The organism is Aquimarina muelleri DSM 19832 (assembly GCF_000430665.1).
GTDB lineage: Bacteria > Bacteroidota > Bacteroidia > Flavobacteriales > Flavobacteriaceae > Aquimarina > Aquimarina muelleri.
Map to the genome: position 1 here is coordinate 1 of NZ_AUML01000006.1, position 115,343 is coordinate 115,343.

The window sequence follows — 115,343 nt, forward strand, 5'->3', positions numbered from 1 at the left end:
TAATACCCGTGCCGATTGTGAAAACAGAATTAAAGAACTCAAACAAGATTTTGGACTAGATAACTTTTGTCTCCAAGATTTTTGGGCTACTGAAGCTTCATTTAGATGTATAATGATGGCTTATAATCTGATGAGTTTGTTCCGACATTTTGCACTAAACCATCATAATCGGGCAACATTAAAAACCTTAAAAGTCTATTGCTTTGCATTAGGAGCTTGGCAGGTTAAACACGCTAATAAAAAGGTGTTGAAGATTGCTTTACCTGCTAAAAAGAGACCTTGGATGGACGGATTATTTAGTCAAATTAAAAATCTGAACCCTCCTTTTGTATATTCTAACGCATAAACTGGGTTAAATTAAAAAACGAAGCAAAGTGTCTGTATTTGCAGCAGCTACAAGATGTAATAGATTTTCTAGTGCATAAAGCGGGTTTAACTTTGAAAGAATTAGTATCTGGCTTTTACTTCTCTTTAATAGCTTTATCTATATTACCTGCTAAGTACATGTGGTCGCTAGCAGAATTTTTTCGCAATACATTTGTCATTAAACACACCATATATTTTGTACCATCAGGGTGCTCTATAATCGCCACAGAATTCATGTAATTCGACACATTACCTTTATACTTGCCGCACTCTTCGCCTTTAGAGCGGTCACATTTATACAAGCTTCCAGATTTAAAATAAACTGCAGCTTCTCTTAATTGTGGTGCTTGTGCATACCGTATCCGTCTGTCGGTCATGTACATTAATCTCTTAATTTCGAGGCTCGAATTTTCGTCTACTATTTTTCCTTGTTCCAGTTGTAGCATCCATTTCATTACTCCCAAAGGAGATCCTATGCTTCCTCCTTTATCCCCTACATATTGGTTTGCTCCTTTTGTAAAAAAACTACCCAAGCGCCATTCATCCGCAGTTATCCCTAAATCTCTAAGCGGTAGATTGACTACATCATTACCCAAATCTGTTAACTCTTTTTTTGGAGTCTCTTTAAAATACGTGTCTGTTTCTTCTTGTGTCAATAAAGGATATTTATCTTTAAAAGCAGCCATTAAAAGAGCCTCTCTCCATACTACATTTGCCGCCCCATTATTGCTTACCGATAACATATGGTCTATCCATTCGTATAACGTAAAAACATCACTGGCTACAACTTGTCGTTTTATGAGTTTATTGGTTTCGATATTAAAAACAGGAACGGTATGTTCATCTGTTAATGCCCAATTACCTGCTTTTAAAGATTTGTTTTTTAATAGCTCTATTCGTTTGTCCCAAGAATCTGGATATATTTTTTCTAGTTGTACAAATAATGCGGTAACCACAGCTAGTTTACCTACGCTGCCTGGTTGATATCCTCTGGTTTCATTTTGTTGTGCATATCGCAAAGAGTCTGCGCAAGTAATATCCAGAATGGTTACCGAATAGCTTTTATCTAATCTGGGAAACAGAGCATTTATTTTTTTCTGAAGCCCTGCATCTTCTACCAAAATACTTTTAGTACGATCTTGTTTTCGCAAAAGCAGATGTAATGTAATATCGTTTATAGATTTAAAAGCTCCTAGCGGGAGTCCTGCATCGGGAAGATCCCCAGCAACAGAAAGTTGTAATCTTTTTAGCCTTTTGATACCAGTAGACGCATATCCATCTATAGGATAATGATTGGGTATTGTAAATGCTGTACAAATAAAAACGACAGTTATTAATACGATTAATTTAGTTTTCATTTTTTATAGTGGTGTTGAAAGTGCTATTTCTTTTTTAGTGTTAATTTTTGGGGTTATAGATTCCAGATACTCAGATCCCAATGCTTTTTTGTTTTCTACAAAAGGACGAATCTGAAAAAGCCACAACTTATTTTCTTTAAAGCCAAGCTCTACATCATACGCTCCTTTGTAATTGGATGTTGTTTTTTTGGCAAGAGTTTTTCGTATCTCAGATGCTAAAGTTTTAATTTGATCTATATTATTTGCATTAAGTATAGCTTTTTCAAAAGTTGCTATTTTTTTTCCTGTACCTCCTGTAGCTGGTAATGTATTGTGATATGCCTCGCGTGCAGGAGAAATTAGTTCATAATCCCCGTTTTCTTTAATTAAATAGGATTCTGCTGCCTGACCATCTACAGCTCCGCCTGCTCCCCTACTAAATGCAATGGTTAAATCCTGTTCGTTGCCCGAGGATATACCTTTGGTAATAAGTACCCCAGAACAATCTACATCTACAGTAGGAATAACTAGTATAGACGGAAAAACATTTTCAGGATTCAGTAAATATTTTTGTCTCCATTTAAAACTACGTTCTGTATATGGCGACGCCCACACATCTTTGATTCCTTGAATAATTTTATCTTTTTCTAAGGTGTTAAAAATAGTGAGGTTTAGCCCTGCTCCAGTAAAATCTTTAAGATCTTCCATATTAGTATCACTGCGTAAAAAAACAGGAACACTACCAATAGGTTTACCAAAAACAGAGGTAAATGAGTTTACTATTTCTGTTACAAATTTTGGTTTTAATGGCATTATTTTAATCGCAGCTCTTAGAGTTTCTAATTGCTCTAATTGAAACTTCTCAATTTCATTTTCTGCCATACCTTGTTCTCTCTTATTATCTGTTTCTATAAACATGGTTGTTAAAAATTGCCAATATGAGATGTTTTGATTTGGCATAGTTTGGTTCATGTGTTCTCTAAATATCCCAAAAGGAATCACAAAACCTTCTACTACATTATCCGGAAACATTTCTTTTAATTGCCCTAAATTTGCTGCTTTTGGCCCACAAAGTTTACCTGAGTCTTTTGCATTTACAGCTCTTAAGTTTACAATGTTTTTTTGATCTAAACGAATATCTTGTACTGGTACTTCTATTTTATCTTCTTTACGAACTTTTTTAGCAAAAAGTGCTTTTTCATCTGCACTCATCATAGATTCTTCTTTGATAATCACTGTTCCTTTATTAGACACCGCATAAAACACTTTTTTACCTTGAAAAGCTTTTAACTCTTCTAGGTTTTCATTAGATAATGCCGCGTTTGGAATCCCCAGATTACGAGCCAACAACTGTACGTGCGATACTAGGTTACCTTCTGCCACTGTGGCAATACCTGCAACTGGTTTTAAGTCTGAAGGAGCCCGCTCAAAAACATAAATTTTATCTCCGGTTACCTCTACTTCTTCTGGAGAACCACTGTGAACTATTAGTTCTCCAAAAGCATATCCTGGGTTTAATCCTCGTATAGTACTCTGATTAGTAATAGTCAAAACTTTATTATTTAAAGAGGATTCTTTAGCAATAAAACTTCCTAGTTCTCCAACAGATTTTCCTAATTGTAAAGCTATCGATGATCGAATTCTATCATCTATAAAACTATATGCTTTAGGCTCAAAACTGGTATAGGTTTGTACTACATCATGATATTCTGATTTTACCATTGCAGAACTCCATTCTACGACACCTCTGGCAATTTCCAGCTTTTTTGTTAATTCACTTATAGATAACTGATCTTGTTTTTCTAATACAAGCAATGCTTCTATTTTTTGCCATTCCCATAACTCTATACTACCATTTCCTGCACTAGCCATAGCCAGAGCTTTTATTTTATCTAATTGTTCCCCAACTGTAGTTGCCGTCCATAATGTTGCTTGTTTATAAATAAAACTTTCTAGTTCATTTGCTATATCCAATAATAACAACCTCTGAGAGGCATTTTTTTCGCTAACAATTTCCTTTCTAATAGTAAAGAACATCTTGGCACTTTCTGCGGTAAGCGTTGCAGATATCTCGTTATCTGTATTGTTCTTAACAAAAATTTTAAGCGTATTGGTTAAGGTACCACTTGTAGATAATGAATTTATTTTTTTGTTAAGGCTTTTAAGGTTAATTGGTTTATGAAATTTTTGCATGGTCAATATCAGCTCATCGATCTTTTTAGATATATCTCCAACAAGTTTTGTGCTGTTTTCTTTTTTAAATTGTATTGTTTTTTCGATATCTGTACTCTCTGGATTGCTATGTATTTTAACTCGCAAATCCATAAATTTTGGATATTGATCAGAAATCACTTTGGATTGTACCCGCATTAATTGTGAAACATCATCATCGCCTTTGTGTGGAATATCTTTTAACGATTGTAATACTAGATAATATTTTTTTTCTAAAACATTATCTTTACTCAACAACCATTTATAAAATTTTATGCCCCAAGCTTCTTCATCTTCGATTTGTATAGCCCCTCTATAAAACTGCCCTTTTTGATTTACCCAACCATCATCAATACGAGCTAAATATTTACCTAACTGATATTGTTTTAAGCGCGAATGGTTTTTTGATTCATCCCAAAAATCATTTTTATCGGTATAGGATAAAATTTGTCCAAGAAAAACATGATTGTTTTTTGCTAATACCTCTACATCTTCTTTATATGTAGCATGTTGAACTCCACCTACAGAATCAGGGCAAGGGTCTTTTGGTTGTCTAATCGTACCATCATCACAAAACCATCGAATACTTTTATATGGCCCGCGAATATCATTTTTATATTTTTCGACTTGACTCTCTATTGTTTTGTTGCTTAATGCAGTTTGGGAATACCCGTAACCAAACATTAATAAACATATTACAACAAAAAGAGATATTGTTTTTTTCATTTCCTATTTTTAAATTAATCATTAGGACACTTTATCTTTTTTAAAGTCACATATTTTTTTTGAAAAGGTATTAAGGTATTATCTGTAAAATTAAAAACTATTATACTAGTTTATTGTTTACAATTTTAAATATTAATTATTTTTTTATAGGATGTGACTTAAATACTTTTTTGTGTCCTAATAATAAATTAGAATTTAATGAAAACACATTTTAAGGTTGACCTTATATCTTTTAAAACAATAAATGAGCTGCCAAATAACTGGACAGCTAATGATTACACAAAGCTTTTAGAGGCTTTGGATTATGGAGACACAACAAATATATTGAAAGAAGAGCTAAAAGATCTGTGTTTACTATCCTTATCAGACAATGAGCCCGAAGATGCTGCTTTACTAGTTTTGGAATATATTTTTAAAGAAAAACTAAACCAAGGGCAATTAGATAATTTATCTCACGAAATGCAAGAAGAAAAAATGTGGGAAGAGTATGCTGATTTATCTATGCACGAAGATTTTTTTAATGCAACTCAGATATTATACGAAGCATATAACGGAAAATTTCCTCATCCAGAAGCGGTAAATTTTAAGGTTAGATTAACTGTTGATAACAATAATGATCTCGAATTGTTTAAGCACAACCCAGAAGCATTACTAATTAAGATATTAATAAAAGGAATGCCTGATAATACTTTGATAAAAAGATTGTTTAAAGAACAATTAACCAAAGTTGATTTTAAAGAAGCAAAAGATATTTTATGGCAGTTAAAAATAGAAGAAACAAAAGATAAATCTATGGTTTTTGAAGTAATTACTTCTTCATATTGGTTTAAAGATCTTAAATATGTAAGCCCTTTTGAAGCTATTTTTGATAATGAAATTTTAATTGCACAACATTAAATAATTTAGATAATTTACTATTAAATTAGTATCTAAAAACAACCAATGATTTTTTGATTCACAAAAAATTGTAAACGATGAAAAAAAAGAATAAAAAAAGAAAATCACATACCAATACCTCTGATGTTGTTCCAATATCTGAAGTGAAAAAACGATTTAAACATATAATTCCGCGATTTCCAAATAACAACTCCGAGACAAATCTTCAAACTAAAAATGAAATGTTTTATGGGTTCAAAGAATTTATAGAGGATTATAAATTAGCCATATCATTTATTGGGCTAACCCTAATTCTTATATTTTTAGCATTAGTATCAAAATAGAAAGAAAAACGCTTAAAAAGCACCTAATTATTATAATGGATATACAAAATATAGAGAATATCGAACTCAAGTATCTTGACTTAAAAGATTATCAAGAATTAAAAGAAGCTATGATACAGGCATACCAAACTATGCCAAATGCATACTGGAAAGAAAGCCAAATAGAATCTTTAATTAATAAATTTCCTGAAGGGCAAATTGTTATCAAAGTTAATAATCAAATAGCAGGGTGTGCTTTATCTCTTATTCTGGATTATGACCAATTTGACAACAGCCACACCTATAAAGATATTACAGGAAATTACACATTTAGTACACACACAAATACTGGAGATATACTTTATGGTATCGATGTTTTTATTAAACCAGAGTTTAGAGGTTTACGTTTAGGACGAAGATTGTATGATTATAGAAAAGAGTTATGTGAGAAACTAAACCTAAGAGGTATAGCTTTTGGTGGCAGAATTCCTGGATATCATAAATTCTCAGAAACGTTAAGTCCAAAAGAATATATAGAAAAAGTAAAACGAAAAGAGATCAATGATCCTGTTTTAAATTTTCAGATATCTAATGATTTTCATCCTGCAAAGATATTAAAGGGGTATCTAGAAGGAGATGATGCATCAAATGATTTTGCTGTACTTTTAGAATGGGATAACATATATTATGAAAAACCAACCAAAAAGGCTGCTACCAAAAAGAAAATAATCCGTTTAGGATTAATACAATGGCAAATGCGAGCTTATGAAAATCTAGACGAGCTACTACAGCAAGCAGAATATTTTATCGATGCTGTTGCAGGATATCGATCTGATTTTGCTTTATTTCCAGAATTTTTTAATGCTCCGTTAATGGCTGAAAACAATCATTTATCAGAGCCTGATGCCATACGAGAATTAGCAAAACATACCGAAGCTATAATTAAAAAATTCTCTGAGTTCTCTATTTCATATAACATCAACATTATCTCTGGTAGTATGCCAGAAATTAGAAATGATCGATTATATAATGTAGGGTATCTATGCAAGCGTGATGGTACGGTAGAGAGATATGAAAAATTGCATGTCACGCCAGATGAAGCTAAAGTCTGGGGAATGCAAGGTGGTAACGAATTAAAAGCTTTTGATACAGATTGCGGAAAAATAGGAATCTTAATATGTTATGATTCTGAATTTCCTGAATTAAGTCGTTTACTAGCCGATGAGGGAATGGATATTTTATTTATACCATTTTTAACAGATACGCAAAATGGATACTCTAGAGTACGAAATTGTGCACAAGCAAGAGCCATAGAAAACGAATGTTATGTTGCTATTGCTGGTAGTGTAGGTAATCTACCTAATGTACATAATATGGATATCCAGTTTGCACAATCTATGGTGTTTACTCCTTGTGATTTTTCTTTCCCTACTAATGGGATTAAAGCGGAAGCTACACCAAATACCGAAATGATTTTAATTGCGGATGTAGATATAGATCTTTTAAGAGAGTTAAACCAATTTGGAGCGGTTAGAAACCTAAAGGACAGAAGAATAGATATTTTTGATTTAAAAAAGAAAGTTAAATAAAAAATAGAGCTCTGTAGAATCGTTGCCTTCTCTATCTTTTAATTGATCAAAACCATATAAACATAATGATTTGGACAGGATTGGTAATACTGGTTATTATCTTATTGATGATAGATCTTTTACTGCTTCATAAAAAAGGAAAGCCTATTACCCATAAAAAAGTAGCAATAGAAACTTTGTTATGGGTAATGATTGCTGGGGCATTTTCTTTTGTTATCTATTGGATTTATAACAACCAACTCATAGATAATCGTAATCAATTATTACCATCTGAAGCAGTTATAAAATACATTACTGGCTATTTGATAGAATTATCCCTTAGTGTAGATAATTTATTTGTTATTGCCATGATATTTTCATCCTTTAAAATCCCAATAAAATATCAACATAAAGTTTTATTTTGGGGTATTCTTGGAGCTATTTTTTTTAGGGCATTAATGATTTGGGCCGGAGTAATTTTAATTCATAAATTAAGCTGGATCACCTATGTTTTTGGTGCTTTTTTATTGTTTACTGCTTTTAAAATGTTAGTAAAAGAAGAAGATCAAACAAAACCTTCTAAATTTAAAAACTTTTTATACAAACATCTTAAAGTAAGTAATACACTTAATGGAGAAAATTTTTGGGTTATCGAAAATGGAGTAAAGATGGTTACTCCTTTAATGGTAGCCCTTATAATGATAGAACTAACCGATTTACTTTTTGCAGTAGACAGCATCCCTGCAATACTTGCTGTTACTACAGACCCTTTTTTAGTGTTTAGCTCTAATATATTTGCTGTTTTAGGATTGCGATCTATGTATTTCTTTCTGGCCAACATGCTCGAAAAGTTTCATTATCTTAAATACAGTGTTTTTGCAATATTAGTATTTGTTTCTCTTAAACTTATTACTCTTCATTTTTATAAGTTTCCAGAATGGTTCTCTCTAACTTTTATCGCTGTATGTTTATTACTAGGCATACTAGTATCTTTATCTGCTAAACTAAAAAATAAATAAAATTTTAAAAATAAAAAGTGACCTGAATAAAATTATTGGGTCATAATGTACATCAAATAATAGTAAATAAATTAAAAGTTTTATTCACCTTAATTTTTAAAAAAAATGAAAAATATAAAAAATGTATATGTATTAATAATTACTCTTTTATTTATATCATACACTGGTATTGCACAAGAAGAAAATGAAGAAACATCTTTAGAGGTGCAAACCATAAAAGGAGTATTTGATGGTTCTGAGGGAGGATCCTATAGTTTTAAATATAAAAATGAAGAAGGAGATAGTGATGTTATTTTCTTTGATAATATTAAACCCGAAGTATTAAAAGCATATAACTTAAATGATAAAAAATTAATAGGAAAAACGTTTGAAATTACTTTCGATACTTTAGAAGAAGAAGAAATAGACGATGATGGGGATTCTCAATATAATAGAATTAGAACAATTACTTTATTAAAAGAAGTGAAGTAAGGCATTATTATATAGAATGTATAACTTAAATACCAAGGGTAAAACTTTAAAAAAGTTTTACCCTTAATTTTTTTTAATATCATAAAGAACTAATTATGGGAGTTAAGGTCTTCTAAACTACCATTGGTGATGTATAATAGTTTACAAATGGAATTACAACCATTTTTTTCTTTTAAAATAATACAACAAACCAATAAATACTGCTATCATTATTCCCCAAAGGATATGATATCCATATTTAAATTTTAGCTCTGGTATATTTTCGAAATTCATACCGTAGATACCTGCAAGAAAAGTTAATGGGATAAAAATCGAAGCCATAATAGTAAGAACCTTCATAACTTCGTTCATTTTATTACTAATAGTAGTCATATACATATCCATTAATCCCCAAGTCATCTCTCGATAAATTTCGATATTTTCGGATACCTGTATAATGTGGTCGTATAAATCTCTTAAATAAAACTGTGTCTTTTCTGTAATTAAGTGATGTTCGCTTTTTTCTATGCGATTTACCACTTCTCGTAAAGGAAAAACAGCTCTTCTAATCTTTAAAACTTCTCTTTTAAGGCTTTGAATATCATACGTTATATCATCATTTGGTTTTTCTTCAAACAAATTATCTTCTAATTCTTCTATTTTATCTCCCATTGCTTCTATAAGGTTAAAATAGTTATCTACAGCAGCATCCATTAACGCATATAATAAATAATCTGATCCCATAGATCGAACTCTTCCTTTTCCTAATCGAATACGGTTTCTGATAGAATCAAAAACATCTCCATCTGATTCTTGAAAAGATATCACATAAGTATTACCTAACACAAAACTTATGTGCTCTATGCATAATTTTTCATCTTTATCAAAATAAAGCATTTTTAAAACTACAAAGAGATATTTTTCATACTCATCGATTTTTGGTCTTTGGTCTGTATTAGCAATATCTTCTAATATTAAAGGATGCAGATCATAATGCTCTCCTATTTTTTCAATTGCCTCTGTGTGATTAAGTCCATTAACATTAATCCATGTAATAGGTTCTGAATCTGAATATTTAAATGCTTCTTCAATACTATTTAGCTCTTTTTCTTCAAAAAAATCTTCACTATAATCAAATACCTCAATATATAAATCCCCAGAAGTTTTATCTCCTGTATACACAACTGTTCCTGGTGCTAGACCGAATTGTTTTTCTGCTGGTGAAGAAGCAGTATTTTTCATCTTTTATTTTTTTCTAAAAAACACAATGTAGTATAATTAAAATATCTTTACAAAATAACCGTTACGAAAAAACAATAATTATGGATAAAATTACTGCAGTTTTTGATTCTCCAATTTTTATAAATATAGTTTCTGTTCTTTTATTGTTTACAGTTATATATATATCTATAAAAATGCTACATAAAGGTGCTTTTAAACTGGTTAATGATAATGCCTCTAAGTATAAGCTTAAAAAGTTTATTACTTTTTTTGGGTATCTCATTTTTGTTTTTGGTGTTTTATTAATTTTTAATACCAAGCTTTCTGGTATTGGCACAGCATTAGGAGTTGCTGGTGCAGGTATTGCTTTTGCATTACAAGAGGTAATAGTAAGCGTAGCTGGATATGTCACTGTTTTTTCTAGTAATTTTTATCGCGTAGGAGATCGGGTAAAACTAGGAGGTATTAAAGGAGATGTAATCGATATTGGTATTTTACGAACTACTCTTATGGAAATTGGAGATTGGGTAAATGGAGATCTTTATAACGGTAAAATGGTTAGAGTGGCTAATAGTTTTGTTTTTAAAGAACCTGTTTATAATTATTCTGGAGATTTTCCTTTTTTATGGGATGAAATATACATACCCATAAAAACTAATGGAGATTATGCATATGCAAAAAGAGTTTTTACAAAGATTTTAAATGATGAGGTAGGTGATTTTGCAAACTCTTCTCAAATATCTTGGGATAAAATGATTGGTAAATATAATATAGAAAATGCCCGTGTACAACCAATGATAACAATGTCTTTCGATCAAAACTGGATTACATTTACTCTTCGATATGTTGTTGATTTTAAATCTAGAAGGGGCACAAAATCTGTCCTTTTTGATAAAATACTTACGACCATACAAAACTCTAATGGAAAAATTGAAGTTGCTTCGTCTTCTTTTGAAGTTACTGCTTTCCCTAAGTAGAAATTTTAAAAACCTGATACTGTTACCTCTATATAAATATTTTAGAGATAAAAAAGCACTTAGAAATAAATGTTTACTAATATAACATTCAAACCTTTTTGATCAGAATTAAAAAATAATTAGTTTTTATAATAGTAGTAATATTCAAACCTTAAATACATTTAATTCAAGATTAAAAATTTAAAATTTCATACACTTAATACCCAAAAAGGTCTATTTTTATTTTTTGATCTCTAGATCTCTCTTTTGGTTTGATTTTTTTAAAAATATGATCTTTGTCTATTTTTTTTATGTCTGATAATTTATTTAGCATTGTTACAGCATCTTCAATACTAGTATCAAACATTCGTAGTACTTGTTTATCAAAATTTGGGCTATTTTTAGCTTCCATACGAATGATTTGTAATTGATATAGTAGTTTTTTTATCATATGATTGCTTTCATCAAGCATAGATAGATATGCTTTCTTTTTTTGCAAATAGATTTTTCTTTTAAATGACTCTACTAAATTTAAAATCATAAAAAATAAAAAGCAGAAAATCCAAATAAAAAAAGCTTCATCTAATCCATATTTTTTCGTAAAACTTAAATAGATATTTACATTATTTATTATATCCCAATTAATTAATAAAGTATAAGTATACCCTGTTATCGCTATTATTAGTCCTATCAAAATATACTTATATTTGTTTATTTTTTCCACAACAATTTCTCTCCTTATCTTCATCATCATAATTATTGTTTATTAATATTAGAACATTTCTAAGTAAAATAAAATACCTTTTTTACATATCATCGATTATATAAAAATATTGGTGATCTACTAGACAGAGGCCCGAATAGAACCTCTATATCAACATTTCAACTATAAGAATCTAATTTTTGACTACTGGTTTTTCTATTTTATTAATATCAATAAGGATTAGTCTTTGTTTATATTTTTTTACTTCTGCATCCTCTTTAATATCATTATTTTGAACTTCTATAGGATCTACTTCATAAGTAATCGTAAATACACCTCCAATATGTTCTTTTTCACTTAAATCGTACTTAGAAACAGCTTTTTTACTAACAAAAGTAAACTCTAATATCTTTCCTGTTTCTTTGTCTGTAAAATAATATGCTTTATCTGATTGTCCGCTATAAGTAACTTTTACTTCTATAATATCATTATTAATTATGTTAGTAAAACTTGTAACTAATAAAACCGTTAAAATTAAAAGAATTCTTTTCATGTAAAAATAATTTTGTTGTTATACTTATTTTAGACACATCTTTATATATAAAGTCACATATATTTTTAAATTTGATAATATAAAGCTAGTATCTGTTTGCTATACTTTGGGATCTTATACACATATCAAAACTTTGTAAATGCTTTGATATAAAATATAGTTATACATTTTTAAATACAAATATCCGTAATTAAAATAACTCATAATCAATAACCTCAGAGCAAGATCACGAGGTATGCTTCCAAAAATATATTTTGTTTTCGAGGCAAGCCTCCTTTAGAATTAAACGCCACAATGTGGATTAAATTATCTACAATTAAAAATCTCAAAAACAAAATAAAGTTCAAAAAAAAGAGTTATGACAGTACATCAAAATTATTTTATTAATACTAAAGTTATATAAAGTTCTTGAAAAATTAAACATAAGAGATGATAATTTACTCTTTTACAGAGGTGATTTTATACTTATTCCATTTCTAACTACTCATTTTTCATATTTTTTTTCTTAAATTACCTACTATACACCCCTAAAAGAGATGAAAAAGAGAATATTTATTTTAATAATTATATTATATAATTGTTCGAGTGTATTAGGTCAAAAAAATGATTCACTACTAAAAGACAGCCTTTATAAATTATTAGATTCTGTTAATGTTTTTAATGGATTAGGTAGGTTTAAAGAGTCTATCGACTATACAAATAATGCTTTAGAATTATCAAAAATTTTGGGAGACCAAGAATTAACCATTAAATCTCAAAGAAAATTAGCAGAAATATATTCCAGAATGGGAAATCCTGAAAAAGGCATTTCTACTATTGAAAGCTTAATAGAAAAAATAAAAGAAACCAATTATAAAAAAGAATTAGCAGATTTATATTGTTTACTAGCATTATCTTATAAAGAATTAAAAAAATACGACAATGTAGAGTATTATTTGAATATTAGTTTTGAGAGTTCTAAAAAAATAAAATATAAAAAAGGTCAATGGGTTGCACTAATTAACCTAGGTATACTTAATTATAGTAGAAAAAAATACGAAAAAGCACATACCTATTTTGAAACTTCAATTTTGTACTTAGATCCTGATCACAAAATGAGCATATCTTTTCCTTTTTATTTTGCAGTTACAAAAATAGAATTAGGAGATTACATTAATGCAAAAAAATATCTAGATAAAGCCTACAAAATTAGTCAAGGCAATATTAATAATCTAAAAACTATGTGTTTAACCTATGTTAAATTATATGAAAAGCAAAATAATTTAACAGAAGCTATTTCATGGTACAAGAAATATGTAGAGTACGAAACTACTTATCATAAAGAATTAAATAAAAATAAAGAGGAAACTCTTCAGCTTAAATATGATTTAGAAATCAAGGATAAACAAATACAAATAGCTAATAAAGAAAAGGAAATAAGAGAAGGAAAAATAAAAACTTCTAGAATGATAATTTACTTTATTACCTTTTTATTAATTAGTTTTTTGTTTACTATTTTCTTTTTACATAAGGGTAAACAAAAAGAAAAATCTCTTAATAATAATTTAAAAGAAAAAAACAAAGAGCTTCTTATCGCTAAAGAAAAAGTAGAATTTTTATCTAACATAAAATCTAACTTTTTTTCGATGATAAGTCATGAATTAAGAACTCCTTTATATACAATTACTGGCATTACAGAGTTGCTAATTAATAATAATCCTGATAAAAATCAAAAAGGATATTTAGAATCCTTAAAATTTGCTGGCAATCATTTAATTTCTCTTATTAATAATATTCTTCAAAATAATAAGATTGAAAAAAAAGAACTAAAAATAAACTCTCAGTCCTTCAACTTAAAAGAAATAATTAACAATACTCTGAGCGCCTTTGAATATTATGCAAATAAGTCTAATAACAAACTTCATATTGATTTTGATAATAGTATACCCGAAATTTTATATGGCGATGTTATAAAACTATCGCAAGTACTTAATAATCTTTTAAGCAATGCAATGAAATTTACCTATAATGGTAACATATGGATAACTGTTAAAAAGGAAATAAATAGTGATGATAAATATTTTTTTAGTGTAAAAGATGATGGAATAGGAATAAACATCGATAAACAAAAGATCCTTTTTGATGATCTCATACAAGAGTCATTAGATTTTGATAATAAATATGAGGGCTCTGGTTTAGGATTACAAATTTCCAAGAAATTATTGAAAATTTTGGGATCAAATATTAAAGTAAATAGCCAAATAAATAATGGTTCTGAATTTTATTTTACTATTAGCTTTAAAGAATATTTTCCTGTTAAGAAAAGTGAAAACGATTTAGAAAAAATATCTAAAAAAGGTTTGCTTACCGATATAAAAGTAATGGTCATTGATGACAATAAAATTAACCTAATTCTAACAAAAAAAATACTAGAAAATAGCGGTATACAAGTTACTATTTTTGAAAACCCTATAAAAGCAATTGAAAAAATTAAAGAAAAAAAATTCGAATTAATCTTAATGGATATTCATATGCCTCCTATAAATGGCTATGAAGCAACAAAGATAATTAGAGAGTTTAATAAGAATATACCCATTATAGCTCTTACTGCATCATCTCTCCATGATAATAAAGAAAGAGCAATTAAAGCTGGTATGAATGATTTTATCAATAAGCCATATGTACAAAAAGAGTTTTTTGAAATAATTTCAAAATACATAAAGACTTAAACTTATTATTAATAATTTATGTATTTAAAAACTATTCGATCAGAATAATCTGTCCTGTCCTAATCTTTATCTTTTAACAAATTATTTACCTTAAACTGTAACCTAGGATAATTTCTCTTTTAAACCATCCGCACCTAGTTCTAATTTTACAATACATATATAAAATAATATATATAGGTAATGAGATATGTTATATTTATTTCTAGTATCTTTTTATTTATTAGAAATTACTTTTCTATTTTTTTTGATAATGTACTTTATATCTCCAATAGGATAAAGCTCCCAAAATCACCCAAAATAATATAAAATAGTATGCTCCTACAGGAGTAACAGCTCTATCACCACTAGCATAAGAATGTAATCCTTTTAAATAAAAGTTTACTCCAAAATAAGTCATCATAATAGAAAGAACCGCGAAAATAGACATTAAATTAAAAAACCATCTGCCACGTAATCCAGGAACTAATCGCATATGGATTACAAATGCATATACCATAATACTTATTAATGCCCAAGTTTCTTTAGGATCCCACCCCCAATAACGTCCCCAACTTTCATTAGCCCACATACCTCCTAAAAAATTACCTATAGTAAGCATTACTAATCCTATAGTAAGAGCCATTTCATTAATAATAGTTATTTCTTTAATATTAAGATCCATACGTTTCTTATTAGACTCTGTTGTTAAGATCATTAATAATAAGGATAAAATTCCCAATATAGCACCTACAAAAAATGGCCCATAACTCCCTACAATAACAGATACATGTATGAGTACCCAATAAGAATCTAATACTGGTTGTAAATTTGATATCGCAGGATCTGTCCAATTTTCATGTGCAAAAAACAAGATAATTGCCGCAACAAAAGTAGTTGCTGCAATAGTTAAGTTACTTCTTTTACCAAAAGCTAATCCTATTGCCAAAGTCATCCATGCCACATAAATCATAGACTCATAAGCATCACTCCATGGTGCATGTCCAGAAACATACCAACGAACAATCAATCCAACAGTGTGCAGTATAAATAACAAAATGATTATCCCAATAGCACTGTTTATAAGACCTTTTATAATTTTAGAATCTTTAAATATTCTAATAATTACAAAAATCATCATCAATAAACCTACTATACCATAATATTTATATAATGTTCTAAATATATCATATTTGTTTAATGCTATCTCTGCTTGTATTTTTTTGTCTGAAGGCAACACTTCGCTTCCAAACTTTTTTTGAAAACTTTTTATACTTTCTACATATTGGTTAGGCTTACTATAATCTCCAGATTTTCTAGCCTCATGTAGGGATTGACGGTAAATAGGTATAATCTGTCGAGTATACACTGAATCCATACCACTAAACTTAAATTCATTTAGCTCTGGCATAGAAACCCATTTATTACCTTCATCTCCTGGTATCGGAAAAACCCTTAAAATCCCCCCTCCTAAAGCCTGATTAAGAAGATAAAATTTTTCATGTGTTTTAAGAAAATCTTTTTCAAAAGTACTTGGTGTATTTGTACTGCTGGCTTTTTCCAAATAAGGTGCTAGTTTATAAGATCCATCAGGTTCTACCAAATCAATCAAAGATACTCTTCTTTCTGTTTTTGGGACTCCTAATATTTTACGAATACTATCATTTTCACGTTGAATCTCAATTAAAGGAACACTATACCATATAAATGGATTTTCAACCATAGAAACAAATACCTGATCTGCATCTAAACCTTCATAAGTATCTTTTTTACTAAGTTTACGTAACAATTCGGAAGAAAAAGTATTAACAGGTTTCATTCTTCCTCTTTCATCTTGGATCACAATACTACCAAAATTAGCCGCATGCTCTTTAGGTACCACATTAGCCAAAATAACCGAATCGAGTTTTGCTTTACTTGGCAATGTTGAGACGTGATTAGTATGCTCTGATTGATTTTGTGCAAAAGAAAAACCAGAAATTAACAATACCAATATCATTGTTAATGCTTTCTTCTTTTTCTTTATTTTACTTAACATAATTTCTAAGTCTTTAAAACGAGATCCTTTAGCAAAAAGAATAAGCATTAATCCCAGATATAATAACATATATCCTGCATATGTAATCCAAGTACCCCATCGATCATGATTTACAGACAAAACCGTGCCTTTTTCATCAGGATCAAAAGAAGCCTGAAAAAACCGATACCCCTTATGATCTAAAACATGATTCATATAAATATCATATGGTTTTGATGTGTTATTTTCTACAATGTCTACTTTACTTTTATATGATTTATATACATTTTCAGTACCCGGAAATTTTTCTGCAATAAAATCATTTAATTTTAGTGCAAAAGGTAATTCCATTTGTTTAGAACCATAATTAAAATACATCTCTAAACCTCCTAATGAGATTTTAGTCATATCATTATAATATCCTTTTCCTCCTAATAACTTAACCTCTTTGGTTTCTCCATTACTTGAAACATTAAAAATTAAAGCATCTTGCTGTCCTTTTCCTTTAACTTTTATAGGAGTAACATCATATTTTCCTTTAACCATAGGATCTGGAATTACAAATTGCATCCCAGCAGTTTGATACAAAGATCGAAGCATTAAAGGTTGTAAACTATCTTTAAAGACCAATCCTTGAAATTGATCTGCCATTCTTAAAAAAGATCCTTCAAAAGGGGACTCTATAAAATATTCATCCTTTTCATGAGTAATATTTATTGCTCCTTTTGTAGGTTTATTAAAGGCTATTAGTACATTATGTATATTAGAAACCTCTCCTTCTTTAAGAAAATGATCATGTCTATCTCCATCTCCTGCTTCGACTATTTTAAGATAATTTTCTCCATCTTCTGTTTCTACTAACCCTATTTCCGCTCCTTGGATATAGTTTTTATATTCTATAGTTACAGGTTGTTTATTATAATCGGTATCAATTGTAAAGCTATTATTAGTAGCCTCTGCTAATTCTAAATGCTCAGATATTATACGACGACGAGGCTGTCCATCAATTTCTCCATCTAAAAAAATCGTTAAATAGGTTTTTTCTGAAAGAAAATTAGCTGTAGTTTCTCCTTCTCTAATTGGCATAACCCCTTCATAACTAATATAACGAGTAACAAAAGCCCCTATAATTATTAAAATAAAAGATAAATGTATTAGTAGAGTAGGCCATTTTTCTTTCGTATATAATTTGTATCTCATTATGTTTCCACAGAAATTAATACCAAAAAATACCATAATAGCCTCAAACCACCATGTATTGTAAACCCAAATTCTTGCCGCTGTGGTGCCATGTGCATCTTCTAAAAATGTGCCCACCCCCATAGAGAATGCAAAAACAATAAATAAAACTGACATTAACCGTGTAGAGAACAAAATACTCGCTAGCTTATCTTGCATAGTAACCTTCTTTTTTTGCTCGGCAAATTTACTGTTTTTAGAAAGATAATCTGTCATGATCTCTTCTGATTTTAATGTTTTAACAGAAGTTTGTATTTAAAGTATTATCTGTTTTTATCTTCTTTTGAAGTAAATCCCATAAATTATTAGTTTTTCTATATCCTCTTTTAAGTTTATAATTTTTTAAATAATGAATAATTAATTTTTCATCCTCTCCCAACTAATATTTTGAACTTCTAAAATCTTTTTAAACAAAAAAAGAAATGAAGAAATACATTATTCTATTTTTTTATAGGAACTTCCTTATTTTTGCTAAATGATTAGAGTTGTAATTCTTGGTGCAGGAAATGTAGCTAAACATTTATATAGTGCTTTTTTTCATCAAAAGCATATAGAGATTATACAATGTTACAACCGTAAAAATCTACAACTACATCCAGATCAAAAAAAAGAAACTATTATAAAAGATATTCGTTTATTAAAAGATGCAGATATTTATGTTTTGGCTGTTAGTGATGATGCTATCGAAAAAGTTTCTAGCATATTTCCATTTAAAAATAAATTAGTAGTTCATACCTCTGGTAGTTCTCCCATGGGTATAATTAACAATAAAAACAAAAAAGGAGTCTTTTATCCCCTACAAACATTTAGTAAAGATAAAATTGTAAATTTTACTACTATTCCTATTTGTATCGAGGCAGAAAACCAAATAGATTTAGAAATATTACGTAAACTAGCTAGTTCTCTTTCTAATAAAGTTTATACAATTTCTTCAGAACAACGCAGTATACTACATGTTTCTGCAGTTTTTGTAAATAATTTTACCAATTATTTATTTTCCATAGGAAGTGATATCTGTAACGAACATAGAGTTCCGTTTGAAATTCTACATCCCTTAATACAAGAAACAGCTCAAAAAGCAATTAAAATGGATCCTAGTAACGCACAAACTGGACCTGCAATACGAAAAGATGTGAATACAATAGAAAGACATCTGGAAATATTAACAAATACTACACAACAAAACATATATACAACTTTAACAAAGGCTATACAATCTAAATATGGAAAAGAGTTATAAAGAATACTTACAACACATTACTACTTTTATCTTTGATGTAGATGGTGTACTTACAGACGGTACTGTTATTATTAATACCGATGGTGAATTGCTAAGAACGATGAACATTAAAGACGGATATGCACTTAAGGCTGCGGTAGAGCAAGGATATAATGTATGTATCATTTCTGGAGGTAAAAACGAAGGGGTTCGCCAAAGATTAAAAGGATTAGGTATAAAAAACATCTATCTAGGTGCACATCAAAAAGTAGATCAACTAAAAGAATATCTGGATACAAATTCTATTAAGCTAGAAAATGTTTTATATATGGGAGATGATATACCTGATCTACCAGTTATGAAAATGGTAGGATTACCTACTTGTCCACAAGATGCTGTTGCAGAAGTTAGAGAGATTTCTAAGTATATATCCTTTAAAAAAGGTGGAAAAGGATCGGTAAGAGATGTTATTGAGCAAGTTCTTAAAGTACAAGGAAAATGGATATTAGATTATGATGCTAAAGCTTAATGTGTTTTAAATCAAAAACAAATGAAATTAGTATTTGCTACCAATAATCCTAATAAAATAAAGGAAGTTCAAGCTATGTTAGCTTCTAATATTCAAATAGTAAGTCTTCAAGAAATTGGATGTAACGAAGATATTCCTGAAACTTCTCCTACGATAGAGGGTAATGCTATACAAAAAGCAAAATATATAAAAGAAAACTATGGCTACGATTGTTTTGCAGATGATACGGGTCTGGAAGTCGAAATATTAGATGGAGAACCAGGAGTTTATTCTGCAAGATATGCAGGAGAAACAAAAGATGCTAATGCTAATATGGACAAGCTTTTAAAGAAATTAGAAACTGAAAGTAATCGAAAAGCTAGATTTAAAACTGTAATAGCTTTAGTTATAAACGATGAATTAAATACCTTTACTGGTATTTGTTCTGGTAGTATTACCAAAAATAAAAAGGGAAAAGATGGATTTGGATACGATCCTATATTCCTACCAAATGAGTACACAAAAACATTTGCAGAATTACCTCTCGCCGAAAAAAATAAAATTGGCCACCGAGGTAAAGCAATGCAACAATTAATCAATTATTTTAAATAACCATTCTACATCATGAAAAGTTAACCTCTCTCTTTACTACACCGTAAATAGACAGTTACCATAAATTATATATTTATAAGGCACTAAAATGATGAGGGTTATAGTTATACTACATACAAAAAAATCAATATTCACACTAAAAAATCTTTAAAAAATAGTTCTAATCCTTTAGATAATTTATTCTTTACCTTATTAGTCTCTGACTAATTTCTACATAAAAATTCAATATTATTATTTTAACAAAAAAGCCTCTTGGGGTATGAGGCTTAGGGTTTGAAATTAAATAGGGGTAAAAATGTTAATTTTAGTTCAATGGGTAATCAATATTTGTCTATATTTTTTTGTACACTTCAAAAGTATGGATATATCATTATAATCTTACAGTACAGTATATCAAATATTCTAATATCATCGACAAAAAACAAATAAATCAGATGAAGGTTAGATTTTAAAAAATAAAAAAGCTATAAATAAAAAAGCCTCATAGATATGAGGCTTATTAGGTTAAAATAATTTTTTATTGGGACAAAAAAAGTCGCAAAATAATTAAATAAAAATTCCAATTTTTCTCTTACTTTTTCTTTACTGCAACAAATATAAAAGCTCTATTAAATTTCATATTAAAATACATATATAACAAAATAAAATATTCGACAAAAAACATAAAAAAACGTCAAAAAGAAAAACAACTAATAAAACAATATTTTTCAAGACTACTTATCTTTCTTTAAATTACAAAGAAATCAATTAAACTCAATCAAGATTTTGCATAACTTTTATTAATATCGTAACATTACATTTATAAAATTATGCATTCAATCATATATGAAAAGTCAAAATATCACACCAAAAAAACCTCAAAACGAAAATATTATTGAAAATAAAGAATTAAACATCTGGGAAGCATTATTACCTGTAATAGTCTTGGTTGGAATGTTGTTTTATAATGTGACATATGCTTTTGGTGATGATGCATTAAGTGGAAGTAATCAATTTATTTTATTATTAGGTGCTGCAGTAGCTGCTATAGTAGGTTTCTTTAATAAGGTTTCGTATAAACAAATGATGGAAGAAGTTGCCAGAAATGTAAAATCTACAACAGGAGCTTTATTAATCTTATTAATGGTAGGGTCTCTTGCCGGAACTTGGTTAATTAGCGGTATCATTCCAACAATGATTTATTATGGTTTACAAATTCTTAACCCAACTATTTTTTTAGCTGCTTGTGTAGTTATTTGTGCAATTATATCCATTGCAACTGGTAGTTCATGGACTACTTCTGCAACAGTCGGTATTGCACTTATAGGGATTGGAGATACTTTGGGTATTTCTTTAGGAATGACAGCTGGAGCTGTTATTTCGGGTGCTTATTTTGGAGATAAAATGTCTCCGCTATCTGATACTACAAATCTTGCTCCGGCAATGGCAGGTGGAGAATTGTTTTCTCATATAAAATATATGACATACACTACAGTTCCTACCATTACTGTTACTTTACTCTTCTTTATAATTATAGGATTTACTATAGATACAACTGGAGCTCCCCAAATAAGCGAGCAATTAAATGCGATTAATACTGCTTTTAATATTTCTCCTTGGCTTTTCATTGTTCCTATTTTAGTAATTGGACTTATTATAAAAAAGACACCTCCATTAATTGCACTATTAGCAGGAACACTTCTTGGTGGTATTGCTGCTATCATAGCACAGCCAGAAGTTGTTATAAAAATTGCAGAAAGTACAGAATTAACTTTTAATTCTGCATACATTGGTGTTATGAAAGCAATGACAGTAGATACTGCTGTAGAAACCACAAACGCACAACTTAATGATTTATTTTCTTCAGGTGGTATGTCTGGTATGCTGGGTACTATCTGGCTTATTGTATGTGCAATGGTTTTTGGAGGTGTTATGGATGCAATAGGAGCTTTAGCCAGAATTAGTAAAGCTCTATTAAGTTTATTTGACTCTGTTTTTGGGCTTTTTGCTAGTACAGTTATTAGTTGTTTAACTTTAAACGTTACGGCATCTGATCAATATCTGGCAATTGTTGTACCTGGTAGAATGTATGCAAAAGCTTTTAAGGATAAAGGATTAGCTCCAGAAAATCTTAGTCGTACTCTTGAAGATTCAGGGACAGTTACTTCTGTTTTAATACCCTGGAATACTTGTGGAGCATACCAAAGTGGTGTACTTGGAGTACCTGTAGCTGATTATGCAGTCTATGCCATGTTTAATTGGTTAAGTCCTTTTGTTACCTTAATTTTTGCCGCATTTAAAATAAAAATAAAACAATTAGCACAAGACTAATTGTAACCAAAAGAATTTTAAAAAGTAAAAGCACATGAACTAACCTTCATGTGCTTTTACTTTTTATATATAGTAGTAAAAATTTATATAAATACGTAAACCAATAACTAATTAAATTCGGATTACATATCATAACAAATAAACATATAGAATTCTGTTCGATATTTAACAAAAAATATACATAACCCTTAATATTTATGAATTATTTAATGAATTTTTGAAGCTTAACATAAACTTAATAGTATGAAAACAATTCAAAAATCAATTCGTTTTAAAATGATTCCAATACTAGTTGGAACCGTATTTTTTTTCAATTCTTGCTCTACAGAAGAATTTTCTGAAGAAGTACCTGTAGATACCTCATCCGTGGAATTAGGTCCTGATCAAGCAGTTCCTAACAGTTATATTGTTCTTTTTAAAGAAGATGGTAAACTAAAAAGTAATAAACAGCAAGTAAGCCAAAAATCATCTAGTATTTTATCCCAGTACAAAATTGCTTCTAATAAAATGAAATTCGTTTATGAAACTGCAATCCAAGGATTTAGTATAAATGATATTACAGAAAAAGAAGCTCAATTATTAAGAAATGATCCTGATATCGAAGCAGTAGAACCTAATTACATTCATAAATTAAATGTTACTGTAGAACAAGGAGATATGCCACCAGCAAACTCTAACAAGGCAACAACTTCTGGATATTTTGAAGCTGGTGGTGATTATGTAGACTGGGGAGTTGCAAGAGTAGGTGGATACACGTATTCTACCGATAAAACAGCCTGGATTTTGGATAGTGGTGTATATGCACATCCAGATCTTAATATTGACTATACTCGTAGTACTACTTTTGTAGATAACAACTGGGGAGACAGAAACGGACATGGTACGCATGTTGCAGGAATAATAGGTGCAATGCATAACGGAGACGGTCTAGTTGGAGTTGCTCCTGGAGCAAAAATTGTTGCTGTAAAAGTATTAACTGATAGTGGATCAGGAACACAAGCACAAATCATCGCCGGAATAAATTATGTTGCTAAAAATGCTAAATATGGTGATGTATGGAACTACAGTATTGGTTTTACTAACAGAACAATTAGTGTAGCTTATGAAACTGCTTTTAAAAGCTTAGCCAAGGTAACATTTGGTGCTATGGCTGCAGGTAACAGTAATGATGATGTACAATACTATTCTCCACAAAGAGAATATATAACAAATGCCTGGGTAGTTGGTAATATGACTTCTTCTGATGCAGCTGCATCTGGTTCAAATTATGGAGATAATGTACATGCATGGGCTCCGGGAACAGGAATCTGGTCTTGTGGTATAGGAGGAACAGAATTTGCAAAGAAATCAGGTACTTCGATGGCATCACCTTATGTTGCAGGTATATTACTTGTTAAAGGTGATGGAAAAATAATTACTGACGGTACTGTTTCTAAAGGAGGATATAGCGCTTCTATAGCAGTTGTAAAAAAATAAAACACCCTAAATTATTTATTACATAAAAGAAGTTTCTGTAAATAACACTAAAGCTAAAGGCTTTTCGAAAAGAATAGTGTTAAGAAATAATCTTAACCATCAAAATAAATAATTATATAAGTATAAAATTGGTTATTTTTATAATTACTAAAGGCTGTTTGAAATTGTATCAAACAGCCTTTTTCATCTATTCTCATTAGTAATCAGATACAATCTTCCAAAAAAATCAAAAAAGTTATATTTTGTATTTATAAATTCGTCAAACTAAAAGACACATAACTTAAACTAATTTCTAAAGCGAACTGCGATCTTATATACCGAAATGCAAATATTAATTATTATAGAATCTTGTTCTATATTTTTATAACATATTGAACTCTTAACGTCTTAATCCCTTATTAAAATTTTATTTCCTAATCCTTTATCTCAAAAAGAAGATATATTTTCAGTAGTATGCCTTGCCAACATAAAAGTGATATTATCTTGAGATTATTGATTTATTTTATTTTTCTGATAGAAGAAATAAGCTTCTAATTCTATAATTGGTGTTTTTTTGCTGATTTAAAAGCTATAAGCTTTTCACAAACAAACACAAAGCCTATCCCTCCTATTTGAATAAAAATAAGAGATAATTTGACTTTCTGTAATTACAAAAGGCTGTTTGAAATTGTATCCAACAGCCTTTTTTTAATCACCATAAATAAATTGGTAATTCTTAACTAAACAAACTAATTTTTTACAGTAGAGTTAACTACCAAACTAGAAACCATTTTTACTTTATTGGCTACAGTTGCATAATTTGGAGAAAATTGAATAACCAGATCTGCTATTTCTTTAAACTGCTCTTCAGTACCATTCCCTTCTACAGTAAAACAATACTCTACTGTATCATATCCTACAGGAGATGTTTCATTTATACCTAAAAACCCTTGTAAATCTAATGTTGATTTTATTTCTAAAGAAACTCCTTCTAGCTCTATTCCTTTTGTAGATGCCATAGCAACAAAAGTAACCATCATACATCCTGAAAGACCTCCTAATAGATAACATTGTGGAGTTGGAGCAGAATGTTCTCCTAATAACTGATTTGGCTCATCGATAGTAAATGAAAAATCGTGAGGGATTTTTTCATCTCCTAATTGCAAAGCTTTAGTTTCTACTCCTACTTTTGTACCACCTAACCAAGTTGCCTTAATACCACCAGAATACATTCCGTTTTTTGAGTCCTGTTCTACTGTATTTTTATACGCTCCCAGAGCTTCTAAATTAATTCCGTTAATCATAATGATAAAATTTAAGTTGTTATTATTTAATTTAAGTATCCGTTTTCTATTAATTGCTTTTGTACATCCATATAAGTATCTGCATATAATTTATCTATTTCTTCTATAGACATAAATGCATCAGAGAATCCAGGCTTTTCTGGATCAATCATTAATTTTACAGACTGGATAAAATGCTTAGCTAATTCTTTAGGATTTTCGTTACCTACAGATATTCTCATTGTTGTTTTATGAATTCCCGATTTCAATAAAGCTTCTTGATCTAGTTCTGAATGTGAAGTAAATGCTGGACATAACAATGTTGTATTAATTTGTCCTAAACTTACTTGGAAACCAAAGGCTGGAGCCAAAGTATCAAAGAATTTTTTGAATGCCGAATCACTTACGCCTGACTTTTCAAAGTCAATGGTAAATAATGGAGCCGCTAACTGATATTTACTAACTTTTTTCATAATCGCATTGTTAGGATTATTCTCTAAAGCATTACATATTACTGACATCTCTGGATTAGAGTTAAAGAATTTAGCCAACACTACTGTATTTACACATTTTTGAGTCATTCTTAAATTCATTGTCTTCATTCCAGATAAAATCTCAAAAGCAGCATCTGCATTTAAGAAACCACCCTTAATGTAATATACATTCCAGAATAATGACTCATCCCAGTTAATCCCATCAACTTTCTCACCTTTTGGCACAAACATCAAACTATTCTTTCCGATTATACCACCTGCAATAGCAGTACCAGAACCAGTAATATCTTTTGTGTAACTATGGAATAAGAAATCTGGTCTACAATCCTCATCCTCTTGTTGTAATGGCTTAATTAAGAATGGAGTTGCTACAGTACCATCTAGCATTACCATAGAACCATTTTGTTTAGAGTACTTACAAATTGCAGGAACATCTAACATATAACCATGAGGGTTACAAGGAGACTCAATATATACATGTATTTTTTTACCGTTAGCTAGTTGATCTTTATAATCTATTTTAGCTTGATCCATTACAGGCTTAAAGTCTTCTAGTGTATATCCATCAAACCAAACAACCTTAATATCCATCTTATTCTTTTTTGCAAAGAAATCTTCGATCAACTGGTAAGCTCCACCATAAATGTTTCTAGAAACAATCATAATATCTTGGTAGCTTAATACATTACATAATAACGCATCGATAGCTGCCATACCACTATTAAAGTTCCAAGCAGTATATTGATCTGCATATTTACCAGCCTCTAGGTGTACCATGTGCGTACCAAGAGCCATAGATGTAGGATTTAATGATCTTGAATAGATGTGGTGAATAGATTCTTTACCATTAAAAGCATCATCAATCCATTCTGTACAGGAATAATCGTAAGTAGAGGTACGAGCGATTACTGGTGTTGCAGAAAATAATGCTGCGATGTTATTAAATAAAGGCATTGGGCCTTTTGCGTTTAGAGTAGCATCAGACTGCTCTAATGATTGATACGTTTGCTTTAATGGAGTTTGTAACGTTTCTAAAACTTTAGCAATCTGAAAAGACATAAAACGTTTTGCATTAAAATATGCAACTTTCTCACTAGCGTCTAATCTACCAACAGTATCAGCTGTAATTTCTTTTAGCTTAGAGATATCTGCTTGTGCAGTATAAATATCTATAGCGGCTTTTTTTAATGTTTCTCCGTAAGCACTATTTGGATCTATATCAAAATATGCTAACTGCTCTGCAGCTAATTCTTCTATAGTTTTGCAAACTGTAGAATTTCTTTTTGGTGATAATACTTTGGCTACATCCATATTTACATTGCCTTTTGTAGTTTTGTCTTTTTTGATAATCTCTGCGTTTTCTATAGTGTTCATATTTATATTTATTAAAGGTTAAAACATGCAATTTTAGTTGTGGTCATTTCTCGTATAGCAGATTTCACTCCTTCTCTGCCTATTCCACTTTGTTTAATTCCTCCAAAGGGCATCATATCAATTCGGTAATCTGAAGAGTCATTAACCATTACACCTCCACATTGCAGTTCGTTAATTGCTTTAAAAGCGACTTCTATTGAATTTGTAAAAATACCGGCGTGCAATCCATAAACAGAATCATTACTTGCACTTATTGCTTGATCTAAAGAAGATATTTTTGACAATGTGGCTACGGGACCAAATATTTCTTGTTTTCCGTTTAAAGAATGGTCGAAATTTCCTTCAAGAATTGTTGGTTGATAGGTATTTCCTATACGTTTACCACCACATAAGATTTTATATCCAGCTTGTTTTAATTCTTTAACCGAGTTATCTATAGTATTAATAGCCTCATTGGTTATGATAGATCCCATTTCTGTTTCTGGATCTTCTGGATCTCCAATGTTTATAGCATTTGCATACGCTATAATTTTTTCTTTAAAGGATTTGTATATGGATTTGTGAACATACATACGTTTCACTCCTACACAGTTTTGACCAGCAGCCCATGTCATGCCACCAATACAATTTTTAGAAACAGCATCTACATCCACATCCTCCATAACAATTACTGGTGAACTAGATCCTAGTTCCATCGCTACTTTTTTAATTCCTGCAGCTTTTATTATCTCCTCACCAGATTTTGTGCCCCCCGTAAAACTTATCATATTAACTCGTGGGTCTGTAATCAAAATATCCCCATAATTGCTAGCAGGCCCTGTTATTATATTAAGAATATGGAAGGGCAAACCTGCTTCTAAAAATAATTCCCCTAATTTTATTGCAGATACAGGCGTATAATCTGATGGTTTAAGTATAATTGCATTTCCTGAAGCTATTGCTGGGCCAAGTTTATGTGCCACTAAATTAAGGGGATCATTAAACGGGGTTATTGCTGTAATAGCACCTATTGGATCATGTACATAATACCCGGCTCGAGACGCACCTCCTGCAAAAGCACCAAAAGGAACTGTTTCTCCTGTAAGTCTCTTTGCTTCTTCACTACATAATGTTAATGTATTGATACATCTTTCTACCTCTTTATCTGCTTCTGTTTTTGTTTTAACTCCTTCACTTACTATTACTTTAGAAAATTCTTCTTTTCTCTCTTTTAACAATAAAACTACTTTAGCTATAATTTCACTTCTTTGATACGGTGATAAGTTTTTAGAAATGATTTTTCCTTTTTCGGCAGATTTCAAAGCCTCTTCTACATTATTTCTATCTGCACAAGAAATTGTATATATTTCTTTTCCTGAATATGGGTTTAATACTGGCATTTTCATTGCACTTTCTACCCACTTTTCTCCTATCAGAATTTTCATGGTATCTATCTTATCTAATGTTTCTATCATCCTTTTAAAAGTTTTTAATTACAGAAAGTACATCTGAAAACACAGAATAGCCAGTCTCTAATTTTCCAGCACCTGGGCCTGTAATCATAATTTTTCCTAAGTAAACAGTAGAGATTTCTATAGCATTAGTAACCCCATCAATATTAGATAATGCATCATCTTGTCCTAGAGCTTCTGGTTGTACTTTTGCTTCTATTGTATTTCCTGTTTTCTTTAAACTACCTATAAGACGAATATTTTTTCCTTCCTTTTTAGCTGCATCTAATTCTTTCTTAGAAATAGCATCTATTCCCTTTGTAGAAATACTATTGAGACCAAGATCTACTCCAAAAACTTTATGAGATAGTATGGCTACTTTTCCTCTGGCATCATAACCTTTTACATCATTAGTAGGATCTGCTTCTGCATATCCTTTTTGTTGTGCTACGCCAAGTGCGTTTTCAAAGGATTCTCCTCCAGCCATTTTTGAAAGAATATAATTACTGGTACCATTAAGAATTCCTCTAATTTCTGTAATATCATCTCCTGCCAAACATTCTTCTATCAAAGAAAAAGTTGGTGTACCACTCAATACAGTTCCTTCATATCGTAACGAAACATTGTTTTTTATAGCCAACTTATTTAATTCGGTATAATGCAATGCTACTGGTCCTTTGTTTGTAGTAACCACATGTTTTCCATTAGATAATGCATCTTTAATGAAAGTATAAGCAGGATCTCCAGTTTTGTAGTCACTATAGCTTGCTTCAATAATAAGATCTATATCTTCTATTTTAGATAATGGATGTTCATCTTTTAAGGAGTCATCATTAATATTTTCTCCTTTATCTAGTTTTTGCAAGAGTATATTAATATCTATACCTTTAGGATTATACATATTTCCTTTCATGATATCTTTTATAGCAACTACTTTGATATCTGTTTCAAATTTTTGAGAAACCCAGTTCGTTTTTTCCTGTAAGATTTCCAAAAAACCTCTACTAACAGTTCCTAATCCGATTATACCTATATTCATTTTAGAATTATATTTTACAAGTTCACGAACAAAATTCATTATATTTGTAAAAAAATTGAATTATATTCATATTTAATTTTATTAAACACGAAATAGATTCTAAAAAATTAATATTTATGAAGTTAGACCAGAAGGATATTCAGATTTTAAAGCTATTACAAAATAATGCTCGGTTATCTAATAAAGAGGTCGCAGCAGAGTTGGATATTGCTCCATCTACTTGTCATGAAAGATTGAAAAGATTAACTAGAGAAGGTTTTTTTAGAGCTTTTAATGCTAATCTTAACTTAAAGAAGTTAGATATTAATGTACAGGTAATGGTATCTGTACGTTTAAACAAACATGAAAGAGAAGTTGTAAATTCTTTTATAAAAAGAACCCGAACCCTAAAAGGAGTCATAAAATTTTATCACATGGCTGGTGATACCGACTTTATGATTCATATAGGGGTAAAAGATTCTGAAGATCTCAGATCTTTTATATTAGATAAATTAGCAAATTTCAGCTATATAGATCATATAGAAACTGCTATGATTTTTTATGATGAATGTGTTTGTAACCTTTCGATATTTGAATCTGAAGTTTTAGAATAAAAATTATTTGATATTTACTTATCGAGTATAGGAACTGGTTTTTTATTATTATCGATGGCTACAAATTTAAAATGACCAGAAACCGCTATCTCCCGATCATAACTATACATCTCTTCTTTATAAATATCTACTTTTACTAAACAGCTGGTTTTGCCCACCTCCACTACTTTTGCTACTAACTCTATTATAGTTCCTGCTGGAATTGGTTTTTCAAAATCAATTTTATCTGTAGATATAGTAACTACTTTTTTTCTACTAAATCGCGTTGCGCATATAAAAGAAACTTCGTCCATAAGCTGCAATGCTGTACCACCAAATAAAGTCTCATAATGATTTGTTGTATTTGGGAAAACTGCTTTAAATATTCTTGTTTCGGATTTCTTAATTAATTCTTCTATAGTATTCATACAATAACGATATAGTTTTTTCTTATCTTTTTACTCAGCAAAGGTAAATGTTATCCTATTATCTTTGTATTATACTTAAAAAAAAATTAGATGAATATTATAGAGAGTTTACGTTGGCGTTATGCTACCAAAAAATTTGATAATAAAAAAATTCTTCCTCAAGAAAAAATAAATACCATTACAGAAGCATTTAATCTAACTGCTACTTCTTATGGGCTACAACCGTTAAAATTGGTAATCATAAAAGATAAGGTATTACAAAAAGAACTTACAACACATTCCTGGAACCAACAACAGGTTGCCGATGCTTCTCATTTATTAGTATTCTGTATAGAAAAAAATATTGGAGAACAGTATATAAACGAGTATTTCAATAATGTGAAAGCAATTCGAAATACTCCTGATGAAATATTAAATCCTTTTAAAAAACAGCTGGTTTCTTCTTTTAAAAATAAGTCGCCAGAAGAAATTTATAATTGGGCTACAAAACAAGCATATTTAGCTATGGGAAACATTCTTACTATATGTGCGATTGAAGCAATAGACTCTTGTCCGATGGAAGGTTTTATACCTGAAAAATATGATGAAACCCTAAACCTTAGTAATCACAATTTAAGCTCTGTATTAGTATTACCTATTGGTTATAGAGCTAAAGATGATATGTTTTCTGAATTTAAAAAAGTAAGACGCTCTATCAATGACACCATCATTACTATTTAATTTTATTTATTACAGCCTATTAGTACTTAAAAAATTTCTAAAATATACCCCACTATATCAAAAGTCTTTTCGGTATTTTTGCCAAAAATGATTTTCAATTTAACACTATAGATATGCCAGGATTTGAGTTATTCGGTGCAGAAGAAAAAAAAGAAGTCCAAGATGTTTTGGATAATGGAGTATTAATGCGATATGGATTTGACCCTATGAGAAATGGTCATCATAAAGCATTAGAATTAGAGAAAGATCTTGCTAGTAGAATGCAAACCAAGTATGCACAGGTAGTTTCTAGCGGAACCGCTGCTTTAACTGTTGCTTTATCTTGTGCAGGGATTGGAGCTGGAGACGAAGTAATCATGCCAACATTTACATTTGTAGCCAGTTTTGAAGCTATTTTATCTGTTGGTGCTATCCCTATTTTATGTGATATTGATGATACTCTTACTTTAGATCCTGAAGCAGTACAAAAAGCTATATCCTCAAAAACTAAAGCTATTATGCCTGTACACATGTGTGGATCTATGGCAGACCTTAAAGCTTTAAAATCTATTTGTGATACACACAACCTTATTTTATTAGAAGATGCTTGTCAAGCTATAGGTGCCATTTATGATGGCAAACCTTTAGGTAGCTATGGAGATCTAGGTTGTTTTTCTTTTGATTATGTAAAAACAGTTACCTGTGGTGAAGGAGGAGGAATAATAACTAATTCTGAAAAATATGCAGAACGAGCACACCAATATCAAGATCATGGTCATGACCATGTAGGTAATGATCGTGGTGCAGAAACACATCCATTTTTGGGATATAATTATAGAATATCTGAATTAAATGCTGCTGTAGGGATTGCACAACTAAGAAAACTAGATACTATAGTTGCTATTCAAGAAAAAAACTACACTTTTCTTAAAAATGCATTGCAATCAATTCCTGAAGTTACTTATAGAAGAGTACCAAAAACAGGAGTAGAAAGCTATGCTTTTTTAAACATATTCTTACCCGATGAAAACCTAGCTAGAAAAGCGCATAAGGCTCTAGGAGAACATGGGGTAGACGCTTGCTTTTATTGGTTTGATAATAATTGGCATTACTATAAAAAATGGGAACATCTTTTGGAGCAAAAATCTTTAGGAAAATTATCTCAGGAAATACAAATGGGATTACAAAAAAACAACACCTCCTTTGATGCGAGTGATATATGGATGGGACGCACTATATCTTGCCTGATTAAAGTAGGTTGGACTGAAGAGCAGTTAAAAGAAAGAGCTACAAAAATGGTAAATGCTATAAAAAGTATCTTATAATAATAAGATAGTAGAATATGTAGAATATTAATATTCTACATATTCTACTATCTCTAATCCATATCCTATCATACCTACACGTTTTTGTTGTACGCTATTAGATACAAGTCTTAGTTTATGAATATTTATATCATGTAATATCTGAGCACCAATACCAAAATCCTTAGTATCCATAACTATATTTGGAGCTTTCATTACTTCTTTTCCGTTTTGGTTTTCTTTTAAAGTACTTAAACGCCCTAAAAGATTAAGCGATTGGCTTTCCTGATTAATAAAAATTATGGCACCTTTCCCTTCTGTATTAATACGTTTAAACATTGCATCTAAACGTTTATCTGCATTATTGGTTAGAGTTCCCAAAATATCATTATTAAATAATGTAGAATTTATTCTGGTTAGTACAGGTTCATTTTCTTTCCAAGTTCCTTGTGTTAAGGCTATATGGATTTGATTATTGGTTGTTTGTTTGTATGCTCTAAGTCTATAATTTCCAAAACGGGTAACAATATCAAAATCCTCCTTTTTTTCAATTAGAGAGTCATGTTGCATACGATATGCTACCAAATCTTCTATAGATATTAATTTAAGGTCAAATTTCTTTGCTACCTCTACCAATTGTGGTAGACGAGCCATTGTACCATCCTCATTTAATATCTCAACTAAAATCCCTGCTGGTTTTAATCCAGCAAGCCTTGCCAGATCTACAGCTGCTTCTGTATGCCCTGTACGTCTTAATACTCCTCCATTTTTTGCTTTAAGCGGAAAAATATGCCCTGGCCTACCTAAATCATGAGGTTTTGTATTTTCTTGGACTAGTGCGTTTATTGTTTTAGATCTATCATGAACAGAAATCCCAGTGGTGCATCCATGTCCTATTAAATCTACAGATACTGTAAATTGAGTTTCATGCAGAACCGTATTATTTTGAACCATCATATCAAGCCCCAGTTCTTCGCAACGATCACTAGTAAGTGGTGCACATATTAAACCGCGCCCATGAGTTGCCATAAAATTGATCATTTCTGGAGTAACTTTTTCTGCGGCTGCAATAAAATCTCCTTCATTTTCACGATCTTCATCATCTACTACAATAATTACCTTTCCTTGCCGAATATCTTCAATAGCCTCCTGAATAGTATTCAACTTAATTTTATTTTTGGTTTCGGTAATTTGCGACATAAGTATTGTTCTTAAAATTATTGCTTGACAAAGATATTTAAAAAGAAATCTATTTTTTGGATTTAGAAGATAGTTTTACAAAGATTTTCTTTATTGGCTGTACAATTCCGTCCATATTAAATATTCCTTGATCTGTAGTTGCTCTATGGGTTAAAAAGATACTTAAAGGAAATATTACAAATGTAGAAAGCCACGACCCTAAAAATGGAGGTATCCCTCCTTCTTCTGCACCGTTTTTAGCAAAAATACCTATAAAATGATACGTTAAAAATAGTACAACTCCAATTACAATTGGCAATCCTAATCCTCCTTTACGAATTATCGCCCCTAACGGAGCTCCTACAAAAAACAGAAGTATACAAGAAACTCCTAAAGCATATTTGTCATGTAAAGACATTTCGTATTTGTTTAAAGCTCTTTTCTTAAATACTTGATCGCTTTTGGTTGTATCTAATTTTCTTAAAACAGCATCTATATTAGAGGATGCAATTTGATAAATTTGTATTTTTTGGGCAACATCAAAATAATTTTCTAAGACTAATGTATCCTTGGTTATTTTTTTAGTAGTATCTATTTTAATATTTCTATTTATTCCTTCAAACCCAATCCTTCTATCTATTTCAAGTATCATACTCTTTAGTCCTTTATTTACTTGTCCAGAAACGGTATCGATTTCATGCTTTAATTCACTAACATTAAGCATATTAAATCCTTTACTGTATTGTTGTGCATCCATATCAACATTATCCAAAGATGACAAGTCTATATTAAGAACATATTTTTTAAACCTTGCCTTTGCAAACGGTAATTTTTTTCTTTTCTGCGGAGAATTTTGATGAATTTCGTCATAATAATTACCATTATTAAGTATAAGTGTAACTAAATCAGAATTAACATTTCCTTTTAACTCCCCATCTATAGCTTTTATAACTGTAGAATTTCCTGGTCTTACTCCTTTTTTGTGAATAATAATATCTCTAAGAAACTCATCATTATCCCCATATTTTTCTGCTACTTTTATGTTTATATCTCCGAGATCATTAAATTGATTTGGCGTGATTACCATTGCTGGTTTTACTTTTACTATATTTTTTCTAAGATTAATAAATCTTTTTTCTGAAGATGGAATTACTGTATTTGAAAACAAAAATGCACCAATACCAACAAAAAATATAAAAACAGATAATGTTCTCATAGCTCTTTGTAAGGATATTCCAGAAGATTTCATCGCAGCAAATTCATAATTTTCTGCAAAATTACCAAAAATCATGATTGATGTTAGTAAAATTGTAAGGGGCAACACCATTGGTATTAATCTGGGTGTTGCAAATGTCAAAAACTTTATAATTACAGAGAAATCAAGATCTTTTCCTGCAAGTTCTGATATAAACAACCAAATTGTCTGTAATAACAGAATAAACATAATAATAATAAAGAGCGGAAAAAACGTCTTTATAAAAGTGGTTAAAATATATCTATCAAGGATTTTCACACGTTTCGTTTTTTCTAATAGTCAAAAGTATAAATAAAATTAAAAACTAAAGAACATGTACGAAAAAACATACACGCTCTTTAGTTTTTAATTTTTCATAAAGTTTTTTAGCCTAATCCAGTCGATTTATATAGTAACTACTATATTTTGATTCATCAAACACAAACAATGTTTTAGAAAGAGGTTGATTTGTTTTAAAACTATTTACAGTAATGGTTACATTCGTTCCATTATTTTGTTTTTGAATCATTTTGTATATGTGCTTTGTTTGCTTATCAATACCTAATAATATCTCTTTTAAGTCACTTTTAGAGTCTATTGGTATTAATTTTACATATTGAATTTTTCTTCCTTGTACATTCTGTTCGATATCCATTTTATAGGTATATCCATCTTCATAAAAAGTCAACATCTTTGAAGGAGTTACGCTTGCTCCATCTTCTTCATTTAGAGTAGAAATATTTATTTCTTCATCTTCAGGAATAATGACATGTAACTTTTTACCGTCATACATCTGTTCTGTTCCCATCAAATTAAGGAGATATTTATTTCCTTGTAAAGTTACTTCTCCTCGAGTCTCTTGGTCTACATTTTCTGCTGAATTATTAAGAGAGTACTTAAAGTTTATCACAATATTATTATAACTTTTGACTTTTTTAGAAACCTCATCTAATAAACCTTTGGCAGTCTGTGCCTGCATCGTAGTTATACCGAATACAAATAGTAAAAGTGTTACTTTTTTTATCATTTTTATACTTATTCTTTACTTAATTAATTTACAATGCTATAATTCATTATCCAAAAACTGTTTAAGTGATGTTAAATCAGTAATCAAAACCTGTCTAGCTTTACTTCCTTCAAAAGGGCCTACAATTCCTGCTGCCTCTAACTGATCTATTAATCTACCCGCACGATTATATCCTAATTTTAATTTTCTTTGTAATAACGATGCTGATCCTTGTTGTGCTGTTACAATTACTTCTGCTGCTTCAGCAAAAAGTTTATCTCTATCTTTTTTATTTATATCAAGACTTGTGCCACTTTCCTCTCCTTCATATTCTGGTAAAAGATGTGCATCAGCATATCCTTTTTGACTACCTATATATTCTGTTATTCTCTCTACTTCTGGAGTATCAACAAATGCACACTGTATCCTCACAACATCGTTTCCTTGTGTAAATAACATATCCCCTCTACCAATAAGTTGATCCGCTCCACCAGTATCTAAAATAGTACGAGAATCTATTTTTGAGGTTACTCTAAATGCTATTCTGGCAGGAAAATTAGCCTTAATCATACCTGTTATTACATTTACAGATGGTCGTTGAGTAGCTATAATCAGGTGTATCCCGATAGCTCTTGCTAATTGCGCTAGTCTAGCTATAGGAGTTTCCACCTCTTTACCTGCAGTCATTATCAAATCTGCAAACTCGTCTACTACAAGTACTATATATGGCAAAAATCTATGTCCATTTTCTGGATTTAATTTTCGTGCCTTAAATTTTTCATTATACTCTTTTATATTTCTAACCATTGCTAATTTTAACAAATCATAACGGGTATCCATTTCTATACACAATGAATTTAGTGTATTAATTACCTTATTATTATCTGTTATTATAGCTTCTTCTGTATCTGGTAATTTTGCCAAATAATGGCGCTCAATTTTATTAAATAAAGTAAGTTCTACTTTTTTTGGATCTACCAGAACAAACTTAACTTCTGCAGGGTGTTTTTTATATAGCAAAGAAGTTAGTATTGCATTAAGTCCAACAGATTTACCTTGCCCTGTAGCTCCAGCCATAAGGAGGTGAGGCATTTTGGCCAAATCTACTACAAAGGTTTCGTTAGAAATAGTTTTACCTAAAGATAATGGCAATGCCATTTCTGCATTTTGAAATTTAGAAGATGCAATTGCAGATCTCATAGAGACAATAGTTGCATTTTTATTAGGAACTTCTATACCAATAGTTCCTTTTCCTGGAATTGGGGCTATAATTCTTATTCCCAAAGCTGCTAATGACAATGCTATATCATCCTCCAGATTTTTTATTTTAGAAATTCGAATCCCTGCTTCTGGTACGATTTCATATAGTGTTACTGTGGGACCGACAGTTGCCTTAATTTGAGCTATTTCAATCTTGTAATTCTTAAGAGTCTCAACAATACGATTTTTATTTTCTTCTAACTCTCCTTGATCAATTGTAATTCCTCCTTTATTAGCTGAATAATCTTTTAAAAGGCTTATAGCTGGAAATTTATAATTCCCTAATTCTAATTTCGGATCAAATTCACCAAAATCTTTCACTAATTTAGAGCTTAAATTTTCTACTTCCTCCTCTTCAACAGTCGTTTCGACCTCCATCTCAATATCTTCAGGGTTTCCTTCTGATTTTATAATAATTTTTTCAGGAATTTCATCCTCTCTTTTATCAGAAGTTCCGTACGCTTCATTAATCGTTGGGTTTAAAGTTATTTCCCCCGTATTATCGCCTTGTTTAGAAGACGCTCTTAACTTATCTTCTTTTTTATTAGGATCATCAGATTTTGTTATAATAGCATCTATTCTTTCTTTTATATCAAATTTTGAATTCTGTTTATCTGAAACCGGGTTCGTTAGACTGTCATCAGACTGCGAAGTTGTTTCGTAATCTTTTACAATATCTTTTTGTGTAGCTTTTAAAGAATCATATAATTTTTCTGGAGTATACCTTAATCGTACTACAATATATACTATTGCAAAAAATGCAAGTATCAAAACTGTTCCTATAAAACCGATATAATCTCTTAAAAAATCATTGATTTCATATCCTATTATACCTGCTAATAATCCGCCGTCTTTTTCTATAAAACCTAATACTACTGATATCCAAATCATTACTAGAGTTCCCCAAAACCAAAAACCAAATAATCGTTTTCTACTAAGGTCAAAAAACAGGTATATTCCTGTTAAAGAGGTTAACACAGGTATAAATAATGCAGAAATACCAAAACCTTTAAATATAAAGAAATGACTTACTCCTGCACCAAACTTACTTAACCAATTTTTTGGAGAAGATGTTCTATTATAAAACTGAGATACTTCGCTTTGATCTATTTTCCAGTTAAAGAAAAAAGATATAAAAGCAAAAAATAGTCCTATTCCTAAAAAGAACAAAAAACTACCAAGAACAACTTTTTGTTGTCTTGATAGTTTAAATTTTTCTTTTAATGGTTTTGTAGTCTTTGTTGTTGTTTTCTTTTTTGTACTTACCTTTTTCTTGGCCATTTTTTGGGTGTCTTATCGCAAAAATACGAATATCTATATTGGAACGTAAAAATGCCTAAAAAATTTTCTAAATGAAATATGGTATATAAATCAACAATCCAACAGCTACAGCTGTAATAGCTGCTATAAAAACTGCTCCTGCTGCTATATCTTTTATAAAACCTATTTTGTTATGAAAATCAGGATGAATAAAATCTGCTATTGCTTCAATTGCTGTATTCATCCCTTCTACACTCATTACCAATCCTATAGCAAAAAACTGTAGTATCCATTCGATAGAAGTGATATTAAAATAAAAGCCCAGAATAGTCATAAATACAGCAACTCCAAATTGTACCTGTATGCTGGCTTCTGTTTTTAACAATAATAAAGCACCTTTAAGCGCATAACCAACACCTTTTAATCTGCCGATAACAAATTCTGAAACTTTACTCATTTGATTTTAAGACAATATATCTAATACTGCAGAATAGTTTGGTTCTTCTACTATTTCTGAAACTTGTTCTGTATATAGTACTTTCGCATTTTCATCAAGAACAATAACTGCTCTGGAATGTAATCCTTGTAGAGGTCCATCTATAATTTCTAACCCATAATTTTTACCAAAATCTCCTGTTCTAAAATCAGAATGATTTATTACATTCTTTAACCCTTCTGCACCACAAAAACGATCTTGCGCAAATGGCAAATCTTTTGAAATACATAAAACTTTAGTATTAGACAGATTACTAGCTTCTTTATTAAAAGCCCTTACAGAAGCTGCACAAGTACCTGTATCTATCGAAGGAAAAACATTTAAAACAACTCTTGTTCCTTTATAATCAGAAAGTTTAGTTGTAGACAAATCTGTATTAACCAATTCAAAATCTGGAGCATTTTTACCAACCTCTGGTAAAGTACCGTTAGTATGAATAGTATTTCCTTTAATTGTTATTGAAGCCATAATAAATGATTTTTTTTGTGTTCTAAAATTAATAAGATTTTATTGTAATTTTATGTGATTTCATAAAATATTAAAATTTTATGAAATTTAACGCTTGATAGGTTAATTATCTATGGAGCCTAAAACTCTTTTCATAAATTTATTTAATGCTTCTTTTTTTGGCATCCCTTCCTTTATTAATTTATCTACCTCTAATGCTCCATACATGTTAGATATTAATTCTCCTATCACATCTAACTCTTCATCTTTTAAAGACGGTATTTCTGTCAAAGCTTCTAATGTTTCAATAGTTTCAACCACAAAATCTTCATCATTTTCTTCGATAAAGTTTGTGAGATGCTTAATTACTGGTAACTTCATCTACTAGTTCTTTAAGAATGTCTAATTTATTTGTTTGAATCTGATTAACAAAAGCTCCATTTTTAAATGTCGCAAATGTAGGTAAGTTATCTACTGTAGCCATTTTTCTAGACTCTGGATACTTTTCAGCGTCTACAATAACAAAAGCAACATCATTATTCTCTCCCGCCAGTTTTTTAAACTTGGGCTTCATTATTCTACAATTACCACACCATGTAGCAGAATATTGCACTATTACTGTATCATTTTCATTAACAACTTCAGAAAGGTTGTCTGCCGATAATTCTTGTAACATAAAATATAAGTTAAGAAAGGTTAAACAAAATTTCTCCGGAAAATTTCTCCGGAGAAATCCTATTAAATTTATTTGTTAGTTTGCAGCTAAATAAGAAGCTACTCCTTCTCTATTTGCATTCATTGCTTTTTTTCCTTCTTCCCAGTTAGCAGGACATACTTCTCCGTTTTTTTGAACATGTGCATACGCATCAATCAATCTCAAAAATTCTGCTACATTTCTACCTACAGGCATATGGTTTATCCCTTCATGAAAAACAGTTCCTTCTTCATCTATTAAATAAGTAGCTCTATAAGTTACGTTATCTCCTTCAACAGTTACAACACCTGTTTCTTCGTTATAGACTTCGTTAGTTATATCAAGAATCCCTAAAGTGCTTGAAAGGTTTCTATTAGTATCTGCAAGAATCGGGTAAGTTACCCCTTCTATTCCTCCATTATCCTTAGAGGTATTTAACCATGCGAAATGAACCTCTGGTGTATCGCAAGAAGCTCCTATTACAATTGTATTTCTTTTTTCGAACTCGCTTAATGCATTTTGAAAAGCGTGTAATTCAGTTGGACAAACAAATGTAAAATCTTTTGGATACCAGAACAGCAGTACTTTTTTATTTTTATTTTTAGCTTCTTCTAAAATATTAAGCTTAAAAGTATCTCCCATATCGTTCATTGCATCAACGTCTAGATTTGGAAATTTTTTACCTACAAATGCCATGTTTTTGTTTTTAAATTTATTATTGATTATTTTTTACAATACAAATATACAGCTAGCTTAAAGAACAATTATAATTACATAATTTTAATTGTTTATATTCGCATAGTTTTTTCTAATCATTCAACACTTCTTATGATTTGAATAACAATTCCTACAAAAAAAATCAAAAACCTACAACTAATACGGATAAATTACACTTTTTTTACGGTGAATAGCACTATCTTCAATCTATTTTTGTACTTTCGTTCTTATAAATAGTTAAGAATTATTAAACGTTGAAAAACCTTATTCAACATATAACCATCTTATTTTTAATAGGTTTTACTCAAACTGTACAATCTCAAACTTCTTTAACCTCTGACAGTATTCAAGGTTACATTGAGAGAGCTGAAAAATTACAGGAAGAATACAAGTATGAGCAATCATTAGAAATAGCCAAAGCCGCACTTCAAAATGCGCAATACAATAACGATGATAAAAGTCTTGGATATATTTATAATATTATTGCCAAAAACTATGAAATTAGTGAAGATGATAATAAAGCACGAAGCAACTATAGGAGAGCGTTAGTTTATGCACAGAGTTCTAAAAGTAAAATACTAGAAACCGATCTATATAATAATCTTGCCAGAGTATATACTAAAAACAATTTAACTCGAAAAAAAGGAGTTGATTATTATAAAAAATCTTATGAGTTTGCCTTAAAACTTAAAGATACTTCCAGAATGATACGTCCTCTTTTAAACCTTGGAGAATATTATATTTCTAGAAATGACTTTGATAGCTCGTATGAGTATCTGGCGCCTGCAAGAAAACTTATTTACAAACGATCTAACAATCTTGTTAAAACAAAAATAAACAGTCTTTTAGGAAAATATTACTTGAGTGTTCCAGAATTCGAAAAAGCTAAAAAATACACTAATAAAACAATTTTTTATGCTATTGGAGAAACCAAAAACAAAGAAAACAATGATGAATTAATTTCTACCTATTATGAAGAATTAGCATCTGCGTACGAAACAAAAGCAGAACTTTACAGTAAGCAAAATGATTTTAAAAAAGCATTTGATTATCAAAAAAAACAGTTTCAAAATATTTTAAAATCGAAAGACTACAAAAAACTAAAAGAATTAAGAAGAGAAAACATTAAGTACGAAGTAGATGTTTTAGAAAAAAGAGCCAAAAAAGCCGAATCAGAAAAAAAAGAAAGTGAATCCGAAGTATTAAAATGGAGAATTAGTATTATTCTAGGAATTATTTTAATCCTTATCTCTTTAGCTTTTCTTATAAGTTCTTACAAAAATAATCTACAAAAGAAAAGACTTAATAATGATCTAATAGATAAGAATAAACAATTAATAAGCGCCAAAGAAACAGCAGAACAAGTTTCAACATTAAAGTCTCAGTTTATTTCTACAGTAAGTCACGAACTTAGAACTCCTTTATATGGCGTAATTGGCCTTACCTCTTTACTCATGGAAAATCCTGACAAAAAGAAAACAAATGAATATCTCGAATCTTTAAAATTCTCTGGAGACTATCTATTAGCATTAATAAATGACGTATTACAATTAAGTAAAATAGAAACTAATGAAATAAAACTCGAAAAAGTTTCTTTTGATATTAAAACTTTAATAGAAGGAATCGTTAACTCTCTACATACCAAACAAAAAAGCAATAACAATAATGTACACATTGATATTGATAAAAAAATAAATGCAACCTTAATTGGGGATTCTGTAAGACTTTCACAGATATTAATAAACTTAATTGGTAACGCTCTTAAGTTTACAAAAAATGGTAACATTTGGATTACGGTAAAATGTATAGATATTAAAGATGGAAGCTACATACTTCGGTTTGTAATAAAAGATGATGGCATTGGAATCCCTAAAAATAAACAGAAAACAATTTTTGATAACTTTGCCCAAGTAAAAAATGAAAATCAAGAATATGAAGGCACAGGACTTGGACTTGCCATTGTAAAAAAACTTATACATCTTCATGATAGTGAAATTCACATTATAAGCAACGAGAAAAAAGGTTCTGAGTTTTATTTTGATCTTTTTTATGAGAAGGCTATCAAAGAGCAAGAAATCTCTTTGAAAACAGGAGAAAATATAAGCGTTGGAACAAGTAATTTTCATGTACTTATTGTTGATGACAATAAAATAAATCAAATTGTTACCCAAAATATCTTAAAGAAAAAAGGATATACTTGTAGTATTGCTAACAATGGCATGGATGCCATTGAAATGATAAAAAGTGAGAATTTTGATTTAGTATTAATGGATATTAACATGCCAGAAATGAATGGCTTGGAAGCTACAAAAGTTATACGAACATTCAACACTAATATCCCTGTTATAGCTCTAACTGCTGTTGAAGAAGGAGAAATACGAAATCAAGCTTTATCTGTTGGAATGAATGATGTCATAATCAAACCCTATGATACACAGCAATTTTTTCAAACAATCATGAGAAACATCTCCAAAGTAAAAATGAACTAAAAGACTATCCCTAAAAAAACTCAAAAACAAACCTATACAGAACATTTAATCTGTTAAATCTTATCTGATATCTTATGAATATATTAATTTAGATGCAGAACTTAAAGATTAACACCTTAAATATGAATATAAAAAACATAGGGTTTAATACCATTTGTACCCACGTAGGAGAGATTAAAGATCAACAATTTAAAGGTGCGATATCTCCCATATATCTATCAACCTCGTATGCATTTGAAGATGTGGACGTAAAAAGATATCCAAGATACTTTAACACTCCTAATCAGGAAGCTTTATGTAAAAAAATAGCAATGCTAGAAAAAGGAGAGTCTTCTTTGATTTTTGGAAGTGGTATGGCTGCAATAAGTACTACATTATTTGCTTTTTTACAAAAAGGAGATCATATTGTTTTACAACGTACTCTATATGGTGGTACTGCTAATTTGGTAAATGAAGAATTTATCAAGCATGGTATCGAATTTTCATATGTAAATTCGCAAACAGCAGAGGGTTTTGAACAAAAAATACAATCTAACACTAAGGTTATTTATATAGAAACCCCTTCTAACCCATTACTTACTATTACAGATATAAAAGCAATAGGAGCGTTAGCAAAGAAAAAAAGAATTATAACCATGATAGACAACACTTTTGCTTCTCCTGTAAACCAAAATCCTATTGTATTAGGAATAGATATCGTATTGCATTCTGCTACAAAATACCTTGGTGGACACAGTGATATTTTAGCAGGAGCTGTAATTTCTACTGAAAAAAACATAAATCAAATTTTTCAAGTAGCTAAAAATTTTGGCGGAAGCTTAAGTGATTTTACAGTTTGGATGTTAGAAAGAAGTATAAAAACTTTAGGAATTCGAGTAAAACAACAAAATAAGAATGCTATTAAGCTTGCAAAATGGCTAGAGAAACATGAAGATATTGCAGCAGTACATTACCCAGGGTTAAAATCTCATCCCGATTATGAGATTGCAAAAAAACAAATGAAAGGTTTTGGAGGCATGCTATCTTTTGAACTGAAAGAGGGATTAAATTCAAGTGATTTTCAAAAAGAACTAAAACTAATTAAAAGCTCCATGAGTCTTGCTGGAGTAGAAAGCACTATTCTATCTCCCACACTTACCTCACATGCATTATTAACAAAAGAAGAACGCAATTTACAAGGAATAAAAGATAGTTTACTTCGACTTAGTGTTGGTATTGAAGAAAAAGAAGATTTAATGCAAGATATTCAACAAGCAATAGAAAAAATAAAAATTCCAGAATTAAATTAAATTCTTTAATGAAGTATTAAATAAAATATATAAAAACTAAAACATAATAAATTCAAACAAATGAAATTAGACATTTTAGCTATAGGAGCTCACCCTGATGATGTAGAATTAAGCTGTTCAGGAACTATAGCCAAAGAAATAGAAAACGGTAAAAATGTAGGAATATTAGATCTAACCAGAGGAGAACTAGGTACAAGAGGCACTCCAGAAATTAGAGATCAGGAAGCTAAAAATGCTTCTAAAATCCTAGGAGTTTCTACTCGGATAAACCTTGGTTTTAAAGATGGTTTTTTTACTAATGACAAAGACCATCAATTAGAAATCATAAAAATATTAAGAAAACACAGACCCGAAATAGTTTTATGTAATGCTATCACAGACAGACATATTGATCATGGCAAAGGCAGTAAATTAGCAAGTGATTCCTGTTTTTTATCTGGTTTACAAAAAATCGAAACCTCTATAGATGGTATAACTCAAGAGCCCTGGAGACCAAAAAATGTATATCACTACATCCAATGGAAAAATATCGAACCAGATTTTGTAGTAGATATAAGTAACCATATCGATAAAAAAATAGAAAGCGTAAAAGCATATGCCTCTCAATTCTATGATGCAGAAAGTAAAGAACCTACCACTCCTATATCCAGTAAAAATTTTCTAGAGAGTATTAAGTATCGAGCCGCAGACCTAGGAAGAATAATTGGCGTACAATATGCTGAAGGTTTTACTGTAGAGCGCTATTTAGCAGTAGATTCTATTTTTAATTTAATTTAATTGAAAAAAAAGTTTGTTTGTATTAAGAAAAGTTTTATTTTTGCACCCGAAATTAAATGGTGGTTGTAGCTCAGTTGGTTAGAGCATTGGTTTGTGGTACCAAGGGTCGCGGGTTCGAATCCCGTCTTCCACCCAAAAACAAAAGGATTACAAGGCAACTTGTAATCCTTTTTTATTTTAACAGAATATTTCAACCTCTTTAAACCCTCCCCATCTGAATCATTTAGGATCTTTACGAAAAAGATTTATATATTTTTGAATCCAAGGTTTAGTCTAAAATCACAAATCATTTTGTAACTTTAAGTAGAATTAACTTGTAATTATGCCTTTTACTTTAGAAGAATTTAAAATTTTATCTGAAAAAACACTTCTTTTTATTTTTATTTTAAAAAAAGATGGGACAATAACTTCCTGTAATAATCGATGTTCTGTACTATTTCCCTTTTGTAAAAATGAAATTGAAGGAAAATATATTACCGATTTCATACTAGATGAAGATGCTGACACTTTTAAACATTTAGTTTCTAACCTAGCTAATGAAAACCATACAACCAACAAGTCTTTTAGTTTTCCTTTAGGAAAAAAAGGCATAACATCTATTAAGTTTGATTTTACACTACACCAAGATTTAATTTACGCCACTGGGATAGATACTACAGAAGAACATAAAGAGCATAAAGCACTATTAACAATCTCAAAATTAACCAAAACTGGCGCTTGGTACTTCAACCCTAAAAACAATGAAACATATTGGTCTAAAGGTTGTTGTAAAATAAAAGAATCAAACCTCAGCACTCTCCTAAATAGTAACAATAATTTTTATCCAAAAGAATCTAAGATAAGAGTAAAAAATTATCTTCAAAGGATTATTAGTGACAAAAAAACACACGAATGTATCGAAAAAATAACTACTGAAAAGGGAAATGAAAAATGGGTGAAAATTATCGGAAAACCAGTTATCTACAAAGAGGAAGTAATTCAGGTTAATGGCACTATTACAGACGTTACAGATCGACACAACTATATAGAGAAATTAAAACACAGTGAAGAAACTAAGCATTTAGCCTTAAAAGGAATACAATCAGGTTTATTTGACTATCATATAAAGAAGAATGAAGTATTTTACAGTTCTGATTTTAAAAAAATGTTAGGACTACCTTTAAATCAAGATTTTGTTCCAGAAAAAGAGTTCATTAAGATGATACATCCAGATGATCAAGAAAAAATGCTAAAAAGAAGATCTGAAAATTTTAAAGAAAAAGGAAATTATTATTATAATTTTTATCGTATTAAAGTTCTTAATAAAGGATACAGGCATTACGAAATTTATGGGTTCAAAAGAAAAAATACCAAAGGAGAAGTAATTAGAATGATTGGTAACCTAATAGACGTGCATCAAAAAAAGAAAAACGAAAAAATCATAGCCGAAAACAAAAATCGTTTGCAAGCAATGGTAAATAACGGGTTTGCATACATGGCTTTATTAAGCACCAAAGGCAAAATCCTAATGACCGATGAAAAATCTATAGAAATTATAAAACGTGATTTTAATGTAGACCCCACCAAAGTAGCTTGTCGATTTATAGATGTTACCCCACTTAATTTAAAAAATTCTTTTGCACATGAATTTAATGAAGCATTAAAAGGAAACATTGTAAAAAAGGAAGTTGAACGTATCACACATAAAGGAAACCTACAATGGCTTGAAGCTAAATACACTCCTATTTTTGACCAAAACAAAAAACCTAACTCGGTTCTAGTTAGTTTTCATGACATTACAGAACAAAAATTAGCAGAAATAGCTATTAAAGAATCTCATATCAAAGAACAAGAACTAAACAGTCTCAAAACCAATATATTATCAAATTTTAGCCACGAAATAAGAACTCCTTTAAACGGTATAATGACAGTAAGTAAATTATTACTAGAAGAAGAAAAACCCGAAGAGAGAGAGAAACTTATTGAATATTTAGAAGAAAGTAAAGATAGACTCCTAGGCACTATAAACAACTTATCAAATTTTAGCGAAATAGAAGCTATAAAAAACAATTTAAACGTAAAAGAATATGACATCAATTACACAACAGAAACCTCATACAGGGAATACAAACACATGGCAGAAGCTAAAAACCTCTCCTATAAACTAGAGCTGGATCCAACCTCCCCAAAGGTAAAGATTGACCAAATACTATTTAGATCTGCACTAAACAATATTATTCATAATGCTATTAAATACACCAACAAAGGAGGTATAATTATTAAAATTAAAACAAAGAAATCAAAAAATAATGTTTATATTTCAATTACTGATACTGGAATTGGAATAGATCAAGACAACCTTAAAAAAATATTTGATCCTTTTATGCAAGAAAGTATTGGTTTAAGTCGAAAATATGAAGGCACTGGTATTGGCTTAAGCTTATCTAAAAGATATATTGAAATACTAGATGGGCAAATAAAAGTAACGAGCAAAATAGGTAAAGGCACAAGATTTAATATTATAATTCCAAAATGCTTATGAAAATTCTCTACGTAGAAGACAATAAAATAAATGCAATGGTAATGGATAAAATGTTATCCAAGAACAATTCTGATGTTATTATTGCTGAAAATGGCTCACAAGCACTTAAAATTGTAAAACAAGAAAACTTAGACCTCATCCTTGTAGATATAAATCTCGGTCTTAATCAAATGGATGGCTGTGAATTACTTCAAAGGTTTCGTAAATTAGACATGCTTAAAAGTATCCCTGTTTTTGCCGTAACCGCTTACGCTATGCCTGGCGATGAGCAACGGTTTATAAGTATTGGTTTTGATAATTATTTTTCTAAACCCGTAAATTTTGAGCAACTTCTCTCGGTAATATCAAAAATAGGATCGCCCCTAAATAAAAAAGAAACTATCTAATTTTTTTTTAAGAAAAAAAAACCACTCACTATATCATCTAATCTGATTAAACCTAATTCCTAACTCTTTTTCTAAATCTCTAATAACTTTTACTTCGGACTTTGTTACTAAAGCCAATGATATCCCTTTTTTTCCTGCTCTTGCTGTCCTACCACTTCTATGTGTATAATACTCCATTTGGTCTGGAAGTTGGTAATGTAAAACAAAAGCTAAATTAGCAACATCAATACCTCTTGCTGCCACATCTGTTGACACCAATAATTGTAGCGTTTTATTTCTAAAAGCTCTCATTACTTTATCACGATCTTTTTGAGTCATTTCTCCTTCAAGTAAACCTACTTCATAATTCTTAGCCTTTAATTGCTTATGAAGTGTTCTTGCAGCGGCTTTAGTTTTCGTAAAAACAATACCTCTTCCTTCTTTTTGAGTTTTTAAAAAATAAATTAGCGTATCCAATTTATTTACCTCATCCCCTACTACAAATTGGTGCTCAATACCTTTATTAACAGCATCATCTTTATCTACTGTAATTCTTATTGCATCATTACTAACATAAGAGTTTATTATCTCGTTTAAAGAAGCTGGCATTGTTGCAGAAAAAAGCCAAACATTTCTATCTCCTTTAGTTTTTGATAAAATTGTGGTTAAATCTTTTTTAAATCCCATACTCAGCATTTCATCAGCCTCATCCATTACTAAAGTTTTAATTTTAGAAATATCTATTGCTTTACGACTCATTAAATCAATCAACCTTCCTGGAGTTGCTACAACTATATGTGTAGGTCTCTTTAATCTTGACAACTGTATTTCAATTTTTTCTCCACCATATACAGACTCCGTAAAAATCTTATCCGTATACTTAGTGAATTTAAAAAGTTGTTTTGCTATTTGTTGTCCTAGCTCTCTTGTTGGAGCTAAAATCAATGCCTGTGTATGTTTTTTTGACGGGTCTATTTGAGATAGTATAGGAATTCCAAAAGCTGCAGTTTTTCCTGTTCCTGTTTGCGCCTTACCAATAAAATCGGTTTGACTATTCATTAATACTGGAATTGCTCGTTCCTGAATTTTTGTAGGAATACTTATCCCCATTTCTTTAAGACCTTTACTAAGATCCTTAGATACTCCCAATTCTAAAAAAGTCATACATATCTTGTTTAAGCTACAAAAGTAAATGAATATCTATTCATAATTGAACTTAATCAAAAAATAATACGATTTACGGATGAGAATTCCGTATAAATAATTGCAAAGGTTTTTCGCTAGATTGATGAATCAAATTAAAGAATAGCCATATCTATTGTTTCATTTTATGAAGAAAATATAGTAGAAAAAGAATGCGATTATATACGAGATTTTTATTCGTAAATCGTATAACTAATAAGATTCCTAAATAATTTTAGCAAGTAATATTCATGAAGTAAACAAAAAACTGTTTTTTTAAGGTCAAACCTTTTTTGTGAGAATGAGATTTATTCATACAAAAGCCACCTGAACAATTAAAATCTGATCCTTCATCTGATGTTATAACATCTAATAAACTAACTTCATGGCTATGCTCATGATTCAAATGATCGGCTCTTTTATTAACATTAAAAATGTAAGAAAAAACTTTCTTATCAACAGGCGTTGTCTCTTGTTTTACAAAAGGATTAAAATTTGATGAAAATATGTTTTTCTGTTCAAAATTAAGCGAGCCAATAAAATTATCTGATTGAGAATACCCTATATCAACCGAAAATAAAAAAATAACAGAAATAGTTGTAAGTAAAAGTTTATTCATATAGCTATATTTAAGAATTATGAAGCAATTTTTATTAGGACTCTAAGTCAGTATCTTACAAGAACAAAAATTATCTTTATATAATTTTTGTTCTAAATACATCGGTAAAGTACATATATATTCGTCAAAAAACAAAAATTGTTAAACTTTTAACATTATAAAAAATAAAAGAATAATCATTTAAAATAACTTAAGATCGTCCGATAGCTGATTAGGCAAATTTAATTTTGTTCCTAAGTTATCATTTAGCATATTTATAAAATATCTAGAAAGTAAAGGTGACTCTACTTCGATATTTTGGTGAACAAAAAAATGTATCTGATTTACCCCTTGACCTTTCCATTCAACAAGTCTTTTCATCCAATCCTCTAACCTATCATAGTCCGACTCATCGTTAGCACCTACAAACCTTACAAACGCCTCTTTGTTGGTAAGTCGCATATGCAAGAGATCTCTCCTACCAGCAGTATCTGTTATAATATTTGTTATATTATTACTTTCTAGAAGAGCATATAACTCATTTGCAATTACAGGATCATTAAACCAATCTGTATGTCTAAATTCTATCGCCAAACGTATCTCTTTAGGCCATTTTTCTACAAACTTTATTACTCTATCGAAATCTTTAGGAGCAAAATTACTATGCATTTGCAAAAATATAGTCCCTAATTTTTCTTTTAAATGTATTACACTAGATAAATATTTATCTACATAAGGTTGTACATCCTCATTTAATCTTTTTAAATGAGATATATTTTGCACAAGCTTAGGAAAAAACTTAAATCCATCTGGGGTTTTGTCATACCACTTCTTAAATTGATCTTCAGGAAAAATCCTATAAAACGTTGCGTTAAGTTCAATAGAATTAAACTGGCTTGAATAATATTCTAACTCATCCTTGGTTCCTTTGGGATAAAAACCTTTTAAATCTTGCTTATTCCACTTAGCACATCCTACATACACAGATAAGTCTCCCTTGCCCTCCTTCTTTAAAACGGCGGCTGTATTCTTATTATCTACAGGCAATGTAAAATCTATAGAATTAGGGTCCTGCACTTTACCAAATTTCATGTCTAAATAATAAAGATTAATAAATTAAGTGTAACAAAAATAAGGTTCGATTGACTAATTTTATGAAAACATCATAAAAAATTATAACAATGAATGCTTTAAAATCTATTTTGGTAGCTATTGTATTAGCTATTTCATCATCTTTTTACGCTCAAACTGCTGACGAAATAATTAATAATTACTTCGAAAACACAGGAGGTAAAGAAAATTGGGAAAAATTAGAAGGCATTACAATGAAAGGTGTAATGAAAATGCAAGGTAAAGAGATACCTTTTGAACAAGTTATGATGAAAGATGGTCGCCAAGTAACTACTATTGAGTTACAGGGAAACAAAATCGTTTGGGCTGCTTATGACGGAGAAATTTCATGGTCTAGAAACCAAATGACAATGGAAGCCGAAAAAAATGACATTGAAACTACCGAAAATATTAAAAAACAAATTAAAGATTGGCCTTCTCCATTTTTGAACTATAAAGAAAAAGGGTATACCGTTGAGCTAGTAGGAAACGAAACTATAAATGGTACAGATACTTTTAAAATAAAAGTCATTAAAAAACCTATAACTATTAATGGAGAATCTCAACCAAATATCTCTCATTACTACTTCGATACAGAAAATTTTACGCCAATTATTATTGAAGAAGAAATTCAGGATGGTCCAATGAAAGGGCAAAAAATAAAAATGTTTATTAGTAATTACCAAAAGGTTGAAAACCTATATTTCCCTTTTTCGCAAAGTAGTGAATTTCAAAGCATGGACTTTAAAGAATTTCATCTAAATCCAGAAGTGGAAAAAACATTATTTTCCTTCCCTGAAGGAAAATAATACCAAAACACAACAATAATAAATTATGATTGTACAACAATGAACAAATTTACTTGTAAGTACAAAAATAGGATATCAAATTACAAGCTTTAAAAACTATTACTAAGTAGTAACAATTCGTATATAAATAACTTAGTATTAAATTAACACCCCTAAAAGACAAAAAGAGTACATTCATATAATAGTAAATACATTTTGAATTTATGGCAATTCTATTGTTTATAAGTCGTTTAAAACTCTAACCATCATTTTGATTTTTGAACACTACAATTAATTATTTTTAGTAAACCTTCATCATTATGGAAAACAGGGAATCAAATTTATTGGCAATTCGACCTCAGTTATTAAATGCACGAGTTTCTGAAAACATGTCTATTGACGAGCAGTTTCAAAATAAAACGATTCGGCCAGTTATAAAATTACAAGCAAATTTATTATTAGAAGTATTTAAGAATTATATTAAAAAAAGGAAAAATACCTTTTATGAATTATCCTTAGAAAAACGTTTCGATTTTATTGAAAATGCTATCCAAAAGGATATGAAATTCAGAAACAGTTTAAAAGGAATGATTATTGGGCAATTTACCGTAGAAGAATATTTGGTCTATATTAAAAATTCTTCTGCATTAAATAAGCGGATGATGAATATTGTAAAAGAACGTTTACAAGATAGTATCCAGTTATTAGAACATAAAGTAGCTTAAATTCACATTAAAATATTACCAAAAAAGCTGTATAATTTTGTTATACAGCTTTTTTGATAATATTACTTAATTTTTGTTTTAACAAACTCTGTTTTTATTCTTTACTTTTTCAGATATTCTAACACATTGTCTTCAATTCGTTTTTCGATATTAGACACATCTCCTTTTTCAAAGGAAACCCCTGTAATATTTTCATACAACTCGATATAGCGATCAGAAACAGATTTTATATATTCTTCTGTCATATCAGGAATCTGTTGACCTTCTTTACCTTGAAAACCGTTACTAATAAGCCATTGTCTAACAAATTCTTTAGACAACTGCTTTTGTGACTCTCCTTTTTGTTGTCTTTCTGCATATCCTTCAGCATAAAAATAGCGAGAAGAGTCTGGAGTATGTATTTCATCTATTAATACAATTTTGCCATCTTTAGTTTTTCCAAACTCATATTTAGTATCTACCAAAATTAACTCTCGTTTTGCAGCAATCTCTGTTCCTCGCTGAAAAAGTTTACGGGTATAATCTTCTAGAACTAAATAATCTTCCTCAGAAACTATTCCTTTTAATAAAATATCTTCTCTAGAAATATCTTCATCATGCTCCCCATTATCTGCTTTTGTAGATGGTGTAATAATTGGTTTTGGAAACTTATCATTTTCTTTCATCCCATCTGGCATAGCAACCCCACAAAGTATCCGCTTTCCTAATTTATATTCTCTGGCCGCATGTCCTGACAAATACCCTCTAATAACCATCTCTACTTTAAAAGGTGTACAAAGATGACCTACCGCTACATTTGGATCTGGCGTTGCAATTAACCAGTTTGGAACCAAATCTTCTGTTTCTTTCATCATTTTAGTAGCAATTTGATTAAGTATTTGCCCTTTAAAAGGGATACCTTTTGGCATTACCACATCAAATGCAGATAAACGATCTGTAGCAATCATTACTAAAAGATCATTATTTATATTATATACCTCTCTTACTTTTCCTTTATAAACAGATTTTTGATTAGGAAAATTAAAGTTTGTATCTACTATCGTATTCATTACTTAATTTATGAGTATTTTAATTTATGAGTATTTTAGCTTGTAATTATATAAGTATTTATTTCTGTATGTTTTAGAAAACATCATACTCTTAACATCAAATACTAAAACACTTATCAACTTATTTTTAAATAAACTTATCCGTTACTGTTTTCAATATCCTTATATGCTGCAATAACTTTCTTTACTAATTTATGTCGTATCACATCTTTATCATCCAAGTAAATCATACCGATTCCTTGAATATTTTTTAGCACTAACAATGCCTCTTTTAATCCAGATGTAATTCTTCTTGGCAAATCAATTTGTCCTGGATCTCCTGTTATAATAAATTTTGCATTTTTGCCCATACGGGTCAAAAACATTTTCATCTGCGCATGTGTTGTATTTTGTGCCTCATCCAAAATTACAAACGCATTATCTAAAGTTCTACCTCTCATAAATGCCATAGGAGCAATTTGGATAACCCCTTTCTCGATAAAGCTTTCTAATTTTTCATTAGGAATCATATCTCGTAACGCATCATACAAAGGTTGCATATAAGGATCTAATTTTTCTTTAAGATCTCCTGGCAAAAATCCTAAATTTTCTCCCGCTTCTACAGCAGGACGTGTAAGTATTATACGTCTTACTTGTTTTTCTTTTAAAGCTCTTACTGCTAATGCAACTCCAGTATATGTTTTTCCTGTTCCCGCAGGACCAATAGCAAAAACCATATCATTTTTATTACAAGATTCCACCAATTTTCTTTGATTAGCAGTTTGCGCTTTAATCAACTTACCTCCTACACCATGAACTAATGTTTCTCCACTATTAGCAGATGTTTCATAATCTGCTTTACTTTGGCTGGTAAGTACCCGTTCGATCACATTCTCATCTATATGATTATATTTAGCAAAATGTTCAATCAGCATATTCATGCGTTTATCAAACTCTTCGAGCATGTCTTCATCACCATACACCTGCATTTTACTGCCTCTTGCTACAATCTTTAACTTAGGAAAGTGTTTTTTTAATAATTGAATATTGCTATTCTGAAGTCCGAAAAACTCTCTCGGATTTATGTCTGTAAGTTCAATAATAAGTTCGTTCAAAAGCTATCCGTATTTTAGTATGATTTTTTTTAAGGATTGACTAAGTTTGCTAAAGCTATTTTAGGTTTTGTAAGGGAAACAAAAAATGTAAAACATATTTAATAACAAACTCGTGTCTTATCAAAATAAGAGGGCTAAAGAATGTAACTTATAAGTTTTACTACCGTTTTTGACCCAAATTAAAAACTTTAAGTAACTTCATAACAAATTTACATATTTTTAAGTGCTTACAACTAAAAAATATTAACAAATCGTATTTATGCCAATAATAACCTTAACTACAGATTTTGGAATCAAAGATCATTTTGTATCTGCGGTCAAAGGGGCTATTTATACAGAGTTTCCAGATGCTAAGGTTATTGATATATCGCATGAAATTTCGCCTTTTCATATCACTGAAGCTGCATATATTATACAAAATGCATACAAAAGTTTTCCAAAAGGAAGTATTCATATTATAGGTATTGATAGTGAACTTAACCCAGAAAACAAACATATAGCTGTACAACTGGATGACCATTATTTTATTTGCGCCAATAACGGATTAATAAGTTTAATAACATCCGAGTTTAATCCAGATAAAGTTGTAGAAATAAATATTCATGATACTATAATATCCAATTTTCCGGTATTAGATGTTTTTGTAGCAGTTGCTTGTCATATTGCACGAGGTGGCACACTTGAGGTTATAGGGAAAAACACACAAGAAATTAAAACCATAAAAGGGATTACTCCCATTGTAAATCTAGGAGATAAACAAATAGTGGGCAGTATTATATATATAGATAATTACGGCAATTTAATTACTAATATTACTCGCAAATTATTCGAAGAAGTAGGAAAAGGTCGTAAATTTAAAATTACAGCACGTACTGCTATTTTTGAAAACGTATACCAGAGATATAGCGATGCTATCAATTTTGAAATAGAAAAAAGTAAGCGAGAAGAAGACGGTAAAAAACTAGCTATTTTTAACTCTTCTGGATATTTAGAATTAGCTATTTATAAAAGCAATCCTAAAACCGTAGGTGGAGCCTCTAGCCTATTTGGTTTATATTATCGGGATACGGTTAGTGTAAATTTTGAATAGTTTTATGTTATATAAAAAAACAAAAAAAAATGATTAAACGAGTTGTGAAAATGGGATTTATCCCTGATCAAATTGATGCTTTTTTAGAAAATTTTGAAAACAACAAAGATAAAATCAGAAATTTTGACGGTTGTAGCCATTTAGAATTGTGGCGGGATATAAACCATCCAAATCAATTTTTTACATATAGCTATTGGAAATCTGAAGAACACCTCAATAACTATAGAAACTCTTCGTTATTCAAAGGTGTTTGGGAAAACACTAAAAACAAATTCAATCAAAAACCCGAAGCTTGGAGTATATCCGAAGTTTAATTTATTTATGATATATAGCTCTCCTTATTTTCTTAATACCTGAAACTTCTAACTTAAAAACAACTATGTTTGCATTAATCCGAAAAGAAATTAACACCTTTTTCTCCTCTGCCGTAGGGTATCTTGTTATTGCTGTTTTTTTGATCCTTAACAGTTTATTTTTATGGGTATTTAAAGGGCAATTTAACATACTAGATAGTGGATTTGCTGATCTTTCTCCTTTTTTTCAGATTGCCCCTTGGGTATTATTGTTTTTGGTTCCTGCAGTTACTATGCGAAGCTTTTCTGAAGAAAAAAAACAAGGTACACTCGAAGTATTATTTACAAAACCAATTAAAATTTGGCAATTAGTTTTAGGAAAATACATAGGCAGTTTATCTTTAATCAGTATCGCGTTAGTGCCTAGTTTGCTTTATATCCTTACTATTCATCAACTCAGCAATCCCATTGGGAATATCGATATCGGTAGTATTATTGGATCTTATATCGCCTTACTTCTACTCTCCTCCCTATACACTGCAATAGGCATATTTTGTTCTTCAATTACTAACAATCAAATTGTTGCTTTTATTAGCGCAGTATTTTTATGCTTTATATTTTATTTTGGCTTTAGTAATCTTGTAGATTATGATATTTCAATATCCTTTTCCTCTTTTGTTGAACAACTTGGAGTACAAATGCATTATGAACGCATTAGCCAAGGTATTATAGATACAAGAGATGTTGTTTACTTTTTAAGCATCATATTATTATGCATATTTTTCACTATTATTTCTCTTAAAAAAGGAACTATAAAACAAAAAATAAAACCTGTTAGCCTTACTCTGGGAGCTACTATCCTGCTCTTTTTATCTGGAAACTCATTATACAACCGTTTTGATCTAACACAAGATAACCGCTATACCCTTTCTAAAGCTACCAAAAACTTAGTGATCGAAGCAGCAGCCCCTGTAGTTATAGACATATTACTTGAAGGAGATTTTCCTTCAGAATTTAAACGTTTACAAATAGAAACAAAACAGCTATTAGAAGAATTTAATTCTTTAAACCCAAACATCCAATATATTTTTACTGATCCATTAAAAGAAGAAGCTGTACGCTCGCAAACTATACTAGAATTGCAAAAATTTGGTCTTACCCCTATGGAAGTAAGTGTAAAAGAGAATGGAAAAACAGAAATAGAAACTGTTGTTCCCTGGGCTATTGTAAGTTATCAAAATAACAGCGTTAAAATCCCCCTTATAAAAAACACTATCGGAGCAACTTCTGAAGAACGTGTACAAAATTCTATACAGCAGTTAGAGTATGCTTTTGCAGACGGATTAACCAAACTTTTACACCCTAAAAAACACAAAATCGCTGTATTAAAAGGTAACGGTCAATTACCTGATATCAAAATTGCTGATTTTATCAAAACCTTACAAGATTACTATTTTGTAGGAGCGTTTACGTTGGATTCTGTTGCTAAAAATCCCGAAAAAACACTAGCCGATTTGCAAAAGTTTGATATGATAATCAATGCAAAACCTACCGAAGCCTTTTCAGAAAAAGAAAAATATGTCCTAGATCAGTTTATAATGAATGGTGGTAAATCTCTTTGGCTTTTAGAATCTGTAGCAATGGAAATTGATAGTCTAATGAATCCCGAAGGAGCTTCTGTTGCCATAATGCAAGATTTAAGGTTAGGAGATGTATTATTCTCTTATGGGGTACGAGTTAATCCAGTTTTGGTTAATGATTTGTATTCTGCACCACTAGTATTAGTATCTGGACAAGGAAATGAAACTCAATTTACTCCATATCCTTGGTTTTATGGATCCTTAACTAAAAGCACCAGCAACCATCCTATCGTAAAAAACATAGAATCTGTAAAATTTGAATTTTCAAACCAAATTGATACGTTAAAAAATAGTATTAAAAAAACAATATTATTAACTAGTTCTGATAAATCTAAGATAGAAGGTGTTCCAAAAGAAATACGATTAGATAATATTATAAGAAAAAAACCAGACATAAGCAGTTATACCCAAGGGCCTCAAAACCTGGCTGTACTATTAGAAGGAAACTTTAAGTCTACGTATAAAAGTAGAATAAAACCTTTTAAAATAAAAAGTGATAAAGAAAATAGTAGCGCTACAAAAATGATTATTATTGGAGATGGAGATATTATAAAAAACCAAACCAGAAAAGGACAACCAGTAGAGCTAGGTTTTGACCCATCTATGAATCTAAAATACGGAAACAAAGAATTTTTATTAAATACTGTTAACTATTTGTTAGATGACTCTGGTCTTATCGAACTAAGAAGTAAAGAAGTTAAAATAGCCTTTTTAAATATTGACAAAACTATTGCTAATAAATCTCTTTGGCAGACTATTAATATTTTAGTACCGTTATTAGTTTTATTCTGCTTTGGAACTATATTCTCTTTTATTAGGAGAAAAAAGTACCAGAAAAACTCTTAAAAAATATAACTCTAACCCAGTACAGCAACGTAACTGGGTTTTTTGTACTAAAGTGAAGAAAAAAATCTATTATTTCAGGAATCACAAATCGTTTACCTTCCCAAACGAGAATAATACGATTTACGAATAACACCTTCTAAAAATTGTATTGAAATTCCATAAAAAACCAAAAGCTAAACGATAAAAATATAATATCGCTCTACAGTTAAAGATAAAAACCCCACATAAAACCTTAATAATTGCTATAGTTAAACAAGAAATCCAGCCGTATTTTACGACAACACATCCAGTAGCACTGGAATCGTCCCGCGTTTTACGGCAGCATATCCAGTGGCACTGGAATCGCCCCGTATTTTACGAGACGTTTTCCAGTTTGGTTTACTCATTCTAAATAACACACATATACACCTGAATATCAAATAAATAAAATTATACATCAATAAATAGTTCGCAAACAATTATTAGCAATACAAATTAGAGATTTTTAAAACAAAAGGAGATATACGTACTATTTTAAAGTATAATTGATATTAAACCTACTTTGTCATCTTATATATACTTTTATTTGATTTTTGGATTTACCATTAACATTCCTCTAAACCTCTCTTCGAAAGGGAGACTTTTACTCCTTCCTTTGAAGGAGGGCCAGGATGGATGCATTTTTAAACCTAAGATAACAAAGTAGGATAAAACCCTTAACTTAATTACATCGATAATCTGGGTTAAAATTCTATTTTCTATCTTTGATAAAGAATAGCCCTAAAACTATACACCATCGAGTCTGAAATTCTAAATATCGTTCTTAAAACAGAAAATCTTTCTATTGGTTACCGAACCAAAAAGAAAATGAATGTTATTGCTACAGATATTAATCTCAAATTGCACCAAGGCGAACTTATAGGCTTAGTAGGTGCTAACGGAATCGGAAAATCTACTTTATTACGAACCTTATCCCGAGTGCAACCTGCTCTACATGGCAAAGTTTTATTATCAGACCAAGATATTCAATCTTTTAAATCGGTTGAATTAGCCTCTCAACTAAGTATAGTTTTAACAGAACAAATTGCTTCAAAAAATCTAACCGTTCAAGAACTGGTAGCATTAGGTAGGCAACCATACACCAATTGGGTAGGGACAATGGCCGAAGCAGATATAGAAAAAATAAGAAAAGCAATTGAAATTACTCATATTACAAGTTTAGTAAACAAAAGGTGTTTTGAACTAAGCGATGGGCAAATGCAAAAAGCACTCATTGCACGTGCAATAGCACAGGACACCCCCTTTATAATGCTAGATGAACCTACCACACATTTAGATATTTATCATAAGGCATATATTTTAAAGCTATTAAAACGTCTTGCTTTTGAAACAAAAAAAACAATACTTTTTTCTACACACGAAATAGATTTTGCAATACAATTATGCGATAAAATGATAGTTATGAATCGTGATGGATTTGAGTTTGGAAGACCAAAAGAGTTAATACAATGTCGTGCATTCTCTTCTCTTTTTCCTGAAGATTTAATTCTTTTTGATACACAAACTGGTAGTTATAAGGTAAGAAGCTAAATACTTTTCTACTATGAAAAAACCAACACCTGCCTCCCATTATTAACTCTTTAACGATTAAATGTGCCTCTAATGGTATAACAGTACATATTTTACGCTATCTGCAACACACTATTTGAGCTGAAAACAATACTTTTACACAGAATTTAAAAAACCTATGCAATTATGAACAAAATTTTAAAATTTAAATCAATTTTAACCTTATTTATTATCGCTGCTGTTACATTTAGCTGTAGCTCTGATGATAATGAAGATATACAAGGTCCAAGTACAGAAACAACTTTTGATCTAAAAGTAACGAATACTAATGCAGGTAATACTGCTGAACGTGATTTAAAAATTACTACAGCAGAACTTAACTCAAAAGTGAAAGTAAATGTAACTTTTACTTCTGAGAAATCGATGAGACGATTATATATTGCTCAAAGTATAAACGGTGAAACCAATATTCCTTTTATATTTGACAGTCAAGAGGTAGATGAAAAAAAAGATGGATCTGTTGATCTTGTAGGGGATGACAAAAAAACATTTACTTTTAATATCGATTTTAATACTCCTACAACTGCAGATGGTACTATTACTTATATCCTTTGGACTACCACAGGAAGAGGAGACTTTAGAGATATCAGTAAAAGAAATGCTATCGGGGATTTTGATTTTGGAACAATCACAATCAAAGCTGGTAATGGTGCTGTAGGTGATGGATTAAAATCTTACACACAAACTATCCTTAACGCTCCATTAGGAGACGGTTCTTCTAGTACATTTATGTCTATTTTTGATGGAGAGATTTATAAAATTAATGAAGGAGAAGAATTAGCTTCTTTATGGGATTTTGGATATTACTACGGTAATACGAATAAAGCGTCTTTGGCATCTGCGAACAACTATCCTACTGATATTATAAATGTACCAGCTATAGGTGGTGTAACTGCTGATGAATTAAATAAAGTCTATTTTGAATTATCATCTAAAACTGTTGCTGAATTTGATGCAATAACCACAAAAAGTGATTTAGATTTTATTGTACAATCTACAAGTCAAAGAATAAACAACTTAGCAGTTGGTAATGTAATAGATTTTGTAGATAACTATGGCAATAAAGGAATGATAAAAATTATTGAAATAGTTTCTGGTACTGGAACTAGCGGTAAAATTACATTTGATATAAAAGTACAAACTAAAGACATTACACTTAAGCTATAATTTTATAATTAATAAAATTATTAACAGATAATAGTAAGAGGCTATCTTTTTAAAAAGATAGCCTCTTTTTTTAATCTACTGAACAAGGTATCCCTGCTAAATCTTTATCTTTGAATAAACGAAAGAGTACATGTCAGAATACACACCAATCATCATTGCTATAACAACAATGATAATTTCAATTATCGCTGGTTTTTTTATAGGTAAATATGTAATAACATTACAGTATAAGAGCGAAAAAAGTACTGTTGATGAAAGAGCTAATCAATTATTAGTACAATTTAACGAATATAAAAACACTTCAGAAAAACAAGTATCTGAAATAACTAAAGAACGAGAAGAGATTCGTAGAGAAAAAGATTTTCTTAGTACAGAACTTACTCGCCGTAATTCGGAATATGAAAATTTGCTCCTAAAAAATAAAGAGCAAAAAGGTGAAGTTGAAAAACTCCAAGAAAAATTCACTAAAGAATTTGAAAACCTTGCTAATAAAATTCTCGAAGAAAAATCTAATAAATTTACAGAGCAGAATAAAGAAAATATCAAAAACATTCTAAATCCTTTACAAGAAAAGATCAATACGTTTGAAAACAGAATTGAACAAACTCATAAAGAAAGTATTGATTACCATGCCGCTTTGCGCCAACAAATAATTGGTCTTAAAGATCTTAATGAGCAAATGAGTAAAGAGACAACCAACCTAACCAAAGCATTAAAAGGAGACAGTAAAATGCAAGGTAATTGGGGAGAACTGGTACTGGAACGTGTATTAGAAAAATCTGGATTAGAAAAAGATCGAGAATATTTTGTGCAGCAAAGTTTTACAAAAGAAGATGGTCAAAGAGTTATGCCAGATGTAGTAATTTATCTGCCAGACAATAAAAAAATGATTATTGACTCTAAAGTAACACTTACTGCTTATGAACGATATGTAAATGAAGAAGATGAGACCTTACAAGCTGTCCATCTTAAAGAGCATATCACCTCATTAAAACGCCATGTTGACCAGTTGTCTGAAAAAAATTATCAAGATTTATACGATATTGAATCTCCCGACTTTATACTAATGTTTGTTCCTATTGAACCTGCATTTGCAATCGCCATAAATCAGGATAATAAATTATATAACCAAGCATTTGAAAAAAACATAGTAATTGTTACCCCTTCTACCCTACTTGCTACCTTGCGAACTATTGATACTATGTGGAACAATGAAAAACAACAACGTAATGCTATCGAAATTGCTCGTCAAGCAGGAGCTTTGTATGATAAATTTGAAGGACTGGTTAAAGACCTTATGGGTGTTGGTAAAAAAATTGATGATACAAAAAAAGATTATTCGGCAGCAATGAATAAATTAGTAGAAGGCAAAGGAAACTTAATTACTAGTGTAGAAAAATTAAAAAAAATGGGAGCTAAAGCTAAAAAATCTTTACCCGAAGCTATTATTAACAGAGCTATAGAAGAAAACGAATAAATCGTATTAAAAAAAAACATAAACTGATAATTATGACATCAAACTTTTCAGAAATATTACTCAGAATAACAGGGTCTTTGTTTTATATCTTACCTATTTTGATTTTTATTATTCTTGCCATCTATTACATGAGTAAAACACAGTCTTCAAAAGAAGGAGCTTTAATTCTTATTGGTAATATATTAATTCTAATTGTGGCTATATTACATCAATTTTTATATTTATTTATTGATGATTTTGGTTTTGACTTATATGCAATAATTAATGTTGGTGTAAATGCAATTTCTTTTGTTGGATCTGTTTTATTTTTAATAGGTCTATACATGATGATTCAAAAAATAATTAATACCCAAAAAGATTCTCTCAAAAACTAAGAAACAATCAATATGAAAAAAATACTTGCAATACTTATTATAGCAATTACATTAATTTTTGCTGGCTGGTATGCTTTTATCTATTATGCATCTTATAGTGAAGGAACACGAAGCGGAGAACTTATAAAATTTAGCCATAAAGGGCTAGCTATCAAAACTTGGGAAGGAGAAATCAGCCAAGGTATATCTGGAGCGCAAATATTCAGTTTTTCAGTAGAAGCTAACAAAAAAGATATTATCCAAAAATTAGAAAAATTTCAGGGTAGATATGTAAAATTAAAATACAAAGAACGATTTGCTCAAGTTTCTTGGCTTGGAGATACAAAGTATTTTGTCATAGATGTTATAGAAGAAGAGTCTCCTCATTTCAGAAATAAATAAAATAACGGTTAGCCCCATACTTAATCATTAATAAACTAATATTTTGAAAAAATATAAAAGCAATAAAGACTCTAGAGTTATTATTTCACAACTTATGCTTCCTTCTCATTCTAACTTTAGTGGGAAAATACATGGGGGATATATTCTATCTTTAATGGATCAAATTGCATTTGCATGTGCGTCTAAACACTCTGAAGCATATTGTGTGACTGCAAGCGTAGATAGAGTAGATTTTCTAAAACCCATTGAAGTAGGAGAGCTTGTTACTTTAAAAGCATCTGTTAATCACGTAGGAAACACCTCAATGGTAGTAGGGGTTAGAGTAGAATCCGAGAATATACAAACTGGTAAAATGAAACACTGTAACTCTAGCTATTTTACAATGGTTGCTAAGAATAACAAAGGAGAGAGTATTTCTATACCAGGTTTAATCTTAGAAAATAAAACCGCAATAAGACGTTTTGTAAGAAGTATAATTCGAAAAGAGGATGCTACTTTAAGGCGTAATCGTTTTAAAGAATCTGAATTTGAACCAGAATCTCATTTGGAAATCCTAAAAGAATACAACGTAAAGGTTAATTTATAATTAATTCTTATCTTTTGTATTATATTAGAAACCATGTAAAACCTTTGTCTATTCCAAAATATGAAAAATTTAAAAAAATCGTGTAGAATAATTTTATTACTTCTTTTGACTATACTAAGTTTAAATTGTAGTAGTAGCGATGAAAGTGCAGAACCTCTTACTCCCACAAACCCCAACACTAATCCTAATCCTAGTAAAATCACAACATATAATGCTGATGTAAAATCAATAATAGACAACCAATGTATAAGTTGTCATACAATACCTCTTGCAGAAGGTGCTCCTTTTGCTATGCGTAATTATGCAGAGACAATTAATGGTGTAAACAGAGATCTAGTACTTAGAGTAAAATCTAATGGAGTCAATGTAATGCCTCCTGCTGGTAGATTACCACAAGCAACTATAGATATTATTTTAGATTGGGAAGCAGATGGCTTTAAAGAAAAATAACCTATAGATAATACCTAAAAAGAAGAAGCTGAATAAATATCATCCAGCTTCTTCGTAACTACAACATATGAATCAATACTTAATTTACGGTAGCAATAGGAGCAGTATACCCTCCTTTACTTACAGATCCATTTGTACCTGTACTGTTACCTCTAAGTAGTAATATCCCTGCAACGTGTGGCGAAGCCATAGAAGTTCCAGAAATTTTATTAAACTGCCCATTTGTCCATGTAGACCATACATTAGTACCTGGTGCCCATCTATCAACACTAATACCATAACAAGAACTAGATGCTGGACTATCTGTATTTGTCATATTACCAATATTCCAAGAATTAGCAGTTCGCAATCTTTGTGGAGAATAGTACTGTGTATCATCATTACTGTTACCTGCTGCCATAGCACCATACGTAGTTCTCTCTAAGTTTCTAAACGCATTATCTGTTGCTACATTAGTATAACGATTTCTATACCCTATACTATAATTCCAAGTATCTCCGTTTCTTGCATTTCTTGCCACATAATCAACACCTCCAAGAATACCAGCATCACTACCACTTCCTTGCGCATTTAACACTCTAACAGATACTACGGTTGCTCCATAAGCAACTCCTATAACTCCAGAGCCATTGTTTTTTGCAGCAACAGTTCCTGCCACATGCGTACCATGACCATTTTGATCTTGCCATGACCCACCAACAAAACTTCTACTACGGTTAGTATCGATATTTAAATCACTATGAGGAGAAACTCCACTATCAATAATCCAGCAAGTTTTACCAGCACCGTTAGCTCTACCAACTCTTTTAATACCCCAAGGTAAAAACTCTCCATTTGGTAATTGAGAATCATTAGTTACTGCTTTGTTATTTACAGTTGCAGGAAGTTGATCTACAGGCTCTCCCATTTCTATATCTAATTTTCTAATATAGTTAGGCTGTACGTATGCTACATCAGGATCATTTTTAAGCATTTCTACCTGCTTTTCAGATAAGTCTTTTACATGAAATCCTTGTATTGCATTACTATACACTTGTTTTACATTATCTTTTTGTATTGCATATTTAGATAATGTTTGTTCTGATTTTGCTTTTATTCCAGCACTTTTTCCATATAAAGACTTATTTTCATTATAAATCACAATATATTCTCCAGGAACCGCTTGATCAGCTCCTACCGTCTCAATAGTGTCTGCGTTATTTTCGATATCTGTAACACCATCTGCATCTTTTTCGCAACTATAAAAAAGCATTGAAAAAACGGCAATTGTACTTAAAATTCTTAGTTGAGTTTTCATTAAAATTTGATTTTTTGTGTTAAACGTATTATTAAATTGAAATTAAAAAGTTGAGCTCTCATTAAAATTTCCATTTCAAATGTAGAGATTAATCTAAATAATCAAATACGGTAAAAGCATAAATAACAACAACTTATGCCACTGAAAAATAGATTTTAATAAAAAAAATGTATTTGATTTTCAATAATGCAACTATGTTGCGTTACTGAAAATCAAATGGTTAAAAGAAAATAATGTAATTATGAAGATTAATTTTATTTCCTAAATCATTCGATTAATTGTAATGTATCATTTTTGAGATTTAACTAAAATTAACAATGATTAATATTTAATTAACTTAAAACCATATAAATAATTAACTAAATCACTGAAGAAAGTACTTCTATACCGTATAAAAAGAACAAAATATGTGTAAAAAATTTAAAACTTTATTTTTTTTAAATAACAAAAAAATAAAAAAAGGCTGAATTCTTCATTTTAAGTTTAGAATTCAGCCTTCTTTTTAACTTGTATTTAGAATTGTAGTTATTTACTCAAATACATTTTTCGTCTTGAATACAGATCATAAAATTGATCATCTTTAAGATCCTCTATAAATAATATACTTTCTCCAGTACTTTTCATTTCAGGTCCTAATTTTTTATTTACATTAGGAAATTTATTAAACGAAAACACTGGTTGTTTGATTGCATATCCGTCTAAATGAGGTTTAAAATCAAAATCCGTAACCTTTTTATCGCCTAACATAACTTTGGTTGCATAATTAACATAGGGTTCTCCATAAGCTTTTGCTATAAAAGGAACTGTTCTAGATGCTCTTGGATTAGCTTCTATAATATATACCATATCATCTTTGATAGCAAATTGGATATTTATTAAACCAACAGTATTTAATGCGAGAGCGATTTTATGGGTATGGTCTTTAATTTGTTGCATTACAAATTCTCCTAAATTAAAAGGAGGTAATGTAGCATTAGAGTCTCCTGAGTGAATTCCACAAGGCTCTATATGCTCCATAATACCAATTATATATACATTTTCTCCATCGCATATCGCATCTGCTTCTGCTTCTATAGCTCCATCTAAATAATGATCCAATAATAATTTATTATTAGGTATTTTACGTAGTAAATCAACAACGTGTTCTTCTAATTCTTGTTTATTGATAACAATCTTCATTCCTTGACCTCCTAATACATAAGATGGTCTTACTAGGATTGGAAAATCTAAACGATCTGCAACTTCTAATGCTTCTTCTGCTGTTTCGGCTATATCAAATTCTGGGTAAGGAATATTATTTTCTTTTAATAATTGAGAAAAATGCCCTCTATCCTCCGCCAAATCGAGAGATTGATAGCTAGTTCCAATTATTTTTATTCCATATCGATCTAATTTTTCTGCTAATTTTAAAGCAGTTTGACCTCCAAGTTGAACGATTACTCCTTCGGGTTTTTCATGTCTAATAATATCATAAATATGCTCCCAAAATACAGGTTCAAAATATAATTTATCTGCTATATCAAAATCTGTAGAAACTGTTTCTGGATTACAATTTATCATTATTGTTTCATATCCACATTCTGCAGATGCTAATACACCGTGTACACAACAGTAATCAAATTCAATTCCTTGACCTATTCTATTAGGTCCAGATCCCAGAACAACAATTTTCTTTTTATCACTAACCACACTTTCGTTGGAAACATATTTCTTTCCTTCAGGAGTTTCTATTTCTGCTTCAAAAGTAGAGTAAAAATACGGTGTCTGTGCTTTAAACTCTGCCGCACAAGTATCTACTAGTTTATAAACTCGATTTATACCAAGTTCATCTCTCTTATTATAAACTTCACTTTCATAACACCCTACCATATGAGCTATCTGTCTATCTGCAAAACCTTTTTGTTTTGCCTCCAAAATCAGCTCTTTAGTAAGAGATTGTATAGTGTATGTCGAAATTTCTTTTTCAAGATTATATAATTCTTCATATTGTTTAAGAAACCACATATCTATTTTAGTAATTTCATGTATTCTTCTTAAAGGAATTCCTATCTGAATAGCATCATAAATTACAAATACTCTATCCCAACTGGCATAAGTTAGTTTTTCAATAATCTGGTCATAATTCTTTTCTCCTTTTCCATCTGCACCAAGTCCATTTCTTTTTATTTCTAAAGATTGTGTTGCTTTATGCAATGCTTCTTGAAATGATCTACCAATGGCCATTACTTCCCCCACAGATTTCATTTGAAGCCCTAAGGTACGATCTGATCCTTCAAACTTATCAAAATTCCACCTTGGGATTTTTACGATAACATAATCTAAAGTAGGTTCAAATAAAGCAGATGTAGATTTAGTGATTTGGTTATCCAACTCATCTAAATTATAACCTATCGCTAGTTTTGCTGCAATTTTAGCAATTGGATACCCTGTTGCTTTGGATGCCAAGGCAGAAGAGCGTGAAACTCTTGGATTTATTTCGATAGCAATAATATCTTCTTTTTCATCTGGGCTTACCGCAAATTGCACATTACACCCTCCTGCAAAATCACCGATACTACGCATCATATGGATTGCCATATCCCGCATTCGCTGAAAAGTTTTATCACTTAATGTCATTGCTGGTGCTACTGTAATAGAATCCCCAGTGTGAATCCCCATTGGATCCATATTTTCTATAGTACAGATAATGACAACATTATTATTGTTATCTCGTAATAACTCTAACTCATATTCTTTCCATCCGATAAGAGCTTTATCGATCATGACTTCATGAATTGGAGATATTTCAAGACCTCGGGTAAGCAATTCATCAAAATCTTCTTCTTTATATACGATAGATGCTCCTGCTCCTCCAAGAGTATAAGATGCTCTAATCACCAAAGGAAACCCGAATTCCTGCGCTATCTCTTTTCCTTTTAGATAAGAGTTAGCTGTTGCTTGAGGAGCCATAGGGATACCTATTTTAAGCATTAGCTCTCTAAACTGTTCTCGATCTTCTGTAATATTTATAGCATCTATATCTACTCCTATTATATCTACTTCAAAATCTTTCCAGATACCTTTCTCATCTGCTTCAATACAAAGATTAAGAGCTGTTTGCCCCCCCATCGTTGGCAATACTGCATCAATTTGAGGGTGTTCTTTTAATATCTCTATTAACGATTTTGTATTTAATGGTTTAAGATACACATGATCTGCCATAGAAGGATCTGTCATGATCGTTGCAGGGTTCGAATTAATCAGAATCGTTTCAATTCCATCTTCTCTAAGAGAACGTAATGCTTGTGTTCCTGAATAATCAAACTCACAAGCTTGTCCAATAACAATAGGCCCTGACCCTATTATAAGTATACTCTTTAGTCTTTCTTGTTTAGGCATGTAATAACAATATTGCTTTTTTCTTAAATTTTTATGTATTAGATATAAAAAAAGGCGTTACCTATAAAGTAACACCTTTAATATTTTAAAAACACATTACCATTAGTGCTTATGTCTTAGTTCTGAAGAAACAGATAGCTTCTTTCTTCCTTTTGCTCTTCTACGAGCTAATACCTTTCTACCATTTGCAGAAGCCATGCGCTCTCTGAAACCGTGTTTATTTTTTCTCTTTCTCTTCGATGGTTGAAACGTTCTTTTCATTGCTATCTATCTTTATAAATCTTCTTGAAATATCTAATTTAATATTTATGGGTATCTGTCCCGAAAACTGCGTGCAAATATACGAAGAGTTTTTACTTTGGCAAATCTAATTATCAAAATATTTTTATTTGTTTTTATTACCTTTGCGCCGAGTTAATAATTAAATCTTTTCAATGTACAACAAAAATATAAAATTAGTAATTGCTACAATCGTAATTGGTGTGGCTATATGGCAAATAATAGAAGGATATATAGGTAATGGAATTATGCTTCTTTTATTAGCTGCGATTTTCATTTTTTTATATTTTAAAAATGAGCTTATATTGCTCGCTTTCTTAAGATTAAGAAAACAAGATTTTGATGGCGCTAAAAAATGGTTGAATAAAATCACTAATCCAGAAAGTGCTCTTACTTTAAAACAACAAGGATACCACAACTATCTTCTTGGTATCATGCTTTCACAAACCAATATAACACAAGCTGAAAAACATCTAAAAAAAGCTATTAAGCTAGGGCTTTCTATGAATCAGGATCTAGCAGTAGCCAAACTCAATCTTGCAGGCATAGCAATGACTAAGAGACGAAAAAGAGAGGCTCAGATATTACTTAATGAAGCTAAAAAATTAGACAAACATAATATGCTAAAAGATCAAATAACTATGATGAAACAGCAAATGAAAAAAATCTAAACATACTAATTATTTAAAAAGATACGTTTTATATATAGCGTATTTTACAATTTATAGTATCTTACTAAAATTTTTTAGTCTAAAAATGTTTTTTAAAAACTTTACACTACATTAGCTACCGTAATCTATTTATAATGAAGAAATTATTAGTTCTGGGAATCTTGTTTTTTTATTTCAATAATTCCTTTGCCCAAGAAGAAAGAAAAATACCCTTTTCGGTTGCTATCTCATCTCATCTCATTAAGTATAATCAAAAAATAGATGCTGCTTATCAAGATAGAGATCTAGAGAGAGCTGAATTTCTATTCGACTCTTTAGTAACAAATCATCTTAATGGTACCTATATGGATAATTTTAATGTTTATCCGTTAAAGGGAGAATCTATTTCGTTAGAAGAATACGAGAAGCCTATCTTTTTAATCACTTCTGCTTCATGGTGCGTTCCTGGTATTGGAGAAATCCCTGCACTTAATGATTTAGCAGACAGGTTTCATGATCAAATAGATTTTGTAGTATTATTTTGGGATACAAAAGAAAACTTAAAAGAAAAAGTAAAAGAGTATACTCAAAACATAAAACTAGTCCATATAGATGAAAAAACCAACCAAGATTCTTATATCATTAACAAACTAAAACATGCATTAGGCTTTCCTATGATGTATTTTATGGATAGTAATAAAAAGATTTTGGATATACGAAAAATAGTTACTCACCATTCTAGTGAAACACTAAGCAACTCTTACAGCATTCATTTTAACTCTTTATCTAAAGGAGTTTCTCTTTTAATTTCTAACCTAGATTTGAATTCCGAAACTAGCACGACAGAAAGCGATACAATACAGAATAAAGATAATCGAAGTGAAGAAGAACGAAATATTGATGAGGAGTATGAAATCTATAAGAGAGAACAAGATTCTTTAAACAATAACACTAAAAGAAAAAATAATTAAAAGTTATATTGTTTTATTTACCAAAAATTATTTTTATAGCGACTATAAACAAAACTCCTCCAAATATTTTTTTTAAAAGTGCTTGATTTATAGATATTGCCAATTTACTGCCTAAATACCCTCCTATAACAAATGTTATAGCTATAACAATAGCATATTTCCAGTTCACAAACCCTTCTTGGTAGTAATTATAAGCCGCTAATAAAGTTACAGGAACTGCTAGTACTGCTAAGCTTGTTCCTTGAGCCTCATGTTGAGAAAAATTCATCAACAAGATTAATAAAGGAATCATTATTACACTTCCTCCTACCCCTAAAGTCCCACTAAAAAATCCTGCTAATAATCCTATTAAGATTAATGATATAAGTATTGAAGTATTCATAAATTCACTTTAATAAGTTGCTAACTTAATCAAAAATCTATTAAATCTCTATCCTAAATTCTTATTGTCCTGTTTCTGAAGTATAATACCCTTCTCTTGGTATCTGAATAAGATATTCTTTGCTTGTAGAGTTGTTTAGATGTGTTTCTCTAAGCCAAGGATTGTGTAATTTTAAGATTTTATAATTTATAGCATACTGCTTAGCGAATTCATTAAAATCAGAAATAGGCTTATCTACCAACACATTAAAAGTTGGAATATGAGTATATAGATCTTTTTCACTAAAGTTAAATCCATATTGTTTTGGATTACTTAAAATCTCTTTTACCGCAATTATCCTAAACACATATCTTCCTGTTTCTTCTCCTAACAAAAGGTCATAATATGATTTTGCATCTTGCCTATCCAATTGTTTATTGACGCCCGCTACACCTGCATTATAACCAGCTGCAGCCAAAGTCCATGATCCTAAACGTTTTTTTGCGTTTTTTAGATACTCACAAGCTACTAATGTAGATTTTTCGATATGATATCTTTCATCTACATTCTGATTTACTTCTAATCCGTATTCTTTAGCTGTACCTTTTAATATCTGCCAAAAACCCGTTGCATGTGCAGGTGATACAGCTTGAGTTAAACCACTTTCTATAACTGCTAGATATTTAAAATCTTCTGGTATCCCCTGTTCTTTAAGAATAGGCTCTATAATAGGAAAATATTTATTAGCTCTTTTAAAAAGCAATAAACCATTAGATTGCCAGTAAGTATTCACTAACAACTCTCTATCCATTCTCTCTCTTATATCTGGGTTTTCTATAGGCACCAATTCACCCGAAAAATTAAGATTATCTGGCATTGGTATAGCATAAACGTTATAATCGCTTACTAATTTTTTCTCTAAAACTTTTTGAACTAATGGTTTTTCTGCACTGTCTTGAGTCGCATTTACTAATATTCCAAAAGTGAATACCACGCCTAAAAAGACTAAAGCTTTTTTAATCATCTTCATTACTTAAGTAGGTTTTGATTTTGTTGGGGAACTAAGATTTATCGTACAATATAGCATAAAAAAGTTACACTAAGACAAGTTACCCTTAAATATTTTTGGTAAATTTTTATTAAACCATCTTGCTCTATTAACTATCATAACATGAGTTCCTTTATCAACAACTATGCACTTTTTAATATTTACTATAGGAAAAACAATATCCTTATCTCCATGAATATGTATAATCCCCTCTATTGTCTCTTCTTGATCCCAACACACTATATTCTTTATAGCCCAATCCAAATATCTTTTATCCTTCATGGATAAATATTTTTGATACATCGTGGCACGTTTTTTAGCAAAATCACCAAAAGCTAGTTTTTCCCAATTACTAATTTTAGAGATCACTCCTGTCGGAAGTAACTTATATGCTTTTGTTTTTCGAGCAATCTTTATTCGTTTTGGTAATTCATGTTTATTTTTTACACTAGAAATAATGACTATTTTTTTAACATCGATACACTTACTCATCTCTTGCACTATTATTCCTCCAAAAGAAACACCTATTAAGATACAGTTTCTATACTTAACTTCCTCACACATTCGCTTTGCATAATCCTGTATAGATTCATTCTTGTATGGAATTTTCCAAGATAAAGTATGTATTATATACTCCTCTTTTGGGAGTTTAATGAATTCGAAAATTGAAATATCTGCTGCCATTCCTGGAACAAAATAAACATGGCTAACTTCCTGCGACATAGGTATTTTAACAGTGATTTTTGAGTTTAGATCCCTTATTTCATTATCTTTGTTGTTCAAAATTATGGTATTCCCTTCTTAGAAAAAAGGAAATATTGAGTTAATTTTTTATAAATAAAGGAATATTAAAACAAATAAATCTTAGTTAGGTAAGGAAAAAGTCAGTGCATAAATAATTAGCTAATAGCTACTGTTTTTGGGATCAATATTACAAACTCTTATCTATATCAAGGTTTTCATAATCAGTAAGGTTAACCCCTTATTTATCGGGATTAATACCTCAATAATTTAAAAAATATGGAGAACATGAGTGCTATTGAATTAGAAATTACAGATAATGAATTTCTAAGACAATTCGAAACCACAATTGAAGGTCAAAAAGCGAAAATTGAGTATGCATTACAAGAAAGAAAAATTTTCCTTACCAAACTTATCATGAGTGAAGAACATCTTGAAAAAGGATATGATCAAGATTTTATTGTTGCTGTATTTAATTTAATTGAAGAACGCAATATTAGATTAGTTCCTACTTGTCCTATTATAGCTAAGTTTATGCGTAAAAACAGAAGGAAATATAAAGATTTACTTCCGGTAGGAATAAACATATAGCTACACGTTTACTTTCTAAAAACAAAAAAACTGCTCTCAAGCAGTTTTTTTTGTTTTAAATTTTTAAACAATATACATCAACTAGCTCATCATACTATAAAAAAGGATTTATCAAGCTTTTCCTTTAAAATCAAACCTAACTACTCCATCATCATCTATAGCTGTTAAATATACTTTGTGTACAGTATTCACATACCCTGGATTCCATGGCATTTTTACTTTTACATAATTCTCAGTAAAACCATATATATACCCTTCTTTATTTTCAGACTCAAATAACACCGTTCTTTCTGTACCTATTTGACTCTCATAAAAAGCTCTTCTTTTCTTTACAGATAGCCCTCTTAACATTTTACTTCTTTTCTTGCGAACATCTGCTGCAACTACTCCTTCTAATTTTGCAGCAACAGTATTATCTCTTTCAGAATATGTAAAAACATGCAAATATGATATTTCTAATTGTGATAAGAAATTATACGTATCTAAAAACAGATCATCTGTCTCCCCAGGAAAACCAACAATAACATCTACTCCTATACAGGCATGAGGCATTACCTCCTTAATTTTGTTTACTCTATCTACATAAAGATTACTAAGATATCTGCGACGCATCAATTTTAAAACCGCATCGTTACCAGATTGTAAAGGAATATGGAAATGAGGAACAAAAGTTCTGGAGTTAGCTACAAAATCTATGGTTTCATTTTTAAGCAAATTTGGCTCTATCGAAGATATCCTTAATCGTTCTATTCCATCTACTTTATCTAACGCTTGTACAAGATCAAAAAAAGTATGTTCATGTTTTTTATTCCCAAACTCTCCTTTACCATAATCTCCTATATTTACTCCCGTTAAAACGATTTCTTTAATTCCTTTTTCAGAAATCTCTTTTGCGTTCTTCAAAACATTACCTAAAGTATCACTTCTAGAAATACCTCTTGCCAAAGGAATTGTACAATAAGTACATTTATAATCACATCCATCTTGGACTTTTAAAAACGCTCTGGTACGATCTCCTATAGAATAACTACCTACATAAAAATCAGCTTCTTCTATTTCACAAGAATGTACTTCGCCAAATTCATTTTTAGACAGATCATTAATATAATCTGTTATCTTAAATTTTTCTGTAGCTCCCAAAACCAAATCTACCCCATCTACAGACGCTAATTCTTCTGGTTTTAATTGCGCATAACAACCAACCGCAGCTACAAAGGCTTCTGGATTTATTTTTTGAGCTTGCTTTACTATCGTTTTAAATCTTTTATCTGCATTCTCAGTAACAGAGCATGTATTGATTACATAAATATCTGCATTCTCCGAAAAATCTACACGATCAAAGCCTTCTTTTGTAAAATCTCTGGCTATCGTAGATGTTTCTGAAAAATTCAGTTTACATCCTAACGTATAAAAAGCAACTTTTTTTCTCATAAAAATATAACTCACATTTCCGCAAAGACAGAAATCTCTTTATATTTACCCTTTAATGCTTAGGAAAATCAAACATCTTTAGAATAAATTTTGAAGGTGTAAATATACCAACAATAATTCATTTACTAAAATTGAAGCTTATTCATTTTTTTTTCATAATTCGCTATCTACTAATAGTTTGCATATGCATCACTGCAGTATCCTGTAAAGATTCTACTACAGAAAACAGAAATCATTTAGTATTTCGTTACAATCAATACGAAAACATTAGTTCTTTAGATCCTGCTTTTGCTAGAGACTTACCTAATATTTGGTCTACCAATCAATTATTTAACGGTTTGATACAGTTAGATGATTCGTTACATATAATACCAGACATAGCAAAAAGTTGGAAAGTTTCTAAGGACGCATTAGAATACACTTTTATCCTTCAAAAGAATATAAAATTTCATAAACATCCACAATTCAAAACAAAAGACAGTACCAGAAATGTTATTGCAAAAGATTTTGTATATAGTTTTGACAGACTAGTCGATCCTAAAGTAGCATCTCCAGGAAATTGGGTTTTAAAAAACGTAAAAAACTATAATGCTATTAACGATACTCTTTTTAGAATTAAATTAAAAAAACCTTTTCCTGCTTTTTTAGGATTATTAGGTATGCGCTATTGCTCTGTGGTTCCAAAAGAAATTGTAGAATTTTATGGCAATCAGTTTAGATCTAACCCAATAGGAACAGGGCCTTTTAAGTTTAAACTATGGGAAGAAAATGTGAAATTAGTATTTAGAAAAAATGAATTATATTTCGAAAGAGACAAAAAAGGAAAACAACTTCCTTATCTTGAAGCTGTTGCTATTACTTTTTTACCCGATAAACAAAGTGAATTTTTACAATTCGCTCAAGGCAAACTTGATTTATTAAATAGCTTGGATGCATCTTACAAAGATGAATTATTAACCCCAAGTGGCAAGTTAAGAGATGTCTACAAAAACCAGATTAATATAAGCAAAGGCTCTTATTTAAATTCTGAATACCTTGGATTTTATTTAGAATCCGATAAAAAAGAAATCCAATCAGAACTACTACGAAAAGCTATAAATTATGGTTTTGATCGAAAAAAAATGATCACCTATCTAAAAAACGGGATAGGAACTCCTGCTACTAATGGTTTTATCCCCAAAGGCATGCCTGGGTTTAATAACACACCAGGATATACTTACAACCCAGAAAAAGCTAAAGAACTTATAGATACCTACAAAAAACAAACTGGTGACAATAATCCAACTATACGCATCGCAACAGACTCTAATTACCAAAGTATTTGTGAGTTTATACAACGAGAGCTAGAAAAAGTAGGGTTAAACATTATAGTAGATGTAATGCCCTCTTCTACCATACGGCAAAAAAAATGGGCAGGAAAGTTAGAATCTTTTCGAGCGAGTTGGATTGCAGATTATCCTGATGCAGAAAACTTTCTCTCTCCATATTACAGTAAAAACTTTACTCCTAATGGCCCAAATTACACACATTTTAAAAATGAAATTTTTGACAAATTGTATGAGGAAAGCTTTTTAATCACCAATACTAAACTAAGAGAACAACACTATACTAAAATGGATTCTATTATTATTGCAGAAGCACCTATTGTTCCTTTATACTACGACCAAGTTGTTAGATTTACTCAAAAAAATGTAAAAGGACTGACTAACAATCCTCAAAATTTTCTGATCTTAAAAAGAGTCTGGAAAGAGAAAAAGTAAGACTAATTATTTAATCTCTTATTGAAATTGTAATTCCACAAAACTTGCCCTTCAAATTATTGATTCTTTATAATATTACTGCGACTCATACCCTTTTCGCCATTGTTTAGTTTCTTCAAAAATATGTTCTAATATCTTTTTTTCCTGATCTGTAAATTCAATATTCCTTCTAGACATAACCACTTTAGCTACTTCAAAAGCTTTATTTGTTAAATAAACAGTAAAACCACTACTTCCTCCCCAACTATAGCTAGGTACAAAATTACGAGGAAACCCAGTTCCAAAAATATTAGCACTTACACCAACCACTGTACCTGTGTTAAACATAGTATTTATACCACACTTAGAATGATCTCCCATCATTAAACCACAAAATTGTAGTCCTGTTTTTGCAAAACCTTCAATTTCATAACTCCAAAGTCGCACAGGAGCATAATTATTCTTAAGATTAGAGGTGTTGGTATCTGCTCCAAGATTACACCATTCACCAAGTACTGAGTTCCCCAAATATCCTTCATGACCCTTATTTGAACACGCAAATAATATGGAATTATTTATCTCTCCTCCCGCTTTAGAATAAGGCCCTATGGTTGTTGCTCCATAAATCTTTGCCCCCATCTTTACTACTGCTCCCTCACACAAAGCAAAAGGTCCCCTAATCAGACTACCCTCCATTATTTCGGTGTTTTTTCCTATATAAATAGGTCCTTTACTAGCGTTAAGTGTGGTAAATTCAAGCTTTGCTCCTTCTTCTATAAATATGTTTTCTGGTGCTATAACATTATTACTTTCAGGAATAGGCTGGGTTTCCCTATCTTTAGTAAGCAACAAAAAATCACTTTTAATAGCTAAATCATTTTTTGAAAAAATGTCCCATGTCTGTTCTACTGTAATTAATTCTAAATTATAGTCTATTATTTCGTAGTTATCAAAATCTACTTCTTGCCCCTCTTCTACATAAAAAACTATAGGCTCATCCTTATAAAATATAGCCTGATTAGCTTTTAGATTTTTAATCCTAGACACTAAGTCTTCAGATGGAAGGCAAGATGCATAGATCATTATATTTTTTTCTAGCTCTACTAAAGGATATTTTTCACTAAGATAATCCTCGGTAACTGTAGATGTCGTAGAACCCAAGTGTAATTCCCATTTTTCACGAATTGTTAATACTCCTATACGAATATCTGCAACTGGTCTAGTATACGTAAAGGGTAATAAGGCATTACGAGAAGGGCCATCAAAAAGAATATAATTCATGATTTTATGTCAAAAAAATTAATAATTAATCTAAGAGTGAATTGATGCAAAAATAAAGACGTTAATGTTAAAAATAATGCTGTTTGCCGAATTTATTTGCAAAATAAAATTCTAAAAAAAATACAATAACCAAAAAAAAAAAGCCTTTCCATACAGAAAGGCTTTTAAACATATTGTTAATGCTAGATTATTTTTTAAACTTAGCATATTTATTTTTAAACTTATCAATTCGTCCTGCTGTATCGATAAGTTTTGACTTACCTGTATAAAAAGGATGCGAAGTTCTAGAAATCTCTAACTTTACTAATGGATACTCTACACCATCCACCTCGAGAGTCTCTTTAGTATTTGCTGTAGATTTAGTTAAAAAAACTTCCTCATTAGACATGTCTTTAAAAGCTACTAATCTATAATTTTCTGGGTGAATATCTTTTCTCATTGTATTAATCTTTTCTTTTTTCGAGGTGCAAATTTAATCATTATCTTTAAATTAACAATAATATTGATTATTTTTTTTGTCAATTTTCTTTAATATTTAATTTTTCAAACCCCTGATGTAACATTTTAGTATATTTGTCTACTTATGGTCTATAATAACCAAAACAAAAGTATGTAAATGGAAAATATAAAAGCATCTTCAAAAAAGATTATCATAAACTACGGAATATTATTAGGTATAGTTTCTGTGTTATTAGGTGTTGTTATGTATATAACAAACGCATACAAAGACCCTCATTGGATATATTCAGTTATTGGATTTATAGTGCTTATAGGCGTGATAAGCTATGGTATAAAAGCTTTTAAAACATCTAATAATGGATACTTAATTCTTATGGATGCTATAAAAATAGGCCTTGGTATTGCTCTTATTGGCGGGATTATAGGAGCTATTTGGTCTTTTACCCTAACTAATATTATAGAACCTGACTACACGCAACAAGTTCTTGAAGTACAAAGAGAAAAAATGATAGAACAATACCCTGATTTTTCTCAGGAACAAATTGATCAAAGTATGGCTATTGCCGAAAAATTCAGCACCCCTTTTGTTAGTATAGCACTTTCTATAATAGCTAGTTTATTCTTTGGTTTTATTATTTCTCTTATCGCAGGATTAGTAATGCAAAAGAAACAAGATTTATATTAATATATGGATATATCTGTGGTTATACCACTGCTAAATGAGCAGGAGTCACTTAACGAATTATATAATTGGATTGCAAAAGTTATGCAATCCAATTCTTTTTCTTATGAAATCATTTTTATCGACGACGGTAGTACAGATGGATCTTGGGAAACAATTGTAAAATTATCTTCAAAATATGAAGAGGTAAAAGGAATTCGTTTTTTAAGAAATTTTGGAAAATCCCAAGCTTTACATGCTGGTTTTGAAGCTGTACAAGGAGATGTGATCATAACAATGGATGCAGATTTACAAGATAATCCAGAAGAAATTCCTGAATTATATGACCTTATTAATAAAGAAGGATTTGATCTTATTTCTGGATGGAAAAAGAAAAGGTACGATTCTGTTATCGCAAAAAACATACCCTCAAAATTATTTAATGCAGCAGCTAGAAAAACATCTGGTGTAAAATTACATGATTTTAATTGTGGATTAAAAGCGTACAAAAATAACGTCGTAAAGAACATCGATGTTCATGGCGAAATGCACCGTTATATACCTGTACTGGCAAAAAATGCAGGATTTAGCAAAATCGGAGAAAAAATAGTATTACATCAAGCTAGAAAATACGGGAAAACAAAATTTGGAATGAACCGATTTATTAATGGTTTTTTAGATTTAGTAACCATTTGGTTTATGTCTCGCTTTGGCAAAAGACCAATGCACTTTTTTGGATTAATAGGAACGTTACTTTTTATAATTGGATTTTCCTTTTCATTATATCTTGGTATCGATAAACTTTTTATAGAAACCAAAGGTAGATTAATTGCTCAAAGACCCGAATTTTATGTAGCCTTAACTTCTATGATTTTAGGAACTCAGTTTTTTCTTGCTGGCTTTTTAGGCGAAATTATTTTGACTACGAACAGAAATAAAGAAAGATATACAATAGCAGAGAGAATACACCTTTAAATTCAATGTTGTAAAATTGGAGTTAAAATAAAAGAAATTGAATTCAAACCGATTATAGTAATAAATAATGAGTAATAGACTTACCTCAATATTCAAAATATAGTATTTTTGCACCTAAAACCAATAGTATGCAAATCACAGATTCTGTTATAAATGTTAGAGTTGAAGAATGGCTAACTCCAGTTTTTGACGCAACCACACAAAAAGAAATCAAGAACTTAAAAGAAAATAATCCTGAAGGGTTAAAAGAAAGTTTTTATAAAGATTTAGAATTTGGTACTGGAGGTATGCGAGGCATTATGGGAGCAGGAACTAATCGAATAAATAAATATACGTTAGGCAAAAGCACTCAGGGCTTAAGTAATTATTTAATAGAACAGTTTCCTAGTGAGCAACCAAAAGCAGTAATAGCATATGACTGTAGGAATAATAGTGATACCTTAGCTCAAATAGTAGCAGATGTGTTTTCTGCTAATGGTATTAAAGTATATCTTTTTTCAAGTCTTCGACCTACTCCAGAATTATCTTTTGCGGTAAAAGAATTAAATTGCCATTGTGGTATTGTACTCACTGCCAGTCACAATCCTCCTGAATATAATGGTTATAAGGTATATTGGAAAGACGGCGGACAATTGGTTCCACCACAGGATAATGAAATTATCACGAAAATAAATACTTTAAAATACTCTGATATTCTATTTGATGCCAATCCAAATTTAATACAAAAAATAGATCAAGAAATTGATACAGTTTTTATTGAGCAAAGTGTAAAAAACGGAAGTTTTGTTACTTCACAACAATATAAAGATAACACAACAATTGTTTTTACTTCGTTACACGGCACTTCTATTACCGCCGTACCCGAAACCTTAAAAAAAGCTGGATACAATAATGTACATATCGTTAAAGAACAAGCAGAGCCAGACGGAAATTTCCCTACAGTAAAATCTCCTAATCCGGAAGAACCCGAAGCCTTAACAATGGCTTTGGAACTTGCTTCAAAAGTAAACGCTGATATTGTAATAGGTACAGATCCAGATTGTGATCGATTAGGAATTGCAGTTCGCAATAATCAAGGAGAGTTACAATTACTAAACGGAAACCAAACAATGATAGTCATGACTTGGTTTCTTTTAGAGAATTATAAAAACAAAAAAGGATTTAATGGAAACGAATTTATTGCTTCGACAATAGTATCTTCTCCTATGATGCAAAACCTTGCAAATGCTTATGATGTAGAGTACAAAGAAGTATTAACGGGCTTTAAATGGATTGCAAAACTAATTAAAGATTTTCCTGAAAAACATTTTATAGGAGGAGGAGAAGAAAGTTTTGGGTATATGGTGGGAGATTTTGTAAGAGATAAAGATGCCGTAACCTCTACCCTGTTGGCTTGTGAAATAGCTGCTTTTACCAAAGCTAATGGCAGTTCTTTCTACAATACTTTATTAGAATTATATACTAAATATGGTTTTTATAAAGAAAATCTAGTTTCTCTAGTAAAAAAAGGAATGGACGGGGCTGCTGAAATTAAACAAACCATGATTGACTTAAGAAACAATCCACCAAAATTTATAAACGAAGAAAAAATAGTTTTAATCGAAGACTACCAAACGAGTATTTCTAAAAATATCCAGAATCATACCGAAGTGATTATCGATACTCCTAAATCAAATGTTTTGATTTTTTATACGGAAGAAGGAACTAAAATTGCTGCTAGACCTAGCGGAACAGAACCTAAAATAAAATTTTATATCAGTGTGCAAGAATCTTTACATAAAATTGAGGATTTTGATACTATACAACAAAAATTAGATAGTAAAATTGAAGCTATCAAAAAAGACTTAAAGTTAATTTAAACAACAGTATTTACTGTTAAGCATATTTTTAATGAACTATTTTAAACAAATTCTTCGCTTTGCGAAACCATACAAATCTTATGGAGTCTTAAATATTATATGTAATATTTTTTATGCTCTATTTAGCACATTATCATTTTTAGCCTTAATCCCTGTGTTAAAAGTTTTATTTAATACCGAAAAAGAAATTATATATTATGAACCTGTTTGGGATGGCTTAAAAAACTCAAAAACATATTTAACCGACAGTCTTAATTGCTTTATAACCGATAACATGGCAACACAAGGTAAAATGCCTGTTCTTACTTATATGATTGTTGGTATTATTGCTGTTTTTATGCTTAAAAACCTTTTTAATTATCTAGCTATGTACTTTATTACATTTTTACGTAATGGAGTATTAAAAGATATTAGAAATGAGCTTTATGAAAAATCTGTTAGTTTACCATTATCTTTTTTCTCAGAAAAACGAAAAGGAGATACCATGGCAAGGATTTCCACCGATGTATTAGAAATACAACATTCTTTTCTTTCTATTTTAGAATTAATTGTGCGAGAACCCCTTACTATAGTGTTTACTCTTGCTGCAATGCTCTTTTTAAGTGCTAAATTAACTTTATTTGTTTTTATATTTATTCCTGTATCTGGATTTTTAATCTCTTTAATTGGTAAAAAATTAAAAAAACATTCCGATAAAGTACAACAAGAGCAAGGTTTTTTTCTTTCTATAGTCGAGGAAACTTTAGGAGGTCTAAAAGTTATTAAAGGATTTAATGCTGAAGGTATATTTGGCGAGAAATTTAAAGAATCTACATCCAGGTTTAATCAATTTTCTAACACCCTACTTAATAGACAAAATTTAGCCTCTCCTACCAGTGAATTTTTAGGAATTTGTGTAATTTCAGTATTATTATGGTACGGAGGAAAACTTGTATTTATTGATGGAACTTTAGAAGCCGAAATGTTTTTAGCTTATATTGGATTAGCTTATAATATACTAACTCCTGCTAAGGCTATTTCTAAAGCTAATTATGGTGTAAAAAAAGGAAATGCAGCTGCAGAACGCGTGTTAGAGATATTAAATACTCCTTCTCCTTTACAGGATAAACCTGATGCTATTGATAAAAAAGAGTTTAATTCTGACATTACCATAGAGAATATTTCCTTTAAATATGAAGACGAATATGTACTAAACAACTTTTCTTTAAAAGTACCTAAAGGAAGTTCTGTAGCTCTTGTTGGACAATCTGGAAGTGGTAAATCTACCATCGCTAATCTAGTTACCCGTTTTTATGATGTAAATAAAGGGGCTATCAAAATAGATAATTTAGATATTAAGGACTTAACCAAACATTCTTTAAGAAACTTAATGGGTCTGGTAACTCAAGACTCTATATTATTTAATGATTCTATTAAAAATAATCTATTAATAGGAGAGCCTAATGCATCTGATCAAGAAATAATTAATGCATTAAAAGTAGCTAATGCCTGGGAATTTATAAAAGATCTACCCGCTGGTATAGAAACAAATATTGGAGATAGTGGTAACAAACTTAGTGGGGGGCAAAAACAACGTTTATCTATAGCCAGAGCTGTTTTAAAAAACCCTCCAATCATGATTTTGGACGAAGCTACTTCAGCTTTAGATTCTGAAAGCGAAAGATTAGTGCAGTCTGCATTAGAGAACATGATGAAAAATAGAACTAGTATTGTTATTGCACACAGACTTTCTACTATACAAAACTCTAATTTAATCGTTGTAATGCAAAAAGGTGAAATTGTAGAACAAGGTACTCATGACGAGCTTATTATAAAAGATGGTGTCTATCAAAAACTAGTAACCATGCAGTCATTTGAATAATAAAATCATTTTACATTATATATACAAGAGGGTGTTTGATTTTTCAAACACCCTCTTTTTTATCATTTCAATTAAGTTTATAACTTAAAATTAATACGATTTACGGATGAGAATTGCGTATAAATAATTGCAAAGGTTTTTCGCTAGATTGATGAATCAAATTAAAGAATAGCCATAGCTATTGTTTCATTTTATGAAGAAAATATAGTAGAAAAAGAGTGCGATTATATGCGAGATTTTTATTCGTAAATCGTATAATACCATTTGTAGTTTGAGTTTACTGGAAAAAAAAGTTTGAGCCAGACCCGAATCTGGTATTAAGCATAGCAGGGCTACGGTTTATTTTCATTCTAATACTTGAGGCAAAAAAAGAACATTTTATTACGATAAATTCAAATTGTAAATGGTATAAACCTTAGACTAACAATTTACCATATACCAAAACAGAAATAATCTTTTACAAAATCTTCTGAATTTCATAAAATTACTTTAACAAGATAGATTTTAATAAATAATGAAAAGAAAATTAAAGAAGAAATAAAAAAGAGTGCTTTCGCACTCTTTCTTTTCACACAAATCATCTTAATTTAGGGGCTTACTCTAAAAATTAAAACTCACTTTTATAAAAAACTTTCATCTTGGGGGAAATGAAAGAACTCAATCATTATTACACTGTAAAGATACAATTTATTTTTAATAAACCTAATAAAAAATGTATTTTATCTAAAAAATATGTTTTTAAACTTATACAAGCTAATTAAACACATTTAAATGTAGTATAATTCTTACTTATGTGTTTTAAATACGACAAAAAAAAGAGTGCTTTCGCACTCTTTCTCTTCACACAAATCATCTTAATTTAAGGGCTTACTCTAAAATTAAAACTCACTTTTATTAAAAAACTTTCATCTTGGGGGAAACGAAAGAACTCAATCATTATTATAGTGTAAAGATACAATTTATTTTTAATAAACCTAACAAAACATGTATTTTATCTAAAATACATGTTTTTCATCATCGAAAAATAAACTAAAATCATTAAAAAGTAATCTAATTCTTACTTTTTAATGATTTTCATATAGTATATCTATAAAAATAAAAAAAAGAGTGCTTTCACACTCTTTTCTTTCACACAAATCATCTTAATTTAGGGGCTTACTCTAAAAATTAAAACTCACTTTTATTAAAAAACTTTCATCTTGGGGGAAATGAAAGTACTCAATCATTATTACTCTGTAAAGATACAATTTATTTTTAATAAACCTAATAAAAAATGTATTTTATCTAAAAAATATGTTTTTAAACTTTTAAAACTATCTGTACATTACAAAAATGTAATCTAATTCCTACTTTTTGTGTTTATCTTAAAAACAAAAAAGAGTGCTTTCACACTCTTTTTCTTCACACAAATCATCTTAATTTAGGGGCTTACTCTAAAAATTAAAACTCACTTTTATTAAAAATTTCATTTTGGGGAAAATGAAAAAACTCAATCATTATTACACTGTAAAGATACAATTTATTTTTAATAAACCTAATAAAAAATGTATTTTATCTAAAAAATATGTTTTTAAACTTTTAAAACTATCTAAACGTTACAAAAAAGTAATCTAATTCCTACTTTTTATATTTGTATTAAAAACAAAAAAGAGTGCTTTCACACTCTTTTTCTTCACACAAATCATCTTAATTTAGGGGCTTATTCTAAAAATCAAAACTCACTTTTATTAAAAAACTTTCATCTTGGGGGAAATGAAAGTACTCAATCATTATTACTCTGTAAAGATACAATTTATTTTTAATAAACCTAATAAGAAATGTATTTTATCTGAATTATACGGTTTTAATCTATTTAAAATAATATTCCTACAAAATTCCTACAAATAATAATTTTACCCTAATTAAACCATTTTCTCGTACTTTAGTCTAAAAAGAAAATGAAGTATAGAATACTTTAATAACTAAAATCAATTTTACCTTTGAATACTCAAAATGAACAAGACTTACTAACAGCTTTAAAATCTGATATAAATTCTTCTTTTAGTAAACTTGTTACTTTATATCAAGAAAGGTTATACTGGCATATAAGAAACATCGTGAAAAATCATCATGATACAGATGATATATTACAAAATGTATATATTAAAGTATATAATAACATTAATAATTTTAAAGGAGATAGTAAACTGTATTCATGGTTGTATCGTATAGCTACAAATGAATCTATAACTTTCTTGAATAAAAAAGCGAAAAAAGATAATATTACTAATGAAGAATTAAGTCAAAAATTGATTCAAAACTTAGAGGCTGATGTGTACTATGATGGTAGCCAGATAGAACTAAAGCTACAAAAAGCTATTGCTACTTTGCCTCAAAAACAACAAATAGTATTTAATATGAAATATTTTCAAGAATTAAAATATAAAGAAATATCAGAAATATTACAAACTAGTGTAGGTGCTTTAAAAGCATCTTATCATATCGCTACAAAAAAAATTGAAGAATTTTTAAAAAATGATTAAACCTTTTTACTTAAAATAAGTCTTACTAACAGTGAAAAAAGATAAATTACATAAAAACAATGGTGGGTTTAAAGTACCCGAAGAATATTTTGAAAACTTAGAGAGTCGTCTTTCAAAAAAAATACCTTTTAAAACTGAAAAAAAACTTCTTTCAAAAACAAAATATTCTTCAGGATTTAAAATTCCAGATGAGTATTTTGTAGGTTTTGAAAATAAAATACTTCGAAAAGTTAAAGAAACTAAATCTAAAAGAAAAGTGATTTCTTTAATCACTAGAAAAAATATTTTATATTTTTCTAGTATTGCAGCAATGATTGCTATTATAATATCTCTATCTATTAGCAAAGAATCTGAACTAAGCTTTAATGACATTACAGTTGCTGATATTTACACCTATTTTAATGAAGAAAACATAGAACTTAGTACTATTGAAATAGCTGCATTACTCGAAAGTGATGTTAGTTACACTGAAACATTAGAAAAAGAGTTAATTAATGAAGATGTAATTTTAGATTACCTATCTAGGGGATATCTAGATGATGACATTATATCTGTAGAATAAATTAAAAACATGAAAAAAATAATATTACTTATTTACGTTATTTTTATTTATAGCGGAATCTTTGCCCAAAATGGATCTAGAGAAAAGATAAAAGCTTTTAAAATAGCTTATATAACAGAAAAATTGAACCTATCAAGTAAAGAGGCACAAGAATTCTGGCCTATATATAACAATCATGAAGAAATAATTGAAAATCTTAGGAAAGAAAAACGTAAATTAATGAAAGCTTTAAAAGAAGCTGATGATTCTGAAAACATAACAGATAAACGTGCCGAAGATTTTATAAATCAATATCTTGAATCAGAAGAAAAAAAATCAAAAGCAAAGAAAAATTTAATCTTAGATTTAAAAAAAAGTATTCCAAACAAAAAAATTATAAAGCTTATCAAAGCAGAAAGAGATTTTCATAAACGCATGTTGGACAGAATTAAAGGGCACAGAAAAGAACACTAAATAAGAAAACTCTTAAAAAAACAATGTCAATCACAACGTAATCAATACCAAGTTCTGTTTTTTATTTAAAAATAAGTCGAGCTACTCTATTCTTACCTGCAGCAATTGCTACACTATCATTAATAAACCTTAGTGTATAAAACCCTTCTTTACTTATATTTTGCCATGTATTACCAAAATCATTAGAGATAGAGATTCCTGTAAAACCTAAAGCAACAATTTCTTTACCCCCGCCGTTAGGCACGTATTGAACACAACTTTTATATCCTGTACCAGTGCCATCAGACACTAATTCCCAGGTCTTCCCACCATCATTAGTTATGGCTTTATTTTTTGTGTTACTTTTAGGACTGGTATAATCTCCCCCAAAAATCACTCCTGTTTTATCGTCATAAAAATCTATGGAATAAGCTCCTGTAGTTTCTTTTCCTTGAATAATAGGAGTATTAAAAACCTTCCATGTTTTTCCTTTGTCGGGAGAAAAAAACACTCTGGATTTCATACCTCCAGAAATAATCCATGTTTTATCTGCTATTATACTAATATTACCATTGCTAGCCGCAAAAGCTGCTTCTCCAGCAACAGTAGGAGGTAGATCTTTACATGAAACTTTTTTCCATGTTTCTCCCCTATCCCTAGTAATGACTATAGATAAACAAGAATCTGTAGGATCCCCCATAGCAATACCTTCTTCTAAATTCCAAAAAGCAATAGCATCATAAAATACCTTTTCATGAGTTTCGGTATATACAATTTTTTCTTTTTTTTCTTTAATCTCAATTTTCCTTAATCTTGCAGGAGACCCTATTCCTAAACTAAAAAACGAATTATCCTTAAATACCACTGCTCGCTGTTCTGCAACCCAATTATTATCTTTAGCAAAAATATCTTTCTCAAAATCAGCAAGAAAAACTTCTTTTGTTGTAAGATCTAAAAAACCATAACCTTTATTGTGTCCAAAGCCAACTAAGGTGTCTTTATAAATATCTAAAGCCCTTATACTAATAGAATCTTCAAATAGAATTTCAATCTCAACTTCAGAGAAATTATGGGAAATAGTTTTATTTTCTGAAACGTATAAACTAAAAATTAAACTCAAAAACAATAAACTGATTATTCTCATCCTCAATAATTATACTCAAATATAATAGTATTTCGTTACAAAGGTATACCTTTGCACACCTTAAAAAACAATACAATGCGTTTACATAGAAATCTTGTCTTTGCTGTCATAGATGGATTACACGAAATATTTAATGAAGGAGCTTATGCAGATAAAGTAGTTCAAAAATTGCTAAAACGCGATAAAAGATGGGGATCCCGAGATCGCAGTTTTGTTGCAGAAACTTTATATGAAATTGTACGTTGGAAACGTCTTTACACTGAAATTGCTGAAGTAAAAGAGCCTTTTTCTAGAGAAAATTTATGGAGAGTATTTGCGGTTTGGGCAACATTAAGAGGTATTTCTTTACCAGACTGGAAACAAATTGGGCCTACTCCTACTCGACGAATCAAAGGTCGCTTTGATGAACTAAGTAAGATTAGAAAATTCAAAGAATCTATCCCAGATTGGATGGATCAATTAGGAGAAGAAGAATTAGGGAAACTATGGAATAAAGAAATTAGTGCTCTAAATCAACAAGCTCCTGTAGTATTGCGAGCAAATACTTTAAAAACTACCCGAGATAAATTAAGAGGTCTTTTAGAAGATGAAAAAATAGACACCGAGTTTATTAAAGGATATCCAGATGCTCTTCAACTTACTGAAAGAACGAACGTATTTACTACAGAGGCATTTAAAAACGGCCTTTTTGAAGTACAAGATGCTTCCTCCCAATTAGTAGCAAATTTTTTAGACATACAACCTGGGCAACGAGTTGTAGATACCTGTGCTGGTGCTGGAGGAAAAAGCCTTCATCTGGCAGCATTAATGGAAAACAAAGGACAAGTTATAGCCATGGATATTTATGACAACAAACTCAAAGAGCTTAAAAGAAGAGCTCGTAGAGATGGTGCGCATAATATTGAAACCAGAGTTATTGAAAGCACAAAAGATATTAAAAAATTACACAGTAAAGCAGATCGCGTATTGATCGACGCCCCTTGTAGTGGTATTGGTGTATTACGCAGAAACCCTGATGCTAAATGGAAATTACAACCTGAATTTTTAGATAAAATTAGAAAAACACAAGCCGAAATATTAGAAAATTACTCTAAAATTGTAAAACCAGGAGGAAAATTAGTGTATGCAACCTGTTCCATATTACCATCAGAAAATCAAGAGCAGGTAAAGACTTTTCTTTCTAAAGAAATAGGAAAAGAATTTACTTTTATTAAAGATAAAAAAATACTATCGCATCAATCTGGATATGATGGGTTTTATATGGCTTTATTAGAAAGAAAATCATAACTAAAAAACGCCTGTATTTAATTACCTAATCAAACATTTCGGAACAAAATATCAGGATATACTTCTAAAAGTATGTCCTGATATTTTTTAACTTACCATCAAAAATAAAACTCTCAATAAAGAATTAAAAATTTAATATTTTCTTTTTTCACTGAAAACGGGGTGTCCTGAAATATCCAAACTATTTAATTTTGGGCCTCGAAAATAGATTCTCAAAATTTTTAAATAGCCTTAAAAATGAAAAAAATCAACCCCCAAATGATTATATGGCTGATAATCCAGTTTCTAATCGTTTTATTTACTATGTCTTCTCAGGATAGTGAAAGCTTAATAATGTTTTGGTTTACCCTTCCTTTTCTAATACTTAATTGTATCGCAATCTTTATCATACTATTAGGAAAACCAAAAACTGGAAGCATTCTATTTTTAATAGGAAGCGTTCTTTTTATACCAATAGGTTTGATTGGAGCAATAGGAGCACGTAAAATACTAAATGAGATAAAAGAAAAAAAATTTTTAGAAACACTTTAATATGGAATCCACAAAAGACTTCTTTTTAAGCAAAAAAGTAGCTAATCAATATCTATACATGGGAGTAACAGCCTTAGTAATAGGTGTAATTTTTTTAGTTTTAATTGGCAACGTAACATTATTAGGAATAGGTATCTTATTTACGATAATGGGAGTACTAAATCAAAGTTTAAAAATAATAAAGCTTTATCCTCAATATCTAGAAGTAAAACTAGGTGTAATAGCCTCAAAAAAATTAATAAAATATGATCAAATCACAGGTTTTTCTGTTGAAAAAAAGATGATGATATTACATTATAATAATGAAAAAAATGAACCTAAAAAAGTTAAGTTTCACATTAAAGCTTTTGAAAAAGAAGATATTATAGAATTAGATCAAGAATTAAAACAAAAAACAGACTTAGAACCTATTCATACCTTCATTCAAACAGGTATAGAATAATAGATCATTTGTTTTCTTTTTTACCGCAGCAACTTATCATAAATATTAATTATTGTTTAAAATTCAGTGAATAACTATGCTATTCAATACTAATTTTATGCTAAACTTTAGTTATAAAATAGTAAATTTGCGGCTTACTAAAAATCAAACAATCGAAGTATGATCCACTTCTTCGGAAACCGAAACGAGAAAGTATTTGCAGTTCAAACAAACAATGAAATCTCTTCTGAAAACATAAAAAAATTGATCTGGTTATTTGGCAACCAACCGCAACTATCTATGGCGTCTATTGACGCTTTTTTTGTTGGTCCACGCGCAGCAATGATTACTCCTTGGAGTACCAATGCTGTAGAAATAACTCAGAACATGGGAATAGAAGGAATTATAAGAATAGAAGAATTTCTATCCGTTCCTAAAAATCATACCGATTTTGATCCTATGCTTTCTCAAAAATATGATGGTTTAGATCAAGAAATCTATACCATTCATATAAAACCAGAATCTATTATAGAAATTGAGGATATAGCTGCTTACAACTCTAGTGAGGGACTCGCTCTTAATAACGAAGAAATTGAATATCTGGAAGGTGTTAGTAAAAAAATAGGAAGAAAACTAACTGATTCTGAGGTGTTTGGCTTTTCACAAGTAAATTCTGAGCACTGCCGCCATAAAATATTTAACGGTACATTTGTAATTGATGGAGAGGAACAACCTGTTTCTCTTTTTAAATTAATTAGAAAAACGTCAGAAACAAACCCAAATGATATTGTTTCTGCCTATAAAGATAATGTAGCTTTTGTAAAAGGACCAAAAGTTACTCAGTTTGCTCCAAAAACAGCAGACAAGCCAGATTTTTATCAAGAAACTGAATTTAACAGTGTGATTTCTCTTAAGGCAGAAACACATAATTTTCCAACAACAGTAGAGCCCTTTAATGGCGCTGCAACAGGATCTGGTGGAGAAATAAGAGACAGACTTGCTGGAGGAAAAGGATCTTTACCTCTTGCTGGTACTGCCGTCTACATGACATCATACTCACGTTTAGAAAATAACCGCCCTTGGGAGCAAGCCATGAAAGAAAGAGATTGGCTATATCAAACCCCAATGGATATTTTAATAAAAGCGTCTAATGGAGCATCTGATTTCGGAAACAAATTTGGACAACCTTTAATCACAGGATCTGTACTTACCTTCGAACATCAAGAAGACGCCCGAAAACTTGGTTTTGATAAAGTTATCATGCAAGCTGGTGGGATTGGATATGGTAAAGCCGAACAAGCAATCAAAGCAGTACCCGAAAAAGGAGATAAAATTGTAATCCTAGGAGGAGAAAACTATCGAATCGGTATGGGCGGTGCTGCAGTATCCTCTGCCGACACAGGAGAGTTTAGTAGTGGTATCGAATTAAACGCCATACAACGCTCTAACCCAGAAATGCAAAAACGTGCTGCTAATGCCATTCGAGGTATGGTAGAAAGCGAAGAAAACACTATAGTTTCTATACATGATCACGGTGCAGGAGGGCACCTTAACTGTCTTTCTGAATTAGTAGAAGAAACAGGAGGGAAAATTGATTTGGATGCATTGCCAGTAGGAGATCCTACTCTATCTGCTAAAGAAATTATTGGTAACGAGTCTCAAGAACGTATGGGATTAGTTATTGGTAAAAAATCTATCGATACACTACAACGTATTGCAGAACGAGAGCGATCGCCAATGTATCAGGTTGGAGACGTTACTGGAGATCATAGATTTACTTTTGAATCTAAAACCAAAGGAGATAAACCAATGGATTTAGCTTTAGAAGATATGTTTGGCAGCTCTCCAAAAACGATAATGACCGATAATACGGTAGATCGTAATTATGATAAAATTACATACACCTTAGATAATTTTAGTGATTATTTAAATCAAGTTCTGCAATTAGAAGCTGTTGCTTGTAAAGATTGGTTAACTAACAAGGTAGACCGTTGTGTTGGAGGAAAAGTAGCTAAACAACAATGTACTGGACCTTTACAATTGCCACTAAACAATTGTGGTGTAATGGCTTTAGATTATAACGGTAAAGAAGGCGTTGCTACTAGCATCGGGCACTCTCCTATCTCTGGTTTGATTGACCCAGAGGCTGGTAGTAAAAATTCAATTGCCGAAGCATTGACTAATATTATTTGGGCACCTCTTAAAGATGGATTATCTTCAGTTTCTTTATCTGCAAACTGGATGTGGCCATGTAAAAATGAAGGAGAAGATGCTAGATTATATAAAGCTGTAAAAGCCATTTCAGAATTTGCTATAGATTTAGGAATTAATGTGCCTACTGGTAAAGATTCTTTATCTATGAAACAAAAATATGCCAATGAAGAAGTTATTTCTCCTGGTACGGTAGTTATTTCTGCAGCTGCTAATTGTAACGATATCACTAAAATTGTCGAACCCGTTTTACAAAAAAACCAAGGTAATATATACTACATTAACCTTTCTAAAGACAAACATCAATTAGGAGGGTCATCTTTTGCACAAATACTTAATAAAATTGGTTCTGAAGCTCCTAGCGTAAAAGATGCTGCTAGTTTTAAGAAAACCTTTGATGTTATTCAAAACTTAATTAGAGAAGATAAAATTGTTGCAGGCCATGATGTTGCCTCTGGTGGTTTAATCACTACACTACTCGAACTATGCTTTGCAGATGTTAACCTTGGCGCAGAATTAGACCTCACTACTATTGGAGAAGCTGATTCTATTAAGTTATTATTTGCAGAAAACGCTGGAATTGTAATCCAAAGTGCTTCAAATTCAGATATAGAAGCTGTTCTAACGAATAATAATATTGAATTCTTTACTATTGGTACTGTAAAAGAACAAGCATCTTTAACCATCAAAAACCATAAGGATTCTTTTAACCTTAATATTGAAGAATTAAGAAATACATGGTATAAGACTTCTTATTTACTAGATCAAAAGCAAACTTCAAATAACTTAGCAAAAGATCGATTTGATAATTATGCAAATCAACCTCTGCACTACTCTTTTCCATCTCATTTTACAGGAAAGAAACCAGTAATCGATAGTACAAAACCAAGACCAAAAGCAGCTATTATACGCGAAAAAGGAAGTAATTCTGAACGCGAAATGGCTAATGCAATGTATTTAGCTGGCTTTGATGTTAAAGACGTACACATGACGGATTTGATTTCGGGTCGAGAAACATTAGAAGATATTCAATTTATAGGTGCCGTAGGAGGTTTCTCTAACAGTGATGTTTTGGGATCCGCCAAAGGATGGGCAGGAGCTTTTTTATATAATGATAAAGCAAATACAGCCTTAAAAAACTTCTTCAAACGAGAAGACACCTTATCTGTTGGTATCTGTAATGGTTGTCAATTATTTATGGAACTTGAAGTTATTAATCCAGACCATGAAACACATGGTAAATTATTACATAATAGTTCTCACAAACACGAAAGTAACTTTACTTCGGTTCATATTCAGAAAAATGACTCTGTAATGTTATCTACATTAACAGGAAGTACACTTGGAGTTTGGATTTCTCATGGAGAAGGAAAATTTAATCTTCCCCTTTCAGAAGAAAACTACAACATTGTTGCCAAATATGGTTACGAAGATTATCCTTCCAATCCAAATGGATCAGATTACAATACGGCAATGATGACAGATAAAACAGGTAGACATTTGGTTATGATGCCACATATCGAGCGTTCTATTTTTCAATGGAACTGGGCTTATTATCCTCAAGAAAGAAAAGATGAAGTATCTCCTTGGATCGAAGCTTTTGTAAATGCCAGAAAATGGTTAGAAAAAAAATAATATGTGGATAGTAATAAAGCTCTTTTAATAATTGATATACAAAAGGAATATTACACTAAATATACTTCTGTTTAATACTGAGGGATTTGTAAAATGAATGAACACTCTTGCACAGATATTTAGAAAATTAGGTTCTCCTATAATTTTTATTCAGTATAACGGCACAAAAACAAATGAATTTGTGCCTAATACTATCGAATGGGAAATTCTAGATGAATTAAAAGTAGACGCTTTAGACATCCTTATAAATAAATATGCAAATGATACATTCTATAAATCTACTCTTGAGTCTAAATTAAAAGACTTAAGAGTAGATCATTTATTTATTACAGGTTGTGCAACCGATTTTTGTGTCGCATCCACAATTCAATCTGCTCTAATAAAAGATTATACTCTTTTCTCTTAGAAGTAAAGTTCTAATATATCAACTAAACAAATATCAAAATTAATCTGCTTTTATTGGCCCCTCTAAAAACTCATAATACAAAAAATAACTTGTTATAACGTCTTAATAAATACAGCAACTACTATTTTTATACAATCAAAAGAAGAATCTTTCAACAAAAACAATAAAAAAGTGATGAGTTAACAAATTACATAGCCTTTTTTTATATATTAGGGTTGGGTATTATAAGAATTTTTATAATTTGCCAAACTATGCATGCATAATAGTTTTTTTTTAGCTCTTAAGCTAATGATATATTTTATTAGGTGTTTCTTTTTAGAAAGACTAATTATTATTTAAAAAATCATTGGTAAAGAATATTTAAAATTATAAAAAAAATATTTTAAAATAACGTATGACGACAATTACTCGACTTTTTGATTTCCCACATTATCAACTAAAAAAATTTAATTTAGATAAGGCTTTAATAACTAAATATAATGGCGAATGGATTGCTACATCTACTAAAGAATATGTAGAAAAGGCTAATCAAATTAGCCGAGGGCTACTTCGATTAGGAGTCAAACCCAATGACAAAGTAGCTATCATTTCCTCAAATAATCGTACCGAGTGGAACATAACCGATATTGGCGTTCTTCAAATTGGAGCACAAGATGTTCCTATTTATCCAACTATTTCTCAAGAAGATTATGAGTATGTCTTAAATCATTCAGAAGCAACATACTGTTTTGTTTCAGATGAAGAAGTATTTCAAAAGGTTAAAAACATTAAACAAAATGTACCTTCTTTAAAGGAAGTCTATTCTTATGATGATATTTCGGGGTGTAAAAGTTGGAATGAAGTATTAGAATTAGGTAAAGACGATAGCAATCAACAAGAAGTAGAAACCATCATGGCTTCTATAAAAGAAGATGACCTTGCTACACTTATATATACTTCTGGAACCACAGGAAGGCCTAAAGGAGTAATGTTGAGTCATAAAAATGTAGTTAGCAATGCCATAAATAGTTCGACAAGATTTCCTATTGTTGACGGAGAAACAAAAGCATTAAGCTTCTTACCTGTTTGTCATATTTATGAACGAATGTTAATGTACCTGTATCAATATAGAGGAGTAGGTATTTATTTTGCAGAATCCTTAGAGACCATAAGTGATAACTTAAAAGAAATTAAACCTGAGGTTATGACCGCAGTTCCTAGGCTATTAGAAAAAGTTTATGATAAAATTATTGCAAAAGGTACGGATCTAACAGGTATTAAAAAGAAACTATTCTTTTGGGCAGTAGATCTTGGTTTACAATATGAACCTTATGGAGCTAATGGCTGGTGGTATGAAAAAAAGTTAGGTATTGCAAGAAAACTTATTTTTAGCAAATGGCAAGAAGCATTAGGTGGTAACTTAAAACTTATCGCATCTGGTAGTGCTGCATTACAGCCAAGGTTAGCTAGAATATTTAATGCAGCAGATATTGGTGTAATGGAAGGATATGGTCTTACAGAAACCTCTCCTGTTATCTCTGTAAACGAAAAAGAAAACCAAGGATTTAAAATAGGAACCGTAGGAAGAATGATCCCTAATACCGAAATAAAGATTGCTGAAGATGGAGAAATATTGGTAAAAGGACCTCAAGTAATGCTTGGGTATTATAAAGATGAAGAAAAAACCAATGAAGTCCTAAAAAACGGGTATTTTCACACTGGTGATATTGGTGAAGTAGATAAAGATGGTTTTTTACGTATTACCGATCGTAAAAAAGAAATGTTTAAAACCTCTGGAGGAAAATACGTTGCCCCACAATTAATCGAAAATGCTATGAAGCAGTCTCGTTTTATTGAACAGATTATGGTAATTGGTGAAGGAGAAAAAATGCCAGCAGCATTTATACAACCCAATTTTGAATTTATAAAAGAATGGGCAGATCGTAAAGGAATAAAAACAGGTAACTCTATTCAGGAAATAATTAGCAATCCCGCAGTTATTAATCGTTTTCAAGAAGAAATAGATATCCATAATGAAAAATTTGGAAAATGGGAACGGGTCAAAAAATTTGAATTAACACCAGACGAATGGAGTATTGAAGCTGGTCACCTCACCCCTACTATGAAACTAAAAAGAAAGATAATTAAAGAAAAATATAAATCTTTATATTCAAAAATTTATGGCTAATTCAATACGTTTATCACATTATTAAACATGATAACTTTTAACTATTAATAACAAAACTCCTCATTTTATGAGGAGTTTTGTTATTAATTAAATATAAAACCGTACATTTCATCATCTTTTCTGAAAACTTTCACTTTATTTATTATGCATGCATAGTAAATTTTATTACCTTTACTTCATAATTTTTTTAAATGAGAGAAAAGACAATAGATTATGCACTTAGAGCAACTTGGATGGCTGTTGCTAAGATGTATAACGAAGAAGCTGGTAAAAAAGGCAGTACAATGGCTACAGGATTTGCGCTTATAAGTATAGATCCAGAAAATGGCACCCCTTCTACTTCATTAGGCCCAAAGATGGGAATGGAGGCAACTAGTTTATCACGTACTTTGAAAGCTATGGAAGAAAAAGGGTTGATTTTTAGAAAGAAAAACCCCCAAGATGGTCGTGGCGTATTAATCTATCTGACTCCTTTTGGCGTAGAAATGAGAAATTTCTCAAAAGAAGTAGTCTTCACCTTTGATAATATGGTAAAACAACATGTCTCTAAAGAAAAACTAGATATTTTCTTAGAAGTGTTTCAAACCATAAATGATCTAATATCCTCAAAAAAAATTTACTCAAAACAAGAATCTATAACACCTTAACAACTCGAAGTTAAAAAATGAAAAGAATCATTAAAAAAGTTGCTGTTGTCGGCTCAGGAATTATGGGATCTGGTATTGCATGTCATTTCGCTAATATCGGAGTCGAAGTGCTATTGTTAGATATCGTTCCTAGAGAACTAAACGACAAAGAAAAAGCAAGTGGTCTAACACTTGAGGACAAAGTAGTTCGTAATCGATTAGTAAATGATTCCCTTACAACTGCTCTTAAATCTAAACCTTCACCAATTTACCATCAAAAATTTGCAAATCGTATTACTACTGGAAATCTAGAAGATGATATTGCAAAAGTTGCGGATGTAGATTGGATTATAGAAGTCGTAGTTGAAAGACTAGATATTAAAAAAATGGTTTTTGAGAATCTAGAAAAACATAGAACTCCAGGTACATTAATTACCTCTAACACATCTGGTATTCCTATTCATTTTATGAATGAAGGAAGAAGTGAGGATTTCCAAAAACATTTTTGTGGCACACACTTCTTTAATCCTGCACGTTACCTGAAGTTATTTGAAATTATCCCTGGCCCTAACACTTCTTCAGAAGTTTTAGATTTTCTTAATGGATATGGAGAACAATACTTAGGAAAAACTTCTGTAGTAGCAAAAGATACCCCTGCCTTTATAGGAAATAGAATTGGGATTTTTAGCATTATGAGTTTATTTCATATGGTAAAAGATATGGACTTAACCATAGAAGAAGTAGACAAGCTTACAGGACCAGTAATTGGTCGTCCAAAATCTGCAACCTTCCGTACGGTAGATGTAGTTGGCTTAGACACATTAGTACATGTAGCTAATGGTATTGCGGATAATTGCCCTAAAGATGAGCGCCTAGAGTTATTCAAACTACCTGATTTTATAGGTTCCATGATGGATAACAAATGGTTAGGAAGCAAAACGGGACAAGGATTTTACAAAAAGAATGTAGGGGCAGACGGACAAAGAGAAATTCTTTCTTTAGATCTAAATACTTTAGAATACAGAGCTAACAAAAGAGCATCTTTTGCGACTTTAGAAATGACGAAAACGATAGATAAAGTAGTAGATCGTTTTAAAGTATTAGTATCTGGAAAAGACAAAGCAGGAGAATTTTATCGTAAAAACTTATCTGCTTTATTTGCATACGTATCTAACCGAATTCCAGAAATCACAGATGATTTATATAAGATTGATGATGCTATGAAAGCTGGTTTTGGCTGGGAGCATGGTCCTTTTCAAATATGGGATGCTGTAGGTGTAGAAAAAGGAATAAAAATGATGCAAGCTGAAGGGTATGAACCTGCTGCTTGGGTAAAAGATATGATTGCCTCAGGAAGTACTTCTTTCTATACCGTTAAAAATGGAGCAACCTATTTTTATGATATCCCTAAAAAAGAGCAAGTAAAAATACCAGGACAAGATGCCTTTATTATTTTAGACAATATTCGTAAATCTTCAGAAGTATTTAAAAATAGTGGTGTTGTAGTAGAAGATCTTGGTGATGGAATTCTAAATGTAGAGTTCCAAAGTAAAATGAATACTATTGGTGGCGATGTATTAGCAGGTCTAAATAAAGCTATTGATATTGCCGAAAAAGATTTCCAAGGATTAGTTGTTGGTAATCAAGCTGCAAACTTTTCTGTAGGAGCAAATATCGGAATGATATTTATGATGGCTGTAGAGCAAGAATATGACGAGCTTAATATGGCTATTAAATATTTTCAGGATTCTATGATGCGCATGCGTTATTCTGCAATCCCTACCATTGCTGCTCCTCATGGTATGACACTTGGTGGCGGATGCGAACTTTCTATGCATGCAGATAAAGTTGTTGCTGCCGCAGAAACCTATATAGGGCTAGTAGAATTTGGAGTTGGTGTTATTCCTGGTGGTGGTGGATCTAAGGAGATGGCATTACGAGCCTCAGATACCTTTAAGAAAGATGATGTAGAGCTTAATGTGCTTCAAGAACATTTTTTAACTATTGGTATGGCAAAGGTATCCACTTCTGCTTATGAAGCGTATGATACTAACATACTTCAAAAAGGAAAAGATATTGTTGTTGTAAATAAAGATCGCCAGATTGCTACCGCAAAAGCACATGCAAAGTTAATGGCAGAACAAGGATATACCCAACCAGTACGTCGTAAAGATATAAAAGTATTAGGTAAGCAAGCTCTGGGAATGTTTCTGGTAGGAACAGACTCTATGGAGGCTAGTAAATATATTTCTGAACACGATCAAAAAATTGCGAATAAGTTAGGATATGTTATGGCAGGTGGAGATTTATCTGAGCCAACCCTAGTTACAGAACAATACTTATTAGATCTAGAACGTGAAGCTTTCTTATCTCTTTGTACAGAACGAAAAACTTTAGAGCGTATCGAACACATGCTTAAGAAAGGAAAACCGTTACGTAATTAGTATGGAGAATTTAGTATTGAGTAATTAGATAAATCATGCACAAAGTTGAGGATTTAAAAATATGGAAAAAGTCAATTGACTTGGCTAAAGCTGTATACCAACTTGCCGCAGAACTTCCATCTAATGAAAAATACGGATTAATTTCTCAGATAAAACGTAGTTCTATTTCTGTTTCTTCCAATATAGCTGAAGGTGCAGGAAGAAATTCAAATAAAGAATTTAAACATTTTTTGAGTATTGCTAATGGTTCCTGTTATGAACTTCATACACAATTAATATTAGTAATAGAATTAAATATAATAAGTAAAGAAAAAGTACAACCAGTAATTGAATTTTGTATTGAAATACAGAAAATGAATTATTCATTTCAAAAAAGATTATAAATCTCAATACTAACATCTCAATACTCAATACTATAAAACAATGAAAACAGCATATATAGTAAAAGCATATAGAACCGCCGTAGGAAAAGCTCCTCGTGGTGTGTTCAGATTTAAAAGAACAGATGAATTAGCTGCCGAGACTATCGAGTATATGATGAAGGAACTTCCTAACTTTGATAAGTCCCGTATCGACGATGTTATTGTTGGTAATGCTATGCCAGAAGGATCTCAAGGGTTAAACATGGCTCGTTTGATCTCTCTTATGGGATTAAACTCTGTGGATGTACCTGGGGTAACTGTTAACCGGTTTTGCTCTTCAGGGATTGAGACTATAGGTATTGCAACTGCAAAAATACAAGCAGGTATGGCAGATTGTATTATCGCTGGTGGTGCAGAGAGCATGAGTTCTGTACCTATGACAGGGTATAAAACAGAATTAAATTATGATTTGGCTAAATCTGGTCATGAAGATTATTATTGGGGTATGGGTAATACTGCCGAGGCAGTAGCACATCAATTTAAAGTATCTCGTGAGGATCAGGATGAGTTTGCATATAACTCCCACATGAAAGCATTAAAAGCACAAGCTGAAGGTAAATTTGAGGATCAAATTGTACCCATAAATGTAGAACAGATATATGTAGATGAAAACGGAAAAAAAGCATCCAAATCGTATACAGTAACTAAAGATGAAGGTCCTCGTGCAGGAACTAGCAAAGAGGCTTTGGCTAAACTTAGACCCGTATTTGAAGCTGGTGGTAGCGTTACCGCTGGTAACTCCTCACAAATGAGTGATGGTGCTGCCTTTGTAATGGTAATGAGCGAAGAAATGGTTAAAGAATTAAAACTGGAACCAATCGCAAGACTTGTAAACTATGCAGCAGCAGGTGTAGAACCAAGAATTATGGGTATCGGACCAGTAAAAGCAATCCCTAAAGCTCTTAAACAAGCAGGTTTAAAACAAGGAGATATTGAGTTAATAGAACTTAATGAAGCTTTTGCGTCTCAATCTCTGGCAGTAATGCGAGAGTTAGGTCTTAATCAGGATATTGTGAATGTTAATGGAGGAGCCATTGCATTGGGCCATCCTCTGGGATGTACTGGTGCTAAACTTTCTGTTCAATTGTTCGATGAGATGCGTAAACGTGACATGAAAGGTAAATATGGAATGGTAACCATGTGTGTAGGTACCGGACAAGGAGCTGCAGGAATTTATGAATTTTTAAATTAAACTAGAATTGAGATATGAGATTTGAGTATTGAGAATACTGTAAAAACTTTCTTACTACTTAATACTCACTAATAATTACTAAAATCTTATAAAAAAATGAGTACAGAAATAAAAAACAAAGATATTCTTAGAGGAGGACAATTCCTTGTTAAAGAAACTAAAAGTGAAGATGTATTTACTCCAGAAGATTTTTCTGAGGAGCAAAAAATGATGCGAGATAGTACCAAAGAGTTTGTAGATCGAGAATTATGGGCTAATTGGGAAAGATTTGAACATAAAGATTATGCATATACAGAAGAATGTATGCGTAAAGCTGGAGAACTTGGACTTTTAGGAGTTGCTGTACCAGAAGCATATGATGGTTTAGGTATGGGATTTGTATCTACCATGTTGGTATGTGATTACATATCTGGAGCTACTGGATCCTTTAGTACTGCTTTTGGAGCACATACTGGTATTGGTACCATGCCAATTACCTTATATGGTAATGAAGAGCAAAAGAAAAAATATGTTCCTAAACTAGCAACTGGTGAGTGGTTTGGAGCGTATTGCTTAACAGAGCCAGGAGCTGGATCTGATGCAAATTCTGGAAAAACAAAAGCGGTTCTTTCTGACGATGGAAAACATTACTCTATTTCTGGTCAGAAAATGTGGATTTCTAATGCAGGATTCTGTAGCTTATTTATTGTTTTTGCACGTATCGAAGATGATAAAAATATCACAGGATTTATTGTAGAAAACGATCCTTCTAACGGTATTACTATGGGGGATGAAGAAAAGAAATTAGGTATCCACTCCTCTTCTACTCGTCAGGTATTCTTTAACGAAACCAAAGTACCTGTAGAAAACATGTTATCTGAAAGAGGTAATGGTTTTAAAATTGCAATGAATGCTCTAAATGTAGGTCGTATCAAACTTGCCGCAGCTTGTTTGGATGCACAGCGTAGAGTAATTGGAGAGGCTACTAAATATGCAAATGAGCGTATACAGTTTAAAACTCCGATTATGAACTTTGGAGCTATTAAAGCTAAAATTGCAGAAATGGCAACAAATACGTATGCAGATGAATCTGCAAGTTATAGAGCTGCAAAAAATATTGAAGATAGAATTACTATCCGCCAGGCAGAAGGAAATACACATCAAGAAGCAGAACTTAAAGGAGTTGAAGAATATGCTATCGAATGTTCAATTCTTAAAGTTGCCGTTTCTGAAGATGTACAAAGTTGTACCGATGAGGGTATACAAATATTTGGAGGTATGGGATTCTCTGCAGATACCCCAATGGAATCTGCATGGAGAGATGCCCGTATTTCTCGTATTTATGAAGGAACCAATGAAATAAACCGTATGCTAGCTGTAGGAATGTTGGTTAAAAAGGCAATGAAAGGTCATGTAGACTTACTAGGGCCTGCTATGAAAGTTGCAGATGAACTTACAGGAATTCCTTCTTTTGATACTCCTGATTATTCTGTATTATTTTCTGAAGAAAAAGAACTTCTTGCTAAACTTAAAAAAGTATTCTTAATGGTTGCTGGATCTGCTGTACAAAAATTCGGTCCTCAATTAGAAGAACACCAACAATTATTGCTTGCTGCATCCGATATATTAATTGAAATATATATGGCAGAATCTACCATCTTACGTACCGAAAAAAATGCAAAACGTTTTGGTGAGGATAAACAAGAAACTCAAATTGCAATGTCTCAGTTATACCTATATAATGCTGTAGATATTATTATCAAAAAAGGAAAAGAAGCAATTGTTTCTTTTGCTGAAGGAGATGAGCAAAGAATGATGTTAATGGGTCTTAAGCGTTTTACGAAGTATGCAAATCAACCAAACGTAGTTGCTTTAAGAACTAAAATAGCAGATAAAATTGCCAAAGAAAATGGGTATTTCATTGGTCAATAATTCTATATAAAGTAGTATATACTTTATGAATAGCCCTCCCTAAGGCTTTAAACCAGGGAGTTGTTTAAATTTCATTTAGAAACCGCCTTTTAATATGTAAAGGCGGTTTTTTAAATTTCTAAATCCAAATATTTCTTAACCTCTGCTCTCCCTGTTGCTGTAAACACCACTCCTCTAGAATTTTTTATTTTACGTATCCAGTCTTTTTCTATCATAATAGTTAGTAATGATGCTCCTATTGCTCCCGCGATATGATATCTACGTTCACTCCAATCCATACAAGGGTGAGCAAAAGATCGTTTTTGTAAAATTATTTGATCTATATCAATACCTACAGAATCAAACCAAGATTTTCCTGAGGAAGTTACTTTGTATGTTTTTTCAAAAAGCTTTATGATTCCATTAGCAAGTAAAGCATCTGTTATTTTAACACCAACCTCCCCTGCTAAATGATCATAACAGGTTCTGGCATAAGTAATATCGCTTTGTTCTGGTTTTTTAGTTTTTTTAACCTTTTTACCTACAGATACTAAACTTGCCATAGATTCGATAACCTGAGCAACTTCAGAGCTTGCGTATCTATAATATCTATGCCTTCCTTGTTTTTCTACCTGTACTATATTTGCATCTATTAACTTTTTAAGATGGTTACTCGCAGCTTGTGCTGAAACATTTGCACAGATCGAAAGCTCCATAGCTGTATATGCTCTGCCATCTAGTAAGCACCAAAGCATGGCAGAACGAGACTTATCTCCCAAAAGAGAAGCTATTTCAGAAAATTTATTTTCAAATTCTTCCATATACTAAACCTATAGTATTTATCATAAAGCACCTAAGTAATTTAATATTTTTTACTTCATTAATACCTAAAAAAGGTATGTAATTCCTATGGATAACTTTGAATTATTAATAGTAACTTCAGGTCTTCCACTAGAGCCCCAGAATGATTCACAGTAACTTTTGATGTTCCACTAGAACCCCAGAACCATCCACAGTAACTTTTGATATTCCACTAGAGCCCCAGAATGATCCACAGTAACTTTTGATGTTCCACTAGAACCCCAGAACCATCCACAGTAACTTTTGATATTCCACTAGAGCCCCAGAATGATCCACAGTAACTTTTGATGTTCCACTAGAACCCCAGAACCATCCACAGTAACTTTTGATATTCCACTAGAGCCCTAGAATGATCCACAGTAACTTTTGATATTCCACTAGAACCCCAGAATGATCCACAGCAAGTTTGGTTCCTTCTCTATTCTATTATTAATCCCATATTATAGAAGTTTCCATCCTTAATGTTCTTAAATATCCCAACATCTGCCCGATATGTACAGATTCATGAAATGCAATTCTATTAAGGTAATCTCCAAGTTTTTTACTCTGCCCTACTTCTGTTCTTTCTATCTTTATATTTTCGAGATCAGATTCTGCAAGCCCATGTATCATTTGTAAAAAACTATTTCTATATTTTTCAGCCATTTCTAACTCAAACTCTACGTCTATATACTTTAAGTTAGCCCACGGGGATTTATAATCGCCCAAATTGCCTCTATTATCAATTATTTTATGAAATAAATGTTCACTCTCAAGCACATGTCTTATCATTTGGATACTAGTAAATGCATCTTTATCTGGTTTCCAGTATAAATAATCTTTTGGTATTTTTTTCCATAGTTTAATACTTCGTCTTCTTGTCTCGGTAAAATTTAATATTATAACTTGAATAGAGTTCATAAAATTTCTTATTTAGTGTCTGGTCGGAAATAGACGAGTTTCAGAATTTGAAAGATTCTTGATAAAATTTTGATTTTATTTTGGGAAGCAGATACATTAGCATCAGACAACTAAAAAAAAGCATGAATTTTATAAAAAGAATCCAATTTGGTTTTGCTGTATTTCCGACCATACACTGACCATACACTAGTTATATACTCCTTTACTCCAATTATCCGAAACAACTTTCCCTTTTTCATAATCATCTACCACTAGTATTAATTGGTTATCATGATCGCTATATAAAACCTGTATATTAACTCCTGCCTGTTGCATTATACGAGTTATTTTTCCTAATTGTCCGGGTTGGTCCTGTTGTAACCGTTGTATCAATATTTTATTTTCTTTTATAACTTTAATATTGTTATTTTCTAAAGCCTTTCTTGCTTTGGTTGCATCTTCAAAAAGAAAGTGAGCAGTTCCCGAGTTCCCAGCGATCCATGCGCCTCCTCCCTCAACACTTACCTTGGCACTTGCTAATACCTCTCCCATTTTTGCTAAGGCTCCGGGATGGTTTTCTAATTGTATTTCTAAATCTTTCATACTTTAAAATATATTTATTTAATTATTGGATGTATACTAATTTTTGATTGTATCGAATTTGCTATATAACATCTGGAATGAGCTGCGTAATGCATTTTTTCTATTTGATCTAAAGAAGGTGTTTCTAAGTTTGAAAAAACAACCTTTGGGTTTAATATGATTTGGCGGATTGCCATTTTTCCTTTTTCGTTTTGGCCCGTAGTCCCTATAACGGTATCTGTGTACGACTCGATACTGTAATCTTGGTGTGCCGCAATAGAAAGAAAAAACAACATATGGCAGCTCGAAACGGATGCTAAAAAAGCTTCTTCTGGATCTACGGCAGAGGCATCAGACATAGGGATGGAAACAATTTCTGGAGAAGAGGATGCTACTAACTCTATACCTCCATCAAAGAACCACGTATGTACTCTGCTGTATTTTCCATCTTTAAATATTTCCTGCTTTTGTTTTTTCCAAAATATTTTTGCTGAATGCTTCATTTAGATTTCTATGATTTTTGAATGTTTTTTTTGATTTACTTACTGTAAAAGTAAAACGGATCGTTTTCATTCATTTCATTCTATAATGAAGTATGGATTTCATTAATAAGTAATTATATATATTTGGATATTCTGGATTTTTGAAATCAAGAACCTCGGAGCAAGCTCGCGAGGTATGCTTCCGAAAATATATTTTGTTTTCGAAGCAAGCGAGAATTAAACTCCACAATGTGGATTAAATGTGGGTAAAACCATTTTTAATTTTTAAGAATTACGTTATATAACCATAAGTGATTGTTACTTTTAAATAAGTATCCACCAGTTTTTAAATTATGTTCCTTACTTTTATCTGGATTATAGGATTAAATCTTACTATGAAAAGAATATTTTTTTTTTGTGTTTTATTATGGATTACTTTCAGTTGTAAAAAAAACCAGGTAACTTCTGTACAAAACCTACTAGCAATTGCAAATCCAAAGACAGTAGTTCAATCTAAAAAAATCGATCATCAAATTAGAGAAATCAATCAAGCCATAATTGTCCCTAAGCTAGATGGAGAAATGAACGATCCAGCATGGAAAGAAGCCATTTGGTATGGTTTTGATCAAAAATGGCTGGGAGAACCGTATACTTTTAATGATTTTTTTGGTAGATATAAAATGGCATGGACTCCAGAAGGTATATATATACTTGTTGAAATTAAAGATGATGTTTTATACGATCAGTATAAAGATCCTTTGAGACTATGGTGGGATGATGATTGTATAGAAATATTTATTGATGCAGATAATTCTGGTGGAAACCACCAATATTCTAACAATGCTTTTGCTTATCATATTGCATTAGATGGTAATGTAGTAGACTTAGATGAAAATAAAAAGCCTACACTATTCAATAATCATATTAATTCTAAAAGAAAAACCAAAGGTGATGTATCTGTATGGGAGTTTAAGGTTACGATCTATGATGATACCTATACTGAAAGAAAAATTAATGAACCACTTGTATTAAAAAAAGATCAAAAAATAGGATTTGCTATTGCTTATAATGATAATGATGGTAGTCTTGAAAGAGAAAATTTTATTGGTTCTGTTTTTATTCCTGGAGAAGAAAAAAATTTAGGGGGCATTAACGCAGATGTTTTTGGTACTATAATTTTAAAAGAGTAACTCATTGAAGCCTAAATTTTACATATTGCCTGTAATTATTATTTCGCAATTCTTTTGCACCTCCCTTTGGTTTGCAGGTAATGCGGTAATTGATGATCTTGCCACCCAGTTTAATGTTAGTTTTAACCTTCTTGGATATCTGTTATCATTTGTTCAGTTTGGTTTTATAATTGGGACACTTACTTTTGCTTTATTAACACTCGCAGATCGATTTTCACCATCTAAAATATTTATGCTTTGCGCCATTTTAGGAGGGGTATCTAATTTATTTTTATTAATCCCTAATATAACTGTATTTAATTTATTGACTGCCCGATTTGGTACGGGTTTTTTTCTGGCAGGAATATATCCTATTGGTATGAAAATAGCTTCGGATTATTATAAAGGTGGTTTAGGAAAAGCACTAGGGTATCTGGTCGGAGCTTTAGTTTTAGGAACTGCATTTCCTCATTTAATAAATGTACTTTCGTGGAGCAGTGATTATAAAGCTGTTATTATAAGCACATCTATATTAGCATTTATAGGTGGTTTTAGTATGTGGTTTTTAGTTCCGGATGGTCCTTACAGAAAGTTAATTTCAAAATTTCAACTTGGTATAGTTACTCAGCTTTTTAGCATTCCTAGTTTTAAAAAAGCGGCTTTTGGGTATTTCGGACATATGTGGGAACTATATGCTTTTTGGGGATTTACTCCTTTAATCCTTAAAACCTATGCAAATAATCAGTTTATAGAACTCCAAATTTCTTTCTGGTCATTTATTATAATCGCTAGTGGAGTGATTTCGTGTATACTTGGTGGATTGATTTCTTTAAAAACAGGAAGTAAAAAAGTAGCATATAACTCGTTGCTAATTTCTGGATTACTTTGCTTGGTTTCTCCTCTTCTTTTTGAATTACCTCCTGAGTTATTTTTAATTTTATTATGTATATGGGGTATGCTTGTTATTTCAGATTCTCCACAATTTTCTACAATGGTAGCTGCTGCAGCTCCTCCAGAACTAAGAGGTACTGCTCTAACCATAGTTAATTGTATTGGATTTGCTATAACAATTGTTAGTATACAGCTACTCTCTTTTTTAACCGAAATATCGGATAGTCCTGTAGTTTATATGGTTTTAAGTATAGGTCCTATTTTAGGCTTATATGCACTACGAGCTAAATTTTAGAGGATCTTAAAATTATGATTTCTCTAATGCTTTTTTAATCCTAGACATGGCTTTGGACATTTGAGTTTCTACAGTTTTAATAGATATATCTAATTGTTCTGCTACTTCCCGGTACTTAAAACCTTGAACTTTATTGAGTAAAAATATCTCTTTACATTTAGGAGGAAGTTTATCTATCTCTACTTGAACTCTATTAATTTGAGTTGTAACAAAATCATCTTCTTCCTCTATAAAAATGTCTAAAGTTTCTTTTTGAACTCGCTGTATATAGTTTAGTTCTTTTTTATTTTTCTTAAATGTATCTATCAATTCATGGTAGCAAGACTTGTATAGATAGTTTTTGACAGAAGTTTTTATATTTAATTTCTCTTTATTCTTCCATATCTTAAACATAACATTTTGAACTATATCTTCTGCCTGCTGCCTATCTTTGGATAGAGTAAAAATGTAGGCGCATAATTCATTATAGTGCATTTCATATAAATACCTATATACAAATTCGTTTCCTTTTTTAAGTTCTTCTATTTGGGTAATATTATTTATAGCTATCTTTTTTTAACTCATTTTTTAACCTCATCTCACAATAATTAACACAAACTTTGCATAAATAATAAAAAAAACACTCTTAGGAGTAAGGGTTTTTTATTTTTTTTAAGTCTTAACTATAAATAAGCCAATAATTCGAATAAAAAAAATAAAGGTTTGGATACAGATCAGATACTAAAATATATAAACAATGAGATGTCTGAACTCGAAATAATCGAGTTTGAAAAACTTCTTAAAGATGAAAAAAATCTAAGCCTGTTAAAAGAATATACCGTTACGGATCATTATATTCAATTAAACAAAAATGATTTTGACTATCAAAAAGCATCTTCATTGCTTCAAAAACAGATACAAAGTACAAAATCCATTACTAAAACCCGTAAGAATAAAAGTAATAATTACTTAAAATACGCAGCTATATTTATAGGTGTTTTTATTAGCACCTCTTTATATTTTTATAACGACCTTTTATTCCATAAAAACCCCGTTACAGATCAGGTTACATTGCAGTTAGACAATGGTAGTTTAGAGACTATTAAAGAAAATGACCTATTTAAAGAGATCAAAGATGAAGATGGAATTCTTTTGGGTGTTCAAGAAAAAAGTAAAATCGTTTATAAAAACAAAAAAGATAGTTTGGCTCAAACCAAATTAACCATCAATACATTAACAGTTCCTTATGGCAAAAAATTTCAATTAGTATTGTCTGATGGCACAATTGTTCATGTTAATTCTGGTTCTACTTTAAAATTCCCTGTACAGTTTATCCCAGGTAAAATTCGTGAAGTAGAGCTATCTGGAGAAGCATATTTTGAAGTTGTTAGAAACGAAAAAGATCCCTTTATTGTATCTGCCAATGGCATTAAGACTGAGGTTTTTGGAACAAAATTTAATGTCTCTTCTTATCCTAATGATCCTTTTTCTGAAGTTGTTCTTGTAGAGGGTAGTGTTGGAGTTTTTAAAGACAAAAAAAGATTTGATACAAAAAAAGATACTTTTCTTAAACCTAATCAAAAAGCCAGTCTTATAAAGGCTAATAAAAGCTTAGACATTTCTGAAGTAAAAACAGAAAACTATATAGCTTGGGTTGATGGTGTGTTGTTATTTAAAAATGAAAGTTTTGAGAATATTATGAAAAAACTGGAAAGAGCTTATAACAAAAAAATAACCATCAATTATCAAAAAATTAAAACTGAAAAATTTACCGGTCGATTTGATATAGAAAACATAGAAAATGTGTTACAAACGTTTAGTAGCAACACTTTCTTTAATTTCAATATCAGAAAAAATGAAATAATTATTAATCCTTAAACATTAGAAAAGAATGATCACAAAATAGCTATAAAATAAAAATCGAGAAATGCTGCAACATCTCCCGATTTTAGAATAAGCGTAATTTAACAATGGTTCAATCATTAAATCATATTAAAAATATGAAAAAAATTAGACAGAACCGTACAAATGGTGCGGTAAAATTAATATTTAATTTAAAAATGAGGCTAACAATACTACTTATTATTTTGTCTCTATTCAGAATAAACGCAAATACTTATTCTCAAAACACTAAGATATCCTTAGATGTGAAAAATTTCACTATTGAAAAAGTATTTGATTTAATTCAGAAAAAAACAGAGTTCAAAGTGTTTTTTAAAGGTGCTGAGGTTAACACTCAAAGAAAAGTATCTCTTAGAGTTTCTAATAAGAGAGTAGAGTACATTTTAGATCAAATTTTTAAAAACACTAGCATTTCCTATAAAATAGTAGATAAACAAATTGTATTAATAAAAAAATCAATTGATACTAATTACATTATCCCACTCAAAAAGAAGCCTCAATCCTCTCTTGTAAAACCACAACAAGGTATTGAGATTACTGGACAAGTAATGGATAAAAATGGGCTACCTATTCCTAGTGCCACTGTATCTATACAAGGTACTACAACAGGGGTAGTAACAGATTTTGATGGAAATTTTAATATGCGGGTTTCTTTATTAGATGTTCTTAAAGTTGAAAATTTAGGTTTTGAAACCCAAACCATTACAGTTACAGATAAAAACAAAAAGAAGTATTATTTTACTTTAAATGAATCTATAGAATCATTAAATGAGGTAATAATAACTGATGGTTATAAAAAGGTAGATCGCCGATTATTTGCTGGTGTCGCTACAAAACTTAATTTAGAAGATATTAAAATTGATGGTGTTTCTGATGCCTCAAGACTTTTAGAAGGTAGAGATGCCGGAGTAGTTGTTGACAATGTATCTGGATCTTTTGGTGCATCGCCAAGAATTAGAATTAGAGGTAATACTTCTTTAAACGGTAACAACAATCCTATTTGGGTGGTTGATGGTGTTATCTTAGAAGATAATGTAGAATTGGATCAACAAGATTTAGCATCTGGAGATATTAATTCATTAATTGGCTCTTCGATCGCAGGATTAAACCCTGATGATATTCAAAGTTTTTCTGTTCTTAAAGATGCCTCTGCAACTGCATTATATGGAGCACGTGCCAAAAATGGAGTTATTGTAATTACTACTAAAAAAGGGAAAAGAGGAGGCGTAAGTGTAAATTATAATAATAATTTTTCTTTTAGATTAAGACCAAGGTATACTAACTTTAATGTACTAAACTCTCAACAAGAACTTTCGGTATATGCAGAATTAGTAGAAAAAGGGTTAGTAGATTTGACTTCTGCACAAAGAGCTGAATCTTATGGAGTCTTAGGAAAATATTATAATCTTAGAAGACCTAATGATGTTCAAATAGGAACTAATGGTCAATTAGCCGATAGTTTTTTTCAACGTTATCAGGTAGCAAATACAGATTGGTTTAAAACTTTATTTACAGATTTAACACTACAACAAAATCATTCTTTAAGTGTTTCTGGCGGTAGTGATGATGCTATTTACTATTTTTCTTTAAGTTACCTTAATGATGAAGGACAAACTATAGGAGACAAAGCACAACGTTATACTACAAAATTAAATACTAAATTTAATCTTTCAGATAAACTTTCATTAAGTACTGCTCTAACAGGTAGTTTTAGAGATCAGATTGCTCCTGGAACAAATGATAGAGTATTAAACCCTATTACTGGTGAGTTTGATCGTGAATTTGAGATTAATCCATATAGTTATTCTTTAACAAATAGTAGAAGTGTTACTCCTTATGATGAAAATGGGGATTTAGAGTTCTTTAGAAAAAATTATGCCCCTTTCAATATTATTCATGAATTAGATAATAATTATATTAATATTGATGTAACTGATATTACTTTTCAAACAGATCTAGAATATAAAATAGCAAAAAACTTAACTGCAAACTCTACTTTTAATTATCGTAAAGCTATTACCCAAAGAGAACATGTAATTGGGGATAGATCTAATCAGGCCGAAGCATTTAGAGCAGGTGCAGGAGATAATATAATTGGTCCTATTAACCCTTTCTTATATCAAGATAGAGATAATCCAGATAGACCTCCATACTCTATATTACCAGAGGGTGGTATCAATATCTATAATGAAAATGTATTAGATTATTTGTATCTAAGAAACTCTATCACATGGAACCCTAGTATTAACGATAATAACCAATTTACTTTCCTTTTAGGACAAGAAATTAAATCTTCTAATAGACAAAGTAGAGAGTATAATGGTATAGGTATATCATACGAGAATGGGTATTTAATTAATACAAACCCAGATGCTATTGATCAATTAGTAGATGGAAACGATCAATATTTTAATATTTCTAATTTTAGAGATCGATTTACTGGTTTCTTTTTGAATGCAGGATATACTTTAAACAATAAGTATACTGTAAATGGTACATTAAGATATGATGGTTCTAATCTTCAGGGGTCAAGTCCCAAAGCAAGATACCTTACAAACTATAATATTAGTGGTGCATGGAATATTGATAAAGAAGAGTTTTTTAATGTAGAATGGGTAAACCTATTAAAACTTAAAGCTACTTATGGACTATCTGGTGGTAGAGGTCCTCTTACCAGTGCTACTTTGGATTTAAGAGCTCGTGTTCCTTTACGTCCGCAAGATTTAGAAAGTGTTATAAATATAAACTCCTTAGAAAATAAAGATTTAACCTTTGAAAAACTAAAAGAGTTTAGTACAGGGTTAGAATTTTCCTTATTTAACAATAGAATCGCTGGAGAAATAGGGTATTACCAACGTAATTCATTTGACCTTATCGGGACTGTTAAAACCAGTGGCGTTGGTGGTCAAGCTTTTAAAAGTGGTAACTATGCCGATCTAAATGTTGAAGGGTATGAATTTGGAGTATCTACTGTAAATATTAAAACAAAAAACTTTGAATGGTCTACTAATATTAATGTTGGTTACAATACCGAAGAAGTAAAAGAACTTCAATTTAATCCTCGTTTAGTTGATTTAATATCACCAGGAGGAGCTGCATTTACTGGACGCGAAATCTCAGCTCTATATTCAACTCGTTTTGCAGGATTAAATGAATTTGGTATTCCTACATTTTTTGATGCAGACAACAATAGAGTTACCAATATAGATCTTCAAAGCAGAGAAAATATTGAAAAAATATTAAAATATGAAGGGCCTACACAACCTAGAGGCGCTGGTGGATTGAGTAATACATTTAAATATGGCGGGTTCTCTTTATCTGCTAACATATCTTTTAAATTTGATTATAAAATACGCTTGAATGGTAATTTTGATGCAGCATATACTGATTTCAATTCTTTACCAGGAGAACTTATTAATAGATGGGCATTACCAGGAGACGAAAATGTAACTAATATACCTGCAATATTAGACAATCGTACTATAATAAATCAACTTAATGGCACTGTTAATAATGGTCTTGTATCTGCAGGTAACAATGCATACCAATTATATAACAACAGTGACTTAAGAGTTGTTGATGGTACTTATGCTCGTATGAGATCTATTGCATTAGGATATACCGTACCATCAGAATACGCAAAGAAAATAGGTTTTACCTC

99 protein-coding genes and 1 tRNA gene (1 of these 100 running past the window's edge) are annotated in these 115,343 nt (G+C 30.6%); 60 read left to right on the top strand and 40 right to left on the bottom strand.

Features of this window, described 5'->3' with window-relative positions; translation table 11 throughout:
- The coding region (locus H527_RS21450) for a transposase (protein WP_035087453.1) at positions 1-346 on the top strand (346 nt) is incomplete at its 5' end.
- Positions 347-461: 115 nt separating this feature from the next.
- Here H527_RS21450 and H527_RS0104930 read toward each other — a convergent pair.
- Complete coding sequence (locus H527_RS0104930) at positions 462-1,724, bottom strand: serine hydrolase (protein ID WP_027411676.1); 1,263 nt, start codon at positions 1,722-1,724, stop codon at positions 462-464.
- A 3-nt stretch (positions 1,725-1,727) separates the two neighbouring features.
- Positions 1,728-4,640, bottom strand: a complete 2,913-nt coding sequence (locus H527_RS0104935; protein WP_027411677.1) for a PEP/pyruvate-binding domain-containing protein — start codon at positions 4,638-4,640, stop codon at positions 1,728-1,730.
- Between the two features lie 198 nt (positions 4,641-4,838).
- Here H527_RS0104935 and H527_RS0104940 point away from each other — a divergent pair, with 198 nt between their 5' ends.
- The 5 genes from H527_RS0104940 (at position 4,839) to H527_RS0104960 (ending at position 8,897) form a co-directional block, all read left to right on the top strand.
- Positions 4,839-5,537 carry a hypothetical protein gene (locus tag H527_RS0104940; protein WP_027411678.1) on the top strand — a complete coding sequence of 233 codons (699 nt, stop codon included), beginning with the start codon at positions 4,839-4,841 and terminating at the stop codon, positions 5,535-5,537.
- A gap of 77 nt (positions 5,538-5,614) precedes the next feature.
- Positions 5,615-5,860, top strand: coding sequence for a hypothetical protein (locus H527_RS0104945; protein WP_027411679.1), 246 nt, complete (start codon positions 5,615-5,617; stop codon positions 5,858-5,860).
- 35 nt (positions 5,861-5,895) lie between these two features.
- Positions 5,896-7,428 carry a carbon-nitrogen hydrolase family protein gene (locus H527_RS0104950; RefSeq protein ID WP_027411680.1) on the top strand — a complete coding sequence of 511 codons (1,533 nt, stop codon included), beginning with the start codon at positions 5,896-5,898 and terminating at the stop codon, positions 7,426-7,428.
- A gap of 65 nt (positions 7,429-7,493) precedes the next feature.
- Positions 7,494-8,426: a TerC/Alx family metal homeostasis membrane protein gene (locus H527_RS0104955; protein ID WP_081414550.1), complete on the top strand. Its 933-nt coding sequence runs from the start codon at positions 7,494-7,496 to the stop codon at positions 8,424-8,426.
- A gap of 105 nt (positions 8,427-8,531) precedes the next feature.
- Positions 8,532-8,897 (top strand): hypothetical protein, encoded by a 366-nt coding sequence (locus H527_RS0104960; RefSeq protein WP_027411682.1) that lies wholly within the window; start codon positions 8,532-8,534, stop codon positions 8,895-8,897.
- A 153-nt stretch (positions 8,898-9,050) separates the two neighbouring features.
- Here the strand turns inward: H527_RS0104960 and corA are convergent, their stop codons facing one another.
- Positions 9,051-10,118 (bottom strand): magnesium/cobalt transporter CorA, encoded by a 1,068-nt coding sequence (gene corA / locus H527_RS0104965; protein ID WP_027411683.1) that lies wholly within the window; start codon positions 10,116-10,118, stop codon positions 9,051-9,053.
- Positions 10,119-10,198: 80 nt separating this feature from the next.
- Between corA and H527_RS0104970 the strand changes: the two genes are divergently transcribed.
- A complete protein-coding gene (locus H527_RS0104970) occupies positions 10,199-11,074 on the top strand; it encodes a mechanosensitive ion channel domain-containing protein (protein ID WP_027411684.1) in 876 nt (291 codons plus the stop codon).
- A 196-nt stretch (positions 11,075-11,270) separates the two neighbouring features.
- Here the strand turns inward: H527_RS0104970 and H527_RS0104975 are convergent, their stop codons facing one another.
- Together H527_RS0104975 and H527_RS0104980 are read right to left on the bottom strand one after the other, a co-directional pair.
- Positions 11,271-11,804, bottom strand: coding sequence for a hypothetical protein (locus H527_RS0104975; RefSeq protein ID WP_155837808.1), 534 nt, complete (start codon positions 11,802-11,804; stop codon positions 11,271-11,273).
- A 145-nt stretch (positions 11,805-11,949) separates the two neighbouring features.
- Positions 11,950-12,309, bottom strand: a complete 360-nt coding sequence (locus tag H527_RS0104980; RefSeq protein ID WP_027411686.1) for a hypothetical protein — start codon at positions 12,307-12,309, stop codon at positions 11,950-11,952.
- A gap of 536 nt (positions 12,310-12,845) precedes the next feature.
- Between H527_RS0104980 and H527_RS23045 the strand changes: the two genes are divergently transcribed.
- A complete protein-coding gene (locus H527_RS23045) occupies positions 12,846-15,017 on the top strand; it encodes a tetratricopeptide repeat-containing hybrid sensor histidine kinase/response regulator (RefSeq protein ID WP_051316635.1) in 2,172 nt (723 codons plus the stop codon).
- Between the two features lie 235 nt (positions 15,018-15,252).
- On the opposite strand, the gene H527_RS0104990 is transcribed toward H527_RS23045, so the two are convergent.
- Entirely contained in the window at positions 15,253-18,408 is a 3,156-nt protein-coding gene (locus tag H527_RS0104990) for a cytochrome c biogenesis protein CcsA (protein ID WP_027411687.1), read from the bottom strand.
- Positions 18,409-18,724: 316 nt separating this feature from the next.
- Here H527_RS0104990 and H527_RS0105000 point away from each other — a divergent pair, with 316 nt between their 5' ends.
- The 5 genes from H527_RS0105000 to H527_RS23050 all read left to right on the top strand — a co-directional run bounded on the left by H527_RS0105000 (position 18,725) and on the right by H527_RS23050 (position 24,374).
- Positions 18,725-19,489, top strand: coding sequence for a Rossmann-like and DUF2520 domain-containing protein (locus tag H527_RS0105000; RefSeq protein WP_027411688.1), 765 nt, complete (start codon positions 18,725-18,727; stop codon positions 19,487-19,489).
- A complete protein-coding gene (locus tag H527_RS0105005) occupies positions 19,473-19,997 on the top strand; it encodes a KdsC family phosphatase (RefSeq protein WP_027411689.1) in 525 nt (174 codons plus the stop codon). Before H527_RS0105000 ends, H527_RS0105005 begins: the two co-directional genes overlap by 17 nt.
- 21 nt (positions 19,998-20,018) lie before the next feature.
- The gene (locus H527_RS0105010) at positions 20,019-20,588 is read left to right on the top strand and encodes a non-canonical purine NTP diphosphatase (protein ID WP_027411690.1); all 570 of its coding nucleotides are present in this window, start codon (positions 20,019-20,021) and stop codon (positions 20,586-20,588) included.
- 825 nt (positions 20,589-21,413) lie between these two features.
- Entirely contained in the window at positions 21,414-22,898 is a 1,485-nt protein-coding gene (nhaC, locus tag H527_RS0105015; RefSeq protein ID WP_027411691.1) for a Na+/H+ antiporter NhaC, read from the top strand.
- Between the two features lie 243 nt (positions 22,899-23,141).
- The gene (locus tag H527_RS23050; protein WP_051316636.1) at positions 23,142-24,374 is read left to right on the top strand and encodes a S8 family serine peptidase; all 1,233 of its coding nucleotides are present in this window, start codon (positions 23,142-23,144) and stop codon (positions 24,372-24,374) included.
- A 728-nt stretch (positions 24,375-25,102) separates the two neighbouring features.
- Here H527_RS23050 and H527_RS0105030 read toward each other — a convergent pair.
- From H527_RS0105030 to H527_RS0105045, 4 genes are read right to left on the bottom strand one after another with little or no spacing between them, the layout of a single operon-like run.
- Positions 25,103-25,657 carry an OsmC family protein gene (locus H527_RS0105030; protein WP_035087456.1) on the bottom strand — a complete coding sequence of 185 codons (555 nt, stop codon included), beginning with the start codon at positions 25,655-25,657 and terminating at the stop codon, positions 25,103-25,105.
- Positions 25,658-25,683: 26 nt separating this feature from the next.
- Positions 25,684-27,504 (bottom strand): PLP-dependent transferase, encoded by a 1,821-nt coding sequence (locus H527_RS0105035; protein WP_081414551.1) that lies wholly within the window; start codon positions 27,502-27,504, stop codon positions 25,684-25,686.
- 11 nt (positions 27,505-27,515) lie between these two features.
- Positions 27,516-28,958 (bottom strand): aldehyde dehydrogenase family protein, encoded by a 1,443-nt coding sequence (locus H527_RS0105040; RefSeq protein WP_229809251.1) that lies wholly within the window; start codon positions 28,956-28,958, stop codon positions 27,516-27,518.
- Between the two features lie 4 nt (positions 28,959-28,962).
- Positions 28,963-29,973 (bottom strand): homoserine dehydrogenase, encoded by a 1,011-nt coding sequence (locus H527_RS0105045; RefSeq protein WP_027411695.1) that lies wholly within the window; start codon positions 29,971-29,973, stop codon positions 28,963-28,965.
- 116 nt (positions 29,974-30,089) lie between these two features.
- On the opposite strand from H527_RS0105045, the gene H527_RS0105050 reads away from it, so the two are divergent.
- The gene (locus H527_RS0105050; protein ID WP_027411696.1) at positions 30,090-30,566 is read left to right on the top strand and encodes an Lrp/AsnC family transcriptional regulator; all 477 of its coding nucleotides are present in this window, start codon (positions 30,090-30,092) and stop codon (positions 30,564-30,566) included.
- Between the two features lie 14 nt (positions 30,567-30,580).
- On the opposite strand, the gene H527_RS0105055 is transcribed toward H527_RS0105050, so the two are convergent.
- Positions 30,581-30,973, bottom strand: a complete 393-nt coding sequence (locus H527_RS0105055; RefSeq protein ID WP_027411697.1) for an acyl-CoA thioesterase — start codon at positions 30,971-30,973, stop codon at positions 30,581-30,583.
- Between the two features lie 90 nt (positions 30,974-31,063).
- Between H527_RS0105055 and H527_RS0105060 the strand changes: the two genes are divergently transcribed.
- The gene (locus H527_RS0105060; protein ID WP_027411698.1) at positions 31,064-31,693 is read left to right on the top strand and encodes an NAD(P)H-dependent oxidoreductase; all 630 of its coding nucleotides are present in this window, start codon (positions 31,064-31,066) and stop codon (positions 31,691-31,693) included.
- 113 nt (positions 31,694-31,806) lie between these two features.
- Positions 31,807-32,997, top strand: a complete 1,191-nt coding sequence (locus H527_RS0105065; protein ID WP_027411699.1) for a DegT/DnrJ/EryC1/StrS family aminotransferase — start codon at positions 31,807-31,809, stop codon at positions 32,995-32,997.
- A 27-nt stretch (positions 32,998-33,024) separates the two neighbouring features.
- Here the strand turns inward: H527_RS0105065 and ribB are convergent, their stop codons facing one another.
- The 9 genes from ribB to H527_RS0105110 all read right to left on the bottom strand — a co-directional run bounded on the left by ribB (position 33,025) and on the right by H527_RS0105110 (position 41,248).
- The gene (ribB, locus tag H527_RS0105070; RefSeq protein WP_027411700.1) at positions 33,025-34,176 is read right to left on the bottom strand and encodes a 3,4-dihydroxy-2-butanone-4-phosphate synthase; all 1,152 of its coding nucleotides are present in this window, start codon (positions 34,174-34,176) and stop codon (positions 33,025-33,027) included.
- Positions 34,177-34,225: 49 nt separating this feature from the next.
- Positions 34,226-35,668 (bottom strand): LptF/LptG family permease, encoded by a 1,443-nt coding sequence (locus H527_RS0105075; protein ID WP_035087458.1) that lies wholly within the window; start codon positions 35,666-35,668, stop codon positions 34,226-34,228.
- Between the two features lie 112 nt (positions 35,669-35,780).
- Positions 35,781-36,413: an outer membrane lipoprotein periplasmic chaperone LolA1 gene (gene lolA1 / locus H527_RS0105080; protein WP_027411702.1), complete on the bottom strand. Its 633-nt coding sequence runs from the start codon at positions 36,411-36,413 to the stop codon at positions 35,781-35,783.
- A 39-nt stretch (positions 36,414-36,452) separates the two neighbouring features.
- Positions 36,453-38,936 (bottom strand): FtsK/SpoIIIE family DNA translocase, encoded by a 2,484-nt coding sequence (locus tag H527_RS0105085; RefSeq protein WP_027411703.1) that lies wholly within the window; start codon positions 38,934-38,936, stop codon positions 36,453-36,455.
- A 67-nt stretch (positions 38,937-39,003) separates the two neighbouring features.
- Positions 39,004-39,372, bottom strand: coding sequence for a diacylglycerol kinase (locus H527_RS0105090; RefSeq protein ID WP_027411704.1), 369 nt, complete (start codon positions 39,370-39,372; stop codon positions 39,004-39,006).
- Between the two features lie 6 nt (positions 39,373-39,378).
- Entirely contained in the window at positions 39,379-39,879 is a 501-nt protein-coding gene (gene tpx / locus H527_RS0105095) for a thiol peroxidase (protein ID WP_027411705.1), read from the bottom strand.
- A 102-nt stretch (positions 39,880-39,981) separates the two neighbouring features.
- Complete coding sequence (locus H527_RS0105100; protein WP_027411706.1) at positions 39,982-40,239, bottom strand: DUF6952 family protein; 258 nt, start codon at positions 40,237-40,239, stop codon at positions 39,982-39,984.
- Positions 40,220-40,534, bottom strand: coding sequence for a thioredoxin family protein (locus H527_RS0105105; protein WP_027411707.1), 315 nt, complete (start codon positions 40,532-40,534; stop codon positions 40,220-40,222). Before H527_RS0105105 ends, H527_RS0105100 begins: the two co-directional genes overlap by 20 nt.
- 75 nt (positions 40,535-40,609) lie before the next feature.
- Positions 40,610-41,248 carry a peroxiredoxin gene (locus H527_RS0105110; protein ID WP_027411708.1) on the bottom strand — a complete coding sequence of 213 codons (639 nt, stop codon included), beginning with the start codon at positions 41,246-41,248 and terminating at the stop codon, positions 40,610-40,612.
- 275 nt (positions 41,249-41,523) lie between these two features.
- On the opposite strand from H527_RS0105110, the gene H527_RS0105115 reads away from it, so the two are divergent.
- From H527_RS0105115 to H527_RS21465, 6 genes are all read left to right on the top strand, one after another.
- On the top strand, positions 41,524-43,758 hold the full coding sequence (locus H527_RS0105115) for a tetratricopeptide repeat-containing hybrid sensor histidine kinase/response regulator (protein WP_027411709.1): 2,235 nt from the start codon (positions 41,524-41,526) through the stop codon (positions 43,756-43,758).
- Positions 43,759-43,880: 122 nt separating this feature from the next.
- The gene (locus H527_RS0105120) at positions 43,881-45,047 is read left to right on the top strand and encodes a trans-sulfuration enzyme family protein (protein WP_027411710.1); all 1,167 of its coding nucleotides are present in this window, start codon (positions 43,881-43,883) and stop codon (positions 45,045-45,047) included.
- 60 nt (positions 45,048-45,107) lie between these two features.
- Complete coding sequence (bshB1, locus tag H527_RS0105125; RefSeq protein ID WP_027411711.1) at positions 45,108-45,824, top strand: bacillithiol biosynthesis deacetylase BshB1; 717 nt, start codon at positions 45,108-45,110, stop codon at positions 45,822-45,824.
- 58 nt (positions 45,825-45,882) lie between these two features.
- Positions 45,883-45,958 (top strand) — tRNA-His (locus H527_RS0105130).
- A gap of 188 nt (positions 45,959-46,146) precedes the next feature.
- A complete protein-coding gene (locus tag H527_RS0105135) occupies positions 46,147-48,345 on the top strand; it encodes a PAS domain-containing sensor histidine kinase (RefSeq protein WP_027411712.1) in 2,199 nt (732 codons plus the stop codon).
- Complete coding sequence (locus H527_RS21465) at positions 48,342-48,731, top strand: response regulator (RefSeq protein ID WP_162143807.1); 390 nt, start codon at positions 48,342-48,344, stop codon at positions 48,729-48,731. The genes H527_RS0105135 and H527_RS21465 overlap by 4 nt, the downstream gene beginning before the upstream one ends.
- A gap of 33 nt (positions 48,732-48,764) precedes the next feature.
- Here H527_RS21465 and H527_RS0105145 read toward each other — a convergent pair whose 3' ends face one another.
- From H527_RS0105145 to H527_RS0105155, 3 genes are all read right to left on the bottom strand, one after another.
- The gene (locus tag H527_RS0105145) at positions 48,765-49,874 is read right to left on the bottom strand and encodes a DEAD/DEAH box helicase (RefSeq protein ID WP_027411713.1); all 1,110 of its coding nucleotides are present in this window, start codon (positions 49,872-49,874) and stop codon (positions 48,765-48,767) included.
- 253 nt (positions 49,875-50,127) lie between these two features.
- Positions 50,128-50,511: a hypothetical protein gene (locus H527_RS0105150; RefSeq protein WP_027411714.1), complete on the bottom strand. Its 384-nt coding sequence runs from the start codon at positions 50,509-50,511 to the stop codon at positions 50,128-50,130.
- A 180-nt stretch (positions 50,512-50,691) separates the two neighbouring features.
- On the bottom strand, positions 50,692-51,582 hold the full coding sequence (locus H527_RS0105155) for a DUF72 domain-containing protein (RefSeq protein WP_027411715.1): 891 nt from the start codon (positions 51,580-51,582) through the stop codon (positions 50,692-50,694).
- Positions 51,583-51,671: 89 nt separating this feature from the next.
- On the opposite strand from H527_RS0105155, the gene H527_RS0105160 reads away from it, so the two are divergent.
- Complete coding sequence (locus H527_RS0105160) at positions 51,672-52,409, top strand: LolA-like protein (RefSeq protein ID WP_027411716.1); 738 nt, start codon at positions 51,672-51,674, stop codon at positions 52,407-52,409.
- Positions 52,410-52,708: 299 nt separating this feature from the next.
- On the top strand, positions 52,709-53,113 hold the full coding sequence (locus H527_RS0105165) for a hypothetical protein (RefSeq protein WP_027411717.1): 405 nt from the start codon (positions 52,709-52,711) through the stop codon (positions 53,111-53,113).
- A gap of 101 nt (positions 53,114-53,214) precedes the next feature.
- Here the strand turns inward: H527_RS0105165 and H527_RS0105170 are convergent, their stop codons facing one another.
- Both H527_RS0105170 and H527_RS0105175 read right to left on the bottom strand, forming a co-directional pair.
- The gene (locus H527_RS0105170; RefSeq protein WP_027411718.1) at positions 53,215-54,162 is read right to left on the bottom strand and encodes a phosphoribosylaminoimidazolesuccinocarboxamide synthase; all 948 of its coding nucleotides are present in this window, start codon (positions 54,160-54,162) and stop codon (positions 53,215-53,217) included.
- 137 nt (positions 54,163-54,299) lie between these two features.
- Positions 54,300-55,256, bottom strand: coding sequence for a PhoH family protein (locus H527_RS0105175; protein WP_027411719.1), 957 nt, complete (start codon positions 55,254-55,256; stop codon positions 54,300-54,302).
- A gap of 259 nt (positions 55,257-55,515) precedes the next feature.
- Between H527_RS0105175 and H527_RS0105180 the strand changes: the two genes are divergently transcribed.
- The 10 genes from H527_RS0105180 to H527_RS0105225 all read left to right on the top strand — a co-directional run bounded on the left by H527_RS0105180 (position 55,516) and on the right by H527_RS0105225 (position 65,168).
- Positions 55,516-56,346 (top strand): SAM hydrolase/SAM-dependent halogenase family protein, encoded by an 831-nt coding sequence (locus tag H527_RS0105180; protein ID WP_027411720.1) that lies wholly within the window; start codon positions 55,516-55,518, stop codon positions 56,344-56,346.
- A gap of 29 nt (positions 56,347-56,375) precedes the next feature.
- A complete protein-coding gene (locus tag H527_RS0105185; protein ID WP_027411721.1) occupies positions 56,376-56,660 on the top strand; it encodes a putative quinol monooxygenase in 285 nt (94 codons plus the stop codon).
- Between the two features lie 65 nt (positions 56,661-56,725).
- Entirely contained in the window at positions 56,726-59,125 is a 2,400-nt protein-coding gene (gene gldG / locus H527_RS0105190; protein ID WP_027411722.1) for a gliding motility-associated ABC transporter substrate-binding protein GldG, read from the top strand.
- Positions 59,126-59,971: 846 nt separating this feature from the next.
- Entirely contained in the window at positions 59,972-60,694 is a 723-nt protein-coding gene (locus H527_RS0105195; RefSeq protein ID WP_081414553.1) for an ABC transporter ATP-binding protein, read from the top strand.
- Positions 60,695-60,859: 165 nt separating this feature from the next.
- Entirely contained in the window at positions 60,860-61,900 is a 1,041-nt protein-coding gene (locus tag H527_RS0105200; RefSeq protein WP_027411724.1) for a hypothetical protein, read from the top strand.
- Positions 61,901-62,030: 130 nt separating this feature from the next.
- Positions 62,031-63,377 carry a DNA recombination protein RmuC gene (locus H527_RS0105205; protein WP_027411725.1) on the top strand — a complete coding sequence of 449 codons (1,347 nt, stop codon included), beginning with the start codon at positions 62,031-62,033 and terminating at the stop codon, positions 63,375-63,377.
- A gap of 32 nt (positions 63,378-63,409) precedes the next feature.
- Entirely contained in the window at positions 63,410-63,751 is a 342-nt protein-coding gene (locus tag H527_RS0105210) for a hypothetical protein (protein ID WP_155837809.1), read from the top strand.
- Between the two features lie 12 nt (positions 63,752-63,763).
- On the top strand, positions 63,764-64,132 hold the full coding sequence (locus tag H527_RS0105215; RefSeq protein WP_027411727.1) for a hypothetical protein: 369 nt from the start codon (positions 63,764-63,766) through the stop codon (positions 64,130-64,132).
- 40 nt (positions 64,133-64,172) lie between these two features.
- Complete coding sequence (locus tag H527_RS0105220; RefSeq protein ID WP_373297442.1) at positions 64,173-64,718, top strand: acyl-CoA thioesterase; 546 nt, start codon at positions 64,173-64,175, stop codon at positions 64,716-64,718.
- A 60-nt stretch (positions 64,719-64,778) separates the two neighbouring features.
- Entirely contained in the window at positions 64,779-65,168 is a 390-nt protein-coding gene (locus H527_RS0105225) for a c-type cytochrome (RefSeq protein WP_027411729.1), read from the top strand.
- A gap of 79 nt (positions 65,169-65,247) precedes the next feature.
- Here the strand turns inward: H527_RS0105225 and H527_RS21470 are convergent, their stop codons facing one another.
- The 3 genes from H527_RS21470 to rpmH all read right to left on the bottom strand — a co-directional run bounded on the left by H527_RS21470 (position 65,248) and on the right by rpmH (position 70,104).
- Positions 65,248-66,465, bottom strand: coding sequence for a S8 family serine peptidase (locus H527_RS21470; RefSeq protein ID WP_051316640.1), 1,218 nt, complete (start codon positions 66,463-66,465; stop codon positions 65,248-65,250).
- A gap of 525 nt (positions 66,466-66,990) precedes the next feature.
- Positions 66,991-69,843: a carbamoyl-phosphate synthase large subunit gene (carB, locus tag H527_RS0105235; protein WP_027411730.1), complete on the bottom strand. Its 2,853-nt coding sequence runs from the start codon at positions 69,841-69,843 to the stop codon at positions 66,991-66,993.
- A gap of 102 nt (positions 69,844-69,945) precedes the next feature.
- Positions 69,946-70,104: a 50S ribosomal protein L34 gene (rpmH, locus tag H527_RS23475; RefSeq protein WP_081414554.1), complete on the bottom strand. Its 159-nt coding sequence runs from the start codon at positions 70,102-70,104 to the stop codon at positions 69,946-69,948.
- Positions 70,105-70,277: 173 nt separating this feature from the next.
- Between rpmH and H527_RS0105240 the strand changes: the two genes are divergently transcribed.
- Both H527_RS0105240 and H527_RS21475 read left to right on the top strand, forming a co-directional pair.
- Positions 70,278-70,793, top strand: coding sequence for a hypothetical protein (locus tag H527_RS0105240; protein ID WP_027411731.1), 516 nt, complete (start codon positions 70,278-70,280; stop codon positions 70,791-70,793).
- Positions 70,794-70,927: 134 nt separating this feature from the next.
- Positions 70,928-71,743 carry a TlpA family protein disulfide reductase gene (locus H527_RS21475; protein ID WP_051316641.1) on the top strand — a complete coding sequence of 272 codons (816 nt, stop codon included), beginning with the start codon at positions 70,928-70,930 and terminating at the stop codon, positions 71,741-71,743.
- Positions 71,744-71,756: 13 nt separating this feature from the next.
- Here the strand turns inward: H527_RS21475 and H527_RS0105250 are convergent, their stop codons facing one another.
- The 3 genes from H527_RS0105250 to H527_RS0105260 form a co-directional block, all read right to left on the bottom strand.
- Positions 71,757-72,125 carry a sulfite exporter TauE/SafE family protein gene (locus tag H527_RS0105250; protein WP_027411732.1) on the bottom strand — a complete coding sequence of 123 codons (369 nt, stop codon included), beginning with the start codon at positions 72,123-72,125 and terminating at the stop codon, positions 71,757-71,759.
- A gap of 61 nt (positions 72,126-72,186) precedes the next feature.
- Entirely contained in the window at positions 72,187-73,134 is a 948-nt protein-coding gene (locus H527_RS0105255; RefSeq protein WP_027411733.1) for a lytic transglycosylase domain-containing protein, read from the bottom strand.
- A gap of 69 nt (positions 73,135-73,203) precedes the next feature.
- Entirely contained in the window at positions 73,204-73,875 is a 672-nt protein-coding gene (locus tag H527_RS0105260; RefSeq protein WP_035087487.1) for an alpha/beta hydrolase, read from the bottom strand.
- A gap of 306 nt (positions 73,876-74,181) precedes the next feature.
- Between H527_RS0105260 and H527_RS0105265 the strand changes: the two genes are divergently transcribed.
- Positions 74,182-74,484 (top strand): GNAT family N-acetyltransferase, encoded by a 303-nt coding sequence (locus H527_RS0105265; protein WP_027411735.1) that lies wholly within the window; start codon positions 74,182-74,184, stop codon positions 74,482-74,484.
- A 111-nt stretch (positions 74,485-74,595) separates the two neighbouring features.
- On the opposite strand, the gene mtaB is transcribed toward H527_RS0105265, so the two are convergent.
- Entirely contained in the window at positions 74,596-75,915 is a 1,320-nt protein-coding gene (gene mtaB, locus H527_RS0105270; RefSeq protein ID WP_027411736.1) for a tRNA (N(6)-L-threonylcarbamoyladenosine(37)-C(2))-methylthiotransferase MtaB, read from the bottom strand.
- Positions 75,916-76,046: 131 nt separating this feature from the next.
- On the opposite strand from mtaB, the gene H527_RS0105275 reads away from it, so the two are divergent.
- Complete coding sequence (locus tag H527_RS0105275) at positions 76,047-77,675, top strand: ABC transporter substrate-binding protein (RefSeq protein WP_027411737.1); 1,629 nt, start codon at positions 76,047-76,049, stop codon at positions 77,673-77,675.
- Between the two features lie 75 nt (positions 77,676-77,750).
- Here the strand turns inward: H527_RS0105275 and H527_RS0105280 are convergent, their stop codons facing one another.
- Complete coding sequence (locus tag H527_RS0105280) at positions 77,751-78,935, bottom strand: GlmU family protein (protein ID WP_027411738.1); 1,185 nt, start codon at positions 78,933-78,935, stop codon at positions 77,751-77,753.
- 187 nt (positions 78,936-79,122) lie between these two features.
- Entirely contained in the window at positions 79,123-79,374 is a 252-nt protein-coding gene (locus H527_RS0105285; RefSeq protein ID WP_027411739.1) for a type B 50S ribosomal protein L31, read from the bottom strand.
- 177 nt (positions 79,375-79,551) lie between these two features.
- Here H527_RS0105285 and H527_RS0105290 point away from each other — a divergent pair, with 177 nt between their 5' ends.
- The 7 genes from H527_RS0105290 to H527_RS0105320 all read left to right on the top strand — a co-directional run bounded on the left by H527_RS0105290 (position 79,552) and on the right by H527_RS0105320 (position 88,287).
- Positions 79,552-80,079, top strand: a complete 528-nt coding sequence (locus H527_RS0105290; RefSeq protein WP_027411740.1) for a DUF4199 domain-containing protein — start codon at positions 79,552-79,554, stop codon at positions 80,077-80,079.
- A 3-nt stretch (positions 80,080-80,082) separates the two neighbouring features.
- Positions 80,083-81,030 (top strand): glycosyltransferase family 2 protein, encoded by a 948-nt coding sequence (locus H527_RS0105295; RefSeq protein WP_027411741.1) that lies wholly within the window; start codon positions 80,083-80,085, stop codon positions 81,028-81,030.
- Between the two features lie 128 nt (positions 81,031-81,158).
- Positions 81,159-82,889, top strand: a complete 1,731-nt coding sequence (locus H527_RS0105300; protein ID WP_027411742.1) for a phospho-sugar mutase — start codon at positions 81,159-81,161, stop codon at positions 82,887-82,889.
- A 31-nt stretch (positions 82,890-82,920) separates the two neighbouring features.
- A complete protein-coding gene (locus H527_RS0105305; RefSeq protein WP_027411743.1) occupies positions 82,921-84,750 on the top strand; it encodes an ABC transporter ATP-binding protein in 1,830 nt (609 codons plus the stop codon).
- A 1,979-nt stretch (positions 84,751-86,729) separates the two neighbouring features.
- Positions 86,730-87,272 carry an RNA polymerase sigma factor gene (locus tag H527_RS0105310; RefSeq protein WP_027411744.1) on the top strand — a complete coding sequence of 181 codons (543 nt, stop codon included), beginning with the start codon at positions 86,730-86,732 and terminating at the stop codon, positions 87,270-87,272.
- 31 nt (positions 87,273-87,303) lie between these two features.
- On the top strand, positions 87,304-87,834 hold the full coding sequence (locus tag H527_RS0105315; protein ID WP_027411745.1) for a hypothetical protein: 531 nt from the start codon (positions 87,304-87,306) through the stop codon (positions 87,832-87,834).
- A 9-nt stretch (positions 87,835-87,843) separates the two neighbouring features.
- Positions 87,844-88,287, top strand: a complete 444-nt coding sequence (locus tag H527_RS0105320; RefSeq protein WP_027411746.1) for a hypothetical protein — start codon at positions 87,844-87,846, stop codon at positions 88,285-88,287.
- A 61-nt stretch (positions 88,288-88,348) separates the two neighbouring features.
- On the opposite strand, the gene H527_RS0105325 is transcribed toward H527_RS0105320, so the two are convergent.
- Positions 88,349-89,410 carry a WD40/YVTN/BNR-like repeat-containing protein gene (locus H527_RS0105325; protein WP_027411747.1) on the bottom strand — a complete coding sequence of 354 codons (1,062 nt, stop codon included), beginning with the start codon at positions 89,408-89,410 and terminating at the stop codon, positions 88,349-88,351.
- Between the two features lie 75 nt (positions 89,411-89,485).
- On the opposite strand from H527_RS0105325, the gene H527_RS0105330 reads away from it, so the two are divergent.
- The 11 genes from H527_RS0105330 (at position 89,486) to H527_RS0105380 (ending at position 104,663) form a co-directional block, all read left to right on the top strand.
- Positions 89,486-90,697, top strand: a complete 1,212-nt coding sequence (locus H527_RS0105330; RefSeq protein WP_027411748.1) for an RsmB/NOP family class I SAM-dependent RNA methyltransferase — start codon at positions 89,486-89,488, stop codon at positions 90,695-90,697.
- A 237-nt stretch (positions 90,698-90,934) separates the two neighbouring features.
- The gene (locus H527_RS0105335; RefSeq protein ID WP_155837810.1) at positions 90,935-91,228 is read left to right on the top strand and encodes a hypothetical protein; all 294 of its coding nucleotides are present in this window, start codon (positions 90,935-90,937) and stop codon (positions 91,226-91,228) included.
- Position 91,229: 1 nt separating this feature from the next.
- Positions 91,230-91,670 carry a hypothetical protein gene (locus tag H527_RS0105340; RefSeq protein ID WP_027411750.1) on the top strand — a complete coding sequence of 147 codons (441 nt, stop codon included), beginning with the start codon at positions 91,230-91,232 and terminating at the stop codon, positions 91,668-91,670.
- Between the two features lie 159 nt (positions 91,671-91,829).
- Positions 91,830-95,495: a phosphoribosylformylglycinamidine synthase gene (gene purL / locus H527_RS0105345; RefSeq protein WP_027411751.1), complete on the top strand. Its 3,666-nt coding sequence runs from the start codon at positions 91,830-91,832 to the stop codon at positions 95,493-95,495.
- Between the two features lie 97 nt (positions 95,496-95,592).
- Complete coding sequence (locus H527_RS21480; protein ID WP_051316642.1) at positions 95,593-95,901, top strand: cysteine hydrolase family protein; 309 nt, start codon at positions 95,593-95,595, stop codon at positions 95,899-95,901.
- 394 nt (positions 95,902-96,295) lie between these two features.
- Complete coding sequence (locus tag H527_RS0105355; RefSeq protein ID WP_027411752.1) at positions 96,296-98,068, top strand: AMP-dependent synthetase/ligase; 1,773 nt, start codon at positions 96,296-96,298, stop codon at positions 98,066-98,068.
- Positions 98,069-98,259: 191 nt separating this feature from the next.
- Positions 98,260-98,715, top strand: coding sequence for a MarR family winged helix-turn-helix transcriptional regulator (locus H527_RS0105360; protein WP_027411753.1), 456 nt, complete (start codon positions 98,260-98,262; stop codon positions 98,713-98,715).
- A gap of 17 nt (positions 98,716-98,732) precedes the next feature.
- Positions 98,733-101,138 carry a 3-hydroxyacyl-CoA dehydrogenase/enoyl-CoA hydratase family protein gene (locus tag H527_RS0105365; protein ID WP_027411754.1) on the top strand — a complete coding sequence of 802 codons (2,406 nt, stop codon included), beginning with the start codon at positions 98,733-98,735 and terminating at the stop codon, positions 101,136-101,138.
- Between the two features lie 35 nt (positions 101,139-101,173).
- Entirely contained in the window at positions 101,174-101,521 is a 348-nt protein-coding gene (locus tag H527_RS0105370) for a four helix bundle protein (protein ID WP_027411755.1), read from the top strand.
- Between the two features lie 40 nt (positions 101,522-101,561).
- Positions 101,562-102,752: an acetyl-CoA C-acyltransferase gene (locus tag H527_RS0105375; RefSeq protein ID WP_027411756.1), complete on the top strand. Its 1,191-nt coding sequence runs from the start codon at positions 101,562-101,564 to the stop codon at positions 102,750-102,752.
- Between the two features lie 96 nt (positions 102,753-102,848).
- Entirely contained in the window at positions 102,849-104,663 is a 1,815-nt protein-coding gene (locus H527_RS0105380; protein WP_027411757.1) for an acyl-CoA dehydrogenase family protein, read from the top strand.
- A gap of 110 nt (positions 104,664-104,773) precedes the next feature.
- On the opposite strand, the gene H527_RS0105385 is transcribed toward H527_RS0105380, so the two are convergent.
- The 4 genes from H527_RS0105385 to H527_RS0105400 form a co-directional block, all read right to left on the bottom strand.
- The gene (locus tag H527_RS0105385; RefSeq protein WP_027411758.1) at positions 104,774-105,463 is read right to left on the bottom strand and encodes an ArsR/SmtB family transcription factor; all 690 of its coding nucleotides are present in this window, start codon (positions 105,461-105,463) and stop codon (positions 104,774-104,776) included.
- A gap of 469 nt (positions 105,464-105,932) precedes the next feature.
- Positions 105,933-106,403 carry a DinB family protein gene (locus H527_RS0105390; protein WP_027411759.1) on the bottom strand — a complete coding sequence of 157 codons (471 nt, stop codon included), beginning with the start codon at positions 106,401-106,403 and terminating at the stop codon, positions 105,933-105,935.
- A 186-nt stretch (positions 106,404-106,589) separates the two neighbouring features.
- On the bottom strand, positions 106,590-106,985 hold the full coding sequence (locus H527_RS0105395; RefSeq protein WP_027411760.1) for a hypothetical protein: 396 nt from the start codon (positions 106,983-106,985) through the stop codon (positions 106,590-106,592).
- Positions 106,986-106,999: 14 nt separating this feature from the next.
- Positions 107,000-107,467 (bottom strand): OsmC family protein, encoded by a 468-nt coding sequence (locus tag H527_RS0105400; protein ID WP_027411761.1) that lies wholly within the window; start codon positions 107,465-107,467, stop codon positions 107,000-107,002.
- A gap of 374 nt (positions 107,468-107,841) precedes the next feature.
- Between H527_RS0105400 and H527_RS0105405 the strand changes: the two genes are divergently transcribed.
- Together H527_RS0105405 and H527_RS0105410 are read left to right on the top strand one after the other, a co-directional pair.
- Entirely contained in the window at positions 107,842-108,636 is a 795-nt protein-coding gene (locus H527_RS0105405) for a sugar-binding protein (protein WP_081414559.1), read from the top strand.
- A 4-nt stretch (positions 108,637-108,640) separates the two neighbouring features.
- Positions 108,641-109,801 (top strand): MFS transporter, encoded by a 1,161-nt coding sequence (locus H527_RS0105410; protein WP_027411763.1) that lies wholly within the window; start codon positions 108,641-108,643, stop codon positions 109,799-109,801.
- A gap of 12 nt (positions 109,802-109,813) precedes the next feature.
- Here the strand turns inward: H527_RS0105410 and H527_RS21485 are convergent, their stop codons facing one another.
- Positions 109,814-110,350, bottom strand: a complete 537-nt coding sequence (locus H527_RS21485) for an RNA polymerase sigma-70 factor (RefSeq protein ID WP_035087466.1) — start codon at positions 110,348-110,350, stop codon at positions 109,814-109,816.
- Positions 110,351-110,503: 153 nt separating this feature from the next.
- Between H527_RS21485 and H527_RS0105420 the strand changes: the two genes are divergently transcribed.
- Together H527_RS0105420 and H527_RS0105425 are read left to right on the top strand one after the other, a co-directional pair.
- Complete coding sequence (locus tag H527_RS0105420) at positions 110,504-111,658, top strand: FecR family protein (protein WP_027411764.1); 1,155 nt, start codon at positions 110,504-110,506, stop codon at positions 111,656-111,658.
- A 122-nt stretch (positions 111,659-111,780) separates the two neighbouring features.
- A protein-coding gene (locus tag H527_RS0105425) for a SusC/RagA family TonB-linked outer membrane protein (RefSeq protein ID WP_162143808.1) crosses the window boundary here: on the top strand, positions 111,781-115,343 show its 5' portion. It continues 148 nt past the right edge of the window; the window shows 3,563 of its 3,711 coding nt (coding positions 1-3,563); its start codon is at positions 111,781-111,783; the stop codon falls past the right edge of the window.

Bases quoted from the DNA above. Each gene is read 5' to 3' on its own strand.
- H527_RS0105255 (WP_027411733.1), bottom strand. From the start codon at position 73,134: ATGAAGATGATTAAAAAAGCTTTAGTCTTTTTAGGCGTGGTATTCACT.
- H527_RS21480 (WP_051316642.1), top strand. From the start codon at position 95,593: ATGAACACTCTTGCACAGATATTTAGAAAATTAGGTTCTCCTATAATT.
- H527_RS23050 (WP_051316636.1), top strand. From the start codon at position 23,142: ATGAAAACAATTCAAAAATCAATTCGTTTTAAAATGATTCCAATACTA.
- H527_RS0105225 (WP_027411729.1), top strand. From the start codon at position 64,779: ATGAAAAATTTAAAAAAATCGTGTAGAATAATTTTATTACTTCTTTTG.
- H527_RS0105150 (WP_027411714.1), bottom strand. From the start codon at position 50,511: ATGAATAAACTTTTACTTACAACTATTTCTGTTATTTTTTTATTTTCG.
- H527_RS0105210 (WP_155837809.1), top strand. From the start codon at position 63,410: ATGACATCAAACTTTTCAGAAATATTACTCAGAATAACAGGGTCTTTG.
- H527_RS0105085 (WP_027411703.1), bottom strand. From the start codon at position 38,936: ATGGCCAAGAAAAAGGTAAGTACAAAAAAGAAAACAACAACAAAGACT.
- H527_RS0105320 (WP_027411746.1), top strand. From the start codon at position 87,844: ATGAAAAAAATAATATTACTTATTTACGTTATTTTTATTTATAGCGGA.
- H527_RS0105120 (WP_027411710.1), top strand. From the start codon at position 43,881: ATGAATATAAAAAACATAGGGTTTAATACCATTTGTACCCACGTAGGA.
- H527_RS0105360 (WP_027411753.1), top strand. From the start codon at position 98,260: ATGAGAGAAAAGACAATAGATTATGCACTTAGAGCAACTTGGATGGCT.
- H527_RS0105335 (WP_155837810.1), top strand. From the start codon at position 90,935: ATGAAAAAAATCAACCCCCAAATGATTATATGGCTGATAATCCAGTTT.
- carB (WP_027411730.1), bottom strand. From the start codon at position 69,843: ATGCCTAAACAAGAAAGACTAAAGAGTATACTTATAATAGGGTCAGGG.
- H527_RS0105200 (WP_027411724.1), top strand. From the start codon at position 60,860: ATGAACAAAATTTTAAAATTTAAATCAATTTTAACCTTATTTATTATC.
- H527_RS0105370 (WP_027411755.1), top strand. From the start codon at position 101,174: ATGCACAAAGTTGAGGATTTAAAAATATGGAAAAAGTCAATTGACTTG.
- H527_RS0105285 (WP_027411739.1), bottom strand. From the start codon at position 79,374: ATGAGAAAAGATATTCACCCAGAAAATTATAGATTAGTAGCTTTTAAA.
- H527_RS0105065 (WP_027411699.1), top strand. From the start codon at position 31,807: ATGCCAGGATTTGAGTTATTCGGTGCAGAAGAAAAAAAAGAAGTCCAA.
- H527_RS0104930 (WP_027411676.1), bottom strand. From the start codon at position 1,724: ATGAAAACTAAATTAATCGTATTAATAACTGTCGTTTTTATTTGTACA.
- H527_RS0105265 (WP_027411735.1), top strand. From the start codon at position 74,182: ATGAGTGCTATTGAATTAGAAATTACAGATAATGAATTTCTAAGACAA.
- H527_RS0104955 (WP_081414550.1), top strand. From the start codon at position 7,494: ATGATTTGGACAGGATTGGTAATACTGGTTATTATCTTATTGATGATA.
- H527_RS0105110 (WP_027411708.1), bottom strand. From the start codon at position 41,248: ATGGCATTTGTAGGTAAAAAATTTCCAAATCTAGACGTTGATGCAATG.
- H527_RS0105180 (WP_027411720.1), top strand. From the start codon at position 55,516: ATGCCAATAATAACCTTAACTACAGATTTTGGAATCAAAGATCATTTT.
- H527_RS0105280 (WP_027411738.1), bottom strand. From the start codon at position 78,935: ATGAATTATATTCTTTTTGATGGCCCTTCTCGTAATGCCTTATTACCC.
- H527_RS0105040 (WP_229809251.1), bottom strand. From the start codon at position 28,958: ATGATAGAAACATTAGATAAGATAGATACCATGAAAATTCTGATAGGA.
- H527_RS0105055 (WP_027411697.1), bottom strand. From the start codon at position 30,973: ATGAATACTATAGAAGAATTAATTAAGAAATCCGAAACAAGAATATTT.
- H527_RS0105330 (WP_027411748.1), top strand. From the start codon at position 89,486: ATGCGTTTACATAGAAATCTTGTCTTTGCTGTCATAGATGGATTACAC.
- H527_RS0105160 (WP_027411716.1), top strand. From the start codon at position 51,672: ATGAATGCTTTAAAATCTATTTTGGTAGCTATTGTATTAGCTATTTCA.
- H527_RS0105355 (WP_027411752.1), top strand. From the start codon at position 96,296: ATGACGACAATTACTCGACTTTTTGATTTCCCACATTATCAACTAAAA.
- mtaB (WP_027411736.1), bottom strand. From the start codon at position 75,915: ATGAGAAAAAAAGTTGCTTTTTATACGTTAGGATGTAAACTGAATTTT.
- H527_RS0105365 (WP_027411754.1), top strand. From the start codon at position 98,733: ATGAAAAGAATCATTAAAAAAGTTGCTGTTGTCGGCTCAGGAATTATG.
- H527_RS0105215 (WP_027411727.1), top strand. From the start codon at position 63,764: ATGAAAAAAATACTTGCAATACTTATTATAGCAATTACATTAATTTTT.
- H527_RS0105325 (WP_027411747.1), bottom strand. From the start codon at position 89,410: ATGAGAATAATCAGTTTATTGTTTTTGAGTTTAATTTTTAGTTTATAC.
- H527_RS0105395 (WP_027411760.1), bottom strand. From the start codon at position 106,985: ATGAAAGATTTAGAAATACAATTAGAAAACCATCCCGGAGCCTTAGCA.
- H527_RS0104975 (WP_155837808.1), bottom strand. From the start codon at position 11,804: ATGATGAAGATAAGGAGAGAAATTGTTGTGGAAAAAATAAACAAATAT.
- H527_RS0104940 (WP_027411678.1), top strand. From the start codon at position 4,839: ATGAAAACACATTTTAAGGTTGACCTTATATCTTTTAAAACAATAAAT.
- H527_RS21475 (WP_051316641.1), top strand. From the start codon at position 70,928: ATGAAGAAATTATTAGTTCTGGGAATCTTGTTTTTTTATTTCAATAAT.
- H527_RS0105405 (WP_081414559.1), top strand. From the start codon at position 107,842: ATGAAAAGAATATTTTTTTTTTGTGTTTTATTATGGATTACTTTCAGT.
- ribB (WP_027411700.1), bottom strand. From the start codon at position 34,176: ATGTCGCAAATTACCGAAACCAAAAATAAAATTAAGTTGAATACTATT.
- H527_RS0104970 (WP_027411684.1), top strand. From the start codon at position 10,199: ATGGATAAAATTACTGCAGTTTTTGATTCTCCAATTTTTATAAATATA.
- corA (WP_027411683.1), bottom strand. From the start codon at position 10,118: ATGAAAAATACTGCTTCTTCACCAGCAGAAAAACAATTCGGTCTAGCA.
- H527_RS0105400 (WP_027411761.1), bottom strand. From the start codon at position 107,467: ATGAAGCATTCAGCAAAAATATTTTGGAAAAAACAAAAGCAGGAAATA.
- H527_RS0105155 (WP_027411715.1), bottom strand. From the start codon at position 51,582: ATGAAATTTGGTAAAGTGCAGGACCCTAATTCTATAGATTTTACATTG.
- H527_RS0105005 (WP_027411689.1), top strand. From the start codon at position 19,473: ATGGAAAAGAGTTATAAAGAATACTTACAACACATTACTACTTTTATC.
- H527_RS0105050 (WP_027411696.1), top strand. From the start codon at position 30,090: ATGAAGTTAGACCAGAAGGATATTCAGATTTTAAAGCTATTACAAAAT.
- H527_RS0105240 (WP_027411731.1), top strand. From the start codon at position 70,278: ATGTACAACAAAAATATAAAATTAGTAATTGCTACAATCGTAATTGGT.
- H527_RS0105295 (WP_027411741.1), top strand. From the start codon at position 80,083: ATGGATATATCTGTGGTTATACCACTGCTAAATGAGCAGGAGTCACTT.
- H527_RS0105135 (WP_027411712.1), top strand. From the start codon at position 46,147: ATGCCTTTTACTTTAGAAGAATTTAAAATTTTATCTGAAAAAACACTT.
- H527_RS0105290 (WP_027411740.1), top strand. From the start codon at position 79,552: ATGGAAAATATAAAAGCATCTTCAAAAAAGATTATCATAAACTACGGA.
- H527_RS0104945 (WP_027411679.1), top strand. From the start codon at position 5,615: ATGAAAAAAAAGAATAAAAAAAGAAAATCACATACCAATACCTCTGAT.
- H527_RS0104950 (WP_027411680.1), top strand. From the start codon at position 5,896: ATGGATATACAAAATATAGAGAATATCGAACTCAAGTATCTTGACTTA.
- H527_RS0105300 (WP_027411742.1), top strand. From the start codon at position 81,159: ATGCAAATCACAGATTCTGTTATAAATGTTAGAGTTGAAGAATGGCTA.
- H527_RS0105030 (WP_035087456.1), bottom strand. From the start codon at position 25,657: ATGATTAACGGAATTAATTTAGAAGCTCTGGGAGCGTATAAAAATACA.
- H527_RS0105375 (WP_027411756.1), top strand. From the start codon at position 101,562: ATGAAAACAGCATATATAGTAAAAGCATATAGAACCGCCGTAGGAAAA.
- H527_RS0105385 (WP_027411758.1), bottom strand. From the start codon at position 105,463: ATGGAAGAATTTGAAAATAAATTTTCTGAAATAGCTTCTCTTTTGGGA.
- H527_RS0105340 (WP_027411750.1), top strand. From the start codon at position 91,230: ATGGAATCCACAAAAGACTTCTTTTTAAGCAAAAAAGTAGCTAATCAA.
- H527_RS21465 (WP_162143807.1), top strand. From the start codon at position 48,342: ATGAAAATTCTCTACGTAGAAGACAATAAAATAAATGCAATGGTAATG.
- bshB1 (WP_027411711.1), top strand. From the start codon at position 45,108: ATGAAATTAGACATTTTAGCTATAGGAGCTCACCCTGATGATGTAGAA.
- H527_RS0105010 (WP_027411690.1), top strand. From the start codon at position 20,019: ATGAAATTAGTATTTGCTACCAATAATCCTAATAAAATAAAGGAAGTT.
- H527_RS0104990 (WP_027411687.1), bottom strand. From the start codon at position 18,408: ATGCAAGATAAGCTAGCGAGTATTTTGTTCTCTACACGGTTAATGTCA.
- H527_RS0104980 (WP_027411686.1), bottom strand. From the start codon at position 12,309: ATGAAAAGAATTCTTTTAATTTTAACGGTTTTATTAGTTACAAGTTTT.
- H527_RS0105185 (WP_027411721.1), top strand. From the start codon at position 56,376: ATGATTAAACGAGTTGTGAAAATGGGATTTATCCCTGATCAAATTGAT.
- H527_RS0105305 (WP_027411743.1), top strand. From the start codon at position 82,921: ATGAACTATTTTAAACAAATTCTTCGCTTTGCGAAACCATACAAATCT.
- H527_RS0105205 (WP_027411725.1), top strand. From the start codon at position 62,031: ATGTCAGAATACACACCAATCATCATTGCTATAACAACAATGATAATT.
- H527_RS0105390 (WP_027411759.1), bottom strand. From the start codon at position 106,403: ATGAACTCTATTCAAGTTATAATATTAAATTTTACCGAGACAAGAAGA.
- H527_RS0105090 (WP_027411704.1), bottom strand. From the start codon at position 39,372: ATGAGTAAAGTTTCAGAATTTGTTATCGGCAGATTAAAAGGTGTTGGT.
- H527_RS0105000 (WP_027411688.1), top strand. From the start codon at position 18,725: ATGATTAGAGTTGTAATTCTTGGTGCAGGAAATGTAGCTAAACATTTA.
- H527_RS0105105 (WP_027411707.1), bottom strand. From the start codon at position 40,534: ATGTTACAAGAATTATCGGCAGACAACCTTTCTGAAGTTGTTAATGAA.
- H527_RS0104935 (WP_027411677.1), bottom strand. From the start codon at position 4,640: ATGAAAAAAACAATATCTCTTTTTGTTGTAATATGTTTATTAATGTTT.
- tpx (WP_027411705.1), bottom strand. From the start codon at position 39,879: ATGGCTTCAATAACAATTAAAGGAAATACTATTCATACTAACGGTACT.
- H527_RS0105380 (WP_027411757.1), top strand. From the start codon at position 102,849: ATGAGTACAGAAATAAAAAACAAAGATATTCTTAGAGGAGGACAATTC.
- H527_RS23045 (WP_051316635.1), top strand. From the start codon at position 12,846: ATGAAAAAGAGAATATTTATTTTAATAATTATATTATATAATTGTTCG.
- H527_RS0105250 (WP_027411732.1), bottom strand. From the start codon at position 72,125: ATGAATACTTCAATACTTATATCATTAATCTTAATAGGATTATTAGCA.
- H527_RS0105260 (WP_035087487.1), bottom strand. From the start codon at position 73,875: ATGTCGCAGGAAGTTAGCCATGTTTATTTTGTTCCAGGAATGGCAGCA.
- gldG (WP_027411722.1), top strand. From the start codon at position 56,726: ATGTTTGCATTAATCCGAAAAGAAATTAACACCTTTTTCTCCTCTGCC.
- H527_RS0105035 (WP_081414551.1), bottom strand. From the start codon at position 27,504: ATGAACACTATAGAAAACGCAGAGATTATCAAAAAAGACAAAACTACA.
- purL (WP_027411751.1), top strand. From the start codon at position 91,830: ATGATCCACTTCTTCGGAAACCGAAACGAGAAAGTATTTGCAGTTCAA.
- H527_RS0105195 (WP_081414553.1), top strand. From the start codon at position 59,972: ATGAATGTTATTGCTACAGATATTAATCTCAAATTGCACCAAGGCGAA.
- H527_RS0105145 (WP_027411713.1), bottom strand. From the start codon at position 49,874: ATGACTTTTTTAGAATTGGGAGTATCTAAGGATCTTAGTAAAGGTCTT.
- H527_RS0104960 (WP_027411682.1), top strand. From the start codon at position 8,532: ATGAAAAATATAAAAAATGTATATGTATTAATAATTACTCTTTTATTT.
- rpmH (WP_081414554.1), bottom strand. From the start codon at position 70,104: ATGAAAAGAACGTTTCAACCATCGAAGAGAAAGAGAAAAAATAAACAC.
- H527_RS0105165 (WP_027411717.1), top strand. From the start codon at position 52,709: ATGGAAAACAGGGAATCAAATTTATTGGCAATTCGACCTCAGTTATTA.
- nhaC (WP_027411691.1), top strand. From the start codon at position 21,414: ATGAAAAGTCAAAATATCACACCAAAAAAACCTCAAAACGAAAATATT.
- H527_RS0105170 (WP_027411718.1), bottom strand. From the start codon at position 54,162: ATGAATACGATAGTAGATACAAACTTTAATTTTCCTAATCAAAAATCT.
- H527_RS0105045 (WP_027411695.1), bottom strand. From the start codon at position 29,973: ATGAATATAGGTATAATCGGATTAGGAACTGTTAGTAGAGGTTTTTTG.
- H527_RS21470 (WP_051316640.1), bottom strand. From the start codon at position 66,465: ATGAAAACTCAACTAAGAATTTTAAGTACAATTGCCGTTTTTTCAATG.
- H527_RS0105100 (WP_027411706.1), bottom strand. From the start codon at position 40,239: ATGAAGTTACCAGTAATTAAGCATCTCACAAACTTTATCGAAGAAAAT.
- H527_RS0105060 (WP_027411698.1), top strand. From the start codon at position 31,064: ATGAATATTATAGAGAGTTTACGTTGGCGTTATGCTACCAAAAAATTT.